Raw genomic sequence first — 115,343 nt, forward strand, 5'->3', positions numbered from 1 at the left:
GTTGATGATCCTCTGGCTGTGGGCTGTGGGCTGTGGGCTGTGGGCTGTGGGCTGTGGGCTGTGTGGGCTGGCGGTTGCGAGCCGCGAGTCGCGCCGTGCGTACCGGGACCGGTTCAGGGGGCTTCGTATTCGGGGCGGTGTCGTCGGTTTCGGGGCGCGGCAGGGGCGGCGGGGCGGGGCTGGGCGGTGCGGGGCTGGAGAGAGCGGTCCGAGTGGGGTGCGGGGGTGCTGTGGCTTTGGGTGGGGCAGGCTCGCGCGCGGAGAGGGGGAACGCGGAGAGGGGAGAGGGCGGGGTCACGCGCCGGGAGGGGAAAAGGGCGGGGGCTTGCGAGGGTCCTTGAGGTGGTCGGGGGCGGCGATTGCGAGGGTTACCAGGGCATCGCCACGCCGCCGTTCGGGCGGAGGATCTGGCCCGTGGTGAATGCCGACGCGTCCGACGCCAGGTGGAGTACGGCGTGGGCGATGTCCTCGGGTTCGCCGACCCGGCCCAGGGGCGACATCCGTGCCATGAGCGCCTCGGTGTGCGCCTGTGCGCCGGCGTCGTGTCGGTCGGTCATGGGGGTGCGGATCCAGCCCGGGGCGACGGCGTTGACTCGGATGCCGTAACGGCCGACCTCGGTCGCCAGGGTCTTCGTCAACTGGACCACGGCGGCCTTGGCGACGCCGTAGCAGAGCAGGCCGGCGCCGCCGGTGTCCACGGCGCCGGAGGCCATCGTGACGATGCTGCCGCCGGTGTCGCGCGCCAGCATCAGACGGGCCGCCTCCTGGCAGGCGTACAGCACACCCTTGAAGTTGACGGCCAGGACCCGGTCGAGATCCTCCTCCCGGGTCTCCAGGACCGGGCTGCTGTGCATGATCCCGGCGACGGCGGCCATGACGTCCAGCCGCTCGCACGACTCGACGGCCTGCCGGACCTCGGCGCGGTCGGTGACGTCCAGATGGTGGGTGCGTGCCGTGCCGCCCCGGTCCTTGATCAGCGTCGCCGTTTCGTGCAGGCCCCGCGCGTCGCGGTCCGCGCCGTGCACGGTGGCGCCCGCCTCGGCGAGCAGCACGGCGCAGGCGCGGCCGATTCCGCTTGCGGCCCCGGTGACGAATGCGGTGCGTCCGGTGAGGTCGTACGCCTTGACGGCCATGAAAGGACGGTACGAGGGTTTCTGACGGTCCGTCAATTGCGGTGTCACGTGCGGTGTCATGTGCGGTGGGATGTCGGGGTGTTTTCGGGCGCATCGTCAACGGAGGGATCCGGAAACGGTCATTGCGGGGCCCGACCCGTCACCCGTCGCTCGTCACCGGGCACCAGGACCCGGCACCCGACACCAGTGACCCGTCACCGGGGCGAGCGGGGGCGGATGCGGCGCGTCGGTGGGGAGCCCGGTGCGGGGGCGGGGCCGGTCTGGCACGCGGGGCACCAGTAGGTGGGGCGCTCGCGGGAACCGTCGCCCTGGTCGGCGACCCGGACCGGTGTACCGCAGCGCAGACAGGGGCGGGGTGCGCGGCCGTAGACGAACAGGTTCTGGCCGCGCGCGCCCGTCGTGTTGCGGACCGGGTGCTCCCGGTTGGCGTCCAAAAGCCTCTTGGCGAGGGCGGGCAGCTTCGCGGCGCGGTCGGCGGGGAGGGCACCGGCGGGGAGCCAGGGGGTGACGCCGAGGAGGAAGCAGACCTCGCTCTTGTACACGTTGCCGATGCCGGCGAGGTTGCGCTGGTCGAGGAGAGCCTCGCCGAGGGAGCGGGCAGGGTCCGCCAGGAGGTTGGCGAGGGCCTGCTCGGGGTTCCAGTCGGGGCCGAGCAGGTCGGGGCCGAGGTGGCCGACGGCCCGTGACTCGTCGGCGGTACGCAGAAGTTCGAGGACGGGGAGGCGGTAACCGACGGCGGTGCGGTCGTGGTTGCCGAGGATCGCCCGGATCTGGTGCGCCGGGCCGCCGGTCCAGCGCTGGTCGTTCGTGAACACCTTCCAGGAACCGTCCATCCGCAGGTGGGAGTGGAGGGTGAGGCCGCCTTCGACGCGGGTGAGGAGGTGTTTGCCGCGCGGGGTGACGTCCAGCACGGTGCGTCCGGTGAGGTCGGCGGTGGCGAACTTCGGCACCCGGAGATCCGAGCGGGTCAGCACCTTGCCCGCGAGGGCGTCGTGCAGTCGCCTCGCCGCCTGCCAGACCGTGTCACCTTCGGGCATGGGTCCAGGGTGGCATGTGAGTCGCTCCGGGCGGGGTGCGGCGCCGCGGTGGGGCGGTCATGCGCGCAGGCGCAGGCCGCGAGGGGTCGCGATGAAGCCCGCTCCTTCCAGCAGGGTGCCGATGGGGGAGGTGAGGGCCGAGGCGCCGTTGACGCGTTCCACCGTGACCGTGCCGAGGGAGCCCGCGCGGGCGGCCTCCGCGAGGGCCTCCGCGGCGGTGTGCAGGCGGGGGTCGTCGGCGGGGCTGTCGCCGTCCGCCGTGGCGGGCCAGGCCAGCAGGGTCTTGCCGCCGCGCTCCATGTAGAGCGTGAGCTCGCCGTCCACGAGTACCACTAGGGAGCCGGCCTTGCGGCCGGGCTTGTGCCCGGCGCCGCTCGGTGGCTCGGGCCAGCCCAGAGCGGCGCCGTAGGCGTTCGCCGGGTCGGCGGCGGCGAGGACGACCGCGCGGGAGGCGCCGGACGGGGTGCCGTAGCGGTTGCGGTTCTGGGCGCGCCGGGACCGGTGCTGGTCGGGGAAGCCGGCACCTGCCTGCCGGTCGGGGAAGGCCGGGCCCGCAGGGAAGTCCGAGCCACGCGGTCCGTCCGAGCCGTCAGGACCGTCCGAGCCGTACGGGAAGCCGCCGCCCCCTCGGGGGCCACCGGCGCCCGGGGAGTCGAAGTCGCCGGACGAGACGTACCCGTCCGGAGCGGCGGAGGTCGCCGGGGCGCCGAAGGGGGAAGGCCGTCCGTCCGCGGGGCCGGGGACGTCCCAGGTGCCGTCGGACGGGAAGCTGTCGGGGAAGACGAAGCCGTCCGAGGGGCTCGGCGCCGCGTTCGGACCGGGCAGTTGCTCGCCGCGGTCACGGGCGTTGGCCACCGCGCGGAGCCGGTCCACGGCGCCGTCCATGGCGAACTGCGCCGCCCCGAGGCCTTCGACGACATACCCGCGGCGGGCCTGACCGCTCTCCTCGAAGACGGACAGCACGCGGTACGTCGCCGAGAAGCCGCCTTCGACTCCCTCGGCCGCGACCGCGCCCCGCGTCACCACGCCGTGCCGGTCCAGGAGGGTACGGGCGAGGGCGTGGGCGCGGACCGTGGCGTCGGCCTCGTGGGCCGGCAGGAGGGACCAGCGTCCGCCGACGGTCGGGGGGCCGCTGCGGGAAGCGGGGCGGGCCGCGGCCGTCAGCGAGCCGTAGCGGCCGCGTGGGACGCTGCGCTTGGCACGGTGGGCCGTGGAGCCCGCCGTGCGCCCCGAGCCCAGCAGGGCGCGCAGGGGGGTGAGCGTGTCGTTGGTGAGCCGGCCGGACCAGGCCAGGTCCCAGACCGTGTCGGCGAGCTGCGGGTCGGTGGCCTCGGGGTGCGTGGTGGCGCGGACCTGGTCGGCGATCTGGCGGAAGAACAGCCCGTAGCCCCCGGAGAGGGTGTCCAGGACCGACTGGTGCAGTGCCGTCAGCTCCAGAGGGTGCGGCGGCGGCAGGAGCAGGGGCGCCGCGTCGGCCACGTACAGGGACATCCAGCCGTCCTTGCCGGGGAGGGCGCCCGCGCCGGCCCAGATCACCTCGCCGGCCGCGGTGAGTTCGTCGAGCATCGCCGGGGCGTAGTCCCGCACGCGGGACGGCAGGACGAGCCGCTCCAGGGCCGAGGCGGGCACCGAGGCGCCCTGGAGCTGTTCGACGGCGCGCACCAGCCCGTCGGTGCCGCGCAGCGAGTGGCCCTTGCCGATGTGCTGCCACTGGGGCAGGAACTGGGCCAGCGCGGGCGGCGGGACGGGCTCCAGTTCGTGCCGCAGCGCGGCCAGGGAGCGGCGGCGCAGCCTGCGCAGGACCGTCGCGTCGCACCACTCCTGGCCGATGCCGGCCGGGTGGAACTCGCCCTGCACGACGCGCCCGCCGGCCGAGAGCCGCTGGAGGGCGCCCTCGGTCACCGCCACGCCCAGGCCGAAGCGGGCGGCCGCGGCCGCGGAGGTGAACGGTCCGTGGGTGCGGGCGTAGCGCGCCAGGAGGTCGCCGAGCGGCTCCTTGACCGGCTCCGTGAAGGCCTCCGGGACACCGACCGGCAGGGCCGTGCCGAGGGCGTCGCGCAGGCGCCCCGCGTCCTCGATCGCCGCCCAGTGGTCGGCTCCCGCGACCCGCACCCGGATGGCACGGCGGGCGGCGGCCAGCTCCTGCGCCCAGTGCGGCTCGGCGCCGCGCTCGGCCAGCTCGGCGTCGGTGAGCGGGCCGAGAAGGCGCAGGAGGTCGGCGATGCCTTCGGCGTCCTTCACCCGGCGGTCCTCGGTGAGCCACTGGAGTTCCCGCTCCAGCTCCGTGAGTACCTCGGCGTCGAGCAGTTCGCGCAGCTCCGCCTGGCCGAGCAGCTCGGCCAGCAGGCGGGAGTCCAGGGAGAGGGCGGCCGCGCGGCGCTCGGCGAGCGGGGAGTCCCCTTCGTAGAGGAACTGGGCGACGTAGCCGAAGAGCAGTGAGCGGGCGAAGGGGGACGGCTCCGGGGTGGTGACCTCGACCAGGCGCACCTTGCGGGCCTCCAGGTCCCCCATCAGCTCCACGAGCCCGGGAACGTCGAAGACGTCCTGGAGACACTCGCGGATCGCTTCCAGGACGATCGGGAACGAGCCGAACTCACTCGCCACCTGGAGCAGTTGGGCGGCACGCTGGCGCTGCTGCCACAGCGGGGTGCGCTTGCCGGGATTGCGGCGCGGCAGCAGCAGCGCGCGGGCGGCGCACTCGCGGAAGCGAGCCGCGAACAGGGCCGAGCCACCGACCTGGTCGGTGACGATCTGGTCGACCTCGCCCTTGTCGAAGACGACGTCGGCGGCGCCGACCGGGGCCTGCTCGGCGTCGTACTCCGTGCCCGCCTTCGACGGCTCCTGGTCGAGCAGGTCCAGGCTCATGAGGTCGGCGTCCGGCAGTCGCAGGACGATGCCGTCGTCGGCGTGCATGACCTGGGCGTCCATGCCGTAGCGCTCGGAGAGTTTGGCTCCCAGGGCGAGGGCCCAGGGGGCGTGGACCTGGGCCCCGAAGGGGGAGTGGACGACGACCCGCCAGTCGCCCAGTTCGTCGCGGAAGCGCTCCACGACGATCGTGCGGTCGTCCGGGATGTGACCGCAGGCCTGGCGCTGTTCGTCCAGGTAGGAGAGCACGTTGTCGGCGGCCCAGGCGTCCAGGCCCGCGGTGAGCAGCCGGAGCCGGGCGTCGTCCTTGGGCAGCGAGCCGACCTCACGCAGGAAGGCGCCGACCGCGCGGCCGAGCTCCAGCGGGCGGCCCAGTTGGTCGCCCTTCCAGAAGGGCAGCCGGCCCGGGACTCCGGGGGCGGGGGAGACAAGGACGCGGTCGCGCGTGATGTCCTCGATGCGCCAGGAGCTGGTGCCGAGCGTGAAGACGTCGCCCACGCGGGACTCGTACACCATCTCCTCGTCGAGCTCGCCGACCCGGCCGCCGCCCTTCTTGGGGTCCGCGCCCGCCAGGAAGACACCGAACAGGCCCCGGTCGGGGATGGTGCCCCCGGAGGTGACGGCGAGGCGCTGGGCGCCGGGGCGGCCGGCGATCGTGCCCGCGACGCGGTCCCACACCACACGGGGGCGCAGCTCGGCGAAAGCGTCCGACGGGTAGCGGCCGGCCAGCATGTCCAGGACCGCCGTGAACGCGGACTCCGGGAGGGACGCGAACGGGGCCGCCCGGCGGACCGTGGACAGCAGGTCGTCGACCTGCCAGGTGTCGAGCGCGGTCATGGCGACGATTTGCTGCGCCAGGACGTCCAAGGGGTTGGCGGGAACCTTCAGCGACTCGATCGAGCCCGTGCGCATCCGCTCGGTGACGACCGCCGCCTGGACGAGGTCACCGCGGTACTTCGGGAAGACCACTCCGGTGGACACCGCGCCCACCTGGTGTCCCGCCCGGCCGACGCGCTGGAGGCCCGAGGCCACCGAAGGCGGCGATTCGACCTGGATGACGAGATCCACCGCGCCCATGTCGATGCCCAGCTCCAGGCTGGAGGTCGCCACGACGGCCGGCAGCCGCCCCGCCTTGAGGTCCTCCTCCACGAGCGCGCGCTGTTCCTTCGAGACCGAGCCGTGGTGGGCGCGCGCGATGACGGGCGGGGCGCCCTGGGCCGCGCCCGAGCCGCCCATGAGCTCCGCGGGCGAGTGGTGCTCGTCCAGCGGCTCGCCGGTGGCCCGCTCGTAGGCGATCTCGTTGAGCCGGTTGCACAGGCGTTCGGCGAGGCGGCGCGAATTGGCGAACACGATCGTGGACCGGTGGGCCTGGACGAGGTCGGTGATCCGCTCCTCGACGTGCGGCCAGATCGACGGACGTTCCGCGCCTTCGGAGCCTTCGGCGACCGGGGAACCGCCGAGCTCGCCCAGGTCCTCCACCGGGACGACGACCGAGAGGTCGAACTCCTTGCCGGACTTCGGCTGGACGATCTCCACCTTGCGCTGCGGGGACAGGTAGCGCGCCACCTCGTCGACCGGCCGGACGGTGGCCGAGAGGCCGATGCGGCGGGCCGGCTTCGGCAGCAGTTCGTCCAGCCGCTCCAGGGAGAGCGCCAGGTGCGCACCGCGCTTGGTGCCCGCGACGGCGTGCACCTCGTCCAGGATCACCGTCTCGATGCCGGTCAGCGCGTCGCGCGTGGCCGACGTCAGCATCAGGAACAGGGACTCGGGGGTCGTGATCAGGATGTCCGGGGGACGGGTGGACAGCGCGCGACGCTCGGCGGGCGGGGTGTCGCCGGAGCGGATCCCGACCTTGACCTCCGGTTCCGGCAGGCCGAGGCGTACGGATTCCTGGCGGATGCCGGTCAGGGGACTGCGCAGGTTGCGCTCCACGTCGACCGCGAGAGCCTTGAGGGGGGAGACGTAGAGGACCCGGCAGCGCTTCTTCGGGTCGGCCGGCGGGGGCGTCGAGGCGAGCTGGTCCAGGGCGGCGAGGAACGCGGCCAGGGTCTTCCCGGAGCCGGTCGGGGCCACCACCAGCACGTCCGCGCCCTCACCGATGGCCTGCCACGCGCCCGCCTGGGCCGCGGTGGGCGCGGAGAACGCCCCCGTGAACCAGCCGCGGGTCGCGGGGGAGAAGCCGTCGAGGGCTCGGTGTGCGGAGCTGACCATGCGTCCATCCTGCACCCGGCCACTGACAATTGCCCTGACCTGCGGATACGACGTTCCCTCGCGGCGCTCCCCCTCGACGTGCGGGCTTGCGGGCTGCGGGCTGCGGGCTGCGGGCTGTGGGCAGTGGTCGGGGGCGTGGCGGTGGCGGTGGCTGTGCCGGGGCGACGGGTGAATGGGGGCCGGGGGCCAAGGGCTGGGGTGGCCCGGTGGCGGGTCGCGGAGAATGGGTGTGTGGTGCATTCGGGTTCTGGTACGGACGAGCTGGCGCGGCACTGGCGGTATGCGGAGCTGCCCGGTGTCGATCTGCTCCGGGCCCGGTACGTCCGCAAGACCTTCGTACGGCACACCCACGAGCACTTCGTGATCGCTGCCATCGCCGAGGGGGTGGAGGTCTTCCACCACCGCGGGGCCGATCAGTACGCGGGGGCGGGGACGCTCGCACTGGTCAACCCGGACACGCCGCACACCGGGCGGGCCGGGGTGCCGGAGGGCTGGCGGTACGGGGCCGTGTATCCGTCGCCCGACGTGGTGGCCGAGATCGCGGCCGAGACCACGACCCTCCGTGGCACCCCGGGTTTCGTCAGGCCCGTGCTGGACGACGCCTACGCCGTCGGGCTGGTGCATCAGGTGCTCAGGGCCGCCGAGGAGGGCAACGCGCTGGCCGCCGACACGCTGCTGCGGGTGGCCGTGACGCGACTGCTGCGGCTCAACGGCGGACCGCTGCCGCAGCGTGAGGTGAGGTCGGCCGGGGCGCGGATCGCCGCACGCGCGCGTGCGGTGCTGGCGGAACGGTTGGTCGATCCGCCGACGCTGGAGGAACTGGCCGCGGACCTGGGGACCAGCTCGTTCGCGCTGCTGCGGGCCTTCCGGGACACGTACGGGCTGCCGCCCCATGCCTGGCTGACGGACGCCCGGGTGCGGCGCGCGAGGCGGCTGCTCGACGAGGGGACCGCGCCCGCCGAGGCGGCCGTCGCGGTGGGGTTCACCGACCAGCCGCACCTCAACCGTCACTTCGCCCGGATCGTGGGAGTCCCTCCGGGGGCGTACCAGCGTGAGCGCAAGAACGTACAAGACCCACCCGGCGGGCTGCTCCTACCGTCGTGGGCGTGGCAGAACAGACAGCTCTCACGGACATACGCGCCGACGGCGGAGGACGGCCCGACGCCGCCGTCGTCCGGGACGCCCTCGGGGTCGGAATCGCCGTAGGACTCTCCGGGTTCGCCTTCGGGGTGACCTCGGCGGGCAGCGGACTCTCGGTGTGGCAGACCTGCGCGCTCAGCCTCCTCGTCTTCACGGGAGCATCCCAGTTCGCGCTCGTCGGGGCGCTGGCGGCCGGCGGCAATCCCCTGACGGCGGCCGCGGGCGCCTTCTTCCTGGGCGTGCGCAACGCGTTCTACGGTCTGCGGCTGTCCCAGTCGCTGGCGCTCCCGCGCGCGGTGCGCCCGTTCGCCGCCCAATGGGTGATCGACGAGACGGCGGCGGTCTCGCTCGCCCAGCCCGGGCGGCGTGCCGCGCGCATCGGCTTCGGCGTGACCGGGCTGACCCTGTACGTCCTGTGGAACCTCACCACGCTGCTGGGCGCCCTCGGGGCGGAGGCCATCGGGGACACGGACGCCTGGGGGCTCGACGCGGCCGGGCCCGCCGTCTTCCTGGCGCTGCTCGCACCCATGCTGAAGACGACCGCCGAGCGGGCCGTCGCCGGGCTCGCGGTGCTCCTGGGGCTGGGCCTGCTGCCCGTGCTGCCCTCCGGAGTGCCCGTGCTGGCGGCAGCGCTCGCCGCTCCGGTCGTCCTGTACTTCGAGGGCCGGCGCCAGGCCGGCCGGGCGGCCGATCCGGCGGCCGGTCGGGTCCCCACCGGGGAGGACGAGCGGTGAACATCTGGATCGCGATCGGCGCGACCGCCCTCGGTTGCTATGCCGTCAAGCTCGCCGGACTGCTCGTCCCCGCGGGTGTTCTCGAACGGCCCCTCGTCAGACGGTTCGCCGCCCTGCTCCCCGTCGCCCTGCTCGCCGCCCTCACCGCCCAGCAGACCTTCGCGGACGGGCACGCGCTCGTGCTGGACGCGAGGGCCGCGGGGCTCGCCGCGGCCGTCGTCGCCCTCGTGCTGCGGGCTCCTTTCCTGCTGGTCGTCGCGGTCGCCGTAGGGGTGACGGCGGGGGTGCGGGCCCTGGGCGGGTGAGGGACGGGGAGCGCCGGGCCCACGGGCGATGTGCGGGCCCGGCGGCCCGCCGGGTCAGCCGATGGAGCGGCCGTAGGCCCTGAGGGTGCGCAGGGCCTCGATCGTCACGATGGGGCGGGCCTCCAGGGCGGTGCCGGGTGCCCAGCGGCGCCACCGGACGGGCCAGCCGCCGTCCTCTTGCTGATCGTCGGCGAGGTGGTCCAGGGAGCGCGTCATCTCGTCGTCGGTGAACCACGCCCGCGCGAGGGAGCTCGGCGTCCGCGCGAAGTCGTACGGGAAGTGGTGCTCGCCGGGGGCGTAGCCGGGCGCGACCGGATACGCGTCCAGGTCGTCCGGGTCCAGCGCGGCGAGCCGGTGCGCGCGCACCAGGCGGCCCAGCCGGTCGGCCGCCGCCTCCGCGCGCGGGCGGTCCGTCGCGGAGTCCAGGAAGGCCACGGCGGCCTGGATCTCGTACGGATGGGAGCGCTCCAGCGCGTCGACGGCCTGCCAGCAGAAGTCCGTGGCCCTGAAAAGCCAGGCATGCCACACGTCGTTGCGGTGCAGCAGGCCGACCACCGGACCGGTGGAGAGGAGTTCGCTGGGCGGGTCGTCCACGATCGGGATGAACGGGGCCGCCGGGTACCCGCGCTGGCTGGGATGGATCGCCGGCAACGCGCCGTCGTCGGTGGAGACCGAGGTCAGGTAGCGGCACACCCGCTCCACGCGCCGACCGCCGAGGCGACCGACGGAGTCCAGGACGCGCAGGGCCCGCAGGGTGTGCAGGGGCTGGCTCACGGGACCGCGCAGATCGGGCTCCAGCGCGTGGCCGTATCCGCCGTCCTCGTTCCGGTAGGCGTCGAGGGCGGTCTCGACGGGATCGGCGGCGCCGTGCAGGAAGTCGTGCGCGAAGACGCGCTGCTCCAGCACGCGCGCGGTGAGCCAGACGAAGTGCTCGGCGCGGAAGAGCGGGGAGTGCGCCGGGGGCGTCGGGGGGAGTGGGGATGCTCCGGATTCGGCCATGCGTTGACCGTAGGGCGGAAAGCGGTCTCGGCAGGCGGTCCCGGCGAGGGGCACCCCCGCGCGCGGGATACTGGTGTCATGCGGTTGACGGTCTTCTGGCAGCGAATGGACGAGCACTTCGGCGCGGGATACGCCGAGACGTTCGCGCGCGATCACGTGATGGCGGAACTCGGCGGACGCACGGTGCACGGGGCGCTGGCGGACGGCTGGGAGGCCAAGGACGTGTGGCGCGTGGTGTGCACGGTGATGAACGTTCCCCAGGAGATGCGCTGATCCCACAAGAAGATCGCAGGCGGCGCTCCGATTGTCGGTGCGGTAGGCGAGACTTGCTCCGTGGCACCCACTGACGAGACCGGGCAGGTCGCCCGGCACCCATCCCCGCTCGGCGCCGCGCCGCCCACCGGACCGCCCCCGGCCGACGGCGGCACCGGGCAGGGCGCGCGCATGCCGCGCTGGCTTCCGCGCGCCATGGTGCTCGCGCTCGCCCTCGTCGGTGCGTTCCAGCTGGGCACCTGGGCCTTCCATCAGCTCATCGGCCTGCTGCTCAACATCCTGATCGCGTTCTTCCTGGCCCTCGCGATAGAGCCGGCGGTCAGCCGGATGGCGGCCCGTGGGATGCGCCGGGGGCTCGCGACCTTCCTGGTCTTCTTCGGCCTGCTGATCGTGGCCGCCGGCTTCTTCACGCTGCTGGGCTCGATGCTGGCGGGCCAGATCATCAGGATGATCGAGGGTTTCCCGGACTACCTCGACTCGGTGATCAACTGGGTCAACACCACGTTCCACACCGAACTCAGACGGGTGGACATCCAGGAGGGCCTGCTCCACTCCGACTGGCTGCGGAAGTACGCGCAGAACAGCGCGGCCGGCGTCCTGGACGTCTCCACACAGGTCCTCGGCGGCCTCTTCAAGCTGCTGACGATCGCGCTGTTCTCGTTCTACTTCGCCGCCGACGGACCCCGCCTGCGCCGCGCCCTGTGTTCCGTCCTGCCGCCCGCCCGCCAGGCCGAGGTGCTGCGGGCGTGGGAGATCGCCGTCGACAAGACCGGCGGCTATCTGTACTCGCGCGGCCTGATGGCGTTGATCTCCGGCGTCGCGCACTACGTCCTGCTCGAGGCGCTCGGCATCCCCTACGCGCCCGTGCTCGCCGTCTGGGTGGGCGTGGTCTCGCAGTTCATCCCCACGATCGGCACGTATCTCGCGGGCGCCCTGCCCATGCTGATCGCCTTCACGGTCTCGCCCCTGTACGCCGTGTGGGTGCTCATCTTCGTCGTGGTGTACCAGCAGTTCGAGAACTACATGCTTCAGCCCAAGCTGACCTCGAAGACCGTCGACATCCATCCCGCCGTCGCCTTCGGCTCCGTCATCGCGGGCACCGCCCTCCTCGGCGCCGTCGGCGCGCTGATCGCCATCCCCGCGGTCGCGACGCTCCAGGCGTTCCTGGGCGCCTATGTGAAGCGTTACGACGTCACGGACGACCCCCGCGTCCACGGCCACCGGGGGCGGGGCGAGGGGCCGGGACCCCTCACACGCGCGCGACGGCTGTGGGGGCGGGTGCGGCACCGGCCGGACGAATCGCGGGACGACTCACGAGACGGGTCACGGGACGGGTCGCGGGACGAGTCCGGCTGAGGGGGCGCGGCGGAGTGGTGTCGGCGGCCGAGGGTCGCCCTTCGGCGCCTGAGCACCGCGCCTGATCGGTCCCGGGGCTCCTTCGGCGCCTGAGGACCCCGCCGGACCTCGGGACCGCCCACTAGTACCTCAAGACCGCCCACACTCCGGCCGCGGCGACCGCGGCCGCGTAGCACCCCACCGCCACGGTCACGATCCGCCGGCGCACCGACTCGCTCCAGGAGGTGCGCGACAGCAGCCAGGCCAGGGCGGGCAGTACCAGGAGGGCGTGCAGACTCACCCCGTGCAGGGGCTTGAGCGAGGCCGTCGAGTGGTACGCCGCCTCCTGGTGTCCGGTGCGGGTGAGCACGACACCGCGCGCGATCATCGCCGCCCCCGAGGCGAGCGCGACCAGCAGGATCGCGAAACCGGAGCGCACCGCGAGGGCCATCCCGGCCGGGCCGGTCGGCCGGTGCCGGAAGGAGGCCACGGCGAACCCGGTGAGCACCACGACGAGGACCCCGCCGCCGACCGCCAGCGTCATGGACACGGCCGTGTCGAAGGGCGTCTCCATGTCCAGGTGCGAGGGCACTCCGCGCCAGGCCTGGAGGGTGATGCCCGCGACCTCCACGACGCAGTCGGCGGCGAACACCCCGAGCAGCGGGCCGCGCAGCCGTGGGCCGACCCGCACGTACGAGGTGACCCGGACGATCGCGAGGAGCGTGATTCCGAAGGAGAGTCCGAAGGTCACCGGCTTGCGCCAGGAGACGGGTCCGTTCCAGGGGCCGCCGTCGACGGCGAACACAGCGAGGTGCACGAGTCCGGAGAGGACCAGCAGGAGCGCCGTCGCCTCGTGGCGGCGGTGGGCGAGGTGGGCGAGGTACCGGGGGTACCGGGCGTGCCGGTGGTGCCGGCTGTCCAGAGGGTGAGGGTGAGGGTGGGGTGGGACCGGGTACCCGGTGTGTGCCGCGCCGCGGACCTGTCCGGTCTTCTGCTGCTCCATGCACCGAGCGTCCCGGCCGCGTCGTACGGCGTCGTCGTCCCGCCGAAGACACCCGTCGTACGCCCGGCGAAGTAGCCGGGAAGGTGGGGAAAGGGCGGGGACGCAGACCTGTGCGAGCCGGATCGGGGGGTGTTGTCGGCGCGTGAACGCAGCCTCGGGAGTGCCGCGTGGTGCGCTTGACACGGAAATCGAACATCCATTCTTATTGAGGCTCCGGCGGGACTCAGGTCGGGCGTTCCGTCCTGGTTCGGGTGGGTAAGCGCCCGAGTTATCCACAGGCCGGACCGGCGTCGGGGCGCATTGTCAGTGGCAGGCGTTAGCGTCTTTGACGTGAAGCGATCGACTCAAGCAAACCGGGTGGAACCCATGGCAGGAACCGACCGCGAGAAGGCCCTGGATGCCGCACTCGCACAGATTGAACGGCAGTTCGGCAAGGGCGCCGTCATGCGTCTCGGCGAGCGACCGAACGAGCCCATCGAGGTCATCCCCACCGGGTCGACCGCACTCGACGTCGCCCTCGGTGTCGGTGGGCTGCCGCGCGGCCGCGTGGTGGAGGTGTACGGCCCGGAGTCCTCCGGTAAGACGACACTGACACTGCACGCCGTGGCGAACGCGCAGAAGGCCGGCGGACAGGTCGCCTTCGTGGACGCGGAGCACGCCCTCGACCCCGAGTACGCGAAGAAGCTCGGTGTCGACATCGACAACCTGATCCTCTCGCAGCCGGACAACGGCGAGCAGGCCCTCGAGATCGTGGACATGCTGGTCCGCTCCGGCGCCCTCGACCTCATCGTCATCGACTCCGTCGCCGCGCTCGTCCCGCGCGCCGAGATCGAGGGCGAGATGGGCGACAGCCACGTTGGTCTCCAGGCCCGTCTGATGAGCCAGGCCCTGCGGAAGATCACCAGCGCGCTCAACCAGTCCAAGACCACCGCGATCTTCATCAACCAGCTCCGCGAGAAGATCGGCGTGATGTTCGGCTCCCCGGAGACCACGACCGGTGGCCGGGCACTGAAGTTCTACGCCTCGGTGCGCCTCGACATCCGTCGCATCGAGACCCTGAAGGACGGTACGGACGCGGTCGGCAACCGCACCCGCGTCAAGGTCGTCAAGAACAAGGTCGCGCCGCCCTTCAAGCAGGCCGAGTTCGACATCCTCTACGGGCAGGGCATCAGCCGCGAGGGCGGTCTGATCGACATGGGCGTGGAGAACGGCTTCGTCCGCAAGGCCGGCGCCTGGTACACGTACGAGGGCGACCAGCTGGGACAGGGCAAGGAGAACGCCCGCAACTTCCTGAAGGACAACCCCGACCTCGCCAACGAGATCGAGAAGAAGATCAAGGAGAAGCTGGGCGTCGGCGTGCGTCCGGAGGAGCCCGCCGCCGAGCCGGGCCCGGTCGCCGCGGCTACCGCGGGCGCACCGGCGGAGGACGCGGCCAAGGCGGTTCCGGCCACCGCGGCCAAGACCGCCAAGACCAAGGCCGCGGCTGCCAAGAGCTGATCCGTGACGCGACGAACGGACTGGGCCGAGTACGTCCGCCCCGACACCCCTCGGGGCGCGGGGGGCGGGGCCGACGACGGCCCCGCCCTGGCCGGCGACGACCGGCCGGAGAGCGGCTCGTACCGCGGTGACGGGTCGGACGGCGACGACCGGCCCCGGGGTGGCCGGGCGCGGCGCGGCGGCGATGGAGGTCCACGCGGTGCGCGTGGGCGCCGTCGGCGCGGCTTCGGAGAAGCGTCCGCCGAGGACGAAGGCACCTCTTCCTCGTCGAGGGCCGAGGAGCAGGAGGGGTCTTCAGGGGACCCGGCTGAGCGGGCACGGGCGATCTGCCTGCGCCTGCTCACCGGGACCCCGCGCACCCGGAAGCAGCTCGCGGACGCCCTGCGCAAACGAGAGATCCCGGAGGACGTGGCGGAGGAGGTGCTGTCGCGGTTCGAGGAGGTCGGGCTGATCAACGACGGCGCCTTCGCGGACGCCTGGGTGGAATCACGGCATCACGGACGCGGGCTGGCCCGGCGGGCGCTCGCCCAGGAGCTGCGGACCAAGGGCGTCGACCCGGAGCTGATCGAGGAGGCCGTCGCCCAGCTCGACTCCGAGCAGGAAGAGGAGACGGCGCGCGAGCTCGTCGCCCGCAAGCTGCGCTCGACCCGCGGCCTCGACCGCGACAAACGCCTGCGCCGCCTGGCCGGGATGCTCGCGCGCAAGGGCTATCCGGAGGGCATGGCCCTGCGGGTGGTGCGACAGGCGCTGGAGGCGGAGGGCCAGGACACGGAGTTCCTGGACGGCGAAGGGTTCTGAACGCGCGAGGCACGCAACGAGGGGCGCGCGAACAGGGGTTCGCGATGAGGGCGTGCAACGCGGCCGGGAACGCGGGCCTGGAGCGCGAGGCGCTGAACAATGGGCGCTGTGAACGACCGTTCCCCGCTGGTGGGGTGGGGATAGCCCCCCGCTGAGGACGCCGGACCACCGCAGTGCACAGGCATCTGTGCACAGGCGAGTGTGTACGCATGCCCCAGGAACCCGAAGTCCCGGACCCCGGTGCCGACAAGCCCGCGGAGGCGGAGCCCGCCGCCGCAGCCCCCGTCGAGCTCGGCGATCTCGCCGCTCTCAGGGCGCTCGCCCAGCCGCGCCGTCAGCGCATGCTCGAACACCTCACCCGGCAGGGCCCGGCCACCTCGGCGACCCTCGCCCGCGCCCTCGGCCTGAACACCGGATCCACCAGCTACCACCTGCGTGAGCTGGCCAGGTACGGCTTCGTCGAGGAGACCGACGCCGGGCAGGCCACGCTTCGAGGGGAGAACCCGGCGGAAGTGAGGCGCGCGGAGCCGTCCACCCATCGGGAGCGCTGGTGGCGGGCAGTTCCCGGGGATCGCCGGTTCCCGCCCCGCAGCCGCCAGGGTCCTGAGATGCGGCCCGTGATGGACGAGCTGAACCACCATGCCTACGCCGCCGATCTGGACCTCTTCGAGCGGCTCCAGCGGGACGCGAAGGACGACGACCCGTGGGCGGACGCGTTCCCCTACTCGCGCGGCACCATCCGGCTGACCCTGCCCGAACTCCGGGACTTCTTCGAGGAGTACATCGCTCTCCTCAACCGCTACAAGCGACCCGATTCGGCGACACCCGCGGGGGCCCGCACCCTGCTCACCCGCTTCCTCGCCTTCCCCGTGGCCTCCTCCGGTCCCGCCTCCTCGGGTCCCGCCTCCTCGGGTCCCGCCTCCTCGGGTCCCGCCTCCTCGGGTCCCGCCTCCTCGGGTCCCGCCTCCTCCGGAACGTCCTCCGTTCCGATCCCGTCCGTCACGCCCTCCGCCGGTGACGGAAGAGAGGCCGATCCCTCATGATGCTGCGCTATGCACTGAAGACCGTTCGGGCCCGCAAGGCCGGCTTCCTGGGCGCCTTCCTCGCGCTGCTGTGCGCGGCCGCCCTCATCAGCGCGTGCGGCAGCCTCCTGGAGACCGGGCTACGGGGCACCATCCGCACCGAGCGCTATGCCGCGGCGCCGGTCGTGGTCTCCGCCGACCAGAACGTCCACCAGACCACCGTCAAGCACAAGAAGGGCAAGACCAAGGTCAAGCACAAGGCCAAACCCCTCGCCGAACGCGCCTGGCTCCCGGCCGACCTCGGGCGCAGACTCGCCACCGCACCCGGTGTCGCTCGGGTGATCCCCGAACTCACCTTCCTCGCCGAACCGTTGAGCCCCGCCGGTGCCCCGGTGTCCGACAGCAGGCCCACCTACGGACACGCCTGGGACTCCGCCGCGCTGACGCCGTACCGGCTCACCTCGGGCACCGCTCCCGCAGCCGCCTCCGACGTGGTCGTCGACAGTGACCTCGCCGCACGCGCCCGCCTCGCCCCCGGTGACCGGCTCACCGTCCAGTCGACACAGGCCCCGCGCCCCTATCGCGTCTCCGGCATCGCCGCCCCGGCCACTGCCGTACGTCACCAGGGCGCCCTCTTCTTCTCCGGCGACGAGGCCCGCCGTCTCGCCGCACACCCAGGGCAGGTAACCGCCTTCGGCGTGCTGCCCGAGGCGGGCACCGATCCCGACCGGCTCCGCGCGTCCCTGGCCCAGGCGCTGCACGGCACCACAGCCCGGGTCAGCACCGGTGACGACCGCGGGCCCGTCGAGTTCCTGGACGCCGCCGCGGCCCGTATCAAACTGGTCAGCATGGGCGGAGCGATGGGCGGCACCTCCCTGCTCGTGGCCGTTCTGGTGGTCGTCGGGACCTTCGCGCTCTCCGTCCAGCAGCGCCACCGCGAACTCGCCCTGCTGCGGGCCCTCGCCGCCACCTCCGGACAGATCCGCGGCCTCCTCGGGCGCGAGGCCCTGATCGTCGCGCTGGCCGCGGGCACCGCCGGAGCACTGTTGGGGCTTCCCCTGGGGGACTGGCTGCACAACAGGTTCGTCGCGCTGGGCGCCGTACCCGCCACGCTTCAGCACACCGTGAGCGTTCTCCCTCCGCTCGCCGCGGTCGCCGCGACCCTCTTCGGCGCCTGGGCCTCCGCACGGATCGCCTCCCGCCGGGTGGCCCGGATCCGCCCGGCCGAGGCACTGGCCGAATCCCGGGCCCGGCGTGCCCGGCGAGGCGGCACGGCAACTGCGTGCGCAGCACGACGTCGTCACCGAAGTGGTCCGCACGACCGTCCGGGTCGGACTCGACAAGTACCCGGCCCAGGGCGTCACTCCGGCGGCCGTCAGCCGCACCTGGGACCCCGATGTCACCGCGGGCTCCCTCGACCGTCTCACCGAGCACACCGTCGCCGTCAGCGAACTGGCCGCGGACCAGCTCCACCTGACGCCGGGAAGCACCCTGAAGCTCATGCTCGGCGACGGCACGCCCGCCACGCTCACCGTCGCCGCCGTCTACGCCAGGGGCCTCGGCTTCGGAGACCTCACCTTCGCGCACGGCCTGGTCGCCCGCCATGTCGACAACCCGCTCGCCTCCTCCCTGCTCGTCAGCACGGCCCGTACACAGACACAACTCGCGACTACCCTCCGTGAGTTCCCGGGACTCCGGGTGATCTCCCCGGCGACGGCCGACTCGCTGCGGGCAGCCAGGCAGCAGGCGAACGCCGAGGTGAACTTCCTGGCCATGGGACTCGTGCTGGCGTTCACGGCCATCGCCGTGGTCAACACGCTCGCCATGTCGGTCGCCGAGCGGGTCCGGGAGTTCGCGCTGCTGCGCCTCGCGGGGGCGACCCGCCGTCAGGTGCTGCGCATGCTGCGCACCGAGGCGCTGTCGATCCTGCTCCTCGCCGTCGCCCTCGGCAGCGCCGTCGCCCTGTCGATCCTCACCGCCTTCAGTGTCGGTACGACCGGGCGGGCGGACCCGGCGGTCGTACCGCTCGTGTACGCCACGGTGATCGCCGGGGCGGGGCTTCTCACACTGGTCGCCACCGCTGTGCCCGGACGCGTGGCGCTGAGGGTCCGCGCGGTGACGGTGGCGACGGCGAAGGAGTGAGCGAGGCTCAGGCTCCCCACCACTCCTCCGCAGGGGCCGCCGATCTCCTCGCCGCCAGGAGACGCGGTCTCCTTCCTACCGGGAGACGTGATCTTCGAGACCCCCGGGGAGCGCAGGATTACCTTGCGCTCCCGGAAGGGTGAGCCGGCCCGGCCTGCCGGTACCGTCTGCTGCCGCCCGGCACCCCCGTCTCCTCTGCGGGGACTGTCTCCCGCACCCCCCGAAAGGCGGCCTTGCCATGCCCGTGCCCACCCGCTCCCGAAGACCGCTCGTCGCCTCGGTCCTCGGTGCCGGACTGCTGCTCACCGGCTGCGGAGTCTGGCCTTCGCAGGCCACGGCACCCGCGGGGGCGGTCAAGGGCAGGATCACGCTGGGCTTCGTCAACGGCGGTACCACCGAGTTCCATACGTGTCTCCAGGAGTCCGTCGAGCGGACGGCCCGCAACAACGGCGTCCATCTCTTCACGGCCAACTCCCGTCAGAACGGCGACACGGAGGTCTCCAACATCGAGGACATGATCGCCCGCAAGGTGGACGCGCTGGTCGTGCAGACCGTCGACGTCGAAGCCCTGAAGGGGGACATCGCCGAGGCCGAGGCCGCCGGGGTGCCCATCTTCCTCACCTCGGTCGTCCCCGACGACACGTCCGGCCTCCTGGGGGCCGTCGTTGTCGATCTGAAGGAGGTGGGGAAGCTCGACGCCGGGTGGATCGAGCGGGACGCCGCCGGCCGCCAGGTGAGCGTCGCGGTGATCGCGGGAGCCCCCGGAGCCGCCTCCGACCTGCTGACCAAGGCCTTCACCGAGCGGCTGCCGGACAACGCCGAGGTGGTCGCGAGCCGGCCCGGCATGTACGACCCCGCCAGGGCACGGACGGTCGCGGCGGCCATGATCAAGGATCATCCCGGCCTGGACTACGCCTTCGTCGCCAACGAGGAGATGGCGTTCGCCGCCCGCAAGGCCTTCGACGCGGCCGGTGCCGAGGACGTCAGGATCGTGACGGTGAACGGCACCGACGAGGCACTGGCCGCGCTCAAGGCGGGCAGCCTCGCCGCCACCGTCTCCAACTCCGCCGCGGACACCGGCGAACTGGCGGTGCAGAACGTCGTCTCCCTGCTCCGCAAGGACGACCGGGCCGACAGGATCGAGAAGACGCCCGTCCGTCTGGTCACCAAGGACAACGCGGACACGGCCCCGCTGTACTGCCCGCCGCGGGACTGAGTCCGGCGCCGCCGCGGATCCGCTACGACGTCACGGGCAGCCCGGCCGCCCGCCAGGCCTGGAAACCGCCGACGAGGTCGGTGGCCCGGTGCAGCCCCAGCTGGTGCAGGGACGCGGCGGCCAGGCTCGACGCGTAGCCCTCGTTGCAGATCACGACCGCCCGGACGTCGTGGCTCGTGGCCTCGGGCAGGCGATGACTGCCCTGGGGGTCGAGACGCCATTCCAGTTCGTTGCGCTCGACGACCAGGGCACCGGGTATCAGACCGTCCCGCTCGCGCAGGGCCGCGTACCGGATGTCGACGAGCAGCGCCTCACCCGCGCGGGCGGCCTCGTACGCCTCCCGCGCCTCCACGCGCGCGTACCCCGCACGCACCCGCTCGAGCAGCTCGTCCACGCCCGTCGGCCGATCGCGGTCCGATCGCCCTTCCCGGGGCGCGTCCGGGCCGCTCACTGCCAGTCCTCGGGGCGCTCGACCTGCTCCAGCCGCAGCACGTGTCCCGTACGGCTGTAGCGGCGGATGCGCGGCAGCGGAGGGTAGTAGGCGTGGACGGAGACGGCGTGTTCCTCGGTGGACCGGTTGAGGACCTCGTGGACGTGGTGCCGTCCGAAGGAACGGCCCTGGCCGGCCGCCAGCGTGCGCTCCCGGTCCACGTCCTCCGTCAGCTCGAGGGTCTTCCAGCCGTCGGTGGGCAGCCGCGCGGCGAGCGAGTACTCCTTCAGCTCACCCCGCGCGGTCAGGAAGGCGCCGACCGAGTCGGCGTGGTCGTGCCAGCCCGTGCCGGTGCCGGGCGGCCAGCCGATGAGCCAGGCCTCACTGCCGCCGGGGCCCTCCAGGCGCACCCAGGTGCGGCCTTCCGGGTCGAGAGGGAGCGAGGCGATCAGTTCGGCGTCGGCGGCCGTGCGCCGCACGAAGTCGAGGAGGTCCGCCTGCGTGGGGGCGGTGGCGACGGGAGCGGTGGGAACGGAGGGAGAGACAGACACGGGTACCGTCCTGAGAAGGTTCGCGGGGGAGCGCGCGGCCGCGCACGAGGCGAGTGCGCATCGGCGGCGCGTGCCGGTGGGAGAGGGGGCGCGAATTCAGCAGGACGGGCGACACACGCAGCCCGCATAGCGGACGAGGTCCATATGGACCCTCCGCCACAGGCGCACATCGGTGTCGGTCACGATCCGGAGTACACCATGCCGGTGCACGCCGGTCAACTCACTGTCACCATGCGGACCCCACGGTCACGGCCGGTGCGATCGCGTGCCCACACCCCGCCCCCGCTGGGCTTCCGGCCCCGCCTCTGCCCGGTTTCCGGGCCCCGGCCCCTGCCCGGTTTCCGCCCGCCCTCTCGCCGGCCTTCCGGCCACCCCCCCCCGCGCGGCTTCCGCCTCCGCGCCGGCCCGGCTTCCGCCTCCGCGCTGGCCCGGCTTTCCGGCCACCCCCGGCTTCTGCCTCCGTGCCGACCTGGCTTCCGCCTCTGCGTCGGCCCGGCTTCCGCCTCTGCGTCGGCCCGGCCTTCCGGCTACCCCCGCGCAGCTTCCGCCTCCGCGTCGGCCCCGCTTCCGCCCGCCTACCACTTCCGTCCTGCCCGGCTTCCGCCCACCTCCTGCCCGGCTTCCGCCCGCCTCCCACCCGGCCTCCGCCCAGGTCCGGCCCGACCTCGGCCTGACATCGGCCAGACGTCGGCCGGGAGGCGCACGGACCTCGTGCAGGCCCCCTACGGGAGTCGTCGTGGCGACCTCGCGCGGGTCGCGTGTCGGCGGCCGGATCCGGGGCGGGCGGACGGCCGTACCGTCACTTGGCCGCCGAGCCCGCCGTGGCCCCCGCTCCGGACGTCTCCCGCGCCCCCTCCGGTCCGCCCACCGTCGCCTCCGCCGCCGCGTAGAGGTCGGCCGCGCGGACCCCGCTGAGGGCGGTGACCAGGTGGCCGTCGGGCCGGATCAGCAGCACGGTGTGCGCGGCCGCGCCGGGATAGCTCTCCGCCACCAGCAGCTCGGCCGGGCTCGGCAGGGCCGTCACCGCGGCGGCGAGCCGGGGCATGATCCCGGCGCCCACCCAGTGCCTGCGCTCCCACACACCGGTGCCCGGCGCGATCAGCAGGACGAGCAGGGCACCGCGCCCCAGCCGGTCCCGCAGCTGTACGAACGAGCCGTCCTCCGCCGTCACCCGCACGTCCTCGACCGGTGCGCCGGGGGGCGTGTCCACCGGCACCTCCGCCTCCAGGTGCCGGGGCGCGAGCGGTGAGCCCTCGTAGGTGCCCGGAGCGCCCAGCGGACCGCGGCCCAGATGGCCGTCGGTGAGCAGCAGGTCGTGACCGCGGGCCGTGCCCGGGACGTAGGCCCTTATGCCCGAGCCGCCGCCGCGCAGCACCGGCAGCGCCTGGTCGGCGGCGCGCAGCCGGGCGGCGACGGCCGCGCGCCGCTCCGCCTGGTAGCTGTCGAGCAGGGCCTCGTGCGACCCGTGGTGCCAGGCCAGGGCCAGCTTCCAGGCCAGGTTGTCGGCGTCCCGCAGACCCTCGTCGAGGCCCTGGGTGCCGAACGCGCCGAGCAGGTGCGCGGCGTCCCCGGCGACGAAGACCCGCCCCACGCGCCAGCGGCGGGCCAACCGGTGGTGCACGGTGTGGACGCCGGTGTCGAGCAGCTCGTAGGCGGGCGTGGCACCGCCGCTCCAGCCCGCCAGGGTCTCGCGGATGCGGGCCACCAGCAGCTCGGGCGTGACGAGGTCCTTGCCGGGCGGCAGCAGCCAGTCCAGGCGCCAGACGCCGTCCGGCAGCGGGCGTCCGGTGACTTCCCCGGCGGAGGGGCCGGACACCCGCCACGGCGGCGTCCGATGGAGCAACGCCTCGTCGGGCCAAGGAAGTTCCGTGCGCAGCGCGGCGACGGCGTGTCGTTCCACCGCCGTACGCCCCGGGAAACGGATGTCGAGGAGTTTGCGGACCGTGGAGCGGGGGCCGTCGCAGCCGACCAGGTGGCTGCCGCGCCACCAGGTGCCCCGGGGGCCGCGGGTGTGGGCCGTGACGCCGGAAGGTTCCTGCTCGATGCCGTCCAGGCGGCTGTCCACGGCGATCTTCACCAGCCGCTGGTTCACGAGGGCGGCGCGCAGGACGCCCGTCAGCACATGCTGGGCGATGTGCAGGGGAGCGGGATCGGTCGCGTCGTCGAACCTGACCTCGCGGGTCACCTGCTTGCGCCGCATCGACCGCCATCCGGCCCAGTGGACGCCGGCCTCGTCGAGGGACGTCCCGGTCAGCCGCTCGACGAGCGCGGCGGTGTCCTCGCGCAGGACGACGGTACGCGCGAGCCGTGGTTCGTCCTTGCCGGGGCCCTCGTCGAGAACCACGGACGGCACCTGCTGGCGGGCCAGCGCAAGGGCGAGCGTGAGCCCCACCGGCCCCGCTCCGACGATGATCACCGGGTCCACGGCGTGCCGCCCCCTGCCCACGACGGTGTCCTCAGGGACGTAAGGGAACAAGAGGCAGGAGCAGGGTGCACGATCACAGAACGTATGCAACCCATTGCCACTGCTTGCGTCAAGTGACGGAGGCAGCGGCGCGCACGCCACTGCCTCCGTACAGGTCACACCGGTTGATGGCGCGTCAGACGGTGCCGCCCGCGCCGGTGCCGTAGCCGCCGCCCACCTCGGCCGCGTTCAGGTCGTCGACCTTGTCGACGCCGAGGACCGCGCCCGTGCTGCGCTTGCTGCGCCGCAGGTAGCGCTCCAGCCAGCTCGCGAAGCTGGTGAGGATGAAGTTCAGCACGATGAACATCACCGCGACCACGATGAAGCTGGGGATGACGTTGGCGTAGTTGGCCGCCAGCGTGCCACGGGAGTTGAGCAGCTCGGGGAATCCGAGCATCACACCGCCGAGCGCGGTGTCCTTCACGATGACCACCAGCTGGCTGACGATCGCCGGGAGCATCGCGGTGACCGCCTGCGGAAGCAGGATGCTGGTCATCGTCTGGCCCTTGCGCAGGCCGATCGCGTACGCGGCCTCCGTCTGCCCCTTGGGCAGCGAGAGGATGCCGGCCCGGACGACCTCGGCGAGGACCGAGGCGTTGTAGAGCACCAGGCCGGTGACGACCGCGTAGAGCGGCCGGTCCTCGCTGCTGACGTCCGTGGAGCGGGCGTAGAACTCGTTGGCGAACAGCATCAGCAGCAGCACCGGGATCGCCCGGAAGAACTCGACCACCGTGCCGGCCGCGCCTCGCACCCAACGGTGGTCCGACAGGCGCGCGATGCCGAAGACCGCGCCCAGCGGAAGGGCGATCACCATGGAGAGCGCGGCCGCCTTGAGCGTGTTCTCGAGACCGGGCAGCAGGTAGGTCGTCCAGGCCTCGGACTCGGTGAACGGCTTCCACAGCGCGGAGGTGAGCTGGTCCTTCTCGTCCATCTTCTGCCACACCCACCACAGGAGCAGCACGAGCAGGACGGTGAAGACCACCGAGAAGAGGACGTTGCGCCGCTTGGCGCGGGGGCCGGGAGTGTCGTACAGGACCGAGCTCATCGCTTCACCGCCAGTCGCTTGCTGACCCAGCCGAGGAAGAGGCCCGTGGGCAGGGTCAGTACCACGAAGCCGAACGCGAAGACCGCGCCGATGAGCAGCGTCTGCGCCTCGTTCTCGATCATCGTCTTCATCAGGTAGGCGGCCTCTGCGACGCCGATGGCGGCCGCCACCGTGGTGTTCTTGGTCAGCGCGATCAGGACGTTCGCCAGCGGGCCGATGACCGAGCGGAAGGCCTGCGGGAGGACGATCAGTGTCAGGGTCTGGCTGAAGCTCAGGCCGATGGCCCGGGCCGCCTCCGCCTGACCGAGCGGCACGGTGTTGATGCCGGAGCGGATCGCCTCGCACACGAAGGCCGCGGTGTAGCCGGCCAGGCTGAGCACGGCCAGCCGGAAGCCCTGGACCGCGAAGTCGTCGCTCCCCATCGTCATGCCGAAGATGTCGGCGAGGCCGAGCGAGCTGAAGAGGATGATGACCGTCAGGGGGATGTTCCGGACGACGTTGACGTAGACGGTGCCGAACCCGCGCATCAGCGGAACCGGGCTCACCCGCATCGCGGCCAGCAGGGTGCCCCAGACCAGGGAGCCCACGGCGGAGAGGACGGTGAGCTTCACCGTCATCCAGAACGCCCCTAGGACGTCGTAACCATCAAGAAAGTCGAACACGATCTCCCGCGCTTCCGGGTGGGTGGCGTATGAGGAGGGCGGGGCGCGCCGCCGCCGTGATCGCGACGGACGGCGGCGCACCGCAGGTACCCCGCTGGGTCAGCTGTCGTTACGAGGCGTTCGGGACGATGACGCCGATCTTCGGGGCGGGCTCGTTCTTGTAGTTCGCCGGGCCGAAGTTGGCTTCGACGGCCTTCTGCCAGGAGCCGTCGCTGACCATCTGCTCCAGCGCCTTGTTGATCTTGTCGACGGTCGCGGTGTCGCCCTTCTTGACGCCGACGCCGTAGTTCTCGTTGCTGAGCTTCAGACCCGCGAGCTTGAACTTGCCCTTGTACTGGTCCTGGGAGGCGAAGCCGGCGAGGATCGAGTCGTCCGTGGTCACCGCGTCCACGGCACCGCTCTGGAGACCGGCGATGCACTCCGAGTAGGAGCTCACCTCCTTGAGCTGCGCCTTCGGGGCGATCGACTTCTGGACGTTCTGCGCCGACGTCGAGCCGGTCACGGAACACAGCTTCTTGCCGTTGAGGTCAGTGCCCTTGGAGATGTCCGAGTCCGACTTGATCAGCAGGTCCTGGTGGGCCAGCAGGTACGGGCCGGCGAAGTCGACCTTCTTCTTGCGCTCGTCGTTGATCGAGTAGGTGGCCGCGATGAACTTCACGTCACCGCGCGCGAGGGCGTTCTCGCGGTCGGCGCTCTTGGTCTCGACGAACTCGATCTGGTCCGGCTCGTAACCGAGCTGCTTGGCGACGTAGGTCGCGACGTCCACGTCGAAGCCGGCGAAGGAACCGTCGGGCTTCTTCAGGCCGAGGCCGGGCTGGTCGTACTTGATGCCGACCTTGATCTTGCCGCCGCTGCCGCCGCTGGAGCTGCTGCTTCCGGTGTCGTCCTTGTTGTCGTCGCCGCCGCACGCGGTGGCGGTCAGGGCGAGGACGAGGGCTGCGGCGGAGGCGGCGGTGACCTTGCGAAGCTTCATGGGGAACTTCCTTAGAAGAGTGGTGAAGTACTGCGTGCGGTGCGGGTTCCGTCAGTGGTGCAGATCAGTGGTGCAGGATCTTCGACAGGAAGTCCTTGGCACGGTCGCTGCGCGGATTGCTGAAGAACTGGTCGGGCGCAGCCTCTTCGACGATGCGTCCGTCCGCCATGAACACCACGCGGTTTGCAGCCGATCGTGCGAAACCCATCTCGTGGGTGACGACGATCATGGTCATGCCGTCCCTGGCCAGCTGCTGCATGACCTCGAGGACCTCGTTGATCATCTCGGGGTCCAGAGCCGAGGTCGGCTCGTCGAAGAGCATGACCTTCGGGTCCATCGCCAGCGCTCGCGCGATGGCGACGCGCTGCTGCTGACCGCCGGAGAGCTGTGCGGGGTACTTGTCGGCCTGGGTGCCCACGCCGACCCGGTCGAGGAGCGCGCGCGCCTGCTCCTCGGCCTTCTTCTTGTCGACCTTGCGGACCTTGACCTGGCCGAGCATCACGTTCTCGAGCACGGTCTTGTGCGCGAAGAGGTTGAACGACTGGAACACCATGCCCACGTCGGCGCGCAGCCGGGCCAGCGCCTTGCCCTCCTGGGGCAGCGGCTTCCCGTCGATGGTGATCGTGCCCTCGTCGATCGTCTCCAGGCGGTTGATGGTGCGGCACAGGGTCGACTTACCGGACCCGGAGGGTCCGATGACCACGACGACCTCGCCGCGGTCGATCGTGAGGTCGATGTCCTGGAGAACGTGCAACGCGCCGAAGTGCTTGTTGACGCTCTTCAGGACGACCAGTTCACCGCTCGCGACCGCGTCTTCCTTGGTCACCGATACTTCGGTCATCGCTCTCGGGCTCCGTCCTCCTCGGTTTCGGAGGACAGTAGTGACCCGGCGCGACCAGCGTCATTACATCTGAGGGGAATCTGAGCATCACGATCCGATAGCAATCGGACACGTGTCGTAGCACTTGTGACCTGCGGGCGTATCGGCCGGATAACGGAAGCCCGGTGCAACCGGAACCCTCTTGACGGCGTCCTCGTCCATCAGCGTGACTGCCATGATGCACACACGCGTGTGCACGCGTTTTTCCGACGGGAGAACCGAACACCCGTTTTAGTGAGTCAGACCGTACGACCGACGAACCGGAGGAGGCCGGCATGAGACTGCTGCTCGTCGAGGACGACAACCACGTCGCCGCCGCCCTGTCCGCGGTCCTGAAGCGGCACGGTTTCGACGTCACCCACGCGCGCAGTGGCGAGGAGGCGCTCCAGGCGCTCGTCCCGGAGGGCCCCGGGTTCGGGGTCGTCCTGCTCGACCTGGGCCTTCCCGACCAGGACGGGTACGAGGTCTGCGGCAAGATCCGCAAGCGCACCGCAACCCCGGTGATCATGGTCACCGCCCGCTCCGACGTCCGCTCCCGCATCCACGGCCTCAACCTGGGCGCCGACGACTACGTGGTGAAGCCGTACGACACCGGGGAACTGCTCGCCCGTATCCACGCCGTCAGCCGGCGCACCGTCCACGAGGACGCGGAAGCCGGCGGGGAGGACGCGCTGCGGCTGGGCCCCGTGCACATCGAGCTGCCCACCCGGCGCGTCACCGTGGACGGAACGGCCGTCCAGCTGACCCGCAAGGAGTTCGACCTGCTCGCGCTGCTCGCCCAGCGCCCCGGTGTGGTCTTCCGCCGGGAACAGATCATCAGCGAGGTGTGGCGCACCAGCTGGGAGGGGACCGGGCGCACCCTGGAGGTGCACGTGGCCTCGCTGCGCGCCAAGCTGCGCATGCCCGCGCTGATCGAGACCGTACGCGGCGTCGGCTACCGGCTCGTCGCCCCGGCCGCTTAGCGGGGATCGCGGTTGCGTACCCGTCTCCTGCCGCTGCTCATCGTGCTGATGGCAGCCGTCCTGCTGGCCCTCGGGGTGCCGCTGGCCGCCAGTGTGGCGGGCGCCCAGCAGCAGAACGTGGTCGTCGACCGCATCGACGACACCGCGCGGTTCGCGGCGCTCGCCCAGTTCGTCACCGCCTCGTCGGGCGTCAACGACTCCGCGGCGGCCACGAACGAGCGACGCGCCACGCTCAGCCGGGAGCTCGACAGCTACTACGACGTCTACGGCATCCGTGCCGGTGTGTTCTACGGCACCGACACCCCCATGGCTCACGCCCCGAGGGACTGGTACCTCCCCGAAACGGGGGAGGTGCGGGAAGCCTTCGAGGAAGCGCTGCTCAGCCGACGCAGCCACGATCCCCGGCAGGTGTGGCCATGGCAGCGCAACCGGCTCGTCGTGGCCTCACCGGTCATCCGCGACGGTGACGTGGTCGCCGTCGTCGTCACCGACTCGCCCACCGGGCCCATGCGGTCGCGGATCCTGCACGGCTGGCTGGTCGTCGGCGCGGGTGAGATCGCCGCGATGCTGCTGGCCATCGGCGCCGCCCTGCGGCTGACGGGCTGGGTGCTGCGGCCGGTACGGGTCCTGGACGCCACCACCCACGAGATCGCGAGCGGCCGTCTGAAGTCACGTGTCGCGGTGGCCGGCGGACCGCCGGAACTCAGGCGGCTGGCCGGAGCGTTCAACGAGATGGCGGACAACGTCGAGGACGTGCTGGAGCAGCAGCGCGCCTTCGTCGCCGACGCCTCGCACCAGCTGCGCAACCCGCTCGCCGCGCTGCTGCTGCGCATCGAACTGCTGGGCTACGAGCTTCCGGAGGGCAACGAGGAGATCGCCTCGGTCCAGAACGAGGGCAAGCGCCTGGCCCAGGTCCTGGACGACCTGCTCGACCTGGCCCTGGCCGAGCACGCCGAGGCCGACCTGCGGGTCACCGACATCGGCGCGCTGGCCGCCGAGCGGGTGGCCGCCTGGGCGCCCACCGCCACGGCCAAGGGCGTCCGGCTGGTCGGCGACTGCCCGCCGACCACGGCATGGGCCGACCCGGTGACGCTGTCCAGCGCGCTGGACGCCGTGATCGACAACGCGGTGAAGTTCACCCCGGAAGGGGAGAGCGTCACGGTCACGGTCGCGGCCGACGGCGCGACCTCGACCGTCGTCGTCACCGACAACGGTCCCGGGCTGACCGACGAGGAGCTCACGCGCGTGGGGGACCGGTTCTGGCGCAGCGGCCGGCACCAGAACGTCAAGGGCTCCGGACTGGGCCTGTCCATCTCCCGGGCGCTGCTCGCGGCGGGCGGCGGGTCCCTCTCCTACGACCACCACGAGCCCAGCGGACTGACGGCGACCGTGTCGGTGCCGAGGTCGCCGACGTCGTAGCCGAGGTCCTACGGCTGCGGCCGGAAGCCCTACGGCCGCCCCCGCGGTCCGCCGGGAGCCCTACGGCCGCCCCCGCGGTCCGCCGGGAGCCCTACGGCCGCCCCCGCGGTCCGCCGGGAGCCCTACGGCCCCCGCGATCCGCCCGGAGCGCTCCGGCCTGCCGGGAGCGGCGCTACGGCTTGACGGAGCGGTAGTAGCGGCGGGCGCCCTCGTGCAGCTTCAGCGGGTCGGTGTAGATGGCCGTGCGCAGGTCGACCAGCTGGGCGGAGTGCACATGCGCGCCGATCCCGTCCCTGCTCTTGATCACGGTCCGCGTCAGCCACTCGGTGAGCCGGGGCGGCAGGTCCGTACGGGTCATCAGCAGGTTGGACACCGCGATCGTCGCCACGGTCGACCCGTTCTGGATGGTGGGATACGCCGACTCCGGCATGTTCGTGGCCCGGTAGAACCCGGTGGAGTCGTCCTGGTCGTGCATCTTGGCGACGAGGTCGGGTCCGATCGGCACGAACCGGAAGGTGAAGGAGTCGGCGAGCTTCTCGAGCCCCGCCGTCGGCACCCCGCCGGACCAGAAGAAGGCGTCGATCTTGCCCTTCTTCAGCTCCTTCGGACCGGTGTCGATGCCCTGCGACGCCGCCGTGATGTCCTTCGCCGGGTCCAGGCCCGCCGCCTTCAGCACCCGCTCGGCGATCAGCCGCACGCCAGAGCGGGGCAGCCCGGTCGCCACGGTTCTGCCCCGCAGATCCGCGACGGACCGTACGTCCGAGTCACGCGGCACCACGAGCTGGACGTAGTCGTCGTAGAGCCGGGCCACCCCGCGCAGCCGGGTCGCCGAACCGGGATGCTGCCGCTCGTACGTCTCCACCGCGTCGGCCGCCGCGATCGTGAAGTCGGCCTCGCCGGTCGCCACGCGCGCGACGTTCTCCTGTGATCCGTTACTGGTCGACAGCTTCACGTCCAGGTCGGGCATGTCCTTGGCGAGCTCGGCGCGCAGGCGGCTGCCGTACTCGTAGTAGACGCCGCTCGTCGTGCCCGTGCTGAAGGTGATCGACCCGCTCGGCGGGTCCTCGCCCAGCGGCAGCAGCCACCACAGCAGCAGGCCGAGGACGACGACACCGGCGGCCGTGCCCTGGAGGGCGCGGCGCTTTCCGATACGGGAGGACGACGGGGACATGCGCGCGATCCTGCCAGCCGGAACGCGGTGCTGACCAGGGCGGGGCTCACAGGACCGGTTCCCGATCGCGGTGTCGGTGCCCGTCGTTACAGTCGGTGGCATGAGTTCCTCGCCCGCCGAACTGGTCCGTGAGTTCCACCGTGCCTTCGGGCTCGACGCCCGCAGCACCCCCACGGAGGTGTCGCCCCGCCTCGCCGCGCACCGTGGCGAGCTCCTCGCCGAGGAGGCGGCGGAGGTCGCCGAGGTGTCGGTGAGCGGCCCGCTGGACCGGCTCGCGCACGAGCTGGCCGATGTCGTCTACGTCGCCTACGGCACGGCCCTGGTGCACGGCATCGACCTCGACGCGGTCCTAGCCGAGATCCACCGGTCCAACATGACCAAGCTGGGGCCGGACGGCCAGGTCGTCCGCCGTGCCGACGGCAAGGTCCTCAAGGGTGAGCACTACGAGACACCGGACGTCTCCGCGGTGCTGCGCCGCCAGGGCTGGACCCCCGGCGGCGCGGCCTGAGGCGGGGAGACGCAGAGAGACGCCGGGAGACGCGGGGAGACGCGAGCGGACCGGCCAGGAGGGTGCCCCGCCTGCCGCCTGCCGCCTGCCGCCTGCCGCCTGCCGCCTGCCGCCTGCCGCCTGCCGCCTGCCGCCTGCCGCCCGCCGGGGCCGGAGCCGGAGCGCGGTTCCGGCGCCCGGCGTGCCTCAGTCGCGCACCGGCGTCTGCGTCCTCGCCCCCGGCAGCGGCTCGGTCGCGCCGTGGTCCTGGGGCGTCCCGCGCCGCGTCCACCAGGCCGCCAGCGGTTCCGTGTAGCGGGCGGTGAGCGGGCCGAGGACGACCAGGATCAGCACGTACGCCGTGGCCAGTGGTCCCAGGGAGGGCTCGATCCCGGCGGTGACCGCCAGTCCCGCGATGACGATCGAGAACTCCCCCCGTGCCACCAGCGCGCCGCCCGCCCGCCAGCGCCCCTTGACCGAGATCCCGGACCGCCGGGCGGCCCAGTAGCCGGTGGCGATCTTCGTCGCGGCGGTGACGACGGCCAGCGCGAGCGCGGGCAGCAGGACGGGCGGGATGCTCGCCGGGTCGGTGTGCAGCCCGAAGAAGACGAAGAACACGGCGGCGAACAGGTCGCGCAGCGGGCTCAGCAGGGTGTGCGCGCCCTCGGCGACCTCCCCGGACAGCGCGATGCCCACCAGGAACGCCCCCACCGCCGCCGACACCTGGAGCTGTTGCGCCACACCGGCGACCAGGATCGTGAGCCCCAGCACGACGAGGAGCAGCTTCTCCGGGTCGTCGCTCGAGACGAACCGGGAGATGACCCGGCCGTAGCGCACCGCCGCGAACAGCACGAGCCCCGCGACACCGAGCGCGATCGCCAGGGTGACGCTGCCGGCCGCCAGTCCGACCCCGGCCACCAGGGCGGTGACGATGGGCAGGTAGACCGCCATGGCCAGGTCCTCCAGGACCAGGACGCTGAGGATGACCGGGGTCTCCCGGTTGCCGACCCGGCCCAGGTCGCCCAGCACCTTGGCGATCACCCCGGACGACGAGATCCAGGTGACGCCCGCCAGCACCACGGCCGCCACCGGCCCCCAGCCCAGCAGCAGAGCGGCTGCCGCGCCCGGCAGGGCGTTGAGGGCGCAGTCGACGAGACCGGCCGGATAGTGGGCCTTGAGGTTGGAGACCAGATCGCTCGCCGTGTACTCCAGGCCGAGCATCAGCAGCAACAGGATGACGCCGATCTCGGCACCGGTGGCGACGAACTCCTCGCTGGCGCCGAGCGGCAGCAGTCCGCCCTCGCCGAAGGCCAGACCGGACAGCAGGTACAGCGGGATCGGCGAGAACCGGAAACGGGCGGCGAACCGGCCGAGCAGGCCGAGGCCGAGGATGATGGAACCGAACTCGATCAGCAGGACCGCGGAGTGCACCCGATCACTCCCGGCCGAGTATGGCCGCGGCCGCGTCCACACCCTCGCGGGTGCCGACGACGATGAGGGTGTCGCCGCCCGCCAGTCGGAAGTCCGGCGCCGGGGACGGGATCGCCTCGGCCCGCCGCAGCACCGCCACGATCGAGCAGCCGGTCTCCGTCCGCATCCGGGTGTCGCCCAGCAGCCGTCCGTTCCAGCGCGAGGTGGCCGCCACCTCGACGCGCTCGGCGACCAGCCCCAGGTCCGTGGTGTAGAGCAGGCTCGCGCTGTGGTGGGTCGGCATCAGCGCGTCGATCAACGAGCCCGCCTCGGCGCCGGTCAGCCGCAGGGACTCGGCGCAGGAGTCGGGGTCGTCCGCCCGGTAGAGGCCGACCGTCCGCGTACCGTCGCGGTGGGCCACCACGGACAGGTGGCGCTGCTCCCGCGTCACGAGGTCGTACTGGACTCCGATGCCTGGCAGCGGTGTCGTCCGTAGGCGTGGAGCAGACACGTTTCTTCCCCTTGCTGGTCGTCGTCGGTCGTGTCCCGAGGTGTCTGGGACGAGTGCCCAAAGGCGCCATGCTGCCATCCCGCCGTACGGTGACGACATGGGTGTCGTGACGGATGGACAGGGCCGACGGCGGGCGGAGAGGCTGGTCACGGCAGTGCCATGGAGAGGCCCGGACGGCCCGCCGTGGACGCACGCGAGAAGCGAGCCGGGGTCACGCCGGTGAACCGGGTCAGGCAAGGAGGAGCCGCGCACATGTCACTGTTCTGGCGGATCTTCGTGCTCGACGCCGCCGGGCTGATCGTCGCGGCCGCGCTGCTGCTGGGCCCGGTCACCGTCTCCACGCCCATACTGCCGGGCGAGGTGCTCGTCGTGGTCGCCGGTCTGGCCGCGCTGCTGGCCGTCAACGCGCTCGTACTGCGCGTCGGACTGGCCCCGCTCGGGCGGCTGGGCCGGGCCATGGCCGATGCCGACCTGCTGCACCCCGGGGCCCGTGCCGTGGTCTCGGGACCGGTCGAGACGGCCGAGCTGATCACGACGTACAACGCCATGCTGGACCGTTTGGAGGCCGAGCGGGCCGCCAGCGCGGCCGGGGCGCTGTCCGCCCAGGAACGCGAGCGTCACCGCATCGCCCGGGAACTGCACGACGAGGTCGGCCAGACCCTCACCGCCGTGCTGCTCCAGCTCAAGCGGGTCGCCGACCGGGCCCCGCGGGACCTGCGTGAGGAGCTGGGCCAGGCGCAGGAGGCCACCCGGTCCGGTCTCGACGAGATCCGCCGCATCGCCCGCCGGCTGCGTCCCGGTGTCCTCGACGAACTCGGACTGCTCAGCGCCCTGCGCTCGCTCGCGGGCGAGTTCACCACCCATGGACTGACGGTGCGCCACGACCTGCGCACCGGCCTGCCCCCACTCACCGAGGAGACGGAACTCGTGCTCTACCGCGTGGCCCAGGAGGCACTCACCAACACCGCCCGGCACGCCGGCGCCGACCGCGCCGAGCTCCGCCTGCGCCCGGTCACCGACGGCGTCGAACTCCTCGTGCGGGACAACGGCAGGGGCCTGGGCGCGGCGGCCGGGGAGGGTGCCGGGATCCGGGGCATGCGGGAGCGGGCCCTGCTGATCGGCGCGACCCTCACGGTGTCCTCGGGGGCGGACGGCGGGGGGACGGACATACGGCTGCGAGCGCTCGCGCCGACGGTCCGGGCGGACGCGGTGACCCCCCTCGGGGGCCGCCGATGACGGACGGCACCGCACCGGCCGCACCCCGGCCGGCGCCCTCCGCGACCCGCGTCCTGCTCGCCGACGACCACACCCTCGTCCGCCGGGGAGTACGGCTCATCCTGGACGGCGAGCCCGACCTGACGGTCGTCGCCGAGGCAGGGGACGGAGCCGAGGCGGTCGAGCGCGCCCGGGCCGGGGACATCGACCTGGCCGTCCTCGATGTGGCCATGCCCCGGATGACCGGACTCCAGGCGGCCCGTGAACTGTCCCGTCGCCTTCCGGGTCTGCGCATCCTCATCCTCACGATGTACGACAACGAGCAGTACTTCTTCGAGGCGCTGAAGGCCGGAGCCGGCGGGTACGTCCTCAAGTCGGTCGCCGACCGGGACCTGGTCGAGGCGTGCCGGGCGGTGGTGCGGGACGAGCCGTTCATCTATCCGGGCGCGGAGCGCGCCCTGGTGCGCTCGTACCTGGACCGGCTGCACCGCGGCGACGGTGTCGACGGGCTGCCCGAGCGGCCGATCACCGAGCGCGAGGAGGAGATCCTCAAGCTCGTCGCCGAGGGGCACACCTCCAGGGAGATCGGCACGCTGCTCTTCATCAGCGCCAAGACGGTGGAACGGCACCGCGCCAACCTCCTGCACAAACTCGGCATGCGCGACCGTCTCGAGCTCACCCGCTACGCGATCCGCGCCGGCCTCATCGACCCCTGACGCCCCGCCCGGGGCGGCCGGTACACAGGCAGACGGGCGTGCCTCGGGGAGCGCCTACCCTTGAGCCATGACCAGCAGCAGCGACCGGAGCCTCGCAGTGGACGTTCACACACCCAAGAGCTACGAGATCCGCACTTACGGGTGCCAGATGAACGTCCATGACTCCGAGCGATTGTCCGGGCTGCTCGAAGAAGCCGGGTACGTGCGCGCCCCCGAGGGATCCGACGGCGACGCCGACGTCGTCGTCTTCAACACCTGCGCGGTGCGCGAGAACGCCGACAACCGCCTCTACGGCAACCTCGGCCGGCTCGCGCCGCGCAAGGCGAGCCGGCCCGGCATGCAGATCGCGGTCGGCGGCTGCCTCGCGCAGAAGGACCGCGACACCATCGTGAAGAAGGCGCCCTGGGTGGACGTCGTCTTCGGCACGCACAACATCGGCAAGCTCCCGGTCCTGCTGGAACGCGCGCGCGTGCAGGAGGAGGCGCAGGTCGAGATCGCCGAGTCGCTCGAGGCCTTCCCCTCCACCCTGCCGACCCGGCGCGAGAGCGCCTACGCGGCGTGGGTGTCGATCTCCGTCGGCTGCAACAACACCTGCACCTTCTGCATCGTCCCGGCCCTGCGGGGCAAGGAGAAGGACCGCCGCACCGGCGACATCCTCGCCGAGATCGAGGCGCTGGTCGCCGAGGGCGTCTCCGAGATCACCCTGCTCGGCCAGAACGTCAACGCCTACGGCTCCGACATCGGCGACCGGGAGGCGTTCAGCAAGCTGCTGCGCGCGTGCGGCGCGATCGAGGGGCTGGAGCGGGTCCGCTTCACCTCCCCGCACCCGCGCGACTTCACCGACGACGTCATCGCGGCCATGGCCGAGACGCCCAACGTGATGCCGCAGCTGCACATGCCCCTCCAGTCCGGCTCGGACACGGTCCTGAAGGCGATGCGCCGGTCGTACCGCCAGGAGCGTTACCTGGGGATCATCGAGAAGGTGCGGGCCGCCATCCCGCACGCGGCGATCACCACCGACATCATCGTGGGCTTCCCGGGCGAGACCGAGGAGGACTTCGAGCAGACCCTGCACGCGGTCCGCGAGGCCCGTTTCGCGCAGGCGTTCACCTTCCAGTACTCCAAGCGTCCCGGCACCCCGGCCGCGACCATGGAGGACCAGATCCCCAAGGAGGTCGTGCAGGCGCGCTACGAGCGTCTCGTCGCCCTTCAGGAGGAGATCTCCTGGGAGGAGAACAAGAAGCAGGTCGGCCGCACCCTGGAGCTGATGGTGGCCGAGGGCGAGGGCCGCAAGGACGGCGCCACCCACCGGCTCTCCGGCCGCGCCCCCGACAACCGCCTGGTCCACTTCACCAAGCCGGAGCAGGAGGTGCGCCCCGGTGACGTGGTGACCGTCGAGGTGACGTACGCCGCCCCGCACCACCTCTTGGCCGAAGGGCCCGTCCTGGAGGTGCGCCGCACGCGCGCGGGGGACGCCTGGGAGAAGCGCACCGCCGAGAAGGCCGCGAAGCCGGCCGGTGTCCTGCTCGGTCTGCCCAAGATCGGTGTGCCCGCGCCGCTGCCGGTGGCCACGGGCAGCGGTTGCGGCTGCGACTGACGGACGGCGCCACGCCTGGCCGGTAGCCCCGGGGTCCGTCCGCGGGGTTACCCTGCCGATCATGCTTGTCGCCGCCGCAGTCTGCCCCTGTCCGCCCCTGCTGGTACCCGAGGTCGCCGCGGGCGCCGCCGCCGAGCTGGACGCCGCGCGAACGGCCTGCTCGGACGCGCTGGCCGTGCTGGCCGCCGCCCGGCCGGACCGGCTCGTCGTCGTCGGACCGGCCGAGCAGTCCGGGCGCGGTCCGCACCCGGAGGGCGGACGGGGTTCGTTCGCCGGCTTCGGGGTGGATCTCGCCGTACGGCTGGGCCGGTCCGACGACGACACGCCGTCCGCACGAGAGCTGCCGCCGTCCCTCGCCGTCGCCGCGTGGCTGCTCGGGCGGGCGGGGTGGTCGGCCGCCCCGGTCGAGGGACTCGGCGTGGGGGAACCGCTCGCGCCCGAGCGCTGCATCGAGGTCGGCCGGGGCATCGGCGCGGCGGCGGACCGGGTCGCGCTGCTGGTGATGGGCGATGCCAGCGCGTGCCGGACGCTGAAGGCGCCCGGGTATCTCGACGAGCGCGCGGCCCCCTTCGACGCCGAGGTCGCCCGGGCGCTCGGCGCGGCGGACCTCACCGCCCTGAAGGCGCTGGACGCCGAGGTGGCGTACGAGCTGAAGGCGTCGGGCCGAGCGCCCTGGCAGGTGCTGGCGGGCGCGGCCGAGGGTGCCGGGCTGAGCGGCGCGCTGCTCTACGAGGACGCGCCCTACGGGGTGGGATACATGGTCGCGACCTGGTCCTAGACGGCCCGGCGGAGGCGTCCCGGGGGCGCCGGTGAGCGGCATCGGCCGACGGGACGGCGGACGGCCGCGGGCGTCCGCGCCGCGCGGCCGTCCGCCGTTCGGTGGGCCGGAGTGAGGTACCGCTCAGGAGGCGGGCGGGGGAGTGTTCGGCGGGGTGAAGGTGTCGCCGCCCCCGGGGGACTCGTCCTTGTGCGCGAGCCGGTCCATGGCGCCCTTGGCCTTACCGGTGCCCGACTGGATCCGGTCGCTGTACTTGCCCTTGGTCTTCTCGTCAACGACCCTGGCGGCCTTGTCGAGACCGTGCTGGACCTTGTCCCCGTGCTGTTGCGCGAGGTCGGAGACCTTGCCCTTGGCCGGGGAGAGTCTGGCCTTCAAATTGTCCAAGAGACCCATGGGGCACCTTCCTCGCGGGTTCCGTCACGCGCGGACGCCGTCGCCCGCTTCACTGTCGGCCGCCTCTTCGGCGGACTGCTGCCGGGGGATCTCGACCCCGTCGGTGGCGGCGGCGACCGGTTCCGTCGACTGCTCCGTCTCCGGCCCGTCGGTGCTTCCGGCCCCCTCGGCGTCGGCTTCGGTCTCCGCCCCGGCCTCGGCTTCGACCGGGGAAGCCGGCTCCCGCGCCGGCGTCGGGTCGTCCGTCCGCTCCGCGTCGACGCCGTCCGCCGGCCCGTCGGCGGCGCTCACCGTCTCCACCGTCGCCTCCGTCGACTCCTCCGTGGCCTTCGACCTCCGAAAAATCCGTGCCAAAACGCCCATATCCACTCCATACGGTACTCGTGCGGGCGAAATCCCGCGTCGGCCGGTGCGTCCATTTGCGTCACCGGGTCACCGTCCCCGCGAAGGGTGACGGGAATCTCGCATCGGGCAACGACGTCGCGGCGGCGTTGTCACCTAACTCGTTCGAGGGCGGGGTCCGGGGTTTGCGAGACTGGTGCCGTGAGCAGCGCACCCCCCGCCCCCCGCGTCATCGCCGTCGTCGGACCGACCGCGGCCGGAAAGTCCGATCTGGGCGTATTCCTGGCCCAGCGGCTCGGCGGCGAGGTCGTCAACGCCGACTCCATGCAGCTCTACCGCGGGATGGACATCGGCACCGCCAAGCTGACACCCGAAGAGCGCGGTGGCGTCCCGCACCACCTCCTGGACGTCTGGGAGGTGACGGAGACCGCCTCCGTCGCCGAGTACCAGCGGCTGGCCCGCGCGAGGATCGACGCCCTGCTCGCCGAGGGCCGTTGGCCGGTCCTGGTCGGCGGCTCGGGGCTCTACGTCCGCGGCGCCGTCGACAACCTGGAGTTCCCCGGCACCGACCCCGAGGTCAGGGCCCGGCTCGAGGAGGAGCTCACGCTGCGCGGATCGGGCGCGCTGCACGCCCGGCTGGCCGCCGCCGACCCGGAGGCCGCGCACGCCATCCTGCCCGGCAACGGACGCCGTATCGTCCGGGCCCTCGAGGTGATCGAGATCACCGGCAAGCCCTTCACGGCCAACCTCCCCGGCCATGACTCGGTCTACGACACCGTCCAGATCGGGGTCGACGTGGCGCGCCCCGAACTCGACGAGCGCATCACCCGCCGCGTCGACCGGATGTGGGACGCGGGGCTGGTCGACGAGGTCCGCGCACTGGAGGCGCGAGGACTGCGCGGGGGGCGCACGGCCTCGCGCGCGCTCGGCTACCAGCAGGTCCTCACCGCCCTGAGCGGCGACTGCACCCAGGACGAGGCGCGCGCCGAGACGGTCCGTGCCACCAAGCGCTTCGCGCGCCGTCAGGATTCGTGGTTCAGGCGCGATCCCCGGGTGCACTGGTTGAGTGGGGCCGCGGCTGACCTCACAGAACTTCCGGAGCTCGCGTTGGCGTTGGTGGAGCGACCGGTCACAGCCTGATCACGTCATGGCATCGGGACGCCCAGGCCGTCATCCGGGCCTCCGGTGCCGTGCCATCATCGAGCTTCGATCGACCAAGTGGAGTCCGAGTTGGGAGGGCGCGTGGCGATGGAGGCCGGCCCTCGCGACACCGCAAAAGGCACCGAGCACCTCACCACCGAACGTGGTGAACCGGAGCCGGAGGAAAGCCGTCTGATCCCCGACGGCCCGGACGAGGACGACACCCGGGACGGCGTGAGCGACGACGGGCCCGAGCCCGAGGAGATGTTCGCGGGCGGCCCCGAGGTCGAGGTCGAGCTGCGCCCGCAGCGCCGGCTGCGGATCTGGCAGCTCGCGCCCATCGTGGCGCTGGCCGCGGTCGGTTCCCTGATGTTCGCCTTCCCGCTCGCCTTCGACTTCGGTGACAGCGGCGCCATGATCGCCATGCTCGGGCTGCTGATCTGCTCCTGCGCGGCCGGCTGGGGAATGACGGCCGCGCGCCGTGTGGGTTACACGTGGCCCGGGCTGCCCGCGCGCGGTTCCGGGCGCCGTCCCGACTGGCGGGTCGTCCTCGCGTACGTCGTGCTGGTCGCCGCGGTGGTGGCCCTGGCCGTCGGGCGGGTCGCCCGGCTGCGCTGAGCCCCACGCACGCGTGTGCTCACCGGCGCCGCCGCCCCGGGACGGGCTGTCCCTGCCACCCCGTACGATCGAGGGATGAGCACGCGGATCGCCTTCCTCAAGGGGCACGGCACCGAGAACGACTTCGTGATCGTCCCGGACCCCGAGAACGCCATCGACCTCCCCCCGGCCGCCGTCGCCGCCCTGTGCGACCGCCGCGCGGGCATCGGCGGTGACGGGCTGCTGCACGTCGTGCGGTCCGCCGCGCACCCCGAGGCGAAGGACATGGCGGCCGAGGCGGAGTGGTTCATGGACTACCGCAACGGCGACGGCTCCGTCGCGGAGATGTGCGGCAACGGCGTCCGGGTGTTCGCGCGCTACCTCCAGCACGCCGGGCTCGTCACCGAGGGGGACCTCGCGGTCGCCACGCGCGGGGGCGTGAAGCGCGTGCACCTCGGCAAGGAGGGTGACGTCACCGTCGGCATGGGCAGGGCCCGCCTCCCCGAAGGGGACGTCACGGTGAGCGTCGGCGAGCGCAGCTGGCCCGCGCGGAACGTGAACATGGGCAACCCGCACGCCGTCGCCTTCGTGGCGGACCTCGCGCACGCGGGCGACCTGTTCACCCCGCCGCCGTTCAGCCCGGCCTCGGCCTACCCGGACGGGGTCAACGTCGAGTTCGTCGTGGACCGCGGTCCGCGGCACGTCGCGCTGCGCGTGCACGAGCGCGGCTCCGGCGAGACCCGCTCGTGCGGTACGGGCGCGTGCGCCGTGGCCGTGGCGGCCGCGCGCCGGGACGGCGCCGACCCGGCGGCCACCGGAGTGCCGGCGACCTACGTCGTGGACGTCCCCGGCGGACGTCTGGTGATCACCGAGCGGCCCGACGGCGAGATCGAGATGACCGGGCCCGCAGTGATCGTCGCCACAGGGGAGATCGATGCGGAGTGGCTGGAAACAGCCGCACGCTGATGCGGTCCGGGCTTGGCATCGCAGGCCGGAGTGGCCCGGGGACCCGGAGGCCCGCCCCCCGGGGGCCGGTCGTGGGGCTCGAAATCACGATCGAGATCAGGTCGGGTGGCGCAAAATCGTAAACCTCCGGCCCTTCGCTCGAATGGGTGATCCGTTTCACGCTCGGCGAGAGGCGGTCAGTCGCGCGTGGTGGGCTCGGTAGCATCAAGCACCGGCCCGGACGGGGAACCGTTCGCCAGTCCCCTGAGCCGTGTCCGCCCTGGGACACCCCGTCCGCCGGTCCACGCAGCCGGAGGTGCCCATGAGTGCGGAGGCCACGAATCCCGCGACCCCAGGCCCGGTAGTGCCGTCAGCGCCCCGCAGGCGCAGTCGCCCCCGGATCGACCTGCGTCGCCTGGGCCGGGCCGCGCTGCTCGGCCCCGCCTCCCGCGGCCGGCTCCCCGACGCGATCGGCCATGTGGTCGAGGCCCATCGAGCCCACCACCCCGACGCCGACCTGGAACCGCTGCACCGCGCCTACGTGCTCGCCGAGTCCTCGCACCGCGGCCAGATGCGCAAGAGCGGCGAGCCCTACATCACCCACCCGCTCGCCGTGACACTGATCCTCGCCGAACTCGGCGCGGAGACAACGGCCCTGACGGCGTCCCTGCTCCACGACACCGTCGAGGACACGGATGTGACGCTCGATCAGGTCGGTGAGCAGTTCGGCGCCGAGGTGCGCTATCTCGTCGACGGCGTAACGAAGTTGGAGAAGGTCGACTACGGCGCGGCCGCCGAGCCCGAGACCTTCCGCAAGATGCTCGTCGCCACCGGCAACGACGTCCGCGTGATGTCGATCAAACTCGCCGACCGGCTGCACAACATGCGCACCCTCGGCGTGATGCGCCCCGAGAAACAGGAACGCATCGCCAAGGTCACCCGCGACGTCCTCATCCCGCTCGCCGAACGTCTCGGGGTACAGGCCCTCAAGACCGAGCTGGAAGACCTCGTCTTCGCGATCCTGCACCCCGAGGAGTACGAGCACACCCGCGAACTGATCGTCGAGAACGCCTCCCGCGCGGACGACCCCCTCGCCGAGTTCGCCGAGGCCATGCGCACGGTGCTGCGCGAGGCCGACATCCAGGCCGAAGTCCTCATCCGCCCGCGGCACTTCGTGTCCGTGCACCGCGCGTCCCGCAAGCGCGGCCGCATGCGGGGCGCCGACTTCGGGCGGCTGCTGGTGCTGGTGAACGAGGACGCCGACTGTTACGCCGTCCTGGGTGAACTGCACACCTGTATGACGCCGGTCGTCTCGGAGTTCAAGGACTTCATCGCCGTCCCCAAGTTCAACCTGTACCAGTCGCTGCACACCGCCGTCGCCCGCGAGGACGGCCAGGTCGCCGAAGTCCTCATCCGCACCCACCAGATGCACAAGGTCGCCGAGGCCGGCGTCATCGCCCTCGGCAACCCGTACACGGCCTCCGCGGAGGAACAGGCCCGCGGGAAGGTCCCGGCCGACGAGGAACGCGTCGACCCGACCCGGCCAGGCTGGCTCTCCCGCCTCCTGGACTGGCAGGAGGCCGCGCCCGATCCGGACACCTTCTGGTCCACCCTGCGCGAGGACCTCGCCCAGGACCGCGAGATCACCGTCTTCCGCCCCGACGGCGGCACGCTCGGCCTGCCCGAGGGAGCCACCTGCGTCGACGCCGCGTACGCGCAGTACGGCGAGGACGCCCACGCCTGCATCGGCGCCCGCGTGAACGGCCGTCTGGCGACCCTCAGCACCGTGCTGCGGGACGGCGACACCGTGCAGCTCCTCATGGGCCAGGATCCCGCCTCGGAGCCCTCCAGGGAGTGGCTGGAGCACGCCCACACCCCCGCCGCCCGCATCGCCATCCAGCGGTGGCTGGCGACGCACCCCGCCCCGGCGGAGGACGAGGACGGCACCGGGGCGGCGGAGGACCCCGGGACCGCCAAGGCCGCCGGGGCGAGTGCCCGGTCCGCGGCCGACCAGGTCTCGCCGGACGCCCCCGCCGCACGGCCCGGCGCCGCGATCACCGTCGTCGACCGGCCCGACGCGAGCGTCCGGCTCGCCGGGTGCTGCACGCCCGTGCCCCTGGACGAGGTGACCGGCTTCGCCGTGCGCGGGGGAGTGGTGACCGTGCACCGCGCCGAGTGTTCCGCCGTGGCGCGCATGGCGAACGCGGGGCGCGAGGAGGTCGACGTGCGCTGGGGCGACACCACCGGCTGCCGGGTCACCCTGGTCGCCGAATCGTTCGGCCGCCCTCATCTGCTGGCCGACCTCACCGAGGCGATGGCCCTGGAGGGCGCCGAGATCGTCTCCGCGACCGTCGAGCCACCGAGCCAGCAGCGGGTGCGCCACACGTACACCGTGCAGCTCCCGGACGCCGGCCACCTGCCCACCCTCATGCGCGCCATGCGGAACGTGCCCGGCGTCTACGACGTGGGCCGCGCGCAGCATCACGCTCCCGCCTCGCCGGAGCCCGCGTAGGCAGTACCCACGCGCGCGTGCGGCGGGTGGTGGGTGGCGTGAGGTGTGGTGTGAGGCGGGCGGCGTGAGGCCCGCGCGTGTGGCGTGAGGTGTGGTGTGAGGCGGGCGGCGTTAGGCCCGCGCGTGTGGCGTGAGGCGCGGTGCGAGGCGTGCGGTGCGAGGCGTGCGGTGCGAGGCGTGCGGTGCGAGGCGTGCGGTGTGAGGCGGGCGGCGTGTGGCGTGAGGCGCGGTGCGAGGCGTTCGGAGTGAGGCCCGCCGTATGAGGCGGGCGGCGTGAGGCGGCCCCCGCCGGTGTCGCCCCGCGAGCTGCCTCCCGCGCGCGGGAGCGAAGCGGCGGCCGCGGGCGTCCTGCCGGGCGTCGGACACGCGCGCGTGCGCAACCCGTTCGGGTGGGCCGGGCGCGCGTCGCCGACGCGGCGGACGTGCGCGCTGGTAGCGGTGGTGCATGCTGCTCACCCCTCGCGCCCGGCTGAAATCCGCGCTCCTCGCCTCGGCCGTCTCCGTCTGTCTCGTCGCCGCGAGCGCCCCGGAGGTCCCGCTCGGCGTCGGCGACCGCCTCTTCCCCCACCTGGGCAACCCCGGGTACGACGTCGCCTCGTACGACCTCGCCTTCACCTATTCCGGTACCAACACCAAGCCCCTCCAGGCGGTCACCACCATCGACGCCTGGACCACCACCGCCCTGGAGCGGATCAACCTCGACTTCGCCCAGGGGAAGGTCGAATCCGTCGAGGTCGACGGCGAACCCGCCACCTTCGCCGGCGCCGGCGACGACCTGGTGGTCACCCCGGAGGACCCGCTGGCCGCCGGCAGCTGGACGCGGATCACCGTGCGGCACACCAGCGACCCCGTCAGCACCGGCCGGGACGGCGGCTGGGTGCGGACCGCGGACGGTCTCGCCATGGCCAACCAGGCGGACGCCGCGCACCTGGTCTTCCCGTGCAACGACCACCCGTCCGACAAGGCGATGTTCACCGTCCGGATCACCGCCCCCGACGGCTACACGGCCGTCGCCGGCGGACTGCCGACCGGGGTCGAGCGGACCGGCGGAACCACCACCTGGACCTACCGCACCCAGCACCCCATGGCCACCGAGCTCACCCAGGTGTCCATCGGCCGCTCCACGGTCGTGCACCGCCAGGGTCCGCACGCACTGCCCGTGCGGGACGTCGTGCCCACCAAGGACCGCGAGCTCCTCGAACCGTGGCTGAAGAAGACCCCCGACCAGATCGCCTGGATGGAGCGCAAGGTCGGCCCGTACCCCTTCGAGACCTACGGCCTGCTCATGGCGGAGGCCTCGACCGGGTTCGAACTCGAGACGCAGACCCTCTCCCTCTTCGAGCGGGACCTCTTCACCGAGCCCGCCTACCCCAAGTGGTACATCGAGTCGATCATGGTGCACGAGCTGTCGCACCAGTGGTTCGGCGACAGCGTCAGCCCGCGCACCTGGTCCGACCTGTGGCTCAACGAGGGACACGCCACCTGGTACGAGGCGCTGTACGCGGAGGAGAAGGCGGGACGCACCCTGGAGGCGCGGATGAAGGCGGCGTACGGCGCCTCCGACCGCTGGCGCTCCACGGGCGGCCCGCCGGCTCAGCCCAAGGCCCCCAACCCCGGCCAGAAGATCAGCATCTTCCGGCCCAACGTCTACGACGGCGCCGCCCTCGTCCTCTACGCCCTGCGCCAGGAGATCGGCCGGACCGCGTTCGAGCACCTGGAGCGGGCCTGGGTCCACAACCACCGGGACTCCACGGCGACCACCGCCGACTTCGTACGGCTCGCCCAGGAGATCTCCGGACGCGACCTGGCCCGGTTCTTCAAGGACTGGCTGTACGGCGAGAAGACCCCGCTGATGCCCGGCCACCCGGACTGGAAGCCGGCGCCACCGGTCGCCAAGGGCGAACCGAAGGCCGCGCCGAAGGTCGCCCGCCCGGCAGGGCCGGCCGCGAAATAAGGCCGTGACGAGACGGCCCGTACCGTGCGACCATCGTGAGGTCGGTGCACCGCGGGACACGGGAATCTCCCGGAGTGCTCGCGCGTTGACCTCCATGAAGGCCGCCGTAACCGGCATCCAACGACGTAAGGACCCAATGACCTCCTCTTCTTCCTCTTCCCAGGACACCCAGCGCGTTGCGCACGCCTACCCCGAAGGTCTCCGGGCCGATGCCCTGATGGAAGAGGACGTCGCCTGGAGCCACGAGATCGACGGAGACCGGGACGGCGACCAGTTCGACCGCTCCGAGCGCGCGGCCCTGCGCCGCGTCGCGGGCCTCTCCACCGAACTCGAGGACGTCACCGAGGTCGAGTACCGCCAGCTCCGCCTGGAGCGGGTCGTGCTCGTCGGCGTCTGGACCACCGGAACCGCACAGGACGCGGACAACTCCCTCGCGGAGCTGGCCGCCCTCGCGGAGACGGCGGGCGCGCTCGTGCTCGACGGCGTCATCCAGCGCCGTGACAAGCCCGACGCGGCCACCTACATCGGCTCCGGCAAGGCACAGGAGCTGCGCGACCTCGTCCTCGAGACGGGCGCGGACACCGTCATCTGCGACGGTGAGCTCAGCCCGGGTCAGCTGATCCAGCTCGAGGACGTCGTCAAGGTCAAGGTCATCGACCGTACGGCCCTGATCCTGGACATCTTCGCCCAGCACGCCAAGTCCCGGGAGGGCAAGGCGCAGGTCGCGCTCGCGCAGATGCAGTACATGCTGCCGAGGCTGCGCGGCTGGGGTCAGTCGCTGTCCCGGCAGATGGGCGGCGGCAAGGGCGGCGGCCTCGCCACCCGTGGCCCCGGTGAGACCAAGATCGAGACGGACCGGCGTCGGATCCGCGAGAAGATGGCGAAGATGCGCCGGGAGATCGCGGACATGAAGACCGGCCGCGAGATCAAGCGCCAGGAACGCAAGCGCCACAAGGTGCCGTCCGTCGCCATCGCGGGGTACACCAACGCCGGCAAGTCGTCGCTGCTCAACCGCCTCACCGGTGCGGGCGTCCTGGTCGAGAACGCGCTGTTCGCGACCCTGGACCCGACCGTGCGCCGGGCGGAGACCCCGAGCGGTCGCCTGTACACGCTGGCCGACACGGTCGGCTTCGTCCGGCACCTGCCGCACCACCTGGTCGAGGCGTTCCGCTCCACCATGGAAGAGGTCGGCGAGGCCGACCTGATCCTGCACGTGGTGGACGGCTCGCACCCGAACCCGGAGGAGCAGCTGGCCGCCGTACGCGAGGTGGTCCGGGACGTCGGCGCCACCGGCGTGCCCGAGGTCGTCGTGATCAACAAGGCGGACGCGGCCGACCCGCTGACGCTCCAGCGGCTCATGCGGATCGAGAAGCGTTCCATCGCCGTCTCGGCCCGCACCGGCCAGGGCATCGCCGAGCTGCTCGCGCTGATCGACAACGAGCTGCCGCGGCCGTCCGTCGAGGTGGAGGCACTCGTGCCGTACACCCACGGCGGTCTGGTGGCCCGCGCCCACACCGAGGGCGAGGTGATCTCCGAGGAGCACACGGCGGAGGGCACGCTGCTGAAGGTGCGGGTGCACGAGGAGCTGGCGGCGGACCTCGCGCCGTACGTACCGGCTCCGCTCGCCTGAGCCGTCACGACCCGCTGAACGCCCGAAGGCCCGCCCCCTGCTTCCCGCAGGGGGCGGGCCTTCGGCGTGTACGGTTCACCGGCCGCCGTACGTCCTGCTCATGTTCTCGTACAGCGCCTCGGCCTCCCGGCCGAGCCGGGGCCCCGCCAGCCAGGTGTTGTCGGCCGGGCCGATCGAGGTGTTGGAGACCAGTTCGGTCCTGCCGCCCACCACCCGGAACCAGCCGCCGCCGGACGAACCGCCGGTCATCGTGCAGCCGATGCGGTACATCGCCGGCAGCGACGCGTCCAGTGAGAACCGTCCCGGCCGGTCGAGGCACTTGAACATCTTGAGCCCGTTGTAGGGCGGTGCCGCCGGGTACCCCCAGGCGCCCATGGAGGCGACCTCGGTCGCGGACGGCGCGGAGAAGTCCACGTCCAGCGCCGCGCCGACCGTCTCCTCCAGCGACTCGGAGCCCTGCTCCGGCGTCACGTGCAGCACGGCGTAGTCGTACGCGGCTCCCGCGCCGCCCGTGTCCGAGCCGCCCGCGATCCACTCGTTCGACGTCGACGCCCAGTCGGCCCACCAGTTGCCGTACGGGGCGATCTCCGACGCCGTGGCGTCGCCGAGCTGCGCCTCGGACTTGCCGAGGTCGTTGTAGGCCGGGACGAAGACGAGGTTGCGGTACCAGCCGCCGTCGCCCCCGGCGTGCACACAGTGCCCGGCCGTCCACACGAGGTTGGACTTCCCGGGGTGGTTCACGTCCTTGACGACCGTGCCGGAGCAGACCATCGTGCCTTCGGGCGAGTCGAAGAAGACCTTGCCGACCGGGGCCGCGTTCTCGTGGTACGGCGTCTTCTCGGCGGTCGCCTTCACGGCCGTCGGATCCGGGTCGCTGACGCCCTGGTCTGCGGCGGCGTCCTTCGTGGTGACGGTCTTGTTCGCCTCCTTCGCGGACCGCATCCGCTCGGGCTTCCACAGCCCTTCGATCACCGGATTGACGAAGTCCTTGGCCGCGCTGAGCCACTTGTCCCTGTCCCAGTCCTGCCAGCCGCCGTCGGCCCACTTGTCGACGTCGACGCCGTGCTTCGCGAGCTTGTCGGCGATGTCGGCCGGGACCTTGACCTTGCCGCCGGCGGAGCCGGAGCCGGCGGCCGTCCCGGATGCGGTGGCGGTGGCGTCGGCCCCGGTGTCGTCGGAGCCGCCGCCGCACGCGGTGGCGGTCAGGGCCAGGGCGGCGACGAGACCGGCCGCGAGCAGGGTGCGCCGTCGCCCGTGCGGGCGCGCGGCGGACGTACGTGTGGAACGCATGGTGCGATGTCCCCCGTTGAGACGTGTGAAGGTGAAACGTATGGATCGTCGCGAGGTGCGAGGTGACCTGGGTCGGGTGTCATGGGCCTGACAGGTCTAGGCCGCCGCAATGACGCCGGCACCCTCCCACGGGCAACACACCACTATGCCCGGGGAATTCGGGACGAACGGCGGTGGGACGGTGAAGGTTCCCGTCAGGCGTCCCACCGCCGATCACGCTACTGACCGGCGAACTTGTCGCTCACCGAGTCGTACACACCCTTGGCCACGTCACCCAGCCGCGGCCCCGCGAGCCAACCGGCCTTCACCGGGCCGATCGAGGTGTTGGACACCAGCGCGGGCTTCCCGTCCGACCCCTTCGCGACCCAGCCGCCGCCCGACGAACCACCGGTCATCGTGCAGCCGATGCGGTACATCGTGGGGTCCGAGGAGCTCAGGGAGAACCGTCCCGGCTTGTCCTGGCACTGGTAGAGGGCCTGCCCGTCGTACGGCGCCGCCGCCGGGTAACCGGTCGCGGTGATGCTGCTCACCTTCGGCACCGCCGGGGCGTTGAAGTCCACCGGGAGCGCCGAACCGACCGTCTCCTCCAGGGACTTGCCCGTACCGCCCTCCTCCGGGGTCACATGGATGACGGCGTAGTCGTACGAGGCGCCGTCACCGCCGGTCTCGCCGCCCTGCGCGATCCACTGGTCGGACGTCTTCGTCCAGTCGCCCCACCAGACCCCGTACGGAGCGACCTGCTCCTTGGTGGCGGTCTCCAACTCCTTGGCCGACAGGCCCGAGTCGTTGTACGACGGCACGAACGCGATGTTGCGGTACCAGCCGCCGCCCTTGCCGGCGTGCACACAGTGGCCCGCCGTCCACACCAGGTCGGACTTGCCGGGGTGAGCCGGGTCCTGCACGACCGTCGCCGAGCAGACCATCGTGCCCTCCGGGGAGTCGAAGAGCACCTTGCCCGCCTCGGCGGCGTTCTCGTGGTACGAGGGCGATACGGCCTTCGCGTCCACCGCCTGCGGCGTCGGGTCGGTCACGCCCTGGTCACCGGAGAGGTCGTTCTCGTCGACGCTCCGGTCCGGGTCCTCGGCCTCCCGCATGCGATCCGGGTCCCACAGCCCCGCGATGATCGGGTTGACGTAGTCCTGCGCCTCACGCAGCCAGTCGTCCTTGTCCCAGTTCTTCCAGGCGCCGTTCTTCCACTTGTCGAGATCGATCCCGTGCTCTTTGAGCCTGTCCTTGATGTCGTCCGGGATCGTGATCTTGCCGTCGCTACCGGTCGACGCCGTCGCGGCGGCCTGGTTGTCCGCCTCGGTGTCGCCCGAATCACAGGCGGTCGCGGTGAGCGCGAGCACCGAGGCGAGGGCCACGGCGCCCAGGACGGGGGAGGTTCTGCGGCGCGCGTTCCTCCCCCGCCGAACGACGAACGACGGCCGTATGGATCGCATGATCTGACTCCCCCTGCTGTCAACGAACTTGAAGTACCGACCGCTCCCGCCGAGTGGAACTCATGGTGATCTCACACCGAGTTCAAGCGGATCTCACGGCCATGTGTGATGCCACCACACGATAAGCGGTCGTCGCGGGGGACTCCCGACCGAATGGCAACTGTTCCGCCACAGACCGACGACGGGACCGGCCGGGCGGCGGTCATTCTCCTCACCACCCGTAACCGGCACGCCCGCGCGGTGTTGGTACCGATGGGGGCCGCTGTGTGTGCTCGCCCTTCGACCCGCGGAAGGACTGAGGGACGTGGCAGTGACCGAGCCGGTACCCGAGGAGGCCGCCTCGGGGCGTACCGACGGAACCCGCCCCGACGGAACCTCCGGCGCGGTGTCTCCCGCCGCCGCATCCTCCGTCGCCGACTGCCCCGTCGAGGGGGACCTCGTCGCCGGAACGGCGGTCACGGGCAACCGGACGGGCGGCCGCCGCGCGCACGAGGGGATCCTGCGGCGGCAGTCGGCCCGCGAGTCCGCGGCGCGCACCTACGCGCGTGCCCTGCCGATCGTGCCGGTACGGGCGCGCGGCCTGACCATCGAGGGCGCGGACGGCCGCCGCTACCTCGACTGTCTCTCGGGCGCCGGAACCCTCGCGCTCGGCCACAACCATCCCGTCGTGCTGGAGGCCATCCGCAAGGTCCTCGACTCGGGAGCGCCCCTGCACGTCCTCGACCTCGCCACCCCCGTCAAGGACGCCTTCGTCACCGAACTGTTCCGCACCCTGCCACCCGGTCTCGCCGACCACGCGCGCGTGCAGTTCTGCGGACCGGCCGGCACGGACGCGGTGGAGGCAGCCCTCACGCTGGTCCGGGCCGCCACCGGCCGCACCGGTGTCCTGGCCTTCACCGGTGCGTACCACGGCTTGACCGCCGGATCCCTCGAGGCCTCCGGGGGTGCCCACGACGTACGGGTGGCGCGGCTGCCCTATCCGCAGGACTACCGTTGCCCGTTCGGTGTAGGCGGCGAGCGCGGCGCCGAACTCGGGGCCCGCTGGGCCGAGTCCCTCCTCGACGACCCCAAGTCGGGGGTACGGCACCCCGCCGGGATGATCCTCGAACCGGTCCAGGGCGAGGGCGGTGTCATTCCCGCGCCGGACCGGTGGATGCGGCGCATGCGCCAGATCACGGCCGAGCGCTCGATCCCCCTGATCGCCGACGAGGTCCAGACCGGCGTCGGCCGGACCGGCGCCTTCTGGGCGGTGGAGCACAGCGGGATCGTCCCCGACGTGATGGTCATGTCCAAGGCCATCGGGGGCAGCCTGCCGTTGGCCGTCATCGTCTACCGTGACGCCCTCGACGTCTGGCAACCCGGCGCCCACGCGGGCACGTTCCGCGGCAACCAGCTCGCCATGGCCGCGGGTACGGCCACCCTCGCCTACGTGCGCGAGAACCGTCTCGCCGAGCGCGCGGCCACCCTGGGGAGCCGCATGCTGGGCCAACTCCGCTCTCTCGCCAGGGACTTTCCGTGCATGGGGGACGTACGGGGTCGCGGGCTGATGATCGGGGTCGAGATGGTGGACCCCGAGGGGGCGAGCGGGCCCGGCCCGATCGGCGTTCAGCGCGCCGCCACGCAGGCCGGTGATGAACGCGGCGCGACGGCCGACGGTGCGCATGCCCATGACGTCGACCCCCGCCCGGCGCTTCCTTCGGCTCCCGCGCTGGCGGCCGCCGTGCGACGGGAGTGCCTGCGCCGGGGCCTGATCGTCGAACTCGGCGGCCGCCACGCCAGCGTCGTACGGCTGCTTCCGCCCCTGACGATCACCGACGAGCAGGCCACCGCCGTACTCGACCGACTCGCGGACGCCATGGCGGCAGCGTCCCGCAGCCCCAGGCCCAGCCTCAGCCCCCACAGGAGTCAGGGCCGGGGCCAGAGCCTCAGTACCAGCCGCAGCCGCAGCCGCAGCCGGAGCCGGCGGATGTCCGACCAACGGAACCCTCAGCCCGGGTCCGGGTCGGGCCCCGGGTCCGGGTCCGAGTCCGGGTCCCAGTCCGGGGCAGAGTCCGGGCCCGAGTCCGGGGCAGAGTCCGGGTCCCAGTCCGAGTCTGGGCCTGAGTTCAAGTCCGAGCCCGAGCCCGAGTCCGAGTCCGGGTCCGGGTCCGGGTCCGAGTCCGGGCTTCGGCCTCCGGGCCGGCCGGCGGATGAGCGCCAGCACCGGAGCGAGAACCGCGCCGAGCCTGAGCCCCGGTATCGGCTCCAGGGCCGGGGACAGAACCGGCCGGAGCCCCGTGCCCAGGGCCAGTCCCCGAACTTGCCCGAGCAGGAGTCCCAGCCAGAGCTCCAGGGCGAGGGCAAGGACCGGCCGAAGCCGCAGGCCCAGGGCCAGCCCCCGCCCCAACGCCAGGGCCAGACCTCGAACCGGTCTGAGCAGGAGTTCCAACGTCAGCTCCAAGGCCAAGGCCAAGGCCAAGGCCAAGGCCAGACCCACACGCGGCCCGGGCATGAGCCTGAGCAGGAGTCCCAGCCTCGGCTCCAAGGTCAAGGCCAGACCCACACCAGGCCCGAGCGTGAGCCCGAGCACGAGTCCCAGCGTCAGTCCCAGGACCCGGGTCAGGGTCGGTCGAGCTGGCCGCCCGGGACGGATCGGCGTCGGGGTGGGCATGCCGAGTGGGCGGGGTAGTCCCGGGCCGCCGTCGGCGTGCCCCCGGTACCGCGGGCGCTGGCGGTACCGGTGTCGACCTCCCGATCGCTGCGTGCCCACGCGCCCAGCGGGCGCCCGAGTTCCGTGCCGCCGCCCGCTCGCGGCGGACCCCACCACTTCACGAGGAACGACCTTGACCACCTCCGCCCACTCCCATCAGCCGGCACCCCTCTCGCCCTCCGTCCCCGAGCAACAGCCCCACCAGCAGCCCCATCAACAGGAAGGCGCCACCCCCGTGGCGCCGCCGGGCCACGCCGATCTGCTGGAGCATGCCTATCCGCACACGGCTGCCGACGCGGCTGCCGTGGAGAACCTGTTGCGCTGCTGGGTGCGCGAGACAGGCTTGCCCGCACCCCGAGACGGGGTTCTGCGCGTGCCGCTGCCCGCCAGTGGCATCACCTTGCTCACCCCCGTCTCCTACTGGTCCCCGACCGGCTGGCACCGCTTCGGCCTCCCACGGCTGGCCTGCGCACCCGAGCAGTCCCCGCCGGCGGACGCCGTCACGGTGGCGGCTCTGCTGGCCCGCGAGACGTCCCGGGACGCCGGCCCGTCCGACGGATCCGCCCGCCTGGACAAGACCGACGGTGAAGGCACCGACCTCGTCGCACGCGTCGCCGACTCCGTCCGCCGTACCGCCGTGTTCATCGGCGAGCGCAGGGAACGCCCCGGCGCCGCCTCCGACCTGTTCCTGACCGCCGAACAGGCGCTGCTGCTCGGACATCCGCTGCACCCGACGCCGAAGAGCCGGGAAGGCCTCTCGGAGGGTGAAGCGCTGCGCTACTCACCGGAGTCGCGGGGCTCCTTCCCTCTGCGCTGGCTCGCTGTCGCTCCTTCCGCGGTCGCCACCGACTCTGCCTGGACCGAGGGCGGCCGTCCCGTCCCCGCCGCCCGGTTGACGGCCAGGCTCGGCGGCGCCGGGCTGCCGTTGCCGGCGGGGTTCGCCGCACTGCCGGTGCACCCCTGGCAGCTGCGCGAGGCACGGCATCGTCCCGAGGTCGAGGCCCTGTTCGACGCCGGACTGCTCCAGGACCTGGGCGCCCATGGCCCCTCGTGGCATCCGACCTCCTCCGTCCGCACCGTCCACCGGCCCGGCGCACCCGCCATGCTCAAACTGTCGTTGGGCCTGCGCATCACCAACTCCTGTCGTGAGAACCTCCGCAAAGAACTCCACCGCGGTGTCGAGGTGCACCGCCTGCTGCGCGCGGGCCTGGCCGAGCAGTGGCAGGCGGCCCACCCGGACTTCGACATCGTCCGCGACCCGGCCTGGCTCGCGGTCGACGGCGCCGACGGTCTCCCGCTGACAGGCCTCGACGTGATGATCCGCCACAACCCGTTCGCTCCGGAGGACGACGTCTCCTGCGTGGCAGGCCTTGTCGCACCCCGGCCCGACACGGTCTCCGCCCACGGCTCCCGGCTGACCGTGATCATCAGGCAGCTCGCCGTACGGACGGGCCGACCGCTGTCGGCGGTCGCCGCCGAGTGGTTCCTGCGCTATCTGGAGCAGGTCGTCCGCCCCGTCCTGTGGCTCGACGGTGCGGCCGGGATCGCACTGGAGGCGCATCAGCAGAACACGCTCCTCCTCCTGGACCCCGACGGCTGGCCCACCGGCGGCCGCTACCGCGACAACCAGGGCTACTACTTCCGCGAGTCCGGCCGCGCGGAGCTCGAAGCCCGGCTGCCCGGCATCGGCGAGCACAGCGACACCTTCGTGTCCGACGAGGTCACCGACGAGCGCTTCGCCTACTACCTGGGCATCAACAACGTGCTCGGCCTCATCGGCGCCTTCGGCTCCCAGCGGCTCGCCGACGAGCAACTGCTGCTCGCCGCGTTCCGGCGCTTCCTCGGCGAGGCCGCCGCCGGCCCCCGCCGACTCGCCGGTTCGCTGCCCGCCCGGCTGCTCGACTCGCCCCGGCTGCGCTGCAAGGCCAATCTGCTGACCCGGTTGCACGGCCTCGACGAACTCGTCGGTCCCGTGGACACCCAGTCCGTCTACGTCACCATCGCCAACCCCCTGCACTCCTGAGCCGTCGCTCCACCGGCCGTCCGTCCCCGCCCTGCTCCGAGGAACCCGCCCCGCCCGACCTGCTGAGAGGAGCTGCCGTGGCTCCCGTAGAGACAGCCGCCGACAGCCGTACCCCTCCCGCCGCCTCCGACCTGCTCGACCACGTCGGCGGCTGGGGGCCCACATCCACCCCCGCTGGTGCCTTCCACCTGGTCCCCGTACAGGTCGACAGGGACCTCACCCTCGTCTGCCGGTGGATGAACGACCCCGCGGTCGCGGCGTTCTGGGAGCTGGCGGGACCCGACTCCGTGACAGCGCGACACCTGCGCCGCCAGCTCGCCGACGACGGGCGCAGCGTCCCCTGCCTCGGGGTGCTGGAAGGCCGGCCCATGAGCTACTGGGAGATCTACCGGGCAGACCTCGACCCGCTGGCGGCCCACTGTCCGGTCCGGCCGCACGACACCGGTATCCACTTCCTCGTGGGCGGTCGCGCAGACCGCGGGCGAGGTCTCGGCAGCCTTCTGCTCAGAGCCGTCGCCGACCTGATCCTCGACCGGAGGCCCGCCTGTACCCGCGTCGTCGCCGAACCCGACCTGCGCAACATCGCGTCCATCGCCACCTTCCTGAGCGCGGGCTTCCGGTTCCTCGCCGAGATCGAGCTGCCCACCAAGCGGGCCGCCCTCATGGGCCGGGACCGGGTCCCCTGTGATCTTTCGTGACGCTGAGTGTTCGCGCCGTCACAGAGAGAACGGCCGCCGCGTCGCACGAGTTCCCGCGTCCCTCCGGACCCCGGCCTCCCCGCCCCTGACGAGAGACCCACCGTCTTGATCCCTTCCGTCCCGTCCGCCTTGACCACACGTTTGTCAGTGCCGCGCCGTAGTGTGGTCGCGCTATGACGAAGCCCTCACTCCCCGAACTCCTGCACGCTGCCGTCACCGCTGTCGGCGGTACGGAGCGCCCCGGCCAGGTGACCATGGCCGAAGCCGTCGCCGAGGCGATCGACGACGGATCCCATCTGCTGGTCCAGGCCGGCACCGGCACCGGCAAGTCGCTCGGCTACCTCGTGCCCGCCCTCGCGCACGGGGAGCGGGTCGTGGTCGCGACCGCCACGCTGGCCCTCCAGCGCCAGCTCGTGGAGCGGGACCTGCCGCGTACGGTCGACGCGCTGCACCCGCTGCTGCGCCGCCGCCCGGAGTTCGCGATGCTCAAGGGCAGGTCGAACTACCTGTGCCTGCACCGCCTCCATGAAGGCGTCCCGCAGGACGAGGAGGAGGGCCTCTTCGACCAGTTCGAGGCGGCCGCGCCCACCAGCAAGCTGGGCCAGGACCTGCTCAGGCTGCGGGACTGGTCGGACGACACCGAGACCGGGGACCGGGACGACCTCACGCCAGGTGTCTCCGACCGGGCCTGGGCCCAGGTGTCGGTGTCCTCCCGGGAGTGTCTGGGGGCCACGAAGTGCGCCTACGGTGCCGAGTGCTTCGCCGAGATGGCCCGCGAGCGCGCCAAGCTCGCCGAGGTCGTCGTCACCAACCACGCGCTGCTCGCCATCGACGCCATCGAGGGTGCGCCGGTCCTGCCGCAGCACGAGGTGCTGATCGTCGACGAGGCGCATGAGCTGGTCTCGCGGGTCACCGGCGTCGCGACCGGCGAACTCACTCCCGGCCAGGTCAACCGGGCCGTACGCCGGGCGGCGAAGCTGGTCAACGAGAAGGCCGCCGACCAGCTCCAGACCGCCGCCGAGGGCTTCGAGCGGCTCATGGAACTGGCACTGCCCGGCCGTCTGGAGGAGGTCCCGGAGGATCTCGGGTACGCCCTCATGGCCTTGCGTGACGCCGCGCGGACCGTCATCTCGGCCATCGGCGCGACCCGTGACAAGTCCGTCCAGGACGAGGACGCGGTCCGCAAGCAGGCCCTCGCGTCCGTGGAGAGCGTGCACGACGTGGCGGAGCGGATCGTCAACGGCTCCGAGTACGACGTCGTCTGGTACGAGCGGCACGACCGATTCGGCGCCTCCGTGCGCGTCGCGCCCATGTCCGTGTCGGGCCTGCTCAGGGAGAAGCTCTTCGCCGACCGCTCCGTGACCCTGGCCTCGGCGACCCTCAAGCTGGGCGGGGACTTCAACGGCGTGGGCGCCTCCATGGGGCTGGCCCCGGAAGGCACCGAGGGCGAGGACGTCCCCCAGTGGAAGGGCATCGACGTGGGGTCGCCCTTCGACTACCCCAAGCAGGGCATCCTCTACGTGGCCAAACACCTGTCGCGCCCCGCGCGGGACGGCGACCGCGGCGACATGCTGGACGAACTGACCGAGCTGATCCAGGCGGCCGGTGGACGCACGCTCGGTCTGTTCTCCTCCATGCGGGCCGCGCAGCTCGCCGCCGAGGAGCTGCGCACGCGGGTCCCCGAGTTCCCGATCCTCCTCCAGGGCGAGGAGACGCTCGGTGAGCTGATCAAGAACTTCGCGGCGGACCCGAAGACCTGTCTCTTCGGTACGTTGTCGCTCTGGCAGGGTGTCGACGTCCCCGGTCCCAGCTGTCAGCTGGTCGTGATGGACAAGATCCCGTTCCCGCGCCCGGACGATCCCTTGATGAGCGCCCGCCAGAAGGCGGTGGAGGAGGCGGGCGGCAATGGCTTCATGGCCGTCGCGGCCACCCATGCGGCGCTGCTGATGGCACAGGGCGCGGGCCGGCTGGTGCGGGCGTCGGGGGACCGCGGTGTGGTCGCCGTACTGGACCAGCGGCTGGCGACGGCCCGGTACGGGAGCTATCTGAAGGCGTCCCTGCCCGACTTCTGGTACACCACGGACCGCAACCAGGTGCGCAGGTCGCTCGCGGCGATCGACGCGGTGGCCAAGCAGGCGGAGGCGGAAGCCGGGTCGGAGACGGAGTGAGGGAGGGGCCGTCCCGCTCCGGGGACGGCCCCTCACCTGGATACATCGGGCACAGCACAGGGCCCCGGAACCGGCGCAGGGATCCCGGGGCCCAGCTTCGGGAGCGGACGGAGGCGTCTCGTCCACCGCCGTACTCAGACGCGGCGGAGTACGGCCACCACCTTGCCGAGGATGGTCGCGTCGTCGCCCGGGATCGGCTCGTACGCCGCGTTGTGCGGGAGGAGCCAGACATGGCCGTCCTCGCGCTTGAAACGCTTGACGGTCGCCTCGCCCTCCAGCATGGCCGCCACGATGTCGCCGTTCTCGGCGACGGGCTGGCGGCGGACGGTGACCCAGTCGCCATCGCAGATCGCGGCCTCGATCATCGAGTCACCCACGACCTTGAGGACGAACAGCTCGCCGTCACCCACCAGCTGCCTCGGGAGAGGGAAGACGTCCTCGACCGATTCCTCGGCGAGGATCGGACCACCGGCGGCGATGCGGCCGACCAGCGGGACGTACGACGCGGCGGGCTTGCCGGCGGTGTCCGTGGGCTGTACGGAGCTCGCCTGGTCGGACCCTCGGACCTCGTAGGCGCGCGGCCGGTGCGGGTCGCGGCGCAGGAAGCCCTTCCGCTCCAGTGCCATCAGCTGGTGGGCGACCGAGGACGTGCTGGACAGCCCGACCGCCTGACCGATCTCCCGCATGGACGGCGGGTATCCGCGCCGTTGTACGGAGTCCCTGATGACCTCGATCACTCGGCGCTGCCGGTCGGTGAGTCCCGAGCTGTCCGCGCGGATGCCTGGGGGTCGCCCCGGCAGCGAGCGCTTGTGTGCCTCGGGATTCATGGCTTCGTTCATCGCATGCACCGGCTCGAGTCGGCCCTGGGAGCGGTCCTGGGCAGTGATGGTGGCACTGTCTGCGGTGGTGGTCACGTCGGCCCCTCTCGATTGTCTCCCTGCTGGACAACGGTAGTTGCTTTCGAAAGGTTGCGCCAAACACACGTTCGAGTGAAAAAGCGTGGATAGCCTGACTTGATCATGTGTCTGGGTGTATGGCTAACGTGCTGCCCGGCAGACAAAAGGGCTCATTGTTGTACTCTTCTCCGCCGGGACGGATGGCCTGGTGAGGCGTGCCCTCAGTCTGCCATCCGCCGCCCCGCGGACCGGGAATCGGCCCCTCTCTGCGCGAGAGTCCCACCACTCCTCCCTGCGGCGCCCACGGTATCGCCGTATCCGGCGTGCCGGTACAGGTGTACGCGCGCGTGCACGGGTGGTTTTCGGATGCTGCGTGTGACGGCGGGATCGCGAGGGGTGAAGCTGTCGGACGCGACACGCGATGCAGCCTGGGTTTTTGGGCCGAGCCCCCATATGTAGTGGTTGGATTGCACCAGCGGCCCAGAAGTTGTGGTCCCCGGTGTCTTCGGACGCTCATGGATCCCCTATGCTGGGGGCTGCTTCGAGGGACCCGTGAGGTCCGGCGAGGCCATTGAGTCTGCTGTGAGGAGGGTTGGAGTTCATGCACTGCCCCTTCTGTAGGCACCCCGACAGCCGTGTCGTCGACAGCCGTACGACGGATGACGGCACGTCGATCCGTAGGCGCCGCCAATGCCCTGACTGCTCCCGTCGTTTCACGACCGTGGAGACGTGCTCGCTCATGGTGGTGAAGCGGTCCGGAGTCACCGAGCCCTTCAGTCGCATCAAGGTCATCAACGGCGTGCGCAAGGCGTGTCAGGGGCGGCCTGTCACCGAAGACGCTCTGGCTCAGCTCGGCCAGCGGGTCGAGGAGGCGGTACGGGCCACCGGAAGTGCCGAGTTGACCACCCATGACGTCGGGCTGGCCATACTCGGTCCGCTTCAGGAACTCGACCTCGTCGCGTATCTGCGATTCGCCTCCGTCTACCGGGCGTTCGACTCGCTCGAGGACTTCGAGGCCGCCATCGTGGAACTCAGGAACCAGACGGCACGCCCTGCCGCGGACGACGACGACCGCGAGGGCGATGCGGGAGCTGTTGTGGGGAGCCGGGGAGACGAAGGCGGGCCCGGAGGGACCGTGCAGGTCCCCGAGCCCGCTCACGCCGCCGACTGACCGAAGGGCCGGAACCGGGGTTTCGAGTCCGGGGACGGTCCGGCGGCGGCGGACCAAGACCTGCTGTGGGCGAATGCGCGTGGGTGCCCACAGCACAAGACAGAACACCGTGTCACGGGAACAACGTGGCATTTTAGGGCGTTTTCGCCCGTAGAGGGAGGCGGCATGACAGAGACGGCGAGCGGTCCGGCGCGAGGTTCCCGTGCCAAGGGCACCAAGACCACCAAGGGCCTGCGTATCGAGCGCATCCACACGACCCCCGGCGTGCACCCCTACGACGAGGTGGCCTGGGAGCGTCGTGACGTCGTCATGACCAACTGGCGCGACGGCTCGGTCAATTTCGAGCAGCGTGGCGTCGAGTTCCCCGACTTCTGGTCGGTGAACGCGGTCAACATCGTCACCAGCAAGTACTTCCGCGGTGCCGTCGGCACCCCTCAGCGCGAGACCGGCCTCAGGCAGCTGATCGACCGCATCGTGAAGACGTACCGGAAGGCCGGTGAGGACCACAGGTACTTCGCCTCGCCCGCCGACGCCGAGATCTTCGAGCACGAGCTGGCGTACGCCCTCCTGCACCAGATCTTCAGCTTCAACAGCCCCGTCTGGTTCAACGTCGGTACCCCGCAGCCCCAGCAGGTCTCCGCCTGCTTCATCCTGGCCGTCGACGACTCCATGGAGTCGATCCTCGACTGGTACAAGGAAGAGGGCATGATCTTCAAGGGCGGCTCCGGCGCCGGCCTGAACCTCTCCCGCATCCGCTCCTCGAAGGAGCTCCTGTCCTCCGGTGGCAACGCCTCCGGCCCGGTCTCCTTCATGCGTGGTGCCGACGCCTCCGCCGGCACCATCAAGTCCGGTGGCGCCACCCGTCGAGCGGCCAAGATGGTCGTCCTCGACGTGGACCACCCGGACGTCGAGGACTTCATCGCCACCAAGGTGAAGGAAGAGGAGAAGATCCGCGCCCTGCGCGACGCGGGCTTCGACATGGACCTGGGCGGCGACGACATCACGTCCGTCCAGTACCAGAACGCCAACAACAGCGTCCGCGTGAACGACGAGTTCATGACGGCCGTCGAGAACGGCACCGAGTTCGGCCTCCGCGCCCGTATGACCGGCGAGATCATCGAGAAGGTCGACGCCAAGGCGCTGTTCCGCAAGCTCGCCGAGGCCGCGTGGGCCTGTGCCGACCCGGGCATCCAGTACGACGGTGTGATCAACAACTGGCACACCTGCCCCGAGTCCGGCCGCATCACCGCGTCGAACCCGTGCAGCGAGTACATGCACCTGGACAACACGTCCTGCAACCTCGCCTCGCTGAACCTGATGAAGTTCCTCAAGGACGACAGCAAGGGCAACCAGTCCTTCGAGGCCGACCGCTTCCAGAAGGTCGTCGAGCTCGTCATCACCGCGATGGACATCTCCATCTGCTTCGCGGACTTCCCGACCCAGAAGATCGGCGAGAACACGCGCGCGTTCCGCCAGCTCGGCATCGGCTACGCCAACCTCGGCGCCCTGCTGATGGCCACCGGCCACGCCTACGACTCCGACGGCGGCCGCGCGCTGGCCGGCGCCATCACCTCCCTGATGACGGGCACGGCCTACCGCCGCTCCGCCGAACTGGCCTCGGTCGTCGGCACGTACGACGGCTACGCCCGCAACGCCGACGCCCACAACCGCGTCATGAAGCAGCACTCCGACGCCAACGGCGCGGCCGTCCGCATGGACGACCTGGACTCCCCGGTCTGGGCCGCCGCCACGGAGGCCTGGCAGGACGTCCTGCGGCTCGGTGAGAAGAACGGTTTCCGTAACTCCCAGGCGTCCGTGCTCGCCCCGACCGGCACCATCGGTCTGGCGATGTCCTGCGACACCACCGGCGTCGAGCCCGACCTCGCCCTGGTCAAGTTCAAGAAGCTCGTCGGCGGCGGCTCGATGCAGATCGTCAACGGCACCGTGCCGCAGGCCCTGCGCCGCCTGGGGTACCAGGAGGAGCAGATCGAGGCGATCGTCGCCCACATCGCCGACAACGGCAACGTGATCGACGCCCCCGGTCTCAAGCCTGAGCACTACGAGGTGTTCGACTGCGCCATGGGCGAGCGCGCCATCTCCCCGATGGGCCACGTCCGCATGATGGCCGCGATCCAGCCCTGGATCTCCGGCGCCATCTCCAAGACGGTCAACATGCCGGAGACGGCGACCGTCGAGGAGGTCGAGGAGATCTACTTCGAGGCATGGAAGCTCGGCGTCAAGGCTCTCGCGATCTACCGCGACAACTGCAAGGTCGGCCAGCCCCTCTCCGCGAAGACCAAGGAGAAGGAAAAGACCGAGATCACCGAGAAGGCCGAGGACACGATCCGCACCGCGGTCGAGAAGGTCATCGAGTACCGCCCGGTCCGCAAGCGTCTGCCCAAGGGCCGTCCCGGCATCACGACCTCCTTCACGGTCGGTGGCGCCGAGGGCTACATGACCGCCAACTCCTACCCGGACGACGGTCTCGGCGAGGTCTTCCTGAAGATGTCCAAGCAGGGCTCGACCCTCGCCGGCATGATGGACGCCTTCTCCATCGCGGTCTCCGTCGGTCTCCAGTACGGCGTGCCGCTGGAGACGTACGTCTCGAAGTTCACCAACATGCGCTTCGAGCCGGCCGGCATGACGGACGACCCGGACGTGCGGATGGCGCAGTCGATCGTCGACTACATCTTCCGCCGCCTGGCGCTCGACTTCCTGCCCTTCGAGACGCGTTCCGCGCTCGGCATCCACTCCGCCGAGGAGCGCCAGCGCCACCTGGAGACCGGCTCGTACGAGCCGACCTTCGAGGAGGAGAACGTGGACGTCGAGGGACTCGCGCAGTCCGCTCCGCGTCCGACGGACCTGAAGGCCGTCGCCACTCCCAAGGCCGACGTCGAAGCCGTCGAGCCCGCTCCGAAGCAGGCCCACACCAGTGCCGAACTGGTGGAGATGCAGCTGGGCATCCAGGCCGACGCCCCGCTGTGCTTCTCCTGCGGTACGAAGATGCAGCGGGCCGGTTCCTGCTACATCTGCGAGGGCTGCGGCTCGACCAGCGGTTGCAGCTGATCCCCGCCGTGCCGGTCAGGTCGCGATGATCTGACAGAGGGCGGTGGAGCCGGTACTCGGCTCCACCGCCCTCGGTGCTTTCCGCGTCTTCCACCGTCCACGGGGGCTCGGCGGCGTCTTTCGCGCCCTCAGGCGTGACGTACCTGGCCCATGGTGCGCGTGAACGTCGCCGGGTCGTCCTCGAAGCCCTGGACGCCGGGGTGGAACGACCATCCGTCGGTCGACTCGCGCAGGAACTCCCCGACCGTCGCCGCGGTCGCGCCGAGGACACCGGCGAAGTCGCCCTCGTCCAGGACGGTGTAGCCCTCCCGTATCCGGAAGGCGGGGTTGAGCACACCGACGAAGGTCCGGTGCTCCGGGTTCTGCTGTATGACGACGCCGACGACCACGCGCGCGTACCGCGCGTCCAGGCGGTCGAGCTCCAGCGTCATCACCTCGTCCCAACCGAAGCCCTTGCCGTCCTTGCTGTCACGGTTGAGATAGATCGTTCCGTCGGGGGAGCGACTGTCGAAGTGCACCACATAGGCAGGGACACCATGCGGATCGCTCTCCAGATAGGTCGCGGCCACGATGTCCAGGTCGGTGGCCGGCTGCCCCGTCGGACTCGGGTCCCACTTCAGAGCCATCTCGACCTTGCGGATTCCCTTGTTCAGGCCGCTCACCGGAATTCCCCTCCCCGTTTCCCCGTTTGACGTCGCCCCGAACACGCCGACTCTCAGGGCCGGTTGTCCATCCTGCCACGCGCGCGTGCGCCGTCGCAGCGTCGGTCTGTGAACGAGGGTGACCAACGCCACGCCCAGTGGCCGTACCATGGCGCGGTGCTGGTCAAGTGGATTCGCTGCACCGTGGTGGACCGCCGCGGTTTCGAACGGGGACAGCGAAAGTGGGCGGGGCTTCTGGGGGAGCCGGGGTTCCGGGGGCAGGGCGGGGGCTGGAGCAGGGGGCGGCCCTCGGTCGCGCATGTCTTCGCGTTCTGGGAGAGCCGTGCCTTCTACGACTCCTTCATGGCGCGCTCCCATGACCGGCTGGCGTCGGCTCAGTCGGGCACGTTCAAGGACGCCCAGGTGCGGCTGTTCGACTACCGCTTCGACGTGAAGACGGGCTTCGAGCCCCGCTTCACCGACGCCGACCTGCTGCGGGTGGCCCTGTGCCGGGTGCACGAGGAGCGGGCCGAGCACTTCACCCTCATGCAGGAGAAGGTGTGGAACCCCGCCATGGCGGGCTCGCCCGGCATGATCCGGGGGATGTTCGCCGAGGCGCCGGGGCACGAGTTCATGGTGCTCTCGATGTGGCGCTCGCAGGCCGAACACGGAAAGTACCGGACCGAGCGCGTGGAGCGGCTCGCACTGCGCGCCCAGACGGAGGCGGACATATCCGCCCTCACCGGTGACATCGTCGAGCTCGAGTCGACCTGGACGGTTTGAAAACCGGACTCGCGAGGGAAGCCGTCGAACGGCTTCTGTATGCGCTTTCTGGTGCGGGATTTGTGTGACCTACGCTGTATGCAGGCCGTACGAGTGCTCTATCGGCCGTCAGCCGATCTAGGGTTTTGGCATGGCACGACCACGGCGCATCGTCCTTGTCCGGCACGGGGAGTCAACGGGCAATGTTGATGACACCGTCTACGAGCGTGAACCCGACCATGCACTGGCCCTGACCGAGCGAGGGTGGCAGCAGGCCGAGGAGACGGGAAAGACCCTGCGGGAGGTGTTCGGCCGCGAGCGGGTCAGCGTGTACGTCTCCCCCTACCGTCGTACGCACGAGACGCTCCGGGCCTTCCACCTGGACGCCGACTGCATACGGGTCCGCGAGGAGCCCCGGCTGCGCGAGCAGGACTGGGGAAACTGGCAGGACCGCGACGACGTGCGGTTGCAGAAGGCCTATCGGGACGCCTACGGGCACTTCTTCTATCGGTTCGCCCAGGGCGAGAGCGGAGCCGACGTCTACGACCGCGTCGGCGGCTTCCTGGAGAGCCTCTTCCGCAGCTTCGAGGCCCCCGACCACCCGCCGAACGTGCTCATCGTGACCCATGGCCTCGCGATGCGGCTGTTCTGCATGCGCTGGTTCCACTGGACGGTCGCGGAATTCGAGTCCCTCGCGAATCCGGGGAACGCCGAGATGAGGATGCTCGTTCTCGGGGACGACGACCGGTACACACTCGACCGGCCTTTCAACCGCTGGCGAGATCCGGAACCGTACGGGATCACCGGATAGAGTGGCAGAGCGATGACCGCTGACTCCTCTCCCGAACGTCGCCTGGAGCGCGCCCTGGCCAGCCTGCGCGGCCTCGCCCTGGGCGACGCGCTGGGCTCACAGTTCTTCGTGCCCGTGAACTATCCGCTGCTCCAGCGCCGCGAGCTGCCGCCCGGCCCCTGGCAGTGGACCGACGACACGGAGATGGCCTGCTCCGTCGTGGCCGTCCTCGCCGCCCACCACCGCATCGACCAGGACGCACTGGCGCAGTCCTTCGCCCGGCATCACGACTTCGACCGCGGGTACGGTCCCGCGGTCAACCGGCTGCTGCGGCTCGTCAGGGAGGGCGCCGACTGGCGCGAGCTGTCGGCCGCCCTGTTCAACGGACAGGGCTCCTGGGGCAACGGCGCCGCCATGCGCGTGGCCCCGCTGGGGGCCTGGTACGCGGACGACCCCGAGCAGGCGACCCACCAGGCGGAGATCTCCGCCTACCCCACGCACCAGCACCGGGAAGCCGTGGTCGGGGCCATGGCCGTCGCCGCGGCCGCCGCGCTGGTCGGCGCCCCCGGAGGGCCGCCCAGCGCCGAGGCGCTCCTGGACGGTGTCGTCGCCCTCGTCCCGAAGAGCGCCGTCGGCGCCGGCCTGCGGCGCGCCAGGGACATGCTCGACTACGCCGACGCGGCCACCGTCGCGGCGGTGCTGGGCTGCGGGCGACGGACGTCGGCCCATGACACCGTTCCGTTCGCGGTCTGGTCGGCGGCGCGCGCCCTCGGCGACTACGAGACGGCGTTCTGGACGACCGCCCAGGTCGGCGGCGATGTGGACACGACCTGCGCCATCGTCGGCGGCATCCTCGCGTCCGGCAAGGCGGGGACGCCTCCGGAGGCGTGGGCGCGGCAGGTGGAGGACCTGCCGGGGTGGCTGTCCGCGCCGTCGCACGTGACGCCCGACGCCTGAGAGCCGCGACGCCTGAAAGCCGCCACGGCTGAGAGCTGTGACGCTTGAAGCCGAGCTTGGCGTCGGAGACCGGTACCGGCGTCTGGCGTCCGACGGTCGGCGGCCAAGGCCTCACCGTGGGTCAGCGTCATTCTGTCGAGCGGCGCCCCCGGCCTTCCAGAACTCTCAGTGTCCGATGGGAACTCTGCGTGACCGTCCAGCGTTGTTCGGGCATATCCGCTGTGCGATCTGTGCAGCCAGTGCGATCCGTGCGGCCGGCGCGATCGGTGCGATGCGTGCGGCCTGTGTGATCTGTCCGAGCGGGGTGGCGTGCAGGTGGGGCGGGGCGATGTCGGGGACGACGGAGGGGGTGCGCGTGCGGTTCGACCTGTTGGTGATCATGTTGGTGCCGGTACCGAGAGGCCGCGCGTGCCGACCCGGAAGCGGTGGACGCGCCGTCGACGTGACGGACGGTGACACCTCCGGATCGGCCGACGAGAGCGTTCCGTCAGAGGGCGGTGGGGCCCGCCGTGCCGGACAGTGCTTCCAGGTCGCTCTTGCGGATCCGGATGCCGAACCACGCCGTCACCAGAGCGAGCACGGCCATCGCGGCGGCCGGGATGAAGGCCGTCGAGATGCCGTGGGCGAGTACCTCGTGTCCCCAGGGGGCGGGCAGCTGGTGCGTCTTGGCGAACTCGGCCTTCTGTTCCGGGGTTCCGTCCGTGAGGAACTTCGGCAGCTGCTTCTCCGCCTCGTCCTTGCTGGCCGTGCCGAAGACGGTCGTCAGGATGGACAGTCCGAGGGAACCGCCCACCTGCTGCGTCGCGTTGAGCAGCCCGGACGCGGCGCCCGCTTCGTGCGGGGCGACACCCGAGACCGCGGTGACCGTCACCGTCACGAAGTTTAGTCCCATACCGAAGGCGAAGACCACCATCGGCCCGAGGATGCCGCCCACGTAGGAGCTGTCGGGACGGATGAAGGCCTGCCAGGTGAGGCCGAGCGCCACCAGCGCGGAACCCGCGACCATGAAGGGCTTGGGGCCGACGGTGGGCAGGAAGCGCTGCGACAGGCCCGCCCCCACCGCGATGGCGACCGTGACGGGGAGGAAGGCGAGACCGGCCTTGATCGGGCTGTACCCCAGCACGTTCTGCACGAACAGCACGATGTAGAAGAACATGCCGAACATGGCCGCCGCGAGGCTCAGCATGATCACGTAGGTGCCGGAGCGGTTCCGGTCGGCGAACATCTTGAGCGGAGTGATCGGCTCCTTGGCGCGCGCCTCCGTGAACACGAAGGCCACCAGCAGGACCAGCGCGACCGCGAAGGCGCCGATGGTCAGATCGTCCCGCCAGCCTTCCTCCGCCGCGCGGATGAACGCGTAGACCAGGGAGGCCATCCCGAGCGTCGAGGTCAACGCGCCGGCTATGTCGAAGCGTCCGGGGTGGCGTTCGGACTCGCTGATGTAGAGCGGGGTGAGGAAGGCGATGAGCACCCCGATGGGCACGTTGACGAACAGCACCCAGCGCCAGTCGAGCCACTCGGTGAGCATGCCGCCCGCGAGCAGGCCGATGGCGCCGCCTCCCGCGGAGACCGCGGCGAAGACGGCGAAGGCCCGGTTCCGCTCTGGCCCCTCGGGGAATGTGGTGGTGATCAGGGCCAGCGAGGTGGGGGACGCGATGGCGCCTCCCACGCCCTGGAGGGCGCGTGCGGCGAGCAACTGCCACGGCTCCTGAGCCAGTCCGCCCAGGAGCGAGGCGAAGGTGAAGAGCAGGATGCCGGCCAGGAACACTCGTCGCCGGCCGAGGATGTCACCGGCCCTCGCCCCGAGCAGCAGCAGACCGCCGAAGGTGAGCGTGTAGGCGCTGACCACCCAGGTGAGGTCGGTGGTGCTGAACTTGAGCGAGTCTTGAATGTGCGGGAGTGCGATGTTCACAATCGTCGCGTCGAGTACCACCATGAGTTGGCAGGCCGCGATCACGGTGAGTGCGATACCGGGATGTCCCTCCCGGCGGGCACCCCCGGATTTCTGGTTCTGAGTCAGCTGAGAGGTTGTCACTATGAGTCCCCCACAAGAGCATTAGTGAACGATGGCGTTCACTGGCCCGTCAACGGTAGTGAGTTCTTCGTAGTGAACGCAAGCGTTCACTCGCGGCGTCGCCCCTCGGCGTATCCCCCGTCGCGATGGCCCAGAGCCTCACTCCGCCCCCTGCTCCCCGCTTCCTCTGCTCGCTGGAGACACTCGGATGGTTACTTCGCGCTGGACGGCCGCCCCCGCTCGGGCGACCACTCCCCGCCGGCGCGGCGCCGTGCTCGAACGTGCGATTCTCGATGCCACGCTGGAGCAGTTGGGCACCGTCGGCTGGAACGGCCTCACGATGGAAGGGGTGGCGGCCGGCGCCCAGACCGGCAAGGCCGCCGTCTATCGCCGCTGGCCCTCCAAGGAGGCCCTCGTGGCGGACGCCCTGCGGGCCGGACTGCCCCGGCTGGATGCCGCACCCGATCTGGGCGGCATCCGTGCGGACCTGAGGGCGCTGTGTCGCGACGCGCGTGACGCCATGTTCTCCCGCCCCGGTTTCGCTCTGCGTTCGATCATTCACGAATGCGATCCGATCCAGGCCGAACGCTTCCATGCGTTGATCGTCGAGGGGGTGGTGGAGCCGACCGTCAAACTGTTGCGCGAGGTCGTCACCCGCGGAATCGAGCGAGCCGAGGTGCGGCCTGACGCGGCGGACGGGTATGTCCTCGACGCCATTCCGGCCATGATGATGTATCGATCGAAGATGTGCGGGTGTGAATGGAACGATCGTGAACTCGACGAGATGATCGACCGGCTCATGCTCCCGCTGCTACGGCCGGACATCCTCTGAGCGCGGATCCGGTGCCCGTGCGGGCGGTCGGCGAGGCCCCGCGCGGACCGGGGTGTCGCGACGGGATCGGGGCGGCGTAATCTAAGGGCGCCATGCCGTACGAACCACCCACTCACACCGTCGAGCGCTCCCTCCGCGCCACGACCGGAGCGAAGGTCATTGCCGGGGTCGACGAGGTGGGCCGCGGTGCTTGGGCCGGACCCGTCACCGTCTGCGCTGCCGTCACCGGACTCCGCCGGCCTCCCGCGGGTCTCACCGACTCCAAACTGCTCACCGTCAAGCGGCGCAACGAACTCTCCCAGGAGTTGCTGACGTGGGTCACGTCCCACGCCCTGGGGCACGCCTCCCCGGAGGAGATCGACGACCTCGGGATGACCGCCGCGCTCCGGCTCGCCGCCGGGCGGGCCCTGGAGGCCCTCCCGATCCGCCCGGACGCCGTGATCCTCGACGGGAAGCACGACTACCTCGGCGACCCGTGGAAGGTCCGCACGGTGATCAAGGGTGACCAGTCCTGTGTGGCGGTCGCGGCGGCCTCGGTGATCGCCAAGGTCCAGCGCGACAAAATGATGGCCGAACTGGGTATCGACCATGCAGACTTCGGTTTTGCGGACAATGCCGGGTATCCGTCGCCCGTGCACAAGGCCGCACTGGAGGAGCGGGGACCCACTCCGTTCCACCGGTTGTCGTGGGCGTATCTTGATGCGCTGCCCCAGTGGCGGCACCTCAAGAAGGCCCGTACCTGGGCGAACGGGAGCGTTCCGGGGGTCGAAGGGCAACTCGGCTTCGACTTCTGACGATTCCGGTCGCACTGATGTGCCACCCGCTGGCGCTTGCCGCGCCAACGTTTGATAAAAAACAGCTCATGCCTCTCATTCCCCAGGAGCCTCAGATTCACGAGAGTGCCCAGGGTCCCCGCGCCACTCCGGCCAGTGGCCGCACAGCGCCGACCCCTCGACCTGTACCCGGACCCCGTCCCGCGGCTCCGTCGCGTCCCGGTCGTCCCGGACCCGTCCGGCCCACGCCACCGGTGCAACGCGCGCCGCGTGACGTGGCCGCCAAGCCCGGGCCCTCGGCCCCGGCCGCCCCTGCCGTCGCCGCCTCCGCTTCGGCGACCCCCCAGATCCAGTTGATCCCGGCCTCGGCCCAGGGTGCGCTGGACGCCGCCGAGGAGGCCGTGGACCTCCTCCTGGACTCGGGCCGTACCCCGGGGGACGTGCTGGTGATCACCACCGGCGAGCAGCACCCCTGGGCCACCCATGAGCTGTCCTTCGGCGAGGCGCCGTACTGGGCGCAGCACGACGCGGGGGACGACGTCTTCTACGCCGATGCCGCGGTGGTGGACCGGGCGGGCGTGCGTCCCGTCGTCGTGGTCGCCGTCAACGGCGGCCCCGACACCGTGGCCGCCACCGTGCTGCCGCTGGCCCGCGCTCGGGCCGCCGGCCTGCTGATCGTGTGCGGCGACCCGCAGCAGATCAACGCCGCGCTGGGCGCGGGCGTCTGAGCCGGCTCCGGTAGGTCGGAAGGCGACCGGGGGCACGGAGGCGTCGCTGCTGCGGCGCCCCTGTGGCGTGCCCTGGCGGCACGATCTTGCACCTGCGCGGGGGGCCTCGCACGTGTGCGGAGGGGCCGGGTCCCGGCGCGCGAGAACGGATGTCGGCCCCCGGGAGGTCTGAGCCTCCCGGGGGCCCCGTTCTTGCGGGGCTTTCGGCTGACCGGCGGCCTCTCAGCGGGCGGCCGCGCGGCGCAGTACCTCCGAGGCGGCGCCACCGGTCCGGGGCAGCGGCGGTGGGGCCTCGGACAGGGCGAAGGGTTCCGGAGTCGAATCGGCGTGGGGCCGACGGCCCCCGCGACCCTCGCCGAGGACCTGCCAGCCGTCCCGGGTGAGGGTGATGTACGCCCCACAGCGCAGGCCGTGCAAGGTGCAGGCGTCTCGCAGACCCCACATCCACGCGCCGTCCTCCTCCGTCCAGCGTGCGTCGCCGTCCCGGCAGTAGAGCAGCACGGCGGTGCGCACGGGTGTGCGCAGCCGCAGGTCGTGCGGGATGACCCGGCGCAGCTGGGCGAGCAGGGCGTTGCGGAACATCCACCCGTCGGTCGATGCCTGACGCCGGGTGAACGAGGCGCTCGCCCGCACCCGTTCGTCTGGGTCGAGCACGGCCACGATGGCGGTGGCCGGCCGTGGTCGGTGCCGTGAGTGCAGTCCGCTGACGACTTCCCGTGGGTTGCGCAGCAGCGGAATGCCGGCCGCTGCCCACTCGGCGGGCTCGAGCAAGCGGGTGGCGGAGGTGGCGGACGTGGACGTCGACAACGAAGCCGCCGAGGACGGAGCGAATCCGAAGGTCACGATCCTCCCTTCGGCTACGGCCCACACTGCGGGCGGGTCGGATTCGGGGGAGCGCACGCCGCAGCAGAGCCCTACCGGACTACGGGCAAGCCGTGCGGGGAGCGGAACTCAATTCTTCCTGCCGAACTTGGATGCGGCAACGAGCAATTGGGGCCACCGACCGTTATGTGACGATGAGTGACTTATATCCTTACCCAGTGATTCGCCGAAGGACACGTGAGCCGACAGCTCACGCCTCGGGTGCGCTGCCGCGGCGGCGGATTCGACGCGCGGCCGCACCGGCGCACCGATGCCGGGGCGCCACCGGAAGACGGCCGGAGGCGCTCGGGGCGGACCTGGTCGGTCGCCACCCGTGGTCAGCCTTGCACAGCCAGTACCAGCGGCAACACCCCGTGTGCCCCCGCGCGACGAAGCATCCGGGTCGCGACCGCGAGGGTCCAGCCCGTCTCGGTGTAGTCGTCCACGAGCAGAACGGGCCCTGAGGCCTCGGTGAGCGCGGCGGCGAGGGCGGGGGGCACCTTCAGCATGCCGTGGAGCGCCTTGAGGCGTTGGGCGCTGTTGCTCCGGGAGATCGGCGCGGCGTCAGCGGTGTACTCCACCGAGCCCAGCAACGGCAGTCGGCCGACCTCGGCGATGCGCGCGCCGAGCGAGTGGATCAACCGAGGCCGGGTGCGGGAGGCGATGGTGACCACGCCGACCGGGCGCGGCGAGGCGTCGGCCACCGCGGAGGCCCAACCGCCCGGACCCTTCGCCCAGTCGGCCAGGACTCCCACCACGGCCCTCGCCACATCGTCCGGAACCGGCTCGTCCGCGGCCTGGGCGGTGAACATCGGGCGCAGCCGGTTGCCCCAGCCGATGTCGGAAAGGCGTCCCAGCGCCCGTCCGGTCGACGCCTGTTCCCCGGCCGGAATGCGCCCCTTGAGCTCCACACCGATGGCGGGAAGGCCGGTCGGCCACATCCTGCGGGGTTCCACCTCGACCCCCGCGCGGCCGAGGTCCACGCGCGCGGCGTCCAGCGAGGCAGTGGACGTCTCGGCGGCGTAGCGCGCCCCCGCGCAGTTGTCGCAGCGCCCGCAGGGCTTGGCGCCTTCGTCGTCGAGCTGGCGCTGAAGGAACTCCATCCGGCATTCCGTCGTCGACGCGTACTGCCGCATCGCCTCCTGCTCGGCCTTGCGCTGCCGGGCGACCCACTCGTACCGCTCGGTCTCGTACGTCCACGGCTGCCCGGTCGCGAGCCAGCCGCCCTTGACGCGCTTGACCGCCCCGTCCACGTCGAGGACCTTGAGCATGGTCTCCAGGCGGGAGCGGCGCAGCTCCACCAAGGGCTCCAGGGCGGGCAGCGAGACGGGCCGCCCCGCGCCGGCGAGGACGTCCAGTGTGCGGCGGACCAGTTCCTCCGACGGGAAGGCGAGCGAGGCGAAGTACTCCCAGATCGCCTCGTCCTCCTTCCCCGGCAGCAGGAGCACCTCCGCGTGCTCCACACCACGTCCGGCGCGGCCCACCTGCTGGTAGTAGGCGATGGGGGAGGAGGGCGAGCCCAGGTGCACGACGAATCCGAGGTCGGGCTTGTCGAAGCCCATGCCGAGCGCGGAGGTGGCGACCAGGGCCTTGACCTTGTTGGCCAGCAGGTCCTCCTCGGCCTGCTGCCGGTCGGCGTTCTCCGTGCGCCCGGTGTACGAGGCGACTACGTGGCCGCGCTGCCGGAGGAAGGCGGTGACCTCCTCGGCGGCGGCGACGGTGAGTGTGTAGACGATTCCGGAGCCGGGCAGGTCGTCGAAGTGGTCGGCGAGCCACGCCATCCGGTGCGCGGCGTCGGGCAGCCGCAGCACGTTCAGGCTGAGGCTCTCGCGGTCGAGCGGGCCACGCAGCACCAAGGCGTCCGAGGTGCCGCCGGTGCCGAGCTGTTCGGCGACGTCGGAGGTCACGCGAGCGTTGGCGGTCGCGGTCGTCGCGAGCACGGGCACGCCGGGCGGGAGATCGGTGAGCATGGTCCGCAGCCGACGGTAGTCCGGGCGGAAGTCGTGACCCCAGTCGGAGATGCAGTGGGCCTCGTCGACCACGAGCAGTCCGGTCGCGGCCGCCAGCGCGGGCAGCACCTCGTCACGGAAGTCCGGGTTGTTGAGCCGCTCCGGGCTGACCAGCAGGACGTCGACCTCGCCGGCGGCGATCTCGTCCTGCACGGTGGCCCACTCCTCGGTGTTCGAGGAGTTGATGGTCCGTGCGTGGATACCGGCCCGGGCCGCGGCCTCGACCTGGTTGCGCATCAGGGCGAGCAGCGGAGAGACGATCACCGTGGGGCCCGAACCGCGGGCTCGGAGCAGCGAGGTGGCGACGAAATACACGGCGGATTTGCCCCAGCCCGTCCGCTGCACCACCAGGGCCCGCCGTCGGTCCGCCACCAGCGCCTCGATCGCCCGCCACTGGTCCTCGCGCAGCCGCGCCTTGCCCGTGGCGTCGCCGACGAGGCGGGCCAGGACGGTGTCGGCGTCGGCCCGGAGATCCGCGTTGCTCGTGTGCTCCATGCCCCCATACAACAGGACGGCGCTGACAATCCGGTCAGTGACGGAAGGGAGCGGTGCGTGACAGGACACCGTCGCGGCCCATCGGCGGTGCCTGTCTGACGTGTTCCTGATCGGAGTTGTCCACAGGTCAAGCGGAACTTCAAGATCCGCGAGATCGTCGGCGCATGACGAATCACAGCGAAACCACCGGATCGCCCGAAAACGGCGACACGGCCGGACAGGGCGGACGTGAGCACCCGGCCTGTGTCAGCCACACGATGTACGACGGAGATGTCGGGTACGGCGCAGGCACCGCCGACCACCAGGTCACCCTGCGGACTCCGGCGGAGCTGGCGGACGCCCTGCCCTACCTGCTCGGATACCGGCCGGAGGACAGCATCGTCCTGGTCGCCCTGCACGACCGCGGCGGCCGGGGCCGCTTCGGCGGCCGGGCCAGGCTCGGCATCCCCGCCAACCCGGACGACTGGGGAGCCGTCGCCCAGCAGCTGGCACAGGGGCTGGTCAAGGGCAGCGAACGCCGGGGCACCCCGCCCGCCAGCATGGTCGCCTACCTCTGCCAGGAACCGGGCAAGGGGGAGACGGGCCGTCAGGTCATGGAGCGACTCCAGCCGCTGGCCCACCGACTCCGTCTCGAATGCGGCCGCCTCGACGTCCCCGTGATCGAGGCGCTCTGCATCGCCGGCGGCCGCTTCTGGTCGTACTGCTGCGGGGGCAAGGGCTGTTGCCCGGTCGAAGGGGTGCCGATGGGACTGCCCGGTACCTCCGTCCTGGCCGCGGCCGCGACCTACGCGGGGATCCAGGTCCGGGGCACCCTGCGCGAGTTGCGTGCCCGGCTGCTGCCCCTGGAGACCGGTGCGGCCCTGGAACAGGAGGTCGCCCTGGACACCGCGGGCATGGCGCTCGTCCCGAGGATCCTCGACGAGGCGAGTCGCGCGAAGGTCGCCGAGGAGACATTGGAACTGGCCGGACGGGTCGTGCGCCGCCTCGCGGAGGCTCCCGTCGTACCTGGTGCGCTCCTCGCGGACCACCAGGACGACGAACTGCTCGGCTTCGACGAGGCCGCGGCATTGATTCTCGGCCTTCAGGACCGGGTGACGCGTGACCGGGCGGCCGGGTGGATGGAGGGCGACGAGGCCGCTCCCGCCCTGCGTCTCTGGCGGGCACTGGCACGGCGGTGCGTCGGACCCTACGGCGAACACGCGGCGGCACCCCTGACCCTCGCCGGCTGGGTCGCCTGGTCCAGCGGGGATGAACTCGAGGCGCGGGAGGCCCTTGCCATGGCCCTGGGCGCGGACCCGGAGTATCTGTTCGCCCGTCTCCTGCACCAGGCATGCAACGAGGGCCTGGACCCCGAGTCGGTGCGACGCTGTCTGCGCGCCGAGCGCGAGGGACACGGGCTGCCCACCGTGGTGGAGGCGCCCGGCAAGGAGGCTGAGCCTGACAGGACGGCTGCGGCTGGCGCCCACCAAGCCTCCGAGGAGCCGTTCGAGGGGCCGCAGGACATCGACGGGATCTTCGACGGGCCGCAAGACCCGACCGGCATTTTCGAAGGGCCGAACGACCCGATCGGGATCTTCGACGGGCGGCACGACCTCGACGGGACTGGGGCCCCCGCAGGCTCGTGCGGAACCGGGAGGGGAGACGCGTCCACCGGCTTCCGGCGTCCGGAAGCGGCGATTCGCCATGGCGAGGGAAGCCTCCCCGACCAGGGAAACCGCTCAGGCGCGGAGACGGGCTCCAGCACGGCAAGGGGCTCCGGCACGGGAACGGGCTCCGGCACGGGAACGGGCTTGAGCGCGCCTGACGACGTCAACGGCTCCGAAGACGACGTCAACGGCTCCGAAGAAGCCAGGCAGGGCGAGCGAGCCGGCGAAGTGAAGGACCGCGCCTCCGACGCGCTGCCGCACACTTCAGCCCCCTGCGCAACGGAACCTGCGGCGGCGCCCGCCCCCACGACCGCTCGCAGGCGTCGGCGTGTCCGTTCCACCGGCGTCGGCGTCGGCGCGGGCCACGCACAGGCTGCCGCCGGAGCGGAGGAGGGCCAGGAACCGCAGCACCGGGCACGGGAAACGAACGCGCTCCGCGCTCAGCCGCCGAGGTCCCACGGCACGCGCCCCGCCGCACCGGGCCGAGGGGAATCCCGAACCCGCCCGGTAAGGAAGCCCTCCCCGCGGCGGCGTGAGGACTGCCCCGAAGGCCTGCGGTGTAACAGCGACAGCGACAGCGACAACGGCACCGGGAAGGAATGACATTCACGCAGCCGCCGTGGTGAGTGAAGGACACCCAGGACAACTCCAGGCGGCCCGTCCGGATCCCCCCCACGATGAACGGTCGTGGCCGCGAAGCCGGACCTGAAGACCTTCGCGTCCCGAAACCGGCCCGCCCTGTCCGGATCCGGCGGCCATTCGGTGGGGCCCGTGACCCCGGGGCGTGACCTGGGGGAGCCCCACCCCGTTCACCTGAGTGGCGGAACGCCTGCACGGACCGTGCCGCCGCAGCGCACCCGCTCTGCCGGAGCCGTCCACCCGGCCTCGGCCATGCCCGAGGCGCAAAGAGAGCAGAAGAAGTCACCGCATGCATCAGCCGACTCCGCCCTCCGCCGCCGACGAACGCCTCAGCCACGACACCTCGACGCAGGTCCCCGGGCCCGGCGATGACCGGCGAGGGCCAGGTACCTCGCCGTCCTCCCCACCCATCGGTGCTGAGGGAGGCCCGCGCCGGACCGCCGACCCCGGCACCCGTGACAGGTCCACCTTCCCGTCGGCCGGTACGGCGCGTCGCCCGCCGCAGCCCCCGTACAGAGGTGCCGGTCCTCCGTCCGGGACACCGGCCCGTCCGCTCTCCGCCGGTCTGCCCCCCGCCCACACGGCGATGATCTGCGTCGCGCTGCCGGGCCTCGCCATCTCGACGGAACAGGGGCAGCTGACGGGACAGGGGCTGGAGGGGTTCTACCGGGCGGGCCGACGCATCCTGTCCCGCTGCCAGGTGCGGGTGGCGGGTCGCGAACCGCTGGCCGTCCAGGCCCGCATGACCTCGGCCGACCGGGCTCGTTTCGTCGGCACGCTCCGTGTCACACCGCACGGCGGTCCGGACCCGGACATCGTCGTCGAGCGGATCCGCTCCGCGGACGGCACGGAGGTGATCACGCTGCACAGCGCCGCCGCCCGGCCGCTGCGCCTCCCGGTCGAGGTGGCGCTCGGTGCCGATCTGGCAGACCTGGGGGCGATCGCGTCCGGCGCCGTCGGTCCCGAACTGGCCGCCAGCGTCCACGATTCCGGTCTGCGGTGGTCCTGTGCCGCCGGGGCCTCGAGCGTCACGGCCGATCCGCCCCCGGCCGACGCCATCGCCTCCGCGGGGCTGCTGCGCTGGGACATCGAGATGCCGCCCGGCGGCACCGTCCGGGTGGTGTTGAGAGTCCGCCTGGACGGTGCGGGACCGGTCCGGGCCGTGGGCCGGGCGGCCACGAGCCCGTTGGCTCCGGCACAGGCGACGGGAGACGATCCGCGGGTCCAGGCGCTCCTGGCGACGAGCGTCGCGGACCTTCAGGCCCTGCTGGTGCGAGACCCCGCGCATCCTTCGGACACCCACCTCGCGGCAGGGGCGCCGTGGCGCTGCGGACTGGCACCGGCGGACGCGCTCGCCGCCGCGCGCATGACACTGCCGTTGGGGACCCGTCTCGCCGTGGGCACGCTGCGCACCCTGGCCCGGACACAGATCACGGCTCCGGGGCCACGGCGCGGCATGATCCCCGGCCCGCGCCGGGACGCGGGCGCGTACCTCCCGCCGGGCTGTACGGGGACCGAGGCCACCCTGCTCTTTCCGGTGCTCCTGGCGGAAGCCCGCCGATGGGGCCTGCCCGACCAGGAGACGGAGGAACTGCTGCCGGCGGCCGAGCGCTGCCTGACCTGGCTGCGTACGACGGTCGGCGAGGGGCCGTACCTGAGCGACCCCCAGCCCAGTGGCCCCGTCCGCTGCGAGACCCAGGCCCATGCCCACCGGGCCGCACTGCTCGGCGCCGACCTGCTCGACGCCTGCGGCCGGCCGGGCGGGGAGGGGCTGAAGGACTGGGCCCGGAAGCTGCGCGCCACCTTTCGGCGTGACTTCTGGATCGACGACCTCGGAGGCGGCAGACCCGCGGCCGCCCGTACCCCGGACGGACGGCCGCTGCCCCAGCTCTGCGTGACGGCCGTCCATCTGCTCGACACCGGGCTGCTGGGCGGCGGCGCCCACGCTCCCGGACTGTTGGACCGGGTGCAGACCGAGCAACTGGCCCGGCTGCTCGGCAGCCCCGCCATGGACTCCGGCTGGGGGCTCCGCGGCCTCGGCGCGAAGGAGGTCGGCTACAACCCCTTCGGGCACCGCAGCGGAGCCGTCCGGGTCCACGAAACGGCGATCGCCGTCGCGGGCCTGGCCACCGCGGGCTTCGAGAAGGAGGGCACCGCGCTGCTGCGCGGCATCCTGTCGGCGGCCGAGGCCTTCGGGCACCGCCTCCCGGAGATGTACGCGGGGGAGCAACGCGGTGACGGGAGAGCCCCGCTTCCCCATCCCGCCGCGTGTCGCCCCGCGGCCACCGCGGCGGCGGCCGGGGTCCTGTTGCTGACCACCCTGGCCGGTGTCCGGCCCGACGCTCCCGCCGGAACCGTCACCCTGCGGCCCCTGCGCGGCGCGCCTCTGGGGGAGATCGGGCTGACGGGGCTGCGGGTCGCCGGCGCCCCCTTCTCCGTACGGGTCAGTCGGCTCGGTCTCGCCATGGTGGAGGAAGCCGCCGACGGACTGCAATTGGGAGTGTGACCTCGTACGACGCGGCTTCGGAGGGCGGCTCTGTGGGGCGACGGTGGCCGTGCGGCACCGCAGTGGATCAGCCAGGGAAGCGGCCGACGAAGGGAGTGTTTATCGTCAGGAAGACGACTATGATCGCCGCATGCCCTACGACCCGTCAGCCTTTCCGCCCTTCGCCGTGACCGTGGACCTGGTCGTGCTGACCGTGCGCCGCCATGCCCTGTGCGCGCTGGCGGTGCGCAGGGGTGAGGCGCCGTTCCAAGGGCGATGGGCGCTCCCGGGTGGCTTCGTACGGGCCGACGAGGACCTCACCCAGGCCGCGGCGCGCGAACTGGCCGAGGAGACCGGCCTCCATGCCCACGATCCCGCGACCCCGGCCCACGACAACGGTGCCCATCTGGAACAGCTCGCCACGTACGGCGACCCCAAGCGCGACCCCAGGATGCGCGTCGTCAGCGTCGCGCACCTGGCGCTCGCCCCGGATCTTCCCGCGCCGCGCGCGGGTGGGGACGCCAGCAACGCGCGGTGGGCGCCGGTCGAGGAACTGCTCCAGCACGGCGGTTACGGCCGCGACGGGGAACCGGTCGCACCGCTCGCCTTCGACCACGCGCAGATCCTGGCGGACGGTGTGGAGCGCGCTCGTTCCAAGATCGAGTACTCGTCCCTGGCGACCGCGTTCTGCCCCACCGAGTTCACGGTCGGCGAGCTCCGCAGGGTCTACGAAGCGGTGTGGGGGGTTGCGCTCGACCCGAGGAACTTCCATCGCAAGGTGACGGGCACGCCCGGGTTCCTCGTGCCGACCGGTGGCACCACCACGCGGCAGGGCGGCCGCCCTGCGCAGCTGTTCCGGGCGGGTGGCGCCACCCTGCTCAACCCGCCGATGCTGCGGCCCGAGGTGTGACGCCGGTCGACCGCGCCCACCGACCGGCGGGAAGAGGCCTGTGCGGGTCGGTCGCGGCGGGGTGACCGCCGCACACTGTCACCGTGCGGTGAACGGAGAAAAGGGATATAGCGCGCTATCTTGCTACGGGTGATCCAGGCCTTCGGACTGACCAGTAACTCCCGCAAGGCGCTTCCGCCCGCCGTCGACGACCTCTCCTTCGAGGCGCGCGCGGGCCGCGTCACCGTGCTGCTCGGAGCGCCGGGCGCGGGCAAGACCACGGCGCTGAGACTCATGCTCGAACTCCAACAGGGCCGCGGACTCACCTACTTCCGAGGCCGTCCGCTGCGCCGCATCGCCCACCCCGCGCGTGAGGTCGGCGTCCTCCTCGGCGACGTACCCGGGCACCCCGCCCGCACGGTCCGGGGTCACCTGCGCATGTTGTGCGCGGCCGCCGGTGTTCCGGTGCGGCGGGCCGACGAAGTGCTCGAAGTGGTCGGCCTGGTGAGTCTGCGCGACGAACGCCTCGGCACCCTGTCCCGCGGCATGGACCGGCGACTGGGCCTGGCCTGCGCTCTTCTGGCGGATCCGCACACCCTCGTCCTCGACGATCCGGCCGCCGGGCTCTCCGGGCGCGAGAGCCGCTGGCTGTACGGCATGCTGCGCGCCCACGCGGACCAGGGCGGCACCGTCCTGACGACCACGAGCGATCCCAAGGAGGCCGCCCGTACCGCGGACCGGGTGATCACCCTGGACGGGGGCACCCTCGTCGCCGACCAGGAGGCCGCCGACTTCGCCCGCACCCGGCTGCGTCCCCGGGTGGCCGTCCGCAGCCCGCACGCCGTCCGCCTGGCCGCCCTGCTCACCAGGGAGGCGCGAGCCGCGCAGCGCTCCGTCGAGGTCGTGCAGGAGGACGGCAACCGGCTCTCGGTGTACGGCAGCAGCTGCGCCCATGTCGGTGAGACGGCGTTCCGACACGGCATTCTCGTCCACCAACTCGCCGACGAGACGGGCGACATGGGGCCGGGACCGGAACCCGGGGCGCAGCGACCGGCACGCCCCGAGGCGGGGCCGGATCCGTCGCGACAGGAGGGCGAAGGCCCTGCGGGCGGGGAGCCGGTCGCCGTCGTCGCGGTCGCCGCCTCCGAGCCGGGCACGGAACGCGTGGAAGGCAGGGACAGGACGCAGCCGCCGGACGACGCATGGGCGGCCGACACATCCCGGCACACCGGTGCCACGGACGCGCCGGGCGTCTCCGCGCCGGGCGTCTCCGGCGAGGAACCGCCGCCGTCCCCGGCGCCGTACCCTCCGGTCGACGCCACCCCTGGCGACGCCGTCCCGGCTCCATCGGGCGACTCCCCGTCCGGTGTCTCGGCACGGGACGGTGCCGGACGGGATGCGGACACCCCGGACGCGACGGCGTCCCCGACCGCCTCTGAATGGCACCCCACCGCCCACGAAGGGCATCCCATCGCCCACGAAGGGCACCCCACGGCCCCCGAAAGAGGTGCTGTCAGTGGGGCGGCCGCCTCCGCGGACGCGATCGTCGACGAACTCCGGCAGCCCGGAGAGGCCGACCTCGCCGACGGCGGCACCTCAGACGCGCACCCCGCCGGCTCCCGTTCCCTGGCCGCGTCCGCCGGGTCATCGGCCCGGCGCCCCGCCCGCCCCTTCGCGTCCCCCGCGTTCGACGCCCTTCCCGAACTGCCACCTCCCATCTCCGTCCGCTCGGCCCCCGGCCCCCTGCGTCCGCTCCGCTACGAACTCCGCCGCGCCACCGGGATCGGTACCGGTTTCACGACCGGTGCCGTCGTCCTCGTCGTCTCCGCCCTCACCGCCGTGCTCCTGGCCCGCGCGGGGCACACCGCGCAGGCACGGCTGCTGGCCGCGTGGCCCACGGAGCTGCCGCTGCCGCCCGCCGCGCTCGGCGCGGGACTGCTCGGCGCGCTGGCCTTCGGAGACGAATTCCGCTACCCCGCCCTGGCCGCGGACCGCGGCACCGTGCCCCGGAGGCTGGGTGTCCTCACCGCGAAGCTCCTCGTCGCCGCGCTCACCGCGCTGATGCTGGCCTTCCTCACGGTGGGCTGCGACGCCGAAGCGCTCTATCTCGTCTACGGACGGGAGGTCGCACAGGTTCCCGCGGACTGGCTTTCGCTGAGCGCGAGTTGGATCGGCCTCGTGGTCGGCTGCGCCTGGACCGGTGTGCTGGCCGCGGGCGTATTCCGCTCGACCACGGCCGGGCTGGCGGCGGTGGTCGCCATGCCCGTCGTCGTCCTGCCCCTCGTACAGAAGACCGTGGAGAGCGTGTCTGTGCGGACGGCGGCCGGATTCTCGCTGCGGTTGCGCGAGCTGCTGCTGGTGCAGTGGCCCTTCGGCGGGGAGCGCTATCTCGCCGCCGCGGCACGGGTGATCGCCCAACCGGTCGGCGGGGCAATGGCGTTGTCGCTGACGGCACTGCTGTGCGCGTACCTGCTCACGACCCTGCGCAGCAGAGCCCGATGATCACCGTCCGGGCCGATCCGGTCCCGGGGTGTGCGCAACTCCCCGGAGAAAGCCCATTTCTTTCCGATAAGGCGTCAATTGCGACGGGGTGAGCGATCACCCTTTCGTGTGCTTTTCACCAAAGACCTCAAGGGAGTTGGGAGCAGCGCCGACAAAGGATCCGTGAGTACCCTTGCGCACACCATGATGACCGCCGCCCGCTCCACCGACTCCGGTCTGGCCGGCCCGGGCGAACTCGACCGCTATCCCTTCGCGGAGGCCCCTGCGGCCGAACGCGTCGGCGCCCCCGTCTGGGAGTCCGCGGAACCGGAGCTGGGCCGCGTGGGCCGCCGCGCCGCGGGCAGCCGCGGACGCGGACTGCACGGCCAACTCGTTCAGCAGCTCGGTCAGATGATCGTCTCGGGCGACCTGGGTGCCGACCGACCGCTGGTGCCCGAGGAGATCGGTCAGCGATTCGAGGTGTCCCGCACCGTCGTCCGCGAGTCGCTGCGCGTCCTCGAGGCCAAGGGCCTGGTCAGCGCCCGGCCGAACGTCGGCACGCGCGTGCGTCCCGTGAGTGACTGGAACCTTCTCGACCCGGACATCATCGAATGGCGGGCGTTCGGCCCTCAGCGCGATGATCAGCGCCGTGAGCTGAACGAACTGCGCTGGACGATCGAGCCGCTCGCCGCTCGCCTTGCCGCGGGGCACGGCCGTGCCGACATCCAGCAGCGGCTGTCCGACATGGTCGAGATCATGGCGCACGCCATGGGGCAGGGTGACGCGCTCACCTACTCCCGGGCGGACGCCGAGTTCCACTCGCTGCTCATCCAGATCGCGGGCAACCGCATGCTGGAGCACCTTTCCGGGATCGTGTCGTCCGCCCTCCAGGTCTCCGGCGGCCCGGTCACGGGCTGTGACCGGCCGAACGACGCGTCGCTGGGTCACCACGGCCGGATCGTCGACGCTCTCGCGGCGGGCGACGGCACCGCCGCCGAGACGGCCATGCGACAGCTGCTCACCGTCCACCCCGAGGTGGAGCGCGTCGTGCCGGCACCGCGCGAACACTGACGGCACCGCGCGAGAGACTGGTCGGGGGATCCCCTCCCCCTTCCGCGTCGTCCTCCGCCGTTCCATCCGCACTCCCCTCGGACCCCGCAGAACCCGTCACGGGGCCTGCGGGGTCCGACGGTCGATGGGGCGAAAACCGGTCCCGGCGGCACCGGCAGGCTCCACGGGTGACCTCATCTGTCCGCGTCTGACCGTTTTTGAAAGCTTACGGGGTGTGACTCGGGCCACGAAGATTGGGCGTAACGCTTGTGGAAACAACGCGATGACCTAAGAGGTGACCGCCGCGGAGGGAATACGGATGCCGTTCAAGGCGCTGTGAATCCTCCCGGCCCCCGCCCGCGCCGTCGGCCCACCCCCAGGCCGGTGGTCGGCTCCTGTCCGTCACGGACGGGGCCGGAAGCCGTTTTCCAACGTTCCGAGAGGTTGTTCGTGTCGGCCAGCACATCCCGTACGCTCCCGCCGGAGATCGCCGAGTCCGTCTCTGTCATGGCGCTCATTGAGCGGGGAAAGGCTGAGGGGCAGATCGCCGGCGACGATGTGCGTCGGGCCTTCGAAGCTGACCAGATTCCGGCCACTCAGTGGAAGAACGTACTGCGCAGCCTCAACCAGATCCTCGAGGAAGAGGGTGTGACGCTGATGGTCAGTGCCGCGGAGCCCAAGCGCACCCGAAAGAGCGTCGCAGCGAAGAGTCCGGCCAAGCGCACCGCCACCAAGACGGTCGCGGCGAAGGCGGTGACCACCAGGAAGGCCACCGCTACGGCCGCCCCGGCCACCCCGGCCGTCCCCGCTGTGGACGACCCCGCAGACGAAGCCGCCCCCGCCAAGAAGGCGGCTGCCAAGAAGACGACCGCCAAGAAGGCGGTCGCGAAGAAGACCGTCGCCAAGAAGACGGCGGCCAAGAAGACCGCGGGCAAGGACGACGCCGAGGTCGCCGAGGACGAGGTCCTCGAGGACGTCAAGCCCGGCGAAGAGGAAGAGGAGGGGACCGAGAACAAGGGTTTCGTCCTCTCCGACGACGACGAGGACGACGCGCCCGCCCAGCAGGTCGCCGTGGCCGGTGCCACCGCCGACCCGGTCAAGGACTACCTCAAGCAGATCGGCAAGGTCCCGCTGCTCAACGCCGAGCAGGAGGTCGAGCTCGCCAAGCGCATCGAGGCCGGTCTGTTCGCCGAGGACAAGCTGGCCAACGCCGACAAGCTCGCCCCGAAGCTCAAGCGCGAGCTGGAGATCATCGCCGAGGACGGCCGGCGCGCCAAGAACCACCTCCTGGAGGCCAACCTCCGTCTGGTGGTCTCCCTGGCCAAGCGTTACACCGGCCGCGGCATGCTCTTCCTGGACCTCATCCAGGAGGGCAACCTCGGTCTGATCCGCGCGGTCGAGAAGTTCGACTACACCAAGGGCTACAAGTTCTCCACGTACGCCACCTGGTGGATCCGTCAGGCGATCACCCGCGCCATGGCCGACCAGGCCCGCACCATCCGTATCCCGGTGCACATGGTCGAGGTCATCAACAAGCTCGCGCGCGTGCAGCGCCAGATGCTCCAGGACCTGGGCCGCGAGCCCACCCCGGAGGAGCTGGCCAAGGAACTCGACATGACCCCCGAGAAGGTCATCGAGGTCCAGAAGTACGGCCGTGAGCCCATCTCGCTGCACACCCCGCTGGGCGAGGACGGTGACAGCGAGTTCGGTGACCTCATCGAGGACTCCGAGGCCGTGGTCCCGGCCGACGCGGTCAGCTTCACGCTGCTCCAGGAGCAGCTGCACTCCGTCCTCGACACCCTGTCCGAGCGCGAGGCGGGCGTCGTCTCCATGCGGTTCGGTCTCACCGACGGTCAGCCGAAGACCCTCGACGAGATCGGCAAGGTGTACGGCGTGACGCGCGAGCGCATCCGCCAGATCGAGTCCAAGACCATGTCCAAGCTGCGCCACCCGTCCCGTTCGCAGGTGCTGCGCGACTACCTCGACTAGGTCGCGGTCGTACGAAGCCCAAGGCCCGGTCTCCCGTCAGGGAGCCGGGCCTTCGGCTTGGGCGCGAGGGTGCGCGGTGCCGCGCGTTGGATCACTCTGGGTGTTCATCGATCACTTCTGAGTGAGGAGCGCGCATGCGTCGTCCCCTTGTCCGGGCCCTGGCCCGGCCGTTGATCCTGGCGGCCGCGGCGGTGGCCATACCCTGGGGCTTCGCCGCCCCGGCGGCCTCCGACGGCGTGGTCGTGGGCGGCTTCCCGGTCGATGTCTCCCAGAGCCCGTGGACGGTCGCGCTGTCCAGTCGTGACCGGTTCGGAGGTACGCGCTCCGGGCAGTTCTGCGGAGGTGTGGCGGTCGGCCCGACCACAGTGCTCACCGCGGCCCACTGCATGGGTGAGGACGTCCTGGGAGGGCCGCCGGGGGAGCTGGCCGACCTGAAGGTCGTCGCGGGCCGTACGGACCTGTACAAGGACACCGGGCAGGAGGTCGCCGTGCGCAGTGTCTGGGTGAATCCGGGCTACGACGGTGGCAGCAACGCCGGGGACTTCGCCGTGCTCACCCTTGCCCAGCCGCTTCCGGCTGCGGCGGTCATCGCGATGGCCGCCGAGGGTGATCCGGCCTACCAGGCCGGCACGGAGGCCCTCGTCTACGGGTGGGGCGACAGCACCGGGTTCGGCGCGTACGCCCACAGTCTGCGGGCGGCCCGGGTCCATGTGATGTCCGACGCGTCCTGCGAGCGGGCCTACCCGGGTACGTCCGACGGCACCTACGACGCGCGCACCATGGTGTGCGCGGGCGAGGTGCTGGGCGGCCGGGACGCCTGCCAGGGGGACAGCGGCGGGCCGCTGGTCGCACGGGGTCGACTCATCGGGCTCGTGTCCTGGGGCAGCGGCTGTGGTCGGCCGGGAAGCCCGGGTGTCTACACGCGCGTGTCCGACGCCCTGAGGACGCTCGGCTGGGCGCGGGTGCACGGGGACTCCACGAAGCCCGCCGAGGGCGTCTGAGCGAGTCCTGCGGCCTCAACGGCCGGTCCTTCGGGTGACGAGAGCGGGCGGCCGCCCCTGGGAGCAGGGGCGGCCGCCCGTATACCGGCCTTGCCGGTTCTGGCTCGTCGTGGACGCGCAGATCAGCGCTCTTCTTCCGGGGTGGAGGCCGGAACGGTCGTCAGCCGCTCTGTCTCGTCCTGTATCTCAGCGGCGATCTTCTTGAGTTCCGGCTCGAACTTGCGACCGTGGTGGGCGCAGAAGAGCAGTTCTCCGCCGCTGAGCAGCACGACGCGTACGTACGCCTGGGCGCCGCAGCGGTCGCAGCGGTCAGCGGCCGTCAGCGGGCTCGCGGGGGTCAGAACAGTAGTCACGTCGCCTCTTCTCTAGCTCGACGAGCTGTCGTACCAGGGTCAACATCCAACCAGCCCCAAAACGTTCCCGCTCGTGGCTTGTCCTCGAAAAAATCTTTCCGAGGTGGCCGTCTGCTGCCGGTTTGGCGGCGAATGTGCCGTATTGCGTGGTCTGTGGTGCTTACGGTTTCGCGCTGTCGGTCATGGTTCGATCCTCCCGGCTGGGTTGCCGGTTTGTTCATGAGGACGTGCCCGGAGCCTAAATGGTTCATGCCCCGAAGGGAACGTGATATGTACTTCACTCAATCGAGGGATCGAACACCTATGCGACGCTGGACTAGTCTGAGTTGAGACGAGGGTGGCGTTACAACGGCTCTACCAGGCCTCGGTACCCTCTTGGCGGCTACCCAAGCCGCGCCCTTACCCAGAAGGGCCCCAAGTGAAATTCAGCGAGGAGCGAACCGCGTGACCGCCGAAACGTCCGTGCCGTCCACAGCGCTGCTGGCAGGAGCTGACCGGGACGGTTCCAACTACACCGCGCGGCACCTGCTCGTCCTCGAGGGGCTCGAGGCCGTGCGGAAGCGCCCGGGTATGTACATCGGCTCGACCGACAGCCGTGGTCTGATGCACTGCCTGTGGGAGATCATCGACAACTCCGTCGACGAGGCCCTCGGCGGCTACTGCGACCACATCGAGGTGATCCTCCACGACGACGCCTCGGTCGAGGTCCGCGACAACGGCCGGGGCATCCCGGTCGACGTCGAGCCGAAGACGGGTCTGTCCGGCGTCGAGGTCGTCATGACCAAGCTGCACGCCGGCGGCAAGTTCGGCGGTGGCTCCTACGCCGCCTCCGGCGGTCTGCACGGTGTCGGCGCCTCCGTGGTCAACGCCTTGTCCGCCCGCCTCGACGTCGAGGTGGACCGATCCGGCCACACGCACGCGATCAGCTTCCGGCGCGGAGTTCCGGGCGCCTTCGCCGCGGACGGCCCCGACGCCAAGTTCGAGACGGGCGGCCTGCGCAAGATCAAGAGGGTCGCCAAGAACCGGACCGGTACCCGGGTGCGGTACTGGGCCGACCGGCAGATCTTCCTCAAGGACGCCAAGCTGTCCCTCGAGAACCTGCACCAGCGGGCCCGTCAGACGGCGTTCCTGGTGCCCGGCCTGACCATCGTCGTCCGCGACGAGTACGGCCTGGGCGAGGGCGGCAGCAAGGGCGAGGAGTCCTTCCGCTTCGATGGCGGCATCAGCGAGTTCTGCGAGTACCTGGCCACCGACAAGCCCGTCTGCGACATCCTCCGCTTCACCGGTCAGGGCACCTTCAAGGAGACCGTCCCGGTCCTGGACGACCACGGGCAGATGACTCCGACGGAGGTCACCCGTGAGCTCGGCGTCGACGTGGCGCTGCGCTGGGGCACCGGCTACGACACGAACCTCAAGTCGTTCGTCAACATCATCGCGACGCCCAAGGGCGGCACTCACGTCGCCGGCTTCGAGCAGGCGATCGCCAAGACGATGAACGAGGTGCTGCGCACCAAGAAGCTGCTGCGTGTCGCCGAGGACGACATCGTGAAGGACGACGCCCTGGAGGGCCTGACGGCCGTCGTCACGGTGCGTCTCGCCGAACCTCAGTTCGAGGGTCAGACCAAGGAGGTCCTCGGTACGTCGGCGGCCCGGCGCATCGTGAACACGGTGATCTCCAGGGAGCTCAAGGCGTTCCTGACCTCCGCGAAGCGTGATGCCGCGGCCCAGGCGCGGGTCGTCATGGAGAAGGCGGTCGCTGCCGCACGGACGCGTATCGCGGCCCGGCAGCACAAGGACGCACAGCGCCGGAAGACGGCGCTGGAGTCCTCGTCCCTGCCCGCCAAGCTCGCCGACTGCCGCAGTGACGACGTCGAGCGCAGCGAGCTGTTCATCGTCGAGGGGGACTCCGCGCTCGGTACGGCCAAGCTCGCCCGGAACTCCGAGTTCCAGGCTCTCCTGCCGATCCGGGGCAAGATCCTCAACGTCCAGAAGTCGTCCGTCACCGACATGCTGAAGAACGCCGAGTGCGGCGCGATCATCCAGGTCATAGGAGCGGGTTCCGGACGTACGTTCGACATCGACGCCGCCCGCTACGGCAAGATCATCATGATGACCGACGCCGATGTGGACGGCTCCCACATCCGGACGCTGCTGCTGACGCTGTTCCACCGCTACATGCGGCCCATGGTCGAGGCCGGGCGGGTGTTCGCCGCGGTCCCGCCGCTGCACCGCATCGAGCTCGTCCAGCCCAAGAAGGGCCAGGACAAGTACGTGTACACGTACTCGGACCGTGAGCTGCGCGACAAGCTGATGGAGTTCCAGAGCAAGGGCGTCCGGTACAAGGACTCCATCCAGCGTTACAAGGGTCTCGGCGAGATGGACGCCGACCAGCTGGCCGAGACGACGATGGATCCGCGCCACCGCACGCTGCGTCGGATCAACCTCTCCGACCTGGAGGCGGCCGAGCAGGTGTTCGATCTGCTCATGGGCAACGACGTGGCCCCCCGCAAGGAGTTCATCTCCAGCTCGGCGGCCACGCTGGACCGGTCCCGTATCGACGCGTAACTGCCGCGTCCGGTCCGGCGTGTGCCGGGCAGGTGCGTCCGGTCCGTCGCGTTCGGTCCGGCCGGGGGTTCTCCACCCGAGGGTGGAGAACCCCCGGCCGGAGATCCACCCATGATCCACCCCTGCTCCGATCTGCGGAGCGGCCCGTTTCCGTAGCGTCGAAGGCGTCGGCAGCGCTCGTTGCCGGCCTCCCTTTCCCGCTCACGGAGGCTGTGATGTCCGGGCTCGTCAACGCACTGGTGATCGTGGCCGTGGCCGCACTCGTGATCGTCCGGCAGTTCCGGGCGAGCCGCGTCGACACGGACCGGCGCTGGTGGCTCCTCCCGGGAATCCTGGCCGTCATGGCGCTGCGCGAACCTGATCTGCTCGACGGTCGTCATGCCACCGAATCGGCCCTGGTGCTCGGCGCCGAACTGATCGTGGCTCTGGCCATGGGAGCCGCCTGGGCCTGGACCACCCGCGTCTGGGTGGAGCCGGACGGCGCGGTGTGGAGCAAGAGCACCACAGCGAGCGTGGCCGTATGGGTAGCCGGCATCGGTCTGCGGGCAGGCCTCTTCGGACTCGGCGCACTGCTGGGCCTCCAGCAGGACAGCGCGGCCCTGATGCTGGGGCTCGCGGCCACCTTGCTGGTCCGTTCCGGGATCCTGAGGTGGCGCACGCAGTCCCTGGACCGGACTCCCGCCCAGGCCACGGCGTACGGTGACCACGTGCCCCGGTCCCCGTGGAAGGAGCGCGTGTGACGGAGAACGTCTGGACACGCTGGCCCTCACGGGAGGCCCTGGGCCCCAAGGGGATCTCGCGTCCTCGGCGGTTGCTGGCCTGGGCCGTCAGGCTGCTGGTCGTGGGTGCGCTCGGGTGGAGCGCCTTCCACGACAGCCGCATCCAGGGATGGGTCGCGGTCGCCGGGGCGGGCGGCGTGCTCGTGGTAGGCGGCCTGGCGTGGACCCTGTTCCGGACCACGCTCGAGCACCGGCTGTGGCTGTCCCTGGCGCTGTTCCTCACGTTGCTGGGACTGGCGGCGGGGGCCGAGGCGGCGGACTTCCGCTCCCCGGCGGCGGTCCTGTGGTGCGGGTGCGCCATCGTGGCCCTCGAAAGACTGCCGCTGGCTGCGGCGCTGCCGATGGCTTCGGCCGGGTTCGCCGCCTTCGCCGTGGTCAACGACGACCCGGGACTCACCTCGGCCACCGCCATCGCGGGCATGGCCCTCGCGGGATACGCACTCCGTCTGGACGCCGAGGCCCGAGCCACGGCACAGCGGCTGCTCACCCAGGAGCGCGCCGCGCGGGTGGCCGAGGCCGAGTCCGCCGCCCTCGCGGAGCGGGCCCGTATCGCCCGGGAGATCCATGACGTCCTGGCCCACAGCCTCTCGGCGCAGCTCGTGCACCTCGAGGCGGCCCGGCTGCTGATCGAGCGGGGCGCGGACCGCGAGCAGATTCTCGACCGTGTGGTGGCGGCACGGGGAATGGCCCGTGACGGTCTGGAGGAGACCAGACAGTCGCTCTCCGCGCTGCGCGGTGAACTGACGCCGCTGGAGGACTTCCTGACCGACCTCGTCCGTGCGTCCGACGGCGCCGAGGTGACCGTGGGAGGCGAGCGCAGACCGCTGCCGGTCGAGGCCTCGCAGGCCGTGCGCCGGGTCGCCCAGGAAGCCCTGACCAACGCTCGCAAACACGCACCGGGCGCCAAGGTCCGCGTCCGGCTCGAGTACGGCCGGCGCGAAGTCACGCTGGACGTGCGGGACTCGGGTGGCGCTCCGGGCGAACTCGCCGAGGCCGGCGGCGGGTACGGTCTGCTGGGTATGCGGGAGCGCGCCGAACTGCTGGGCGGGTCGCTCGATGCCGGGCCGGACGAGGAAGGGTTCGTGGTGACGCTGAAGGTGCCGGTATGACGGAGGAGGCGGCCGGCAAGCCGGCCAGGGTCGTGGTGGCGGACGATCAGACGGTCGTCCGGGAGGGCATCGTGATGCTGCTCGGGCTGCTGCCGGGAGTCGAGGTCGTGGGCGCCGCCGGGGACGGGGAGGAGGCCGTGCGGCTCGTCGCCGAACTGGCCCCCGACGTGGTGCTGATGGACCTGCGCATGCCCCGCTGTGACGGAGTGGAGGCGACCCGGCGCATCCGGTCCGGGTATCCCGGGACGCAGGTCGTGGTCCTCACGACCTACGCGGACGACGAGTCCCTGTTCCCGGCGCTGAAGGCGGGCGCACGGGGGTATCTGACGAAGGACGCGGGCGGGGACGAGATCGTGCGGGCCGTGCACAGTGTGCTGTCCGGGGACGCCGGGCTCTCCCCGAGTGTCCAGCGGAGGCTGCTGGAGCGCCTGTCGGCACCCGAACCGGAGCCGCCCGCGCCCGCTGTCGTCCCCGACGGGCTCACCTCAAGGGAGGCGGAGGTGCTGGTGCTGATCGCCGAGGGGCTGAGCAACCAGGAGATCGCCCGCAGGCTGAGCGTGTCCACGGCGACCGTGAAGACGCACATCAACAACATGTTCTCGAAGACGGGACTCAAGGACCGGGCTCAGGCGGTGCGTTACGCGTACGGGAAGGGGCTGGTCCGGCCGCCTGCGGGGTGAACGGCGCGTTGGTCACCTGATGGGGTGAAGTGTTCGGGGAACAATAGTCGGGGATCTTCCCGTTCTGTCCATCCTTGGGCATGCAGTCAAGCAACGGTCGTGTCCGCGTCGACGGGGACGGCTCCGACAGCGGTGCCCCCACACCCCACGCGCACGAACATCATCAAGGACACGGCCAGGCGTACGCCGAGGTGCCGGGCGACGTGCGCTACGAGGACCCGTGGTACGACGCGCTCGCCTCGGGCTGGGGCGAGTCGGCCATCATGAACACCCCCGCGTCCGAGGTTCCCGCGGCGCGCAGGCGGGAGACCGCGACCGGAAGCGACGCGGCGGCTCAGATCTACCTCGAAGTGCAGCGCAGCGCGGCCTTTCAGGAGGTACGCGGCCGGTACCGGCGGTTCGTGATGCCGGCCGCCGCCGGGTTCTTCGTCTGGTACGTGGCGTACGTGGTGACCGCGACGACCGCGCCCGGGCTGATGGCGCGGCCGGTGGCGGGCGCGGTGAACGTGGCGCTGCTCGCCGGGCTGGGGCAGTTCCTCAGCACGTTCCTGCTGACCTGGGCCTACGCCCGGCACGCGCGGCTGCGCCGGGACCGTGCCGCGCTCGAACTGCGGTGGGACACACAGGAGTTGACCAGGGAAGCAAAGGGCGGTGCGTCGTGACCGGCAACCATCAGGCGCTGGCGTTGTTGCTGTTCAGCGCCTTCGTCGCGGTCACATTGGGGATCACGACCTGGGTGAGCCGCAACCGCCATGGTTCGGAGGAGGAGTTCTACGTCGGGGGGCGCCTGTTCTCCCCGATGGAGAATGGTTTTGCCATCGCGGGCGACTATATGTCGGCAGCTTCCTTCCTGGGCGTCACCGGGCTCATCGCGCTGTTCGGCTACGACGGGCTGCTCTATGTGGTCGGCTTCCTCGTGGCCTGGCTGGTGGTGCTGTTCCTCGTCGCCGAACTGGTGCGCAACTGCGGACGGTTCACGCTCGCCGACGTGGTCGCCGCGCGGATGAGCGAGCGGCCGGTGCGGATCGCGGCGGGAACCTCCTCGGTCACCGTGTCCGTTCTCTATCTGGTGGCCCAGATGGTGGGCGCCGGCAGCCTGGTGTCGCTGCTCCTGGGGAACACCGGCGAAGCCGCCCGGTCCTGGGCCGTCATCGGGGTCGGAGCACTCATGGTGATCTACGTGTCGATGGGAGGGATGCGGGCGACGACATGGATCCAGATCGTCAAGGCGGTCCTGCTGCTGGCCGGCACCATCGCGCTGACCGTGCTCGTCCTGGTGCGCTTCCATGGTGACTTCGACCAGTTGCTGCGCACGGCGGCCGAGCGAAGCGGGCACGGTGGCGCGTTCCTGGCACCCGGACTGAAGTACGGCGGGGACTGGACCGCGCGCTTCGACTTCATGAGCCTGGGGCTCGCGCTCGTGCTCGGCACCGCGGGCCTGCCGCACATCCTGTCCCGCTTCTACACCGTGCCGACCGCGCAGGCCGCCCGTCGCTCCGTCGTCTGGTCGATCGGGCTGATCGGCGGCTTCTACCTGATGACGATCGTCCTCGGCTTCGGCGCTGCCGCGATCGTCGGTCCGGAGGCGGTGCGCGGGTCGAACGCGGCAGGGAACACGGCGGTCCCGCTGCTGGCACTCGACCTGGGCGGCGGCACCGACTCCACCGGCGGAGCGGTGCTGTTCGCGGTCGTGGGGGCCATCGCCTTCGCCACGATCCTGGCGGTCGTCGCCGGGATCACGCTCGCCTCCTCGGCGTCGGTGGCGCACGACCTGTACGCCTCCCTGCGCCGCCGTCAGGCCAAGCCCCGCAGCGAGGTCGCGGTGGCGAGGGTCTCCGCGGCGGGCGTCGGGGTGGTCGCTATCGCCCTAGGGCTGCTGGCCCGCGATCTCAACGTCGCCTTCCTGGTCGGGCTCGCCTTCGCCGTCGCGGCGTCCGCGAACCTGCCGGTGCTGATGTACTCGCTGTTCTGGCGGGGCTTCACCACACGGGGCGCCGTGTGGGCGGTGTACGGCGGGCTGCTCCCGGCCCTGGCGCTCGTCGTGCTGTCGCCGGTGGTGTCCGGCAGTCCCGATTCGCTCTTCCCCGCCGTGGACTTCCAGTACTTCCCGCTGGAGAACCCCGGCCTGGTCTCGATCCCGCTGGGCTTCGTGGCGGGCTGGCTCGGCACGGTCACCTCGGCCGAGGTCGCGGACGAGGCCAAGCACGCGGAGACCGAGGTGCGGTCGCTGACCGGGGCGGGAGCCGCGTGACGGCCGTTCACCCACCACCGTCCGCATGATCGAGGGGCTGGATGCAGGGCTGGATGCAGGGCTGCCGCGCTAAGGCGCCACCCAGGCGTAGCGGTGTTCGGGACGGCCCGTGTCGCCGTACTTGAGGGAGAGGTGCAGGCGTCCGGCCTGTTCCAGGTGGCGGAGGTAGCGCTGGGCGGTGGACCGGCTCAGGCCGGTCCGGGCGGCGACCTCGTGCGCCGACAGCGGGTGTTTCGCGCGGTGCATGACCTCGCAGATCAGGTCGGTGGTCGGCTCCGAGTGGCCGCTCGGCAGGCCTGGTGCGGACGGCGCCGGTCCGGTGCGCAGGGCGCCGAAGATCCGGTCGACCTGTTCCTGGCCGGCGATGCCCTGCCCACCGACCCGGTCCACGGTGCGACGCAGGGCGGCGTACGAGTCGAGCCGGGTGCGCAGGGCCGCGAAAGTGAACGGTTTGACCAGGTAGTGCAGGGCGCCCAGGCGCATCGCGGTCTGCACCGTGGTGACGTCACCGGCCGCCGTGATCATGATGACGTCGGTGCCATGGCCCTGTTCCCGCATGCGATGGATGAGCTGGAGACCGGTCTGGTCGGGCAGGTAGTGGTCGAGCAGCACCAGGTCGATGGTCCCGCGCTCGATGGCTCCCAGCGCCTGGGCGGCGCTGTGCGCGCGGGCGGCCACCCGGAATCCGGGAACCTTCCCCACGTACTTGGCGTTGATCTCGGCGACACGGAAGTCGTCGTCCACCACCAGGACGTCAATCATCGGGCCTCTCTCCGTGAAGGCCAGGCGGGCGGTGCGCCCGTGTTTCGGCTTCGCTGTTCTAGCGCGAGCAAAAAGAGCACAACAGGCTCCTGCAAGCAAAAGAAGCGCATGCGCCCAGAAGGCTGATGCGGCCTCCCCACTCACCTCTACCGTCCCCGGCCATGAGCGCACACACGAGCCCCGCCATCGAGCTGCGGGGCGCGAGCAAGGTCTTCCGGACCCCGTCGGGGGCCCCGCACACCGCCGTGCGGGACCTCGACCTCACGGTCGGGCGCGGCGAGTTCGTGGCCGTCGTCGGGCCGACCGGCTGCGGCAAGTCGACCACGCTGACTCTGGTCAGCGGTCTGGAAGAGCCCACCCAGGGCGAGGTGACGGTCGCCGGGCAGCCCGTGCGGGGCGTCGGTGACAAGGTGGGCTTCGTCTTCCAGCAGGACGCCACCTTCCCCTGGCGCACGGTCCTGTCCAACGTCATGGCCGGGCCCCGCTTCCGCGGTGTGCCCAAGGCGGAGGCGAGACGGAGGGCGCGCGAGTGGCTGGCCCGGGTCGGACTCACCGCCTTCGAGGACCGCTACCCGCACCAGCTCTCCGGCGGTCAGCGCAAACGCGTGGCCCTCGCCGCGACCTTCGTGAACGACCCCGAGATCCTCCTCATGGACGAGCCGTTCTCGGCGCTCGACGTGCAGACCAGGGCCCTGATGTCGGACGAGCTCCTCGAACTGTGGGAGGGGACGGGCACGTCCGTCGTCTTCGTCACCCACGACCTGGAGGAGTCCATCGCGCTGGCCGACCGGGTCGTCGTGATGACGGCCGGCCCCGCCACCGTGAAGCAGGTCTTCGACATCGACCTGCCCAGGCCGCGCAAGGTCGAACAGGTGCGTCTGGAGCCGCGGTTCATCGAGATCTACCGCGAGATCTGGGAGTCCCTCGGCGAAGAGGTCCGCATCACCCGCGAGAGAGGTGCCGCCCGTGTCGCCTGAAGTGCTCAGCACACCGGTCGTCGAAACGGCCAGGACCCCGGACCGGGCGCACGCACGCGCGCGTGCCGCTCGCCGACGCAAGGCCGTCGTGACGATGTTCCGGGTCCTGCTGCTGGTGGCCGTGCTCGCCCTCTGGGAAGCCCTCTCCCGGGCCGAGGTGATCGATCCCTTCAACTTCTCGATGCCCACGAAGATCTGGGACCAGATCCACACCTGGGTGACGCACGGGACCGCACTCGGTTCTCTGGGCGAACAGATCTGGTACACGCTCTACGAGGCACTGCTCGGCTGGGTCATCGGTGTGGTCGCCGGTGTCGTGTGCGGTATCGCGCTGGGTCGGATCACCTTCCTCGCCGACATCCTTGGTCCATACATCAAGGTGCTCAACTCCATCCCCAGGATCGTGCTGGCGCCGATCTTCGTGATCTGGTTCGGCCTCGGCCCCGCCTCCAAGGTCGCCTCGGCCGTCGTCCTGGTGTTCTTCCCGGTCTTCTTCAACGCCTTCCAGGGCGCCCGCGAGGTGGACCGCAACCTCGTCGCCAACGCGCGCATCCTCGGCGCGAGCGACCGAAGGGTGACGCTCCAGGTGGTCGTTCCGTCCGCCACCTCGTGGATCTTCACCAGCCTCCACGTGAGCTTCGGCTTCGCCCTGATCGGCGCCATCGTCGGTGAGTACATCGGCGCGACCAAGGGCATCGGGCTGCTCGTCGCGCAGTCGCAGGGCACGTTCAACGCGGCGGGTGTGTATGCCGCGATGGTCATCCTCGCGGTCGTCGCCCTCGTCGCGGAGGGGCTGTTGACCTTCGCCGAGCGCCGCATCTTCCGGTGGAAACCCACGGGCTCCGACAGCTGACCGATCGTTGAACGATCCCCCGAGGAGGCGTTCCGCGAAAGCGGCCCCCGGACCTTCCGTCGCCAGTTCCCCGCCTCCCGCTCACCCCAGCCCCCCCGCTCACCCCAGCTCAGCCCTCCGCCCACCCCAGCCCCACCCCGCATCGCCCTCTCACAAGGACGTGAACCCGCCATGCGCACAACCGCCAGATACACGGCCCTGGCCGCCGCCGGCCTGCTCGCCCTCTCCTCGCTCACCGCCTGTGCCGACGACGCCACGAGCACCGCCTCCACGGGCTCCGGCGGCAAGGGAGACGGCAAGGGCACCAAGGTCAAGATCATGGTCGGTGGCCTGGACAAGGTCATCTACCTGCCCGCCATGCTCACCCAGCGCCTGGGCTACTTCGACGCCGAGGGGCTCGACGTGGAGATGCTGAGCGAGCCGGCCGGTGTCCAGGCCGAGACGGCGCTCGTCTCCGGCCAGGTGCAGGGAGCCGTCGGCTTCTACGACCACACCCTCGACCTCCAGGTGAAGGGCAAGGAGGTGGAGTCCGTCGTGCAGTTCTCGCACGCGCCCGGCGAGGTGGAGATCGTGTCCACCGAGGCAGAGGGTGACATCACCTCGCCCAAGGACTTCAAGGGCAGAAAACTCGGCGTCACGGGGCTCGGCTCCTCGACCGACTTCCTCACCAAGTACCTCGCGGTCAAGAACGGCGTGAAGGTCAGCGAGTTCACTCCGGTCGCGGTGGGCGCGGGGCCGACCTTCATCGCCGCGCTCCAGCAGGGAGCCATCGACGGCGGTATGACGACCGACCCGACCGTGGCGACCATCCTGGACAAGAAGGCCGGCAAGGTCCTGCTCGACATGCGCACCCCGCAGGGCTCCGAGGAGGCGCTCGGCGGACCGTATCCGTCGTCAAGCCTGTACATGCAGGCGGACTGGGTCAACAGTCACAAGGACACCGTCCAGAAGTTGGCCAATGCATTCGTCAAGACGCTCAAGTGGATGTCCACCCACAGCGCGGCCGAGATCGCCGAGAAGATGCCGACGGACTACTCCCAGGGGAACAAGCTGCTGTACTCGGTGGCCATCAAGAACACCCTGCCGATGTTCACCAAGGACGGCGTGATGCCCGAGAACGGCCCCGAGACCGTCGAGAAGGTCCTCAAGGCATTCAATCCCACCATCCAGAACGCCGACGTCGACCTGAGCCGGACCTACACGACCGAGTTCGTCGAGAAAGCGGTGGGCTGACGGTCGAGCGGACGGCGGGGCGGAATCCGTATCCCAGGAGGGGCACGGTTCCTCCCCCCCCGCCCCCGAGGGCCGTGCCCTCAGGCGCGGGTCGCCCACACGTAACGGTGTTCCGGGCGGCCCGCGTCGCCGTACTTGAGCGTCAGCCGGGCTCGCCCCGTGCGCTCCAGGAGCTTCAGGTAGCGCTGGGCGGTCTGGCGGCTCACCCCGGTCAGGTCGGCGATCTCCTGGGCCGACAGTGGCCCCTCGGCGTTGATCAGGGACCGGCGTACGAGTTCCGCGGTCGTGGGGGAGTGCCCTTTGGGCAGACCGGGTTCCGAGGAGGCGGAAAGCGCGCCGAAGATGCGGTCAACATCGGCCTGTTCGGCCTCTCCGCCGCCGTCCAGCGTGCGGCGCAGCTCGGCGTACGCCTCCAGCTTGGCGCGCAGGCCCGCGAAGGCGAACGGCTTCACCAGGTACTGAAGGGCGCCCTGGCGCATCGCCGCCTGCACCGTCGTGACGTCCCGGGCGGCCGTCACCATGATCACGTCGGTCTGGTGGCCACGCCGGCGCATCTCCTGGACGACCTCGAGACCCGTCTCGTCGGGCAGGTAGTGGTCCAGCAGGACGAGGTCGAGGCGGGGCAGCAGCTCCAGCTGGCGCAGCGCCTCGGCCGCGCTGTGGGCCTCGCCGGCGACGTGGAAACCCGGCACCTTCTCCACGTAGGCGGCGTTGACCTGGGCGACCCTGGTGTCGTCGTCCACGACGAGGACCTCGATCATCGCGATTCCTCCTCGGTGGTGCTCCGCGCGGGTGCGGTCAGGGCGGGGGCCGGGTCGGGCTCGGTGAGTGCCTCGGGCAGGACGACGGTGAACTCGGCGCCCCCACCGCTCGCTTCGTCCACCGTGGCGTGGCCGCCCTGCCGCTCGGCGAGCCTGCGCACCAGGGAGAGCCCTATGCCACGCTTGCCGTGTGCCGGCGGCTTCTTCGTCGACCAGCCCTCGGTGAAGATCAACTCACGCTGCTCGACCGGGATGCCCGGGCCCGTGTCCCGCACCCGCAGGACCGCCGTACGGCCCTCCGCGCGCAGTTCGACCTCCACGCGCGCGTGCGGTGTGCCCGCGACGGCGTCGAGCGCGTTGTCCACGAGGTTGCCGACGACGGTGACCAGCCCGCGCGGGTCGATGAGGCGGTCGGGCAGGCGGGTGCGGTCGGAGACCCACAGGGCGACACCGCGCTCGGCCGCGACGGTCGCCTTGCCCACCAGCAGGGCGGCGAGCAGCGGGTCCTCGATCTTCTCGGTCACCTGTTCCGCCGTCGCCCGGTGATCACCGACCACCTCCCCGACGAACTCCACCGCGTCGTCGTACATCTCCAGTTCGAGCAGACCCAGCAGCGTGTGCATCCGGTTGGCGTGCTCGTGGTCCTGGGCGCGCAGCGCGTCGATGAGGCCGTGCGTCGAGTCGAGCTCGCGCCCGAGCTGCTCCAGCTCGGTGCGGTCGCGCAGGGTGGCCACGGCGCCGCCGTCGTCGGTCGGCATGCGGTTGACTACCAGCACGCGCTGGCCGCGCACGGCGATCAGGTCCGTGCCGGTCACCCGGCCCGCCAGGACATCGGCCGTACGTCCCCCGCCGAGCGCCTCGTCCGGAGAGCCGCCCACCGCCTCCTCCCCGATGCCGAGGAGACGCTGGGCCTCGTCGTTGAGCAGCCGGACGCGGCCGACGCGGTCCAGGGCGACGACGCCTTCCCGGATGCCGTGCAACATCGCCTCGCGCTCGGCCAGCAGTGCCGAGATGTCCGAGAAGGCCAGGTCGCGGGTCTGCCGCTGGACCCGCCGGGAGATCAGCCAGGCGGCCAGCGCGCCCACCGCGAGGGCGCCGCCGGCGTAGGCGAACAGCCCGGGGATCGCGTGGATCAGGCGGGCGCGCACACTGTCGTACTCGATGCCGACCGAGACCGCGCCGATGATCTTGTCGTCGCCGTCGCGCAGGGGCACCTTGCCGCGGGCCGAGCGTCCCAGGGTGCCGCTGTCGATCTCCATGACGTCCCTACCGGCCAGGGCCTGACTCGGGTCCGTCGACACATGGCCACCCACCTGCCCGGGGTCGGTGTGCGACCAGCGGGTGCCGTGCAGGTCCATCACCACCACGTACTCGGCGCCGCTGGCACGGCGGATCCGTTCGGCCTCCCGCTGCACCGGCCCGTCGACGGACGGCGGGGTGTCCCGGAGGTCCTCGGCGATCTGCGGCACCGCAGCGGTGGTCTGCGCGATGGCGAGGGCGCGGCGCATCGCCTGGTCGTCCAGCTGGTCGCTGAGCGGCGCGAGGAAGAGACCGGTCGCGAGCACCACGACTCCCGCGGCGATCGTCAGCTGCATGAGCAGCACCTGCGAGAACATGCGCCGCGGCATTCCGAGGCGCAGGCGGCGGGCGGGGGGAGTGGGGCTCATACCCAAGACGGTACGTGGGTGGACAGGAGCAGCCGTAGGGGTGGGTGAGGTGGATCTCTTGACCGACTCAAGAGGAAACGATTCGTTCGTGTCCGCGCGGGGTGCGGCCGGAGCGTGTCCGTAGGAGCGTCAGCCCACCAGCGCCGTTCCCGCCAGCTCGCGCACCGCCACCACGTCCATCCGCCCAGGTGAACCGAGGACCGACGCGCCGCAGCTCTCCGGCCGGGGCGGCAGCGAGGCGCCCTGGACGACGACGACCTGCCAGTGGCGCCCGTCCAGGTGGGCGACCGTCACCTCCCAGCGCGGTGCGTCGCCCGAGGTCCGGACCACGCTCAGCGCCTCCGCGGCGTCCTCGCCGGTCGCCGAGCGGACCGCCAGCTCCGCCGCCTGGCCAGGCCGCTCCCAGGCCGAACACCCGCGGCACCCCTCCGCGAGGATTCGCCCCTCCCGGACGCCGTGCAGGACCTCCTTGACGGTGTGGGCCTCGGCGCGGCCGTAGGCGTACCCGTACGGCAGGACGAGCAGGGTGGGGGAGAAGCGGTGACCCCCCAGATGAGTGACCTCCCAGGCGCCCCGCACCCCCGATGCGGCGAGCTCCGCGGCCAGCGGACGGCCCAGCAGCGCGCAGCAGCGGTCACGCTTGCCGTTGGTGCACACGAGGGCGAGCGGGTCGCCGGTGTGGGGCCCGCCCCGCAGCGCGGTGTCGAAGCTGCGGTGGTCGCCCCCGCCGAGCGCGGCGAAGTCGAGATCCAGCAGCTGACGTGGGTCGTGGGTGGTGGCGCTGCGCAGCCATACGCGTCCGGGGACGGTGTGGGCCGCGTACACCTGTCGCAGCGGGGGTGCGCCGAAGTCCGCGTGGCGCCCGGGGCGCCGGATGAGCGCGACGCGTACGCCCGTGCCCCGCGCGGCGGCACCCAGGGCACGGCCCACGGCCGGGTCCAGATGGCTCGAGACCAGCGCTTCGGCACCCCAGGGGCCGGGCTGCTCCAGCAGGAGCCAGGTCGTTGCCGTGGCCGCGGTTCCGGAGATGGGCTCGTCGAGATCCCGCGAGACGGTCGCGCACGTACTCACAGAGGTGAGCCTAACCTGACTTGCCCGAGCGCGACTTCCGGCGGGGGCGGGTGCTCGGCCGCGCGGGCACGCGTGCGCGTGCCGCGAGGGGCGTGGCTCCCGGGTCGGACCGGGCTCCGTCCCTGGTCGGAGCGGTTTCGTCGATCCGAGCGGGTGGCGCCCTGAGCGGGTGGCGCCCGAGCCGTGGGGCGGATCAAGCCGTAGGGCGAGCCGCGCCGTGGGGCGGATCAAGCCGTAGGGCGAGCCGCGCCGTGGGGCGGGCCGAGCCTTAGGGCGGGCCGAGCCGTGGCTGGGCCCGCTCGCGACGGCTTGCGGGCTTCCTACGTCGGCTTCGGCAGCGGCTGGGGCGGCTTCGGGCCCACGTAGTGTCCGCTCGGGCGCATCCGCAGGGGGCGTTCGCCGTACTCCTCCAGGGCGTGGGCGATCCAGCCCGCCGTACGGGCGACGGCGAAGATCGTCTCACTGGCCGACGACTCCATGCCGCAGGACGCGGTCAGGACCGCGAGTGCCAGGTCCACGTTGGCGTGCAGCGGCGCGTGGCGCGCGGTCGTGGCCACGATGTCCCTGGCCGCGGCGAGGGCCGGCGCGGCAGCGGGGATCTCCTCCAGGAGGGCGAACAGGGCACGCGCGCGGGGATCCTCACCGGCGTAGAGCCGGTGACCGAGGCCGGGAACGCGGCGGCCCGCGCGCAACTCCTCGGCGATCACCGGAGCGGCACTGCCGATGTCCAGCACCTCGAGCAGCAGGCGGTGGGCCAGTCCCCCCGCCGCGCCGTGCAGGGGGCCCTCAATCACTCCCAGTCCGGCCGAGACAGCCGCGTAGGCGTGCGCGCGGGCCGACGCGGCGACCCGCACCGCGAGCGTCGAGGCCGCCAGGTCGTGGTCGACGAGCAGACCGAGCGCCGTGTCGAGGGCGCGCAACTGCGCCTTGTCGGCGGGGCGTCCGCTGAGCCGGCCCCACAGCCGCTGGGCCAGCGGGCCTTCGTCACGGTGCGTGGGCACCTTCGCGGGCAGCGCGGCCACGAGGGTGGGGATCAGGATGCGGGCGGTGCCGAGCACGGCGTCCTCGGACAGGTCGAACCGCAACGGGTCCGCGGCCGCGGCGGCCACGGCGGCGACCCGCAACCGGTCGGTGGGACCGGTGTGTTCGGGCAGCGCCTCGACGACGCGGCGGGCGGCCTCGACGGATGCGTCGGGCGCGGTGAAGGTGACACCGGACCGCAGCCGGCCGGTCCACAGCCACTCCGCGACCTCTTCGTAGGAGTGCCGGGAGGCCAGTTCGACCGCGTTGACCCCCCGGAAGTAGTAGTGGTCCTGGTCGATGAGGGTGACGCGGGTGCGGACGGACAGCTCCGCCCCGGAGCCCGGACTCCCGCTGCTCTCCCGCCTGTTGCGCCGAGCGAGCGCCTCGACCTCCTTGGCGTCGAAGGTGCTGCCCCGGCCCGCGGGTGTGCGCCGGCTGCTCAGCTGACCGCGGCTGACGTACGCGTACACGGTCTCGGGTTTCACCCCGAGCAGCTCGGCGGCTTCCTTGGTGCTCAGCCGTCGTTCGGGGTGGCCGGGGCCGGGTTCCTGATCGCGCATGGGGGTCACCGTATCCAGAAGACCGATCTATTGATTCAATCAATATTGACAGAGATCAAGTCAAGCATGGACAGTCGAATCAAGTTCAGGGAGGAAAACATGTCCGTCAATCTGTCAGCAGCCTCATCCATCGATGTGCCGCGGGGACTCGCGGGTGTCGTCGTCGCCGACACGGAGGTCGGTGACGTCCGAGGGCGTGAGGGCTTCTACCACTACCGCCAGTACTCCGCCGTGGATCTCGCGCGCACCCGTCGCTTCGAGGACGTCTGGCACCTCCTGGTCCACGGGACGCTGCCGGACGCGCGCCGGAGCGCCGCCTTCGCCGCCGAGACCACCGCCCTGCGAAAGCTCCCCGAGGAGGTGTCCGCCGCCCTGCCCGCACTGGCGGCGGCCGGCGCGGACACGAACCCGCTGGCCGGGATGCGAACGGCGCTGTCGCTGCTGGGTGCGGCGAAGGGGTTCCGGCCGGTGTACGACATCGACGCGGAACGCCGCCGCGAGGACACGGTCGCCGCCGCCGCGGCCGTACCCACGCTGCTCACGGCGCTGTACCGGCTGGGACGCGGTCTCGCCCCCGTGGAGCCGCGCCGGGACCTGCCCCACGCGGCGAACTACCTCTACATGCTGACCGGGGCCGAGCCCGATCCGGAGCGGGCCCGTGCGGTCGAGCAATACTTGATCTCCACCATTGATCACGGCTTCAACGCGTCAACCTTCACGGCCAGGGTGATCGCCTCGACCGGGGCGGACGTGGCCGCGTGCCTCGTGGGGGCGGTGGGAGCGCTGTCGGGGCCGTTGCACGGTGGCGCGCCCAGCCGGGCCCTGGACACCCTGGACGCGATCGGTACCCCGGACCGCATCGATCCCTGGATCCGTGAGCGGGTCCTCGCCGGTGAGCGCATCATGGGCTTCGGTCACGCCGTCTACCGCACGGAGGACCCGCGTTCGCGCATGCTCCGCGAGATCGCCCGGCGATTCGGAGGCCCGCGAGTCGAGTTCGCCGTCGAGGTGGAGCGACACGTCGAGGCGATCCTCGCCGAGCTGAAGCCGGGCCGGGAACTGCACACGAACGTGGAGTTCTACGCCGGCGTGGTCATGGAGCTCTGCGGGCTGCCGCGCGAGATGTTCACCCCGACCTTCGCGGCGGCGCGGATGGTGGGCTGGAGCGCCAACATCCTGGAGCAGGCGGAGGACTCGAAGATCATCCGCTCGGTCGCGCGGTATGTGGGGCCGGGGGCGCCGGTCGAGGTGCCGGCGGTGGCCTGAAAGCGCGTCGGGAACGCGCGGGTGCGAGGAAGGCCCGGCAGCACGGCCGGGCCGGTGGTCGGGCCCTCCTCTTGGAAGAGCCTAAAGGTCCGGAATATCGGCCTTCGCGCGAATCAGGGTCTCTCGGGTGATGACGACAATTCTCTCGTGGTCACCGCGTGAGGCGTCGGAGGGGAGGTCCGGGTCCAGTGAATCCGTGGCATCCGTACCGATAACGGCGAAATTACCATCGGCAAGTTCGAAAATATCGGGGCAATTTGCTCCGCTCACGCTTCCGCGAGCGCGCGGAGATGCACCGATCCGACGGATGATCTGACTCACTGTTGCTTCCTCGGGTCCGATTGGTTTGCGCACGACGACTGCGCGGTGCAAGACGGGCCCTGTGGGGTCGCTCGTCATCCGGCGGCGTAGGCGACGATCTGGGTGGGGTCCTCTACGCGATCAAGCGCGAGTCAACTCCCTGACGACCCACCTAACGGCCGTCTTGACCCTTTCGTAATGGGCCGAGGGTGTGATTCCGCAGGAGGGGGTGCGAGCCCCGGAGTGTGAGCCCTCCGGCTGACGGAGTGCGCCGAGGGCCGGTGGGACTTCACGGACCCGGCGGCTCTCCCACCACCCACCATTCGTCGGCGTCCGACTCCTCGAGTTGCGTGAGGAGTTCGTCCACCATACGGCCGAGTTCCGCTTCGTCCGAGCCGTCGGCAATGGTCGCCCGCTGATGTTTCGTGGCGTACCAGTACTCCCGTACCACAGGGTTCTGGAGAATGCCGCGAATGTACCCGAAGAACTCCTCGCGGGAGATGTTGCCTATCCGGTAATAAAACAGTGCGTTCGTGTAGAGGGCATTGGCGTAGAGGTACTGGCGCCGCTGCTTGGTGGAAACCGGAGCCTCGTAGAGGTCCAGCACTTCCGCCAGTTCGGGGTCGTCGATGGCTTTGCTCAGCAATTCCCAGTGGAGGCGCTGCTGGTTGGCCAGATCGGTGTGCTGCTGGGAGTGGGCGGTCCGCTCCAGATGTTCCAGTCGTACCCGCAGTGTCTCCAGTGCATGGCGCTGTACCGCCATGGTGACCAGGGCACCCGCGGCCATGCCCGCCGCCGCGGCGGCGACGGCACCGAGTCCGTGTACCCCAAACCTCTGTGTGGCCATGTCAAAAACCCCCGATCGAGCGGCCGTGCGCCGGTCGTCGGGGTGCGGGTGGACGTGACGGGGACCGGCGAGCGGTGGGCGGCGCTTGCCGTCTCCCAGAGTGCCGAGCGGCTCTGATCGGCGGGGGAGGCGGAGGGGAGGCGCACGGAGGGAAGCGAGGGTCGCACGCCAGGGCGCCTTGCCCAACGTCTGCCCCGCGCATGCTGCTAACAATCGTTCACTCCGCGGTGATTACCACGGCTCGTATCCTGGGGCGGCATTCAGTCCCCGTACGCGCGCGGGCCGTGCGCCGGTGCACGCGTAGGTCTCGGAAAGGTCGCACGTGTCGCAGAGCCGCAGTCCGCAGCAGATCCCGGTCGTCGTTCTCGCCGGATTCCTCGGTTCCGGCAAGACGACCCTGCTCAACCATCTCCTGCACCGCAGCGGAGGCAGCCGCATCGGGGCGATCGTGAACGACTTCGGCGCCATCGAGATCGACGCCATGGCCGTGGCCGGCGCGCTCGGCGACTCCACCGTCTCCCTCGGCAACGGCTGTCTGTGCTGCGCCGTCGACGCCGGTGAACTCGACGTGTACCTCGAACGGCTCGCCGATCCGGCCGTCGGCATCGATGTCATCGTCATCGAGGCCAGCGGTCTCGCCGAGCCCGAGGAACTCGTGCGCATGGTGCTGGCCAGTGAGCATCCCGGCATCGTCTACGGCGGTCTCGTCGAAGTCGTCGACGCCGCCGAGTTCGACGAGACCCGGGCGAAGCACCCCGGGATCGACCGCCACCTGGCCCTCGCCGACCTCGTCGTGGTGAACAAACTCGACCGCACGCCCGACCCCGACCGGATCCTCGGACTCGTCCGCTCCCTCACCGACCGTGCCGCCGTCGTCCCCGCCACCTACGGCCGTGTCGACCCCGCGTTCCTCTTCGACTGCAGGCCCAGCGAGGAGCGGGTCGGCCAGCTCTCCTTCGACGACCTGCACGACCGCTCCGGGGGCGACCACGCGGACCACCTCCACAGCGCCTACGACAGCGTCTCCTTCACCTCCGAAGTGCCCCTGGCACCGCGCCGGTTGATGGAGTTCCTCGACAGCCGGCCGGAGGGGCTGTACCGGATCAAGGGGTACGTCGACCTCGGTCCGCACGACCCGGCCAACCGGTACGCCGTGCACGCCGTCGGGCGCTTTCTCCGCTTCTACCCGGAGCCCTGGCCGGCCGCCGAGCCCCGGCTGACCCAGCTCGTCCTCATCGGCTCCGGCATCGACGCCGCCGCGCTCGGCAAGGAACTCGAGGCGTGCGAGGACGACGCCCCACACGCCGACGAGCACGGCATGTGGGGCATCCTGCGTTACGTCATGGCTCCCGACGACGAGGCGTTCCAGGAGCCGGAGCCGGAGCCGGAGCCGGAGCCCGAGTCCGGGCCCGAGGCCTAGACCGGCCCCGCCACCACCGAGACCGTCTTCGTCAGGGACACGCCCGAGCCGTCACGGCGCGGGTCCATCTCCGGCAGCTCGGCCGGCAGGCCGTTCTTCTGCGCCGCCTTGGCCGGGACGGGACCCGCCCAGGCCAGGGACAGGCAGTCCTCGCCCTTCAGGAACCGCTGGCAGCGCACACCGCCCGTGGCACGGCCCTTGCGCGGGTACTGGTCGAACGGGGTGAGCTTGGCGGTCGTCTGGACGGAGTCGTCCAGGGTGCCGCGCGAGCCCGCGATCGTGAAGACCACCGCGTCGACGGCCGGGTCCACGGCGGTGAACGAGATCACCTTGGCGCCCTCGGTGAGCTTGATGCCCGCCATACCGCCCGCCGCGCGGCCCTGCGGACGCACCTGCGAGGCCTGATAGCGCAGCAGCTGGGCGTCGTCGGTGATGAAGACCAGATCCTCCTCGCCGGTCCGCAGTTCGACGGCGCCGACGATCCGGTCGCCGTCCCGGAGGGTGATGACCTCCAGCTCGTCCTTGTTGGTCGGGTAGTCGGGCACGACCCGCTTGACGACGCCCTGCGCCGTGCCGATGGCCAGGCCCGGGGACGACTCGTCGAGCGTGGTCAGGCAGATCACCGTCTCGTCGCCCTCCAGGGAGACGAACTCCGCCAGGGGGGCGCCGCCCGAGAGGTTCGGCGCCGAGGCCGTGTCCGGGAGCTGCGGCAGATCCACGACGTTGATCCGCAGCAGACGGCCCGAGGAGGTGACCGCGCCGATCTCCCCGCGCGCGGTGGCCGACACGGCGGAGACGATCACGTCGTGCTTGGTGCGCTTGCCGCCACCGTCCTCGGCGTCCTCGGCGTTCTCCGCGAACGGCTCGCCGTTCGCCGTGCGGGCCAGCAGGCCCGTGGAGGACAGCAGGACACGGCACGGGTCGTCCGCGACCTGGAGGGGTACGGCGGCGGCCGTGGTTCCCGACGACTCCAGCAGGACCGTACGCCGCTCGGTGCCGAACCTCTTCGCCACCGAGGCCAGTTCGGCCGAGACCAGCTTGCGCAGCTCCGCGTCCGAGTCCAGGATCCGGGTCAGCTCGGCGATCTCCTCGTTGAGCTTCTCCTTCTCCGCCTCCAGCTCGATGCGGTCGTACTTGGTGAGCCGGCGCAGCGGGGTGTCCAGGATGTACTGGGTCTGGATCTCCGACAGCGAGAACCGATCCATCAGGCGCTGCTTCGCCTCGGCGCTGTTGTCGCTGGAGCGGATCAGCCGGATGACCTCGTCGATGTCGACGAGCGCCGTCAGCAGGCCCTCCACCAGGTGCAGCCGGTCACGGCGCTTGCCGCGGCGGAACTCGCTGCGGCGGCGCACCACGGTGAATCGGTGGTCGAGGTAGACCTCCAGCAGCTCCTTGAGGCCCAGCGTGAGCGGCTGGCCGTCGACCAGTGCCACGTTGTTGATGCCGAAGGACTCCTCCATCGGCGTCAGCTTGTACAGCTGCTCGAGGACCGCCTCCGGCACGAAGCCGTTCTTGATCTCGATGACCAGACGCAGGCCGTGCGCGCGGTCCGTGAGGTCCTTGACGTCGGCGATGCCCTGGATCTTCTTCGAGCCGACCAGGTCCTTGATCTTGGCGATGACCTTCTCGGGCCCGACCGTGAAGGGCAGTTCGGTGATCACCAGGCCCTTGCGGCGGGCCGTGACGGTCTCCACCGCCACCGTGGCGCGGATCTTGAACGTGCCGCGGCCGTTCTCGTAGGCGTCCCTGATGCCGGAGAGACCGACGATCCGGCCGCCGGTCGGCAGGTCGGGGCCCGGAACGTACTTCATCAGGGCGTCCAGATCCGCGCCGGGATAGCGGATCAGGTGGCGGGCGGCGGCGATGACCTCGCCCAGGTTGTGCGGCGGCATGTTCGTGGCCATGCCGACCGCGATCCCGGACGCGCCGTTGACCAGCAGGTTCGGGAAGGCGGCGGGCAGCGCCACCGGCTCCTGCTCCTGGCCGTCGTAGTTGGGCGAGAAGTCGACCGTGTCCTCGTCGATCGACTCCGTCATCAGGCTCGTCGCCTGGGCCTGGCGGCACTCGGTGTACCGCATGGCGGCCGGCGGGTCGTCGTTGCCCAGCGAGCCGAAGTTGCCGTGGCCGTCGACCAGCGGCACCCGCATCGAGAAGGGCTGGGCCATCCGCACCAGGGCGTCGTAGATCGACGCGTCGCCGTGCGGGTGCAGCTTGCCCATGACCTCGCCGACGACCCGGGCGCACTTCACATAGCCGCGCTCCGGGCGCAGGCCCATCTCGTTCATCTGGTAGACGATGCGGCGGTGCACCGGCTTGAGGCCGTCACGGGCGTCCGGCAGGGCGCGGGAGTAGATGACCGAGTACGCGTACTCGAGGAAGGAGCCCTGCATCTCGTCGACGACGTCGATGTCGAGGATCCGCTCCTCGTACGAGTCGTCGGGCGGCGGGGTCTTCGTGCTGCGGCGGGCCATCGCTGCCGGCTCCTTGCTGGGGCGTGATACGGGATCTGACGCGGACCATTGTGGACCGTGGCACTGACAGCGCGGGCGAGGACCCGGCGTCGGCCGTCCGGCCCGCACGCAGAGGCATCTCCTCCACGGCTGCCCGCAGGCTACGCGATCTCGCTCTCGGCGTATGTCGTCCGGGAACTTCGCCGACCGTCCGCACGCTTGCATACAGTGGCAGGACCGGCAGGAAAACCGCGGTTTCGACGACCGCGTCCGCGATCGGAAGGGACGTACATGCCCATGGGTCACACGGCCACAGCCCAGGCAGGCTCCGGGGGCCTGACAGCGACCGAGCACCGTCTGGCCAACGGCCTGCGCGTGGTGCTCTCGGAGGACCACCTGACCCCGGTCGCGGCGGTGTGCCTCTGGTACGACGTCGGTTCACGCCACGAAGTCAAGGGGCGTACCGGTCTTGCTCACCTTTTCGAGCACCTGATGTTCCAGGGATCGGGCCAGGTCAAGGGCAACGGCCACTTCGAGCTCGTCCAGGGGGCGGGCGGGTCGCTCAACGGCACCACCAGCTTCGAGCGCACGAACTACTTCGAGACCATGCCCACCCACCAGCTGGAGCTCGCGCTCTGGCTGGAGGCCGACCGCATGGGCTCGCTGCTCACCGCGCTGGACGACGAGTCGATGGAGAACCAGCGCGACGTCGTCAAGAACGAGCGCCGCCAGCGCTACGACAACGTCCCCTACGGCACGGCCTTCGAGAAGCTGACCGCTCTCGCCTACCCGGACGGCCACCCGTACCACCACACGCCGATCGGCTCGATGGCCGACCTGGACGCGGCGACGCTGGAGGACGCGCGCGCGTTCTTCCGCACGTACTACGCGCCCAACAACGCGGTCCTCTCCGTGGTGGGTGACATCGACCCGGAGCAGACCCTCGCCTGGGTCGAGAAGTACTTCGGCTCCATCCCCGGCCACGACGGCAAGCCCGCCCCCCGTGACGGCGGGCTGCCCGACGTCATCGGCGAGCAGCTGCGCGAGATCGTCGAGGAGGAGGTGCCGGCCCGTGCGCTGATGGCCGCCTACCGGCTGCCCGAGGACGGCACGCGCGCGTGCGACGCCGTCGACCTGGCGCTCACCGTCCTCGGCGGCGGCGAGTCCTCCCGCCTCTACAACCGGCTCGTGCGCCGCGACCGTACGGCCGTCGCGGCCGGCTTCGGTCTGCTGCGGCTGGCCGGAGCGCCCTCCCTGGGCTGGCTGGACGTGAAGACGTCCGGTGACGTCGAGGTGCCCGTCATCGAGGCCGCCATCGACGAGGAGCTCGCCCGGTTCGCCGAGGAGGGGCCCACGGCCGAGGAAATGGAGCGTGCCCAGGCGCAGTTGGAGCGCGAGTGGCTCGACCGGCTCGGCACGGTCGCCGGGCGCGCCGACGAACTGTGCCGGTACGCCGTCCTGTTCGGCGACCCGCAGCTCGCCCTCACCGCCGTCCAGCGCGTGCTGGACGTGACGCCCGAGGAGGTGCAGGAGATCGCCAAGGCCCGCCTGCGCCCCGACAACCGCGCGGTGCTCGTCTACGAGCCGACCGCCGCCGAAGCCCCCGCCGACCAGGACGAGAACGAGGAGGCGGCCCGGTGACCGAGCTCGCCACGATGGACTTCCACCCCCAGCCCCGGGCGGGCGAGGCCAAGCCGTGGGCGTTCCCGGCGCCCGAGCGCACCGCGCTGTCCAACGGCCTGACCGTGCTGCACTGCCACCGTCCCGGCCAGCAGGTCGTCGCCGTCGAGATCCTCCTCGACGCGCCCCTGGACGCCGAACCGGCCGACCTGGACGGCGTCGCCACGATCATGGCGCGGGCCTTCTCCGAGGGCACCGACAAGCACTCGGCCGAGGAGTTCGCCGCCGAACTGGAGCGCTGCGGTGCCACCCTGGACGCGCACGCCGATCACCCCGGCGTCCGGCTGAGCCTCGAAGTGCCGGCCTCGCGCCTGCCCAAGGGCCTCGGTCTGCTCGCCGACGCGCTCAGGGCCCCCGCGTTCGCCGACAGCGAGATCGAGCGCCTCGTCCGGAACCGGCTGGACGAGATCCCGCACGAGCTGGCCAACCCCTCCCGGCGTGCCGCCAAGGAGCTCTCCAAGGAGCTGTTCCCGGCCACCGCGCGGATGTCGCGCCCGCGCCAGGGCACCGCGGAGACGGTCGAGAAGATCGACTCCGCCGCGGTACGCGCCTTCTACGAGAAGCACGTCCGTCCCGCCACGGCCACCGCCGTGGTCGTCGGCGACCTCACCGGCGTCGCGCTGGAGGAGCTCCTCGGCGACACCCTGGGCGCCTGGACGGGCTCCTCGGCCCAGCCGCGGCCCGTGCCGCCGGTGACCGCCGACGACACCGGACGCGTCGTCATCGTGGACCGTCCCGGCGCCGTACAGACGCAGTTGCTGATCGGCCGTATCGGCGCCGACCGGCACGACCGCGTGTGGCCCGCGCAGGTGCTCGGCACGTACTGCCTCGGTGGCACCCTCACCTCCCGGCTGGACCGTGTCCTGCGCGAGGAGAAGGGCTACACCTACGGCGTCCGCGCCTTCGGACAGGTCCTGCGGTCCGCCCCGGACGGCTCGGGCGCCGCGATGCTCGCCATCAGCGGCTCCGTCGACACCCCGAACACCGGTCCCGCCCTGGACGACCTGTGGAAGGTGCTGCGCACCCTCGCCGCCGAGGGGCTGACCGACGCCGAGCGCGACGTCGCCGTGCAGAACCTGGTCGGTGTGGCCCCGCTGAAGTTCGAGACCGCCGCGGCCGTCGCCGGCACGCTGGCCGACCAGGTCGAGCAGCACCTGCCCGACGACTTCCAGGCCACGCTGTACCAGCAGTTGGCCGCGACCGGCACGGTGGAGGCCACCGCGGCGGCCGTGAACGCCTTCCCGGTGGACCGCCTGGTGACCGTCCTCGTCGGTGACGCGGCCCAGATCAAGGAGCCGGTCGAGGCCCTCGGCATCGGCGAGGTGAAGGTGGTGTCCGCCGAGTAGGTCCGGCAACGGCGCACGCACACGGGGGCCCTGGTCGACGGAAGCGTCACCAGGGCCGTCGTATGTCCGAATTGATGCGGAGGTTGCCCGTCTGCCCTGTGGCATGCGCTACAAAAACCGGGATCCGTTTGAGGATTGAAACCCCTGCGGCTTAGCGTCATCCGGACTGTTCGTCAGGCAGTGCGCCGCAGCCGCGGCACCGGACAGTCATCGCCGAGTCCCCGTACGGCGCGAGCCAGGGGAGCCGGGGACCCATGTGAAGTCCCTGGGGTGAATCGGACGCCCGCGCGTGATCGCGAGGGGGTCCGTAGGAGACCTTCCTGCTCCGAACCCGTCAGCTAACCCGGTAGGCGAGAAGGAAGGAAAGGACACACCCGACTTCATGGCGTTCACCTGCGCGCCCGGCAAGCACCGTCGTCCCGGCCGGATGCAGCGGACCACCGCTCGCGCGGCGGGCGTCGCGGCGCTCACCACCACCGGCGTGATGGCCACCGTCGCCGCCACCCCGGCCCTCGCCGCCGAGCCCAGCCCCGAGCAGACCGGGCTGATCCCCGTCGTCACCGCCTCCGAGGCCGTCGCGGAGCAGGTCGACGACCAGGTCGCCGTGCAGAAGCACGCGGCGTTCGAGGAGGCCGCCCGGCAGGCCGCCGCCAAGAAGGCCGTGGAGGAGCGCGAGGCACGCGTGCGTGCGGCCCGTGAGGCCGAGCGCAAGCGCCTCAACACCTTCGTCTCGCCGATCACCGGCTCCTACGTGTCGACCAGCTACCAGGCCAGCAGTTCCCTGTGGTCCTCCGGCAGTCACACCGGCATCGACTTCCACGCGTCCAGCGGCACCACCGTGCACGCGGTCGGTCTGGGCACCGTCGTCGAGGCCGGCTGGGGCGGGGCGTACGGCAACCAGATCGTCATCAAGATGAACGACGGGACGTACACCCAGTACGGTCACCTGTCGTCCATCGAGGTGTCGGTGGGCCAGCAGGTCACCCCGGGCCAGCGGATCGCCCTGTCGGGCGCCACCGGCAACGTCACCGGCGCGCATCTGCACTTCGAGGCCCGCACCACCGCGGAGTACGGCTCGGACATCGACCCGGTCGCCTACCTCCGCAACCACGGCGTGAACATCTGACGACCCACGGCGACAGATCGTCCTGCCCCGGCCCTCGCGGCCGGGGCTTTCGCCGTTTTCGGGCCTCTGCTGTCCAAAAAATATGCCTGGATTCCGGACCGCCATCGGAAATTCCCGCTCATTGCAATAGAGTCACGGAACACACGTCAATCGTCGACGTTTCACGGGGATTAAGGCGGAGGTCCGTCATGCGTATTCCGGCGCACTCGGTGTGCACGGCCATTCGGGACGACATCGTCTCGGGTGTCTACGAGCGCGGCAGCCGCCTCACCGAGGAACTCCTGGCCCGCCGCTACGGAGTCTCCCGCGTCCCCGTGCGCGAGGCGCTGCGCACGCTGGAGGCCGAGGGCTTCGTCGTCACCCGGCGGCACGCGGGCGCGTGCGTCGCGGAGCCGACCGAGCAGGAGGCGGCGGACCTGCTGGAGATGCGGATGCTCCTGGAGCCGCTCGGTGCCTCCCGGGCCGCCCAGCGGCGCACCGAGGCCCACCTGAAGGTGCTGCGCGGACTGGTCCGGCTGGGCCAGGAGCGGGCCAGGCGGGGCAACAGCGACGACCTGCGCTCCTTGGGCGGCTGGTTCCACGAGACGCTCGCCCAGTCCTCCGGAAGCCACGCCCTGACGTCGATGCTCACCCAGCTGCGCCACAAGATCGCCTGGATGTACGCGGTGGAGGCGCCGGCCGACCCCGTGGAGTCCTGGGCGGAGCACGGCGCGATCGTGGACGCGGTGGCGCGTGGCGACGGCGAGCGGGCGCGGGCGATCACGGCGCTGCACACCGAGCGCGCGACGTCCGCGCACCGGTTGCGCTTTTCCGGCGGCACCGAACGCGCCGACCGTGTGAGGACTTCGCAACCTCCCGTAAACATGACGGGTCTGCGGCATTAACACGAGGGCCGTATACAAAGAGGGGATAATTCTCGGGGGATTATTTCCGCTGCCCGGCAACGGGAAATACGAAGGGCTCGCCCGATAATTCGGACGAGCCCTTCAGGATTGGCGGAACGGCGCCTCGAAGGCGACGGACACCCCGATCGTCGGTCGATCGCCCCTATGCCGCCGACCGTGTCCGCGAGAGCGGCGGCCGGTTCAGGCGCGGCGAGGGCCGAGCGCTCAGACGGTCTCGGGGAGCTCCTCGAGACCCTCGGCGACCAGCTTCGCCAGCCGGTCGAGAGCGGCGTCCGCGCCGTCGGCCTCGGAGGCGAGGACGATCTCCTCGCCGCCCTGGGCGCCCAGGCCGAGAACGGCCAGCATGGAGGCCGCGTTGACGGGGTTGCCGTCGGCCTTGGCGATCGTCACCGGGATACCTGCGGCCGTGGCGGCCCGGACGAAGATGGAAGCGGGGCGGGCGTGAAGGCCCTCGGCCCAGCCGACGTTGACGCGGCGCTCAGCCATGTGATGCTGCCCTTCAGTGTTCAGGTTGTCTAGACCAGTGTTCCACACGTGAAGCGTGTGAGGGAGGGGGTGCGTGCTCCCCGCCCGACGTGGTGGTCGGATCGCGGCCTCGATCCGACGTACGTCCTCCACAGACTGCCTCGCGCCGTTGTCGTACGCGAGCCGTACTCTGGCCCCATGCAGAGCGCGTCGGACCGGCACGAGTACCCCGCCCACTGGGAGGCCGACGTGGTGCTGCGCGACGGCGGCACCGCGCGCATCCGCCCCATCACCGTTGATGACGCCGAGCGCCTGGTCAGCTTCTACGAGCAGGTTTCGGACGAGTCGAAGTACTACCGGTTCTTCGCGCCCTACCCGCGCCTGTCCGACAAGGACGTCCACCGCTTCACGCACCACGACTTCGTGGACCGGGTGGGACTCGCGGCCACGGTCGGCGGCGAGTTCATCGCCACCGTACGCTATGACCGCATTGGTGCCGACGGCATGGCCGCCTCGGCGCCGGCCGACGAGGCCGAGGTCGCGTTCCTCGTCCAGGACGCCCATCAGGGCAGGGGCGTCGCCTCCGCGCTGCTGGAGCACATCGCGGCCGTGGCGCGCGAACGGGGCATCCGCCGCTTCGCCGCCGAAGTGCTCCCCGCCAACAACAAGATGATCAAGGTGTTCACGGACGCCGGCTACACCCAGAAGCGCAGCTTCGAGGACGGCGTCGTCCACCTGGAGTTCGGCCTCGAACCCACGGAGCGCTCCCTCGCCGTGCAGCGCGCGCGGGAACAGCGCGCCGAGGCGCACTCGGTCGGACGGCTGCTGGCGCCCGGCTCCGTGGCGGTCGTCGGCACCGGCCGCACCCCCGGCGGCGTAGGGCGCAGCGTCCTGGGCAACCTGCGCGAGGCGGGCTTCACCGGGCGGCTGTACGCCGTGAACAAGGCTTTCCCCGAGGACCTGAAGGAACTGGACGGGGTGCCCGCCCACCGCTCGGTGCGCGACATCGCGGCGCCCGTCGACCTCGCGGTCGTCGCCGTCCCGGCGGAACAGGTCCCCGAGGCCGTCGCCGAGTGCGGTGAGCACGGCGTGCAGGGACTCGTGGTCCTGTCCGCCGGGTACGCCGAGAGCGGTCCCGACGGTCGCGAGCGCCAGCGCGAACTCGTCCGGCACGCGCGCGCGTACGGCATGCGGATCATCGGTCCGAACGCCTTCGGCGTCATCAACACCTCCCCGCAGGTGCGGCTGAACGCCTCGCTGGCCCCGGAGATGCCGCGACCCGGCCGGATCGGCCTGTTCGCCCAGTCCGGCGCCATCGGTATCGCCCTGCTGTCCCGCCTGCACCGGCGTGGTGGCGGCGTCACCGGCGTCACCGGCGTGTCCACCTTCGTCTCCTCCGGCAACCGCGCGGACGTCTCGGGCAACGACGTCCTCCAGTACTGGTACGACGACCCCGACACGGACGTCGCCCTGATGTACCTGGAATCCATCGGCAACCCGCGCAAGTTCACCCGGCTGGCGCGGCGCACCGCGGCCGCCAAGCCCCTGGTCGTCGTCCAGGGCGCGGGTTCCGCCCCGCAGGGGCACGCCGTACAGGCGACCCGGCTGCCCCACGCGACGGTGTCGGCGCTGCTGCGCCAGGCCGGCGTGATCCGCGTGGACACCATCACCGAACTGGTCGACGCGGGCCTGCTGCTCGCCCGGCAGCCGCTGCCCACGGGCCCGCGGGTGGCGATCCTCGGCAACTCCGAGTCGCTGGGCCTGCTGACGTACGACGCCTGTCTCTCGGAAGGGCTGCGTCCACTGCCGCCGCTGGACCTGACGACCGAGGCGTCGGCCCGGGACTTCCACGCGGCGCTGGCCCGGGCACTGGCCGACGAGACATGCGACGCGGTGGTCGTGACGGCGATCCCGG

General features: G+C 71.4%; 92 protein-coding genes, 1 pseudogene and 1 riboswitch (1 of these 94 running past the window's edge). Of the genes and pseudogenes, 58 read left to right on the forward strand and 35 right to left on the reverse strand.

Annotated features, from left to right (window positions below; all coding sequences use genetic code 11):
* Nucleotides 1–368 precede the first annotated feature (368 nt).
* The 3 genes from AOQ37_RS35640 to AOQ37_RS35650 all read right to left on the reverse strand — a co-directional run bounded on the left by AOQ37_RS35640 (nt 369) and on the right by AOQ37_RS35650 (nt 7,246).
* Nucleotides 369–1,133: an SDR family NAD(P)-dependent oxidoreductase gene (locus tag AOQ37_RS35640; protein WP_062650920.1), complete on the reverse strand. Its 765-nt coding sequence runs from the start codon at nt 1,131–1,133 to the stop codon at nt 369–371.
* A 194-nt stretch (nt 1,134–1,327) separates the two neighbouring features.
* Nucleotides 1,328–2,170: an Fpg/Nei family DNA glycosylase gene (locus AOQ37_RS35645; protein ID WP_062650922.1), complete on the reverse strand. Its 843-nt coding sequence runs from the start codon at nt 2,168–2,170 to the stop codon at nt 1,328–1,330.
* A gap of 57 nt (nt 2,171–2,227) precedes the next feature.
* Nucleotides 2,228–7,246, reverse strand: a complete 5,019-nt coding sequence (locus AOQ37_RS35650) for an ATP-dependent helicase (protein WP_062650924.1) — start codon at nt 7,244–7,246, stop codon at nt 2,228–2,230.
* Nucleotides 7,247–7,477: 231 nt separating this feature from the next.
* On the opposite strand from AOQ37_RS35650, the gene AOQ37_RS35655 reads away from it, so the two are divergent.
* Genes AOQ37_RS35655 through AOQ37_RS35665 form a run of 3 tightly spaced genes read left to right on the forward strand, consistent with a single transcriptional unit; the run spans nt 7,478 to nt 9,425 of the window.
* Nucleotides 7,478–8,452, forward strand: coding sequence for an AraC family transcriptional regulator (locus AOQ37_RS35655; RefSeq protein ID WP_234437125.1), 975 nt, complete (start codon nt 7,478–7,480; stop codon nt 8,450–8,452).
* Nucleotides 8,353–9,120, forward strand: a complete 768-nt coding sequence (locus AOQ37_RS35660) for an AzlC family ABC transporter permease (protein ID WP_062651083.1) — start codon at nt 8,353–8,355, stop codon at nt 9,118–9,120. Before AOQ37_RS35655 ends, AOQ37_RS35660 begins: the two co-directional genes overlap by 100 nt.
* Nucleotides 9,117–9,425: an AzlD domain-containing protein gene (locus AOQ37_RS35665; protein ID WP_062650927.1), complete on the forward strand. Its 309-nt coding sequence runs from the start codon at nt 9,117–9,119 to the stop codon at nt 9,423–9,425. Before AOQ37_RS35660 ends, AOQ37_RS35665 begins: the two co-directional genes overlap by 4 nt.
* A 54-nt stretch (nt 9,426–9,479) precedes the next feature.
* Here AOQ37_RS35665 and AOQ37_RS35670 read toward each other — a convergent pair whose 3' ends face one another.
* Complete coding sequence (locus tag AOQ37_RS35670; RefSeq protein ID WP_062650929.1) at nt 9,480–10,424, reverse strand: hypothetical protein; 945 nt, start codon at nt 10,422–10,424, stop codon at nt 9,480–9,482.
* A 78-nt stretch (nt 10,425–10,502) separates the two neighbouring features.
* Here AOQ37_RS35670 and AOQ37_RS35675 point away from each other — a divergent pair, with 78 nt between their 5' ends.
* On the forward strand, nt 10,503–10,697 hold the full coding sequence (locus AOQ37_RS35675) for a DUF3046 domain-containing protein (protein WP_062650931.1): 195 nt from the start codon (nt 10,503–10,505) through the stop codon (nt 10,695–10,697).
* 60 nt (nt 10,698–10,757) lie between these two features.
* Nucleotides 10,758–12,053: an AI-2E family transporter gene (locus tag AOQ37_RS35680; protein WP_078890540.1), complete on the forward strand. Its 1,296-nt coding sequence runs from the start codon at nt 10,758–10,760 to the stop codon at nt 12,051–12,053.
* A gap of 121 nt (nt 12,054–12,174) precedes the next feature.
* Here the strand turns inward: AOQ37_RS35680 and AOQ37_RS35685 are convergent, their stop codons facing one another.
* A complete protein-coding gene (locus AOQ37_RS35685) occupies nt 12,175–13,035 on the reverse strand; it encodes a hypothetical protein (RefSeq protein WP_199825142.1) in 861 nt (286 codons plus the stop codon).
* Between the two features lie 366 nt (nt 13,036–13,401).
* On the opposite strand from AOQ37_RS35685, the gene recA reads away from it, so the two are divergent.
* The 5 genes and pseudogenes from recA (at nt 13,402) to AOQ37_RS35710 (ending at nt 19,710) form a co-directional block, all read left to right on the forward strand.
* Nucleotides 13,402–14,532: a recombinase RecA gene (gene recA, locus AOQ37_RS35690; protein WP_062650933.1), complete on the forward strand. Its 1,131-nt coding sequence runs from the start codon at nt 13,402–13,404 to the stop codon at nt 14,530–14,532.
* Between the two features lie 3 nt (nt 14,533–14,535).
* Nucleotides 14,536–15,330 carry a recombination regulator RecX gene (gene recX / locus AOQ37_RS35695; protein ID WP_062650935.1) on the forward strand — a complete coding sequence of 265 codons (795 nt, stop codon included), beginning with the start codon at nt 14,536–14,538 and terminating at the stop codon, nt 15,328–15,330.
* 209 nt (nt 15,331–15,539) lie between these two features.
* On the forward strand, nt 15,540–16,373 hold the full coding sequence (locus AOQ37_RS35700; RefSeq protein ID WP_078890541.1) for an ArsR/SmtB family transcription factor: 834 nt from the start codon (nt 15,540–15,542) through the stop codon (nt 16,371–16,373).
* A pseudogene (locus AOQ37_RS35705) lies at nt 16,370–18,494 on the forward strand (ABC transporter permease). The gene AOQ37_RS35700 and the pseudogene AOQ37_RS35705 overlap by 4 nt, the downstream one beginning before the upstream one ends.
* 238 nt (nt 18,495–18,732) lie before the next feature.
* Nucleotides 18,733–19,710, forward strand: a complete 978-nt coding sequence (locus tag AOQ37_RS35710; protein WP_062650936.1) for a sugar ABC transporter substrate-binding protein — start codon at nt 18,733–18,735, stop codon at nt 19,708–19,710.
* A gap of 22 nt (nt 19,711–19,732) precedes the next feature.
* Here the strand turns inward: AOQ37_RS35710 and AOQ37_RS35715 are convergent, their stop codons facing one another.
* From AOQ37_RS35715 to AOQ37_RS35745, 8 genes are all read right to left on the reverse strand, one after another.
* Nucleotides 19,733–20,161 carry a rhodanese-like domain-containing protein gene (locus AOQ37_RS35715; RefSeq protein WP_062650938.1) on the reverse strand — a complete coding sequence of 143 codons (429 nt, stop codon included), beginning with the start codon at nt 20,159–20,161 and terminating at the stop codon, nt 19,733–19,735.
* Nucleotides 20,158–20,691, reverse strand: coding sequence for a cupin domain-containing protein (locus tag AOQ37_RS35720; RefSeq protein WP_062650940.1), 534 nt, complete (start codon nt 20,689–20,691; stop codon nt 20,158–20,160). Before AOQ37_RS35720 ends, AOQ37_RS35715 begins: the two co-directional genes overlap by 4 nt.
* 96 nt (nt 20,692–20,787) lie before the next feature.
* Nucleotides 20,788–20,901, reverse strand: coding sequence for a putative leader peptide (locus tag AOQ37_RS42235; protein WP_373428926.1), 114 nt, complete (start codon nt 20,899–20,901; stop codon nt 20,788–20,790).
* Nucleotides 20,902–21,490: 589 nt separating this feature from the next.
* Nucleotides 21,491–23,116: an FAD-dependent monooxygenase gene (locus tag AOQ37_RS35725; protein ID WP_062651089.1), complete on the reverse strand. Its 1,626-nt coding sequence runs from the start codon at nt 23,114–23,116 to the stop codon at nt 21,491–21,493.
* A 175-nt stretch (nt 23,117–23,291) separates the two neighbouring features.
* A complete protein-coding gene (locus AOQ37_RS35730) occupies nt 23,292–24,200 on the reverse strand; it encodes an amino acid ABC transporter permease (protein WP_062650942.1) in 909 nt (302 codons plus the stop codon).
* Entirely contained in the window at nt 24,197–24,862 is a 666-nt protein-coding gene (locus AOQ37_RS35735) for an amino acid ABC transporter permease (protein WP_062650945.1), read from the reverse strand. Before AOQ37_RS35735 ends, AOQ37_RS35730 begins: the two co-directional genes overlap by 4 nt.
* 109 nt (nt 24,863–24,971) lie before the next feature.
* Nucleotides 24,972–25,835 carry a glutamate ABC transporter substrate-binding protein gene (locus tag AOQ37_RS35740; protein ID WP_062650947.1) on the reverse strand — a complete coding sequence of 288 codons (864 nt, stop codon included), beginning with the start codon at nt 25,833–25,835 and terminating at the stop codon, nt 24,972–24,974.
* Between the two features lie 64 nt (nt 25,836–25,899).
* Nucleotides 25,900–26,676, reverse strand: a complete 777-nt coding sequence (locus AOQ37_RS35745; protein ID WP_062650949.1) for an amino acid ABC transporter ATP-binding protein — start codon at nt 26,674–26,676, stop codon at nt 25,900–25,902.
* Between the two features lie 314 nt (nt 26,677–26,990).
* Here AOQ37_RS35745 and AOQ37_RS35750 point away from each other — a divergent pair, with 314 nt between their 5' ends.
* Nucleotides 26,991–27,677, forward strand: coding sequence for a response regulator transcription factor (locus AOQ37_RS35750; RefSeq protein WP_062650951.1), 687 nt, complete (start codon nt 26,991–26,993; stop codon nt 27,675–27,677).
* A 12-nt stretch (nt 27,678–27,689) separates the two neighbouring features.
* Nucleotides 27,690–29,096 carry a sensor histidine kinase gene (locus AOQ37_RS35755; RefSeq protein WP_062650953.1) on the forward strand — a complete coding sequence of 469 codons (1,407 nt, stop codon included), beginning with the start codon at nt 27,690–27,692 and terminating at the stop codon, nt 29,094–29,096.
* Nucleotides 29,097–29,268: 172 nt separating this feature from the next.
* Here AOQ37_RS35755 and AOQ37_RS35760 read toward each other — a convergent pair whose 3' ends face one another.
* A complete protein-coding gene (locus AOQ37_RS35760; RefSeq protein WP_062650955.1) occupies nt 29,269–30,267 on the reverse strand; it encodes a TAXI family TRAP transporter solute-binding subunit in 999 nt (332 codons plus the stop codon).
* Nucleotides 30,268–30,367: 100 nt separating this feature from the next.
* On the opposite strand from AOQ37_RS35760, the gene AOQ37_RS35765 reads away from it, so the two are divergent.
* A complete protein-coding gene (locus AOQ37_RS35765) occupies nt 30,368–30,775 on the forward strand; it encodes a pyrophosphohydrolase domain-containing protein (RefSeq protein ID WP_062650957.1) in 408 nt (135 codons plus the stop codon).
* Between the two features lie 186 nt (nt 30,776–30,961).
* Here AOQ37_RS35765 and AOQ37_RS35770 read toward each other — a convergent pair whose 3' ends face one another.
* Nucleotides 30,962–32,185, reverse strand: coding sequence for a cation:proton antiporter (locus tag AOQ37_RS35770; protein ID WP_062650960.1), 1,224 nt, complete (start codon nt 32,183–32,185; stop codon nt 30,962–30,964).
* Between the two features lie 4 nt (nt 32,186–32,189).
* Nucleotides 32,190–32,675, reverse strand: coding sequence for a cation:proton antiporter regulatory subunit (locus AOQ37_RS35775; protein WP_062650962.1), 486 nt, complete (start codon nt 32,673–32,675; stop codon nt 32,190–32,192).
* 252 nt (nt 32,676–32,927) lie between these two features.
* Between AOQ37_RS35775 and AOQ37_RS35780 the strand changes: the two genes are divergently transcribed.
* The 4 genes from AOQ37_RS35780 to AOQ37_RS35795 all read left to right on the forward strand — a co-directional run bounded on the left by AOQ37_RS35780 (nt 32,928) and on the right by AOQ37_RS35795 (nt 36,981).
* Nucleotides 32,928–33,911, forward strand: coding sequence for a sensor histidine kinase (locus AOQ37_RS35780; RefSeq protein ID WP_062650964.1), 984 nt, complete (start codon nt 32,928–32,930; stop codon nt 33,909–33,911).
* Nucleotides 33,908–34,606 carry a response regulator gene (locus AOQ37_RS35785; protein ID WP_062650966.1) on the forward strand — a complete coding sequence of 233 codons (699 nt, stop codon included), beginning with the start codon at nt 33,908–33,910 and terminating at the stop codon, nt 34,604–34,606. The genes AOQ37_RS35780 and AOQ37_RS35785 overlap by 4 nt, the downstream gene beginning before the upstream one ends.
* Nucleotides 34,607–34,673: 67 nt before the next feature.
* The gene (gene miaB, locus AOQ37_RS35790) at nt 34,674–36,203 is read left to right on the forward strand and encodes a tRNA (N6-isopentenyl adenosine(37)-C2)-methylthiotransferase MiaB (protein WP_199825143.1); all 1,530 of its coding nucleotides are present in this window, start codon (nt 34,674–34,676) and stop codon (nt 36,201–36,203) included.
* A gap of 61 nt (nt 36,204–36,264) precedes the next feature.
* Entirely contained in the window at nt 36,265–36,981 is a 717-nt protein-coding gene (locus AOQ37_RS35795; RefSeq protein WP_062650970.1) for a class III extradiol dioxygenase subunit B-like domain-containing protein, read from the forward strand.
* Between the two features lie 123 nt (nt 36,982–37,104).
* Here AOQ37_RS35795 and AOQ37_RS35800 read toward each other — a convergent pair whose 3' ends face one another.
* Nucleotides 37,105–37,374, reverse strand: a complete 270-nt coding sequence (locus AOQ37_RS35800; protein WP_062650971.1) for an antitoxin — start codon at nt 37,372–37,374, stop codon at nt 37,105–37,107.
* A 24-nt stretch (nt 37,375–37,398) separates the two neighbouring features.
* On the reverse strand, nt 37,399–37,674 hold the full coding sequence (locus AOQ37_RS38160; protein ID WP_234437126.1) for a hypothetical protein: 276 nt from the start codon (nt 37,672–37,674) through the stop codon (nt 37,399–37,401).
* A 243-nt stretch (nt 37,675–37,917) separates the two neighbouring features.
* On the opposite strand from AOQ37_RS38160, the gene miaA reads away from it, so the two are divergent.
* From miaA to hflX, 6 genes are all read left to right on the forward strand, one after another.
* Entirely contained in the window at nt 37,918–38,856 is a 939-nt protein-coding gene (gene miaA, locus AOQ37_RS35810) for a tRNA (adenosine(37)-N6)-dimethylallyltransferase MiaA (protein ID WP_062650973.1), read from the forward strand.
* A gap of 108 nt (nt 38,857–38,964) precedes the next feature.
* A complete protein-coding gene (locus AOQ37_RS35815; RefSeq protein ID WP_062650975.1) occupies nt 38,965–39,474 on the forward strand; it encodes a hypothetical protein in 510 nt (169 codons plus the stop codon).
* 75 nt (nt 39,475–39,549) lie between these two features.
* Nucleotides 39,550–40,419 (forward strand): diaminopimelate epimerase, encoded by an 870-nt coding sequence (gene dapF / locus AOQ37_RS35820; protein ID WP_062650977.1) that lies wholly within the window; start codon nt 39,550–39,552, stop codon nt 40,417–40,419.
* Nucleotides 40,420–40,720: 301 nt separating this feature from the next.
* Complete coding sequence (locus tag AOQ37_RS35825) at nt 40,721–42,910, forward strand: RelA/SpoT family protein (RefSeq protein WP_062650979.1); 2,190 nt, start codon at nt 40,721–40,723, stop codon at nt 42,908–42,910.
* A gap of 445 nt (nt 42,911–43,355) precedes the next feature.
* Nucleotides 43,356–44,864 (forward strand): M1 family metallopeptidase, encoded by a 1,509-nt coding sequence (locus tag AOQ37_RS35830; RefSeq protein WP_062650981.1) that lies wholly within the window; start codon nt 43,356–43,358, stop codon nt 44,862–44,864.
* A gap of 136 nt (nt 44,865–45,000) precedes the next feature.
* Complete coding sequence (hflX, locus tag AOQ37_RS35835; RefSeq protein WP_062650983.1) at nt 45,001–46,494, forward strand: GTPase HflX; 1,494 nt, start codon at nt 45,001–45,003, stop codon at nt 46,492–46,494.
* A gap of 75 nt (nt 46,495–46,569) precedes the next feature.
* Here hflX and AOQ37_RS35840 read toward each other — a convergent pair whose 3' ends face one another.
* Both AOQ37_RS35840 and AOQ37_RS35845 read right to left on the reverse strand, forming a co-directional pair.
* Nucleotides 46,570–47,784, reverse strand: a complete 1,215-nt coding sequence (locus AOQ37_RS35840; RefSeq protein ID WP_062650985.1) for a trypsin-like serine peptidase — start codon at nt 47,782–47,784, stop codon at nt 46,570–46,572.
* Between the two features lie 218 nt (nt 47,785–48,002).
* Nucleotides 48,003–49,226, reverse strand: coding sequence for a trypsin-like serine peptidase (locus AOQ37_RS35845; RefSeq protein WP_062650988.1), 1,224 nt, complete (start codon nt 49,224–49,226; stop codon nt 48,003–48,005).
* A gap of 304 nt (nt 49,227–49,530) precedes the next feature.
* Here AOQ37_RS35845 and AOQ37_RS41605 point away from each other — a divergent pair, with 304 nt between their 5' ends.
* From AOQ37_RS41605 to AOQ37_RS35865, 4 genes are all read left to right on the forward strand, one after another.
* Nucleotides 49,531–51,894 (forward strand): diaminobutyrate--2-oxoglutarate transaminase family protein, encoded by a 2,364-nt coding sequence (locus AOQ37_RS41605; RefSeq protein ID WP_374701572.1) that lies wholly within the window; start codon nt 49,531–49,533, stop codon nt 51,892–51,894.
* A 154-nt stretch (nt 51,895–52,048) separates the two neighbouring features.
* Complete coding sequence (locus AOQ37_RS35855; protein WP_062650990.1) at nt 52,049–53,938, forward strand: IucA/IucC family protein; 1,890 nt, start codon at nt 52,049–52,051, stop codon at nt 53,936–53,938.
* A complete protein-coding gene (locus AOQ37_RS35860; RefSeq protein WP_234437131.1) occupies nt 53,833–54,636 on the forward strand; it encodes a GNAT family N-acetyltransferase in 804 nt (267 codons plus the stop codon). The genes AOQ37_RS35855 and AOQ37_RS35860 overlap by 106 nt, the downstream gene beginning before the upstream one ends.
* Before the next feature lie 173 nt (nt 54,637–54,809).
* Nucleotides 54,810–56,804: an ATP-dependent DNA helicase gene (locus tag AOQ37_RS35865; RefSeq protein WP_062650995.1), complete on the forward strand. Its 1,995-nt coding sequence runs from the start codon at nt 54,810–54,812 to the stop codon at nt 56,802–56,804.
* Nucleotides 56,805–56,938: 134 nt separating this feature from the next.
* On the opposite strand, the gene lexA is transcribed toward AOQ37_RS35865, so the two are convergent.
* Nucleotides 56,939–57,718, reverse strand: coding sequence for a transcriptional repressor LexA (gene lexA / locus AOQ37_RS35870; RefSeq protein ID WP_062650997.1), 780 nt, complete (start codon nt 57,716–57,718; stop codon nt 56,939–56,941).
* 583 nt (nt 57,719–58,301) lie between these two features.
* Between lexA and nrdR the strand changes: the two genes are divergently transcribed.
* Nucleotides 58,302–58,871 (forward strand): transcriptional regulator NrdR, encoded by a 570-nt coding sequence (nrdR, locus tag AOQ37_RS35875; RefSeq protein ID WP_062651091.1) that lies wholly within the window; start codon nt 58,302–58,304, stop codon nt 58,869–58,871.
* Between the two features lie 165 nt (nt 58,872–59,036).
* On the forward strand, nt 59,037–61,937 hold the full coding sequence (locus tag AOQ37_RS35880; protein WP_062650999.1) for a vitamin B12-dependent ribonucleotide reductase: 2,901 nt from the start codon (nt 59,037–59,039) through the stop codon (nt 61,935–61,937).
* 128 nt (nt 61,938–62,065) lie between these two features.
* On the opposite strand, the gene AOQ37_RS35885 is transcribed toward AOQ37_RS35880, so the two are convergent.
* On the reverse strand, nt 62,066–62,599 hold the full coding sequence (locus AOQ37_RS35885; RefSeq protein ID WP_062651001.1) for a TerD family protein: 534 nt from the start codon (nt 62,597–62,599) through the stop codon (nt 62,066–62,068).
* 156 nt (nt 62,600–62,755) lie between these two features.
* Between AOQ37_RS35885 and AOQ37_RS35890 the strand changes: the two genes are divergently transcribed.
* From AOQ37_RS35890 to AOQ37_RS35900, 3 genes are all read left to right on the forward strand, one after another.
* Nucleotides 62,756–63,361 carry a YdbC family protein gene (locus AOQ37_RS35890; protein WP_062651003.1) on the forward strand — a complete coding sequence of 202 codons (606 nt, stop codon included), beginning with the start codon at nt 62,756–62,758 and terminating at the stop codon, nt 63,359–63,361.
* 130 nt (nt 63,362–63,491) lie between these two features.
* On the forward strand, nt 63,492–64,151 hold the full coding sequence (locus tag AOQ37_RS35895; protein ID WP_062651005.1) for a histidine phosphatase family protein: 660 nt from the start codon (nt 63,492–63,494) through the stop codon (nt 64,149–64,151).
* Nucleotides 64,152–64,163: 12 nt separating this feature from the next.
* A complete protein-coding gene (locus AOQ37_RS35900) occupies nt 64,164–65,087 on the forward strand; it encodes an ADP-ribosylglycohydrolase family protein (RefSeq protein WP_062651007.1) in 924 nt (307 codons plus the stop codon).
* Nucleotides 65,088–65,574: 487 nt separating this feature from the next.
* Here the strand turns inward: AOQ37_RS35900 and AOQ37_RS35905 are convergent, their stop codons facing one another.
* Nucleotides 65,575–67,122, reverse strand: coding sequence for an MFS transporter (locus AOQ37_RS35905; protein WP_062651009.1), 1,548 nt, complete (start codon nt 67,120–67,122; stop codon nt 65,575–65,577).
* Nucleotides 67,123–67,309: 187 nt separating this feature from the next.
* Between AOQ37_RS35905 and AOQ37_RS35910 the strand changes: the two genes are divergently transcribed.
* The 3 genes from AOQ37_RS35910 (at nt 67,310) to AOQ37_RS35920 (ending at nt 69,434) form a co-directional block, all read left to right on the forward strand.
* A complete protein-coding gene (locus tag AOQ37_RS35910; RefSeq protein ID WP_062651011.1) occupies nt 67,310–67,933 on the forward strand; it encodes a TetR/AcrR family transcriptional regulator in 624 nt (207 codons plus the stop codon).
* Nucleotides 67,934–68,025: 92 nt separating this feature from the next.
* Nucleotides 68,026–68,727 (forward strand): ribonuclease HII, encoded by a 702-nt coding sequence (gene rnhB / locus AOQ37_RS35915; RefSeq protein WP_062651012.1) that lies wholly within the window; start codon nt 68,026–68,028, stop codon nt 68,725–68,727.
* Between the two features lie 68 nt (nt 68,728–68,795).
* The gene (locus AOQ37_RS35920) at nt 68,796–69,434 is read left to right on the forward strand and encodes a hypothetical protein (protein WP_078890544.1); all 639 of its coding nucleotides are present in this window, start codon (nt 68,796–68,798) and stop codon (nt 69,432–69,434) included.
* Between the two features lie 222 nt (nt 69,435–69,656).
* On the opposite strand, the gene AOQ37_RS35925 is transcribed toward AOQ37_RS35920, so the two are convergent.
* The gene (locus AOQ37_RS35925; protein WP_062651016.1) at nt 69,657–70,277 is read right to left on the reverse strand and encodes a hypothetical protein; all 621 of its coding nucleotides are present in this window, start codon (nt 70,275–70,277) and stop codon (nt 69,657–69,659) included.
* A 356-nt stretch (nt 70,278–70,633) separates the two neighbouring features.
* The gene (locus tag AOQ37_RS35930; RefSeq protein ID WP_062651018.1) at nt 70,634–72,799 is read right to left on the reverse strand and encodes a RecQ family ATP-dependent DNA helicase; all 2,166 of its coding nucleotides are present in this window, start codon (nt 72,797–72,799) and stop codon (nt 70,634–70,636) included.
* Nucleotides 72,800–72,963: 164 nt separating this feature from the next.
* Here AOQ37_RS35930 and AOQ37_RS41610 point away from each other — a divergent pair, with 164 nt between their 5' ends.
* From AOQ37_RS41610 to AOQ37_RS35965, 7 genes are all read left to right on the forward strand, one after another.
* Nucleotides 72,964–75,048, forward strand: a complete 2,085-nt coding sequence (locus AOQ37_RS41610; RefSeq protein WP_234437127.1) for a DUF4192 domain-containing protein — start codon at nt 72,964–72,966, stop codon at nt 75,046–75,048.
* Nucleotides 75,049–75,670: 622 nt separating this feature from the next.
* Nucleotides 75,671–77,590, forward strand: a complete 1,920-nt coding sequence (locus AOQ37_RS35940; RefSeq protein WP_078890545.1) for a glycogen debranching N-terminal domain-containing protein — start codon at nt 75,671–75,673, stop codon at nt 77,588–77,590.
* Nucleotides 77,591–77,720: 130 nt separating this feature from the next.
* Nucleotides 77,721–78,479 (forward strand): NUDIX hydrolase, encoded by a 759-nt coding sequence (locus AOQ37_RS35945; RefSeq protein WP_062651020.1) that lies wholly within the window; start codon nt 77,721–77,723, stop codon nt 78,477–78,479.
* 129 nt (nt 78,480–78,608) lie between these two features.
* Complete coding sequence (locus AOQ37_RS35950) at nt 78,609–80,960, forward strand: ATP-binding cassette domain-containing protein (protein WP_062651022.1); 2,352 nt, start codon at nt 78,609–78,611, stop codon at nt 80,958–80,960.
* A gap of 162 nt (nt 80,961–81,122) precedes the next feature.
* Nucleotides 81,123–82,010, forward strand: coding sequence for a FadR/GntR family transcriptional regulator (locus AOQ37_RS35955; protein ID WP_078890547.1), 888 nt, complete (start codon nt 81,123–81,125; stop codon nt 82,008–82,010).
* A 429-nt stretch (nt 82,011–82,439) separates the two neighbouring features.
* Nucleotides 82,440–83,978, forward strand: coding sequence for an RNA polymerase sigma factor (locus tag AOQ37_RS35960; protein WP_062651095.1), 1,539 nt, complete (start codon nt 82,440–82,442; stop codon nt 83,976–83,978).
* A 134-nt stretch (nt 83,979–84,112) separates the two neighbouring features.
* Entirely contained in the window at nt 84,113–84,979 is an 867-nt protein-coding gene (locus AOQ37_RS35965) for a serine protease (protein WP_062651027.1), read from the forward strand.
* Nucleotides 84,980–85,101: 122 nt separating this feature from the next.
* On the opposite strand, the gene AOQ37_RS35970 is transcribed toward AOQ37_RS35965, so the two are convergent.
* The gene (locus AOQ37_RS35970) at nt 85,102–85,332 is read right to left on the reverse strand and encodes a DUF7455 domain-containing protein (RefSeq protein WP_020125094.1); all 231 of its coding nucleotides are present in this window, start codon (nt 85,330–85,332) and stop codon (nt 85,102–85,104) included.
* Nucleotides 85,333–85,776: 444 nt separating this feature from the next.
* On the opposite strand from AOQ37_RS35970, the gene AOQ37_RS35975 reads away from it, so the two are divergent.
* The 6 genes from AOQ37_RS35975 to AOQ37_RS36000 all read left to right on the forward strand — a co-directional run bounded on the left by AOQ37_RS35975 (nt 85,777) and on the right by AOQ37_RS36000 (nt 92,716).
* Nucleotides 85,777–87,897: a DNA gyrase/topoisomerase IV subunit B gene (locus AOQ37_RS35975; RefSeq protein ID WP_062651029.1), complete on the forward strand. Its 2,121-nt coding sequence runs from the start codon at nt 85,777–85,779 to the stop codon at nt 87,895–87,897.
* A gap of 215 nt (nt 87,898–88,112) precedes the next feature.
* Complete coding sequence (locus AOQ37_RS35980) at nt 88,113–88,637, forward strand: DUF1453 family protein (RefSeq protein ID WP_062651031.1); 525 nt, start codon at nt 88,113–88,115, stop codon at nt 88,635–88,637.
* Entirely contained in the window at nt 88,634–89,785 is a 1,152-nt protein-coding gene (locus AOQ37_RS35985) for a sensor histidine kinase (protein WP_062651033.1), read from the forward strand. Before AOQ37_RS35980 ends, AOQ37_RS35985 begins: the two co-directional genes overlap by 4 nt.
* On the forward strand, nt 89,782–90,465 hold the full coding sequence (locus AOQ37_RS35990) for a response regulator transcription factor (RefSeq protein WP_062651036.1): 684 nt from the start codon (nt 89,782–89,784) through the stop codon (nt 90,463–90,465). The genes AOQ37_RS35985 and AOQ37_RS35990 overlap by 4 nt, the downstream gene beginning before the upstream one ends.
* Before the next feature lie 80 nt (nt 90,466–90,545).
* Nucleotides 90,546–91,127: a DUF485 domain-containing protein gene (locus AOQ37_RS35995; RefSeq protein WP_062651038.1), complete on the forward strand. Its 582-nt coding sequence runs from the start codon at nt 90,546–90,548 to the stop codon at nt 91,125–91,127.
* Entirely contained in the window at nt 91,124–92,716 is a 1,593-nt protein-coding gene (locus AOQ37_RS36000; RefSeq protein ID WP_062651040.1) for a monocarboxylic acid transporter, read from the forward strand. Before AOQ37_RS35995 ends, AOQ37_RS36000 begins: the two co-directional genes overlap by 4 nt.
* 69 nt (nt 92,717–92,785) lie before the next feature.
* On the opposite strand, the gene AOQ37_RS36005 is transcribed toward AOQ37_RS36000, so the two are convergent.
* Complete coding sequence (locus tag AOQ37_RS36005) at nt 92,786–93,478, reverse strand: response regulator (protein WP_062651042.1); 693 nt, start codon at nt 93,476–93,478, stop codon at nt 92,786–92,788.
* Nucleotides 93,479–93,639: 161 nt separating this feature from the next.
* Between AOQ37_RS36005 and AOQ37_RS36010 the strand changes: the two genes are divergently transcribed.
* The 3 genes from AOQ37_RS36010 (at nt 93,640) to AOQ37_RS36020 (ending at nt 96,541) form a co-directional block, all read left to right on the forward strand.
* Nucleotides 93,640–94,455, forward strand: a complete 816-nt coding sequence (locus tag AOQ37_RS36010; protein ID WP_062651044.1) for an ABC transporter ATP-binding protein — start codon at nt 93,640–93,642, stop codon at nt 94,453–94,455.
* Nucleotides 94,445–95,308: an ABC transporter permease gene (locus tag AOQ37_RS36015; protein ID WP_062651046.1), complete on the forward strand. Its 864-nt coding sequence runs from the start codon at nt 94,445–94,447 to the stop codon at nt 95,306–95,308. The genes AOQ37_RS36010 and AOQ37_RS36015 overlap by 11 nt, the downstream gene beginning before the upstream one ends.
* 171 nt (nt 95,309–95,479) lie before the next feature.
* On the forward strand, nt 95,480–96,541 hold the full coding sequence (locus AOQ37_RS36020) for an ABC transporter substrate-binding protein (protein ID WP_062651048.1): 1,062 nt from the start codon (nt 95,480–95,482) through the stop codon (nt 96,539–96,541).
* 80 nt (nt 96,542–96,621) lie between these two features.
* Here the strand turns inward: AOQ37_RS36020 and AOQ37_RS36025 are convergent, their stop codons facing one another.
* The 4 genes from AOQ37_RS36025 to AOQ37_RS36040 form a co-directional block, all read right to left on the reverse strand.
* Nucleotides 96,622–97,302 (reverse strand): response regulator, encoded by a 681-nt coding sequence (locus AOQ37_RS36025; RefSeq protein ID WP_062651049.1) that lies wholly within the window; start codon nt 97,300–97,302, stop codon nt 96,622–96,624.
* Nucleotides 97,299–98,969, reverse strand: coding sequence for a sensor histidine kinase (locus tag AOQ37_RS36030; protein ID WP_062651051.1), 1,671 nt, complete (start codon nt 98,967–98,969; stop codon nt 97,299–97,301). The genes AOQ37_RS36025 and AOQ37_RS36030 overlap by 4 nt, the downstream gene beginning before the upstream one ends.
* 129 nt (nt 98,970–99,098) lie before the next feature.
* Nucleotides 99,099–100,040, reverse strand: coding sequence for a ferredoxin family protein (locus tag AOQ37_RS36035; protein WP_062651053.1), 942 nt, complete (start codon nt 100,038–100,040; stop codon nt 99,099–99,101).
* 320 nt (nt 100,041–100,360) lie between these two features.
* Nucleotides 100,361–101,623, reverse strand: a complete 1,263-nt coding sequence (locus AOQ37_RS36040; protein WP_062651054.1) for a citrate synthase — start codon at nt 101,621–101,623, stop codon at nt 100,361–100,363.
* A gap of 99 nt (nt 101,624–101,722) precedes the next feature.
* On the opposite strand from AOQ37_RS36040, the gene AOQ37_RS36045 reads away from it, so the two are divergent.
* Nucleotides 101,723–102,889, forward strand: coding sequence for a citrate synthase/methylcitrate synthase (locus tag AOQ37_RS36045; protein ID WP_062651056.1), 1,167 nt, complete (start codon nt 101,723–101,725; stop codon nt 102,887–102,889).
* A gap of 81 nt (nt 102,890–102,970) precedes the next feature.
* On the opposite strand, the gene AOQ37_RS39335 is transcribed toward AOQ37_RS36045, so the two are convergent.
* Nucleotides 102,971–103,210: a hypothetical protein gene (locus AOQ37_RS39335; protein WP_230194432.1), complete on the reverse strand. Its 240-nt coding sequence runs from the start codon at nt 103,208–103,210 to the stop codon at nt 102,971–102,973.
* 268 nt (nt 103,211–103,478) lie between these two features.
* Nucleotides 103,479–104,036: a DUF6082 family protein gene (locus AOQ37_RS36050; protein WP_062651059.1), complete on the reverse strand. Its 558-nt coding sequence runs from the start codon at nt 104,034–104,036 to the stop codon at nt 103,479–103,481.
* 322 nt (nt 104,037–104,358) lie between these two features.
* On the opposite strand from AOQ37_RS36050, the gene AOQ37_RS36055 reads away from it, so the two are divergent.
* Nucleotides 104,359–105,456: a CobW family GTP-binding protein gene (locus AOQ37_RS36055; protein WP_062651061.1), complete on the forward strand. Its 1,098-nt coding sequence runs from the start codon at nt 104,359–104,361 to the stop codon at nt 105,454–105,456.
* Here AOQ37_RS36055 and AOQ37_RS36060 read toward each other — a convergent pair.
* Nucleotides 105,453–107,927, reverse strand: a complete 2,475-nt coding sequence (locus AOQ37_RS36060; protein ID WP_062651063.1) for a DNA gyrase/topoisomerase IV subunit A — start codon at nt 107,925–107,927, stop codon at nt 105,453–105,455. The two genes, AOQ37_RS36055 and AOQ37_RS36060, sit on opposite strands and share 4 nt — an antisense overlap.
* Before the next feature lie 270 nt (nt 107,928–108,197).
* Here AOQ37_RS36060 and AOQ37_RS36065 point away from each other — a divergent pair, with 270 nt between their 5' ends.
* The 4 genes from AOQ37_RS36065 to AOQ37_RS36080 all read left to right on the forward strand — a co-directional run bounded on the left by AOQ37_RS36065 (nt 108,198) and on the right by AOQ37_RS36080 (nt 112,942).
* Complete coding sequence (locus AOQ37_RS36065) at nt 108,198–109,547, forward strand: M16 family metallopeptidase (protein ID WP_063781226.1); 1,350 nt, start codon at nt 108,198–108,200, stop codon at nt 109,545–109,547.
* Nucleotides 109,544–110,932, forward strand: coding sequence for a M16 family metallopeptidase (locus tag AOQ37_RS36070; protein WP_062651065.1), 1,389 nt, complete (start codon nt 109,544–109,546; stop codon nt 110,930–110,932). The genes AOQ37_RS36065 and AOQ37_RS36070 overlap by 4 nt, the downstream gene beginning before the upstream one ends.
* A 201-nt stretch (nt 110,933–111,133) precedes the next feature.
* Nucleotides 111,134–111,299, forward strand: a riboswitch (cyclic di-AMP (ydaO/yuaA leader).
* Nucleotides 111,300–111,314: 15 nt separating this feature from the next.
* Complete coding sequence (locus AOQ37_RS36075; protein WP_062651067.1) at nt 111,315–112,058, forward strand: M23 family metallopeptidase; 744 nt, start codon at nt 111,315–111,317, stop codon at nt 112,056–112,058.
* Nucleotides 112,059–112,246: 188 nt separating this feature from the next.
* On the forward strand, nt 112,247–112,942 hold the full coding sequence (locus AOQ37_RS36080) for a GntR family transcriptional regulator (protein WP_062651069.1): 696 nt from the start codon (nt 112,247–112,249) through the stop codon (nt 112,940–112,942).
* A gap of 225 nt (nt 112,943–113,167) precedes the next feature.
* Here AOQ37_RS36080 and AOQ37_RS36085 read toward each other — a convergent pair whose 3' ends face one another.
* Nucleotides 113,168–113,449 (reverse strand): HPr family phosphocarrier protein, encoded by a 282-nt coding sequence (locus tag AOQ37_RS36085; protein WP_020125117.1) that lies wholly within the window; start codon nt 113,447–113,449, stop codon nt 113,168–113,170.
* A 177-nt stretch (nt 113,450–113,626) separates the two neighbouring features.
* Between AOQ37_RS36085 and AOQ37_RS36090 the strand changes: the two genes are divergently transcribed.
* Nucleotides 113,627–115,343, forward strand: partial view of a bifunctional acetate--CoA ligase family protein/GNAT family N-acetyltransferase gene (locus AOQ37_RS36090; RefSeq protein WP_062651071.1) — the 5' portion only. The gene runs 1,097 nt beyond the window's last position; only the first 1,717 of its 2,814 coding nucleotides appear in the window; its start codon is at nt 113,627–113,629; its stop codon lies beyond the right edge, outside the window.

The organism is Streptomyces maremycinicus, from assembly GCF_001184025.1.
GTDB lineage: Bacteria > Actinomycetota > Actinomycetes > Streptomycetales > Streptomycetaceae > Streptomyces > Streptomyces maremycinicus.

Bases quoted from the DNA above. Each gene is read 5' to 3' on its own strand.
- AOQ37_RS35640 (WP_062650920.1), bottom strand. From the start codon at position 1,133: ATGGCCGTCAAGGCGTACGACCTCACCGGACGCACCGCATTCGTCACC.
- AOQ37_RS35645 (WP_062650922.1), bottom strand. From the start codon at position 2,170: ATGCCCGAAGGTGACACGGTCTGGCAGGCGGCGAGGCGACTGCACGAC.
- AOQ37_RS35650 (WP_062650924.1), bottom strand. From the start codon at position 7,246: ATGGTCAGCTCCGCACACCGAGCCCTCGACGGCTTCTCCCCCGCGACC.
- AOQ37_RS35670 (WP_062650929.1), bottom strand. From the start codon at position 10,424: ATGGCCGAATCCGGAGCATCCCCACTCCCCCCGACGCCCCCGGCGCAC.
- AOQ37_RS35675 (WP_062650931.1), top strand. From the start codon at position 10,503: ATGCGGTTGACGGTCTTCTGGCAGCGAATGGACGAGCACTTCGGCGCG.
- AOQ37_RS35685 (WP_199825142.1), bottom strand. From the start codon at position 13,035: ATGGAGCAGCAGAAGACCGGACAGGTCCGCGGCGCGGCACACACCGGG.
- recA (WP_062650933.1), top strand. From the start codon at position 13,402: ATGGCAGGAACCGACCGCGAGAAGGCCCTGGATGCCGCACTCGCACAG.
- AOQ37_RS35700 (WP_078890541.1), top strand. From the start codon at position 15,540: ATGCCCCAGGAACCCGAAGTCCCGGACCCCGGTGCCGACAAGCCCGCG.
- AOQ37_RS35710 (WP_062650936.1), top strand. From the start codon at position 18,733: ATGCCCGTGCCCACCCGCTCCCGAAGACCGCTCGTCGCCTCGGTCCTC.
- AOQ37_RS35730 (WP_062650942.1), bottom strand. From the start codon at position 24,200: ATGAGCTCGGTCCTGTACGACACTCCCGGCCCCCGCGCCAAGCGGCGC.
- AOQ37_RS35740 (WP_062650947.1), bottom strand. From the start codon at position 25,835: ATGAAGCTTCGCAAGGTCACCGCCGCCTCCGCCGCAGCCCTCGTCCTC.
- AOQ37_RS35745 (WP_062650949.1), bottom strand. From the start codon at position 26,676: ATGACCGAAGTATCGGTGACCAAGGAAGACGCGGTCGCGAGCGGTGAA.
- AOQ37_RS35750 (WP_062650951.1), top strand. From the start codon at position 26,991: ATGAGACTGCTGCTCGTCGAGGACGACAACCACGTCGCCGCCGCCCTG.
- AOQ37_RS35760 (WP_062650955.1), bottom strand. From the start codon at position 30,267: ATGTCCCCGTCGTCCTCCCGTATCGGAAAGCGCCGCGCCCTCCAGGGC.
- AOQ37_RS35765 (WP_062650957.1), top strand. From the start codon at position 30,368: ATGAGTTCCTCGCCCGCCGAACTGGTCCGTGAGTTCCACCGTGCCTTC.
- AOQ37_RS35780 (WP_062650964.1), top strand. From the start codon at position 32,928: ATGTCACTGTTCTGGCGGATCTTCGTGCTCGACGCCGCCGGGCTGATC.
- AOQ37_RS35785 (WP_062650966.1), top strand. From the start codon at position 33,908: ATGACGGACGGCACCGCACCGGCCGCACCCCGGCCGGCGCCCTCCGCG.
- miaB (WP_199825143.1), top strand. From the start codon at position 34,674: ATGACCAGCAGCAGCGACCGGAGCCTCGCAGTGGACGTTCACACACCC.
- AOQ37_RS35795 (WP_062650970.1), top strand. From the start codon at position 36,265: ATGCTTGTCGCCGCCGCAGTCTGCCCCTGTCCGCCCCTGCTGGTACCC.
- AOQ37_RS35800 (WP_062650971.1), bottom strand. From the start codon at position 37,374: ATGGGTCTCTTGGACAATTTGAAGGCCAGACTCTCCCCGGCCAAGGGC.
- AOQ37_RS35815 (WP_062650975.1), top strand. From the start codon at position 38,965: ATGGAGGCCGGCCCTCGCGACACCGCAAAAGGCACCGAGCACCTCACC.
- dapF (WP_062650977.1), top strand. From the start codon at position 39,550: ATGAGCACGCGGATCGCCTTCCTCAAGGGGCACGGCACCGAGAACGAC.
- AOQ37_RS35825 (WP_062650979.1), top strand. From the start codon at position 40,721: ATGAGTGCGGAGGCCACGAATCCCGCGACCCCAGGCCCGGTAGTGCCG.
- AOQ37_RS35830 (WP_062650981.1), top strand. From the start codon at position 43,356: ATGCTGCTCACCCCTCGCGCCCGGCTGAAATCCGCGCTCCTCGCCTCG.
- hflX (WP_062650983.1), top strand. From the start codon at position 45,001: ATGACCTCCTCTTCTTCCTCTTCCCAGGACACCCAGCGCGTTGCGCAC.
- AOQ37_RS35840 (WP_062650985.1), bottom strand. From the start codon at position 47,784: ATGCGTTCCACACGTACGTCCGCCGCGCGCCCGCACGGGCGACGGCGC.
- AOQ37_RS35845 (WP_062650988.1), bottom strand. From the start codon at position 49,226: ATGCGATCCATACGGCCGTCGTTCGTCGTTCGGCGGGGGAGGAACGCG.
- AOQ37_RS35865 (WP_062650995.1), top strand. From the start codon at position 54,810: ATGACGAAGCCCTCACTCCCCGAACTCCTGCACGCTGCCGTCACCGCT.
- nrdR (WP_062651091.1), top strand. From the start codon at position 58,302: ATGCACTGCCCCTTCTGTAGGCACCCCGACAGCCGTGTCGTCGACAGC.
- AOQ37_RS35880 (WP_062650999.1), top strand. From the start codon at position 59,037: ATGACAGAGACGGCGAGCGGTCCGGCGCGAGGTTCCCGTGCCAAGGGC.
- AOQ37_RS35895 (WP_062651005.1), top strand. From the start codon at position 63,492: ATGGCACGACCACGGCGCATCGTCCTTGTCCGGCACGGGGAGTCAACG.
- AOQ37_RS35900 (WP_062651007.1), top strand. From the start codon at position 64,164: ATGACCGCTGACTCCTCTCCCGAACGTCGCCTGGAGCGCGCCCTGGCC.
- AOQ37_RS35910 (WP_062651011.1), top strand. From the start codon at position 67,310: ATGGTTACTTCGCGCTGGACGGCCGCCCCCGCTCGGGCGACCACTCCC.
- rnhB (WP_062651012.1), top strand. From the start codon at position 68,026: ATGCCGTACGAACCACCCACTCACACCGTCGAGCGCTCCCTCCGCGCC.
- AOQ37_RS35920 (WP_078890544.1), top strand. From the start codon at position 68,796: ATGCCTCTCATTCCCCAGGAGCCTCAGATTCACGAGAGTGCCCAGGGT.
- AOQ37_RS35930 (WP_062651018.1), bottom strand. From the start codon at position 72,799: ATGGAGCACACGAGCAACGCGGATCTCCGGGCCGACGCCGACACCGTC.
- AOQ37_RS41610 (WP_234437127.1), top strand. From the start codon at position 72,964: ATGACGAATCACAGCGAAACCACCGGATCGCCCGAAAACGGCGACACG.
- AOQ37_RS35940 (WP_078890545.1), top strand. From the start codon at position 75,671: ATGATCTGCGTCGCGCTGCCGGGCCTCGCCATCTCGACGGAACAGGGG.
- AOQ37_RS35945 (WP_062651020.1), top strand. From the start codon at position 77,721: ATGCCCTACGACCCGTCAGCCTTTCCGCCCTTCGCCGTGACCGTGGAC.
- AOQ37_RS35965 (WP_062651027.1), top strand. From the start codon at position 84,113: ATGCGTCGTCCCCTTGTCCGGGCCCTGGCCCGGCCGTTGATCCTGGCG.
- AOQ37_RS35980 (WP_062651031.1), top strand. From the start codon at position 88,113: ATGTCCGGGCTCGTCAACGCACTGGTGATCGTGGCCGTGGCCGCACTC.
- AOQ37_RS35990 (WP_062651036.1), top strand. From the start codon at position 89,782: ATGACGGAGGAGGCGGCCGGCAAGCCGGCCAGGGTCGTGGTGGCGGAC.
- AOQ37_RS35995 (WP_062651038.1), top strand. From the start codon at position 90,546: ATGCAGTCAAGCAACGGTCGTGTCCGCGTCGACGGGGACGGCTCCGAC.
- AOQ37_RS36005 (WP_062651042.1), bottom strand. From the start codon at position 93,478: ATGATTGACGTCCTGGTGGTGGACGACGACTTCCGTGTCGCCGAGATC.
- AOQ37_RS36010 (WP_062651044.1), top strand. From the start codon at position 93,640: ATGAGCGCACACACGAGCCCCGCCATCGAGCTGCGGGGCGCGAGCAAG.
- AOQ37_RS36020 (WP_062651048.1), top strand. From the start codon at position 95,480: ATGCGCACAACCGCCAGATACACGGCCCTGGCCGCCGCCGGCCTGCTC.
- AOQ37_RS36025 (WP_062651049.1), bottom strand. From the start codon at position 97,302: ATGATCGAGGTCCTCGTCGTGGACGACGACACCAGGGTCGCCCAGGTC.
- AOQ37_RS36030 (WP_062651051.1), bottom strand. From the start codon at position 98,969: ATGAGCCCCACTCCCCCCGCCCGCCGCCTGCGCCTCGGAATGCCGCGG.
- AOQ37_RS36040 (WP_062651054.1), bottom strand. From the start codon at position 101,623: ATGCGCGATCAGGAACCCGGCCCCGGCCACCCCGAACGACGGCTGAGC.
- AOQ37_RS36045 (WP_062651056.1), top strand. From the start codon at position 101,723: ATGTCCGTCAATCTGTCAGCAGCCTCATCCATCGATGTGCCGCGGGGA.
- AOQ37_RS36050 (WP_062651059.1), bottom strand. From the start codon at position 104,036: ATGGCCACACAGAGGTTTGGGGTACACGGACTCGGTGCCGTCGCCGCC.
- AOQ37_RS36060 (WP_062651063.1), bottom strand. From the start codon at position 107,927: ATGGCCCGCCGCAGCACGAAGACCCCGCCGCCCGACGACTCGTACGAG.
- AOQ37_RS36065 (WP_063781226.1), top strand. From the start codon at position 108,198: ATGCCCATGGGTCACACGGCCACAGCCCAGGCAGGCTCCGGGGGCCTG.
- AOQ37_RS36075 (WP_062651067.1), top strand. From the start codon at position 111,315: ATGGCGTTCACCTGCGCGCCCGGCAAGCACCGTCGTCCCGGCCGGATG.
- AOQ37_RS36080 (WP_062651069.1), top strand. From the start codon at position 112,247: ATGCGTATTCCGGCGCACTCGGTGTGCACGGCCATTCGGGACGACATC.
- AOQ37_RS36085 (WP_020125117.1), bottom strand. From the start codon at position 113,449: ATGGCTGAGCGCCGCGTCAACGTCGGCTGGGCCGAGGGCCTTCACGCC.